The organism is uncultured Rhodoblastus sp., assembly GCF_903903185.1.
In the GTDB taxonomy this organism is placed as follows: domain Bacteria; phylum Pseudomonadota; class Alphaproteobacteria; order Rhizobiales; family Beijerinckiaceae; genus Rhodoblastus.
Window position 1 is genome coordinate 1 of sequence record NZ_CAIUXT010000226.1, and the last position, 88,445, is coordinate 88,445.

Below are 88,445 nucleotides of genomic sequence, written 5' to 3' on the forward strand. Positions count from 1 at the left end.
CGAATCGCAATCGACTCTGGATTCCTTTGTTTTCGCAATGTTTTTGCGAAAAACCGGCGTCCACTTTTTCGCACATTGCTCTAGCCCCTGCCGGCGGCGGCGTCCATGGCGCGCAAACATGGCTTTTTTGGCCGGAGCCTCTTCATTTTTCAACCGGACATGAAAGGCTCCGGGCGACGGGTCCAACCGCCTTGCCTGTTGCGAACCGACGGCGCCTTTTCGGGAATATGCGCCCGGCGGGCTGTGGATAGCGGCGACAAGGCCTTGCTCATCATTGCGCCCGCGCGCCCGCGCGCCCATCTTGAAGGTTCAGGTTATTGTGCGGAACAGATGAAATTCACCCCGTCCTTCCTCGATGAGATCCGGGCGCGGCTTCCCTTGTCGGAAGTCGTGGGACAAAGCATGAAACTCAGGAAGGAGGGCCGCGAATGGCGCGGCCTTTCGCCGTTCAACGCCGAAAAGACGCCCTCTTTCTTCGTCAATGATCAGAAGGGGTTTTTCCACGATTTTTCGGCCGGCCGCAGCGGCGACCATTTCACCTTCCTGATGGAAACGCAGGGCCTTGGCTTTCCCGAGGCGGTTGAAAAACTTGCCGCCATGGCGGGTCTGGCGATGCCGGTCGAGACGCCGGAAGCGGCGGCGGCGGAACAGCGCCGCGCCACCGCCATCGAGGCGCTGGAGCTGGCGGCGCAATTTTTCGAGCGGCAATTGCGCGGACCCGCCGGGGCGAAAGCCCGCGCCTATCTGACCGAGCGCGGACTTGGGGAGGAGGCGCGGGAAAAATTCCGTCTCGGCTATGCGCCGGCCGAGCGCTATGCCCTGCGCGATCATCTGGCGGGCAAAGGCTGTGCGTCCGAGACCATGATCGAGGCCGGGCTGCTGACCCATGGCCCGGACATCGCCGTCCCCTATGATTTCTTCCGCGACCGGCTGATGTTCCCGATCTGCGACCGCTCCGGCAGAACAATCGCCTTCGGCGGACGCGCTTTGGCCAGCGAGATCCAGCCGAAATACAAGAACTCGCCGGAAACGCCTTTGTTTCACAAGGGCTCGAACCTTTATAACCTCCACAACGCCCGCCCGGTCGCCCATCGGCTCGGGACAATCGTCGCGGTCGAAGGCTATGTCGATGTCATCGCCATGACCATGGCGGGCCACTCCAATGTCGTCGCGGGGCTCGGCACCGCCCTGACGCCGGAGCAATGCGAATTGCTCTGGAAAATGGCCGAAGAGCCGATCTTGTGTTTCGACGGCGACAAGGCGGGGCGCAAGGCGGCCTTTCGCGCCGTGGACACCGCCCTGCCGCTGATCGGGGCGGGAAAAACCCTGCGTTTCGCTCTGCTGCCGGAAGGCCAGGACCCCGACGACCTGGCGCGCGCCGGCGGCGGCGCGGCGATCGAGGCCGTGCTCGCGGCGGCCAAGCCATTGGTCGAAATGCTGTTTATGCGTGAAGCCGAGGCGCAGCCGCTCGATACGCCCGAGCGCAAGGCCGCTATGGAGCGCCGCCTGCGCGATTGCGCGGGCCAAATCCGCGACGAAGTGCTGCGCCGGCATTATTACGACGATTTTCGCCAGCGCCTGAACGATTTGTTCGGGCAAAGGCGCGCCAGCGGGTCTGGCCGCAATTTCACGCCGGGCGGCGGTTTCAAACGCGATCGTTTCAAACAGGATATGGCGACGTTTTCGCGCGTCCCCGTCGCGCCGAGCGCGGCATTGCTGCAATCGAGCCTGTTCGGCGCGCGCCGGGACGCGCCGGCGACGCGCGAATCGCTGATTCTGGCGCTGCTCCTGAACCACCCCGGCCTGCTGGCCCGCCATGGCGAGGACATCGCCCGGCTCGAATTTTCGAGCCAGACAGCGGGAAAGCTGCGCGACGCCCTGCTCGGCCTGGTCGAACCCGATCTATCGCCCCGCGATCTGCACGAAAAGCTTGCTTCCCGGGGTTTCGACGGTTTATTGGAGGGTCTGGCGGCCAATGCCATATTATCGACACTATGGTTCGTGAAGCCCGACGCGCATGAAAATGACGCGGACGAGGTTTTGCGGCAAGCCTTGGCCTTGCATCATAAACAGCGGGCGTTAAATAGGGAACTGCGATTGGCCGAGACGGTTCTGGCGGAGGAGCCGTCAGCGGCCAATTTTGCCGTGCTCGCGGACATCAGGATGAACTTGTCGGCCCTTGAGGGCGTTGAGGCGACGATCGAAGGCTTTGGCGCGCACTCCGGTCGGGAAGATAAATCGGTTTGAGGATGGATTTGCGCGGGTCGCTCCGGTCCCCGTGAAAATTTGGAATAGCCGAGTTGGACCCATTTTGTCGCCGGATGGTTAAGCGGGAATTAGAATTTTCCGCGCAGCTTGCCGCCATGGGGGCGATTCGCTATGCGGCGGTCGCCCCGGTGGCGCGGACTTGAAAACGCGCGGCAGGAGACGCCCGGGAAGGCGCTGGAAGAAGACGCCGGACGCAGGCGCCAAAACAAGACGCTGACGAAACTTTTGCGGTTTGGAGACCACATGGCGAAAAAAGACGAAGCCAAGCCGGAAGGCGAAGCCGGCGTGGTAGAGGCGACCGACAGCCCCTTGCTCGATCTCTCGGACGCCGCCGTCAAGCGCATGATGAAGCTCGCCAAGAAGCGCGGTTTTGTCACTTACGCCGAATTGAACGCTGTATTGCCGTCGGAAGAGGTGACCTCGGACCAGATCGAGGACGTCTACGCCATATTGAACGAAATGGGCATCAACGTCGTCGAAGCCGAAGAGGCCGACGAGGCCGAGGAAGAAGCCGCTCCCGAGGAAGAAGAGGCCGAGGGCGGGGAACTCGCGGAACCGGCGCCAGCCAAGGCAGTGGCCACGCGAACCTCCGAGCCCGCCGACCGCACCGACGATCCCGTGCGCATGTATCTGCGCGAGATGGGCTCGGTCGAGCTTTTGTCGCGCGAGGGCGAAATCGCCATCGCCAAGCGCATCGAGGCCGGCCGCGAGGCGATGATCGCCGGCCTGTGCGAAAGTCCGCTGACCTTCCAGGCCATCATCATCTGGCGCGACGAACTGGTCGACAGCAAGGTCTTGCTGCGCGAGATCATCGATCTCGAAGCGACCTATGCCGGCCCGGACAGCAAGGCCGGAGCGGCCGTCGCCGGCGCCGAGCCGGAAGCGGAGACGGAAGCGGAAGTGGAAGCCGAGGGCGAGGCGCCCGCCACCGCGCCGCGCAACCCGCCCGCCGGGCTCGACGAGCCGCCGGTTCCCGAGGACGCGTTCGAGGACGAGGACGATATGGAAAATTCCGTATCGCTCTCCGCCATGGAGACGGAACTCAAGCCCAAGGTTCTCGAAACCTTCGACCGCGTCGCCGACGCGTACAAGAAGTTGCGCCGGCTGCAGGACCAGAATGTCGAGAACAAGCTCAAGAACGAGGCGCTGTCCCCGGCGCAGGAGCGCAAATACAAGGCGCTCAAGAAAGAGATCGTCACCGACGTCAAGTCGCTGTCGCTGAACCAGAACCGCATCGACGCGCTGGTCGAGCAGCTTTACGACATCAACCGCCGGCTGATCGGGCTCGAAACCCGGCTGTTGCGGCTGTCGGAAGGTTATGGCGTCGCGCGCGACGACTTTCTGAAAAATTACCACGGCTCGGAACTCGATCCGAAATGGCTGTTGCGCGTCTCGAAACTGGGCGCGCGCGGCTGGAAGGATTTCGTCGCCAACGCCAAGGACGACATTCACGAATTGCGCGGCGATATTCACTCTTTGGCGACCGAAACCGGACTCGAAATCCTCGAATTCCGCAAAATCGTCCATATGGTGCAGAAGGGCGAGCGCGAAGCCCGCCAGGCCAAGAAGGAAATGGTCGAGGCCAATCTGCGTCTCGTCATTTCCATCGCCAAGAAATACACCAATCGCGGGCTGCAATTCCTCGATCTGATCCAGGAAGGCAATATCGGCCTGATGAAGGCGGTCGATAAATTCGAATATCGGCGCGGCTATAAATTCTCGACCTATGCGACCTGGTGGATCCGGCAGGCCATCACGCGCTCGATCGCCGATCAGGCGCGCACCATCCGCATTCCGGTGCACATGATCGAGACGATCAACAAGATCGTGCGCACCTCGCGCCAGATGCTGCATGAGATCGGCCGCGAGCCGACGCCGGAGGAACTGGCGGAAAAGCTCGCCATGCCGCTCGAAAAAGTGCGCAAGGTGCTGAAAATCGCCAAGGAGCCGATTTCGCTGGAGACGCCGATCGGCGACGAGGAGGATTCGCATCTCGGCGATTTCATCGAGGACAAGAACGCCATTCTGCCCATCGATGCGGCGATCCAGTCGAATCTGCGCGAGACGACGACGCGGGTGCTGGCGTCGTTGACGCCGCGCGAGGAACGCGTGCTGCGCATGCGCTTCGGGATCGGCATGAACACCGATCACACGCTGGAGGAAGTCGGCCAGCAGTTTTCGGTGACGCGCGAACGAATCCGCCAGATCGAGGCCAAGGCCTTGCGCAAGCTCAAGCATCCGTCGCGCTCGCGCAAATTGCGGTCGTTTCTCGATAATTGAGGCGGCCGACGTCTTGCGGCCAATGGATTTCTGTGTCGCTTTGCTGCTCGCAATGACAGTGTTTTTCAGTTCGAGGGCTGGCGTGCGGGGGTGATCGCGCCTAGATTGAATTTGCGGCGCTGCGGGGTGCGTGTGGAATTTTCCCCGGGGCCTTACGATCCCCTAGGGAGCTGTCCCTGTCTTCGTCCGTGGACTTAGGCACACGGCGCCCACCTACTCTGTAGGTACCCGGGATCACATCCCACGGCTTTTGTGGCCCGCACCTTATACGGCGCCTTGCTTTTCCTGCCATAAGGCAAGAACGGGCGCGAATTCGGATGGTTTTTGCACATGACCCCTCCCGTTCAGTTAGACAAGACCGCCCTTCGAGCGCAATTGCTGACGGCGCGAAACGGGGTTTCGCGGTCGCAGGCGGCTAGGGCGGCGCAGGCCGTCGCCGAGCGAGCCGGGTCTTTCCTTGATGTCCTCCTCGCCAGTATCGGCGGGTCGCCGGAATCGACGCCAGTCGCCCTCTATGCGAGCTTGCCAGTCGAACTGGATTGCGCGCCTTTACTGAACATTTTGCGTGAACGCGGCTTTCCGCCCTTGCTTCCCGTCGCGCGTGAAAAGGCGACGCCCCTCATTTTCCGGCTCTGGCGGCCGGAGGATCCCCTGATTTCCGCGCGCTATGGCTTGCGCGAGCCGTCGCCGTCCGCGCCGGAATTTATCCCCAAAATCCTGTTCGCGCCCTTGCTCGGTTTCGACGCCAATGGCGGGCGTCTGGGTTTTGGCGGCGGCTATTATGACGCGACCCTGGCCAAGCTGCGCCGCGAAGGTCGGGTCCTGGCTGGCGGCCTCTGCTATTCCTGCCAGCAGGCCGAAAACATTCCGCTCGAAAAACACGATGAAAAACTTGATTTTGTGATAACCGAGGAAGCGCTGTTTCGCTTCGATACGGAAAAATAATGCGTCTTTTGTTTATCGGCGATGTCGTCGGCCGCGCCGGCCGCGCCGCCATTGCCGAACATGTTCCCATTCTGCGCCGCCGTCTGGCGCTCGATTTCGTCGTCGCCAATGGCGAGAACGCCGCCGGCGGTTTTGGCATCACCGAAAACATCGCCCACGATTTTCTCAACGCCGGAGTGGATTGCATCACGCTGGGAAACCACGCCTTCGACCAGCGCGAGGCCCTCGTGTTCATCGAGCGCGCGCCGCAGCTGCTGCGCCCTCTGAACTATCCGGCGGGCACGCCGGGGCGCGGCGCCTGGCTCTACGAAACCCCCAGGGGGGAGCGCGTGCTGGTGATGAATGTGATGGGCCGGGTGTTCATGGATGCGATGGACGATCCCTTTGCGGCGGTGGAGAAGGAACTGGCGGCCTGTCCGCTCGGCCTCGCCTGCGACGCGGCGATCCTCGACATTCACGCCGAAGCGTCGAGCGAGAAACAGGCGCTGGCCTATTTCGCCGACGGTCGGGTGTCGCTGGCGATCGGCACCCATACCCATGTCCCGACCGCCGACTGGCGCATCCTGCCCCATGGCGCAGCCTATCAGACCGACGCCGGCATGACGGGCGATTATGATTCGGTGATCGGTATGGACAAGGAGGAACCCATTCGCCGTTTCACCCGCAAGACGCCAGGCTCGCGTTTCGAACCCGCCGAGGGCGCGGCGACCCTGTGCGGCCTGTTCGTCGAAACCGGATCGGACGGGCTGGCGAAAAGGGTCGAGGCCCTGCGCGTCGGCGGCGCCTTGGCGCAGGCGCTTCCCGCCGCTTGAGGCGCCTTTTCAGCCGGCCAGCGCTTGTTTATAAGGTGCGATCCTATTCAATCGTCCCTTGCGTCGCGCCAGAACCGGCGGCGTCGGGGCGCTTTCCAAAAAGCAATCAGGGACGCATATGGCCGGGCATAGTCAGTTCAAGAATATCATGCACAGGAAGGGCAAGGCCGACGCCGCCCGTTCCAAGCTTTTTTCCAAACTGGCGCGCGAAATCACCGTCGCCGCCAAGATGGGGCTGCCCGACCCGAACATGAACGCCCGCCTGCGCGCAGCCTGTATCGCGGCGCGCGTCGAAAACATGCCCAAGGACAATATCGAGCGGGCGATCAAGAAGGCCGCCGGCGCCGATGGCGAAAACTACGACGAAGTGCGCTACGAGGGCTATGCGCCGGGCGGCGTCGCGGTCATCGTCGAGGCCCTGACCGACAACCGCAACCGCACGGCGGGCGAGGTGCGCTCCTATTTCACCAAGGCGGGCGGGGCGCTGGCGGAAACCGGCGCCGTCTCCTTCCTGTTCGATCATGTCGGCCAGATCGAGTTCGACGCGAACAAGGCGGGCGAGGACGCGATGATGGAGGCGGCCATCGAGGCCGGCGCCGAGGATGTCGCCAGCACTCCGGACGGCCATGAGATCACCACGGCGCTCGAAGATCTGGTCGAAGTGACCAAGGCTTTGGAAGCGAAATTCGGCGAGGCGAACAAGTCGAAACTGGTGTGGAAGCCGCAGAACACGATTGCGGTGGACGACGAGGCCGGCGAAAAAATCCTGCGGCTGATCGGCTCGCTCGAAGACAATGACGACGTGCAGAACGTCTACGCCAATTTCGAGATTTCCGACGCGCTGATGGCGAAAATGGGCGGCTGACTATTTTTCCGGCCGTCTCGGCGCCATCATTGCGCGCGCAGCGAATCCAGTCGACGCACGCCGAGGCCGCTGGATTGCCGTGTCGCCGCGCTCCTCCCACCGATGGCGACGAGAAGGAACGGCAAGAACCGCGCGTTAAATGGAAAAGCCCCGGCGAAGCATTTCGCCGGGGCTTTTTTCTGGATTGATCTGGAAGAGGCTTCGTTCGGCCTCAGACGCCCTTATGCTGCAAGGCCGCCATGATTTCTTCCATGATCGCCGGATCGTCGATGGTGGCGGGCATGGTCCAGGGATCGTGGTCGGCGATCTTTTTCATCGTGCCGCGCAGAATCTTGCCCGAACGGGTTTTCGGCAGACGCGCGACGCAGATGGCGATCTTGAACGCCGCCACCGGGCCGATCTTGTCGCGCACCAGCTTGACGATGTCCTTCTCGATGTCGATCGGTGAGCGCGTCACCCCGGATTTGAGCACGATGAAGCCGCAGGGCTGCTCGCCCTTGAGTTCGTCCTTGACGCCGATCACCGCGCATTCGGCGACGTCGGGATGGGAGGCGAGCACTTCCTCCATGCCGCCGGTCGAGAGGCGGTGGCCGGCGACGTTGATGATGTCGTCGGTGCGGCCCATGATGTAGACGTAATTATCCGCGTCGATGAAGCCGGCGTCGGCGGTTTTGTAGAAGCCGGGGAAATCGATCAGATAGGACTCGGTCATGCGCGCGTCCTGTTTCCACAGGGTCGGCAGGTTGCCGGGAGGCAGCGGCAGCTTGATCACGATCGAGCCCATCTTGCCGGCCTCCACCGGATGGGCGGCCTCGTCGACGATCTGGATGTCGTAGCCGGGCATGGCGACGGTCGGCGAGCCATGCTTGACCGGCAGGGCGCCCAGACCCACCGGATTGCCGGCGATCGCCCAGCCGGTTTCGGTCTGCCACCAATGGTCGATGACCGGGACGCCCAAAACCTTCTCGGCCCAGGCGACGGTGTCCGGATCGGCGCGTTCGCCGGCCAGGAACAGCGTCCGCAGGCTCTTGCCGACATTGTATTTCTTGAGAAATTCGGCGTTGGGGTCTTCCTTGCGCACGGCGCGGAAGGCGGTCGGCGCGGTGAACAGCGCGGAAATGTGATATTCCTCGATCATCCGCCAGAAGGCGCCGGCGTCGGGGGTGCCGATGGGCTTGCCCTCGTAGACCACGGTGGTCGCGCCGTGCAGCAATTGCGCATAGATGATGTAGGAATGGCCGACCACCCAGCCGACGTCGGAAGCCGCCCAGAACACTTCGCCCGGTTCGATGCCATAGAGATTTTTCATCGTCCATTTGAGCGCCACGGCATGGCCGCCATTGTCGCGCACCACGCCCTTGGGAATGCCGGTCGTGCCCGACGTATAGAGGATGTAGAGCGGGTCGGTCGCCTTCATTTCCTCGGGTTCGACGGTGCGGCGCTCGGCCAGCGCCGCGACGACGAGATCGCCCCAGTCGAAATCGCGTCCGGGAATCATCGTCGCCTGTTCCTGCGGGCGCTGGAGCAACAGAACCTTCTCCGGCTTGACGGCGGCGAGGTTGATCGCCTCGTCGAGCAAGGGCTTGTACTTGACGACGCGGTTCGGCTCGATCCCGGCCGAGGCGGTGAGGATGACTTTCGGCTCGCTGTCGTTGATGCGGGTGGCGAGTTCCTTGGAGGCGAAGCCGCCGAACACCACCGAATGAATGGCGCCGATGCGGGCGCAGGCGAGCACGCCGATCACCGCTTCGGCGATCATCGGCATGTAGACCAGCACGCGGTCGCCCCTGACGACGCCGAAATCCTTGAGTACGGCGGCGACCGCGTTCACTTCGGCCAGCAATTGCGCATAGGTGTAGATGCGCTTGATGCCGGTGACCGGGCTGTCGAAGATCAGCGCGGCCTGGTCGGCGCGGCCGTTGTTCACATGGCGATCGAGCGCATTATAGCAGGTGTTGAGCGTGCCGTCGGGAAACCAGCGGCCATAGACGCCTGCCTGCGGGTCGAAAATGGTTTTGGGCGGCGTGATCCAGTCGATTTCCTTGGCGGCCTCGGCCCAGAAGGCCAGCGGATCGCTTTTCCAGGATTGATAGACCTCGTTGTAGCGGCTGGCCATGTGCGTTCCCCTCGTGGTTTCTTCTCGCGCGAAGACTTCGCGCGCTGGCAGGATTTGGACGGGAAATTGCGCCGCCGCGCGCCATAAGTCCAGAATGGGCGCGCTCAACCCTTTGGCTAATGCGGCAGGCGGCCTTGCCCGAATTTTAACGGGCGCCATGCGACAAGATGGGCTCTCAACGGAGCCGCCTTGACCTTGCCGCCGATCCTCGCCTTTTTTCGTGACGCGCCCTGGCTCGACGAGCGCCGCGCCCGCGCCTGGTTGCGGATTCTTGCCGCCGTCCAGTTTTTGGGGCTGGTCGGACTGGTCGCAGCCTGCCGCCATGGCGCGGACCTGCGCGGCGAACCGCTCGGCACGGATTTCGTCAGTTTCTGGACGGCGGCGCGGCTGGCGCTCTCCGGCGCGGCGGCTTCGGTCTACGATCCCGCCGCCCATCACGCCGCCGAACAGGCGTTTTTTGGCGGAAATTTCGGCTTTTACGCGTTTTTCTACCCGCCGGTGTTTCTGCTGTTCTGCCTGCCGCTCGGGCTCGCGCCCTATTTCGTCGCCCTCGTCGCGTGGCTGGCGGCGACCGGCGCCGCCTATGTTCGGGTGGTGCGGCAAATCGCCGCAAATCGCTTCGGCGTGCTGCCGATCCTGGCCTTTCCCGCCGTCTTCGTCACCCTCGGCCATGGCCAGAACGCGCTGCTCACGACGGCGCTGTTCGGCGCGGGCGCGCTTTGGCTCGGCGCGCGGCCGCTGCTCGCCGGGTTGGCGTTCGGCGCGCTGTGCTACAAGCCGCAACTCGCCCTTCTGCTGCCGCTCGGCCTTGCGGCGAGCGGGCGCTGGCGGGCGCTCATCGCCATGGGTTTGAGTGCGGCGGCGCTTTGCGCGCTGTCGTTCCTGCTGTTCGGTGCGCCCGTCTGGCGGGCCTTTATCGCGGAGTCCCCGCTCGCCCGCGCCGTTCTGGAGCAGGGGCTGGTCGAGCCGGAAAAAATGATCAGCCTGTTCGCCGCGCTTCGCCTCGCCGGCGGCGGCCTCAACCTCGCCTACGCCGCGCAGGGCGCGCTGTCCATTGGGGTCGCGCTGGCGCTCGTCGCCGCCTTGCGCCGGACCAACGATGCGCTGGAGCAGGGCGTGCTGATCGCCGCCGCCACCTTGCTGGCGACGCCCTTCGCGCTCGATTATGATCTGGCGCTGCTGGCGCTCCCCTTGGCGCTCTTGTTCTCGCGGGCGCGGGCGACCGGCTTTTTGCCGTTTGAAAAAATCCTGGCTCTTGCCGCCTATGCCCTGCCGGCCTTCGCGCGGCCTCTGGCGCAAACCTTCTATCTGCCTTTGGCGCCGGCGATTCTGCTCCTGTTGTTCGCCGCGCTGGTCCGTCGCGTCGCGCCGGCGCCGGTATGGCGCAAGCGCATTTTTGCGGAAGAACCGGCATGAACGTTCCGAAAAAAGACGGGTTTTTTAAGGAAATCGCCATTTTTGGCGGGCTCGCGCTGCTGACCCTGCTGCTGCGCGCGCCTTTTGCCGCCAATATCGGCGAGGACGAGGCGTTTTTCGCTGTGATCGGGCGGGACTGGCCGCAGGGAATCCTGCCCTATGCCGGGCGTTTCGACGTCAAGCCGCCGGGGCTGTTTCTGCTTTATGCCTTGGCGGGCCAAATCCTCGGGTCGGGCGTCGCCGCGATCAAGGGACTGGAAATCATTTTTGTCGCCGCCTCGGCCTACGGGCTGTGGCGGATCGGCCGCGATCATTTTTCCCGACCCGTCGGCATGGCCGCCGCCACGCTCTACCCGCTTTATTCGCTGGCCATGTCGGGAGTCAACGCGCCGGTCGCGCTGTTTCTGAACGGCTTTGAAATCTTCGCCGTCCTTGCGGCGCTTGGCGCGGCAGGCCAAACAAAGGCGCCCTGGCGGCAGGCGGGCATGAGCGGCCTGTTGTTTGGCTGCGCCTTCACGATCAAGCAGACGGCGGCTTTCGAGGCGGGCGCGGTGGCGATCGCGCTGTCGTTGCAGGCGCCGACCTTGCGCATCAAAACGCGCTGTTTCGTCGCCTTCGCTGTGGCCGGCGCCGTCGCCCCGCTCGTCTTCGCCGGCTATTTTTTGGCGCAGCGTCAATTCGCGGCTCTCTGGACGAACAGCGTGCTGGCGGCGATGGGCCGGCTCGGCGGGGACCAGGTCGGCTTTCTCGAAGGACTGGCGCGGCTTCCCGGCGGTTTGCGGCCGATTTGGCTGCCTCTGGCCGGCGCTGTCCTGACGCTGCTGCGCTGGCCGGCTCTTTCGCGCGGGCCGCTCGCGGGGCCGTTGCGGCTGTGCCTGTTCTGGCTGGGCGGCGCATTGCTGGCGCTCGTCGCCATGCGCGCCATGTATGACCATTACTTCCTGCCGCTGGTCCCGCCGCTCCTGCTGCTCGGCGCCGTCGCATGTTTCAACGCGCTGGATTTTCGCGCGCAAGCGGAGCGCGCCCGAATGGCGCTGCTGGCGGCGGCGGCGCTTTGCCCGATGGCCGCCGGCTTCGACGACTGGAGGCAGGGCGGCGAGGACCGACCAGCGCTCCGCGCGGCTTCAATGGCGGCGGTCGCCGCCGGACTGGCGCCGGGCGACCGGGCTTTGGTGGTCAACCGTGGCGTGCAGTTTTACAACGAAACCGGCGCCGCGCCCGCCGGGCGCATTTTTCATCCGCAGCATCTGCTCTGCGACTTTCCCGGGTTGCGCGGCGATACGCTCGCTGAGGCGATGGCGGCGCGGCCGCCCTTCATCCTGCTCGCCGACACGCGCCTTGGCATGGTCTGCGAAAAGGCCGAGCGGCTGGAGCGGCTGCTGGAGATTTTGCGCGAGGGCTACGAATTGGCCGCCCATGCGGCCGGCGATTGGGACTCTTACGACCTTTACCGGCTGGCCGACAAAAAAGTCCCCGCCGGATGAGCGGGGACTGGCGGGCTGGCGGTTCGGCGCGCGGGCCGGGACTGGCTGGCAATTCCTAGTGTACGGTTTCCCGCGCGCTTTGGCGCAATTTGGCGATTTCGTCCTTGAGCAGCAATTTTTTTCGTTTCATCTCGTGCAGCTTGAGCTCGTCTACCGACGGATGCAGCTCCTCCTTCTCGATTTCCCGTTGCAGCGAAAGATGGCGGCGTTCGAGTTCGGCGAGATGGCTTTGCATGGACATGCGCAACTCCTATCGAGGCTTTGACGACAGTAGTGTGACACGATTATATCCGGCTGCAAGCGGAAAATTCAAACATGAAAATCCTTTATAATCAAAGCGACGCTGCCGCAACGACAGGCGGGCGGCGCCGCTCCAGCTAAGCCCGGAATTTGCGACGGCGCCTGCTGTCGCCGGCTTTTTCCGGCATGGCGCTTGCCCGCCCCTTTCTGGCCTTGCTCTCGACGCGCGGGGCGGACATAATCGCTTCCAAGGCGACGACAGCGCTCAATCGGGCGCCATCGAGGCCTCGACTTGGGATTGGCCTGCGGCTTGCGATGAGCAGAGAACTTAGCGACGAAGAACGGGCCGAACTCGCCGGAGAAGTCGAGCGTCTGCGACAGGAGCATCGGGACCTCGACGCCGCCATCCATGCGCTGATGGCCGTGGCGGCGAACGACCGGCTGCAATTGCAGCGGCTCAAGAAGCGCAAGCTCGCTTTGCGCGACCGCATATCCTTCCTCGAAGACACGATGACGCCCGATATTATTGCGTAGATTTCGGTTTCACGCCGATGGCTTTTGCTTTAGACACCTCGCCTTCGAGATCCTGTCCCGATCCGATGGCGTCGGATCGGGACAGGATCAGGGTTTCTTGTTTTGACGCGTTTTCCTTACGCGAACCGGCATCCACTTCGCTCGAAAACGTTATTGATGATTCAGGTCCAAAAACCAGTGCCGAAAACAAAACCTCCCGTCGCCATCGTCATGGGCAGCCAGTCCGACTGGGCGACCATGCGCCATGCCGGCGAAACCCTCGCGGCGCTCGGCATAGAGGCGGACGTGCGCATCGTCTCGGCGCATCGCACCCCCGACCGGCTGGTGGCTTTCGCCAAGGGCGCGCGCACGGCGGGGTTCAAGGTCATCATCGCCGGCGCCGGCGGCGCCGCCCATCTGCCTGGCATGGCCGCCGCCATGACGCCGCTGCCGGTGCTCGGCGTGCCGATCGAATCCAAGGCCCTGTCGGGACGGGATTCCCTTTATTCCATCGTGCAGATGCCCGGCGGCGTGCCGGTGGGAACCTTGGCGATCGGCAAGCCGGGGGCGATCAACGCCGCTTTGCTCGCCGCCGCCATTCTCGCCCTTAACGACGAAAAGCTCGCGGCGCGGCTCGACGCCTGGCGCGAAAAACAGACGGCGGAGGTCGCGGAGCGGCCCGACCATGGTTGAGCAAACCCTCGCGCCGGGCGCGCGCGTCGGCATTGTAGGCGGCGGCCAACTTGGCCGGATGCTGGCGCTCGCCGCCGCGCGCCTCGGCCTCTCCAGCCATATTTTCACCGATCGCGACGACGACCCGGCGATCGAGGTCGCAGGCCGCGCCTGCGTCGCGCCTTATGACGATGAACGGGCTCTGGCGCGCTTCGTCGCCGAGGTCGATGTCGTCACCTATGAATTCGAAAATATTCCGGCGGGCGCGGCGGCGTTTCTCGACTCGCAGAAGCCGGTGCGGCCTTCGCCGCGGGTGCTGGCGCTGACCCAGGACCGGCTCATCGAGAAGAATTTCATCGCCGGGCTCGGCATCGAGGTCGCACCCTATGCGCAGGTGGACGACGCCGGCGCCCTCGCGCGGGCGGTGGCGCAGATCGGCCGCCCGTCGATTCTGAAAACCCGGCGCTTCGGCTATGACGGCAAGGGCCAGACGTTGATCCGCCTCGGCTCGGATCTGGCCACCGCCTTCCGCTCGCTCGGCGGCCAGCCTTCGATTCTGGAGGGTTTCATCCCCTTCCGCTGCGAGGTCTCGGTGGTGGCGGCGCGCGGGCTCGACGGCGATTTCGTCGCCTGGGACATCGGCCGGAACGTCCATGAACATCACATTCTCGCCACCACGACGGTTCCCGCCGGCCTGAGCGCCGAACTGGCTGCTCGGGCCGTGGACAAGGCCCGACGAATCGCGGAGGCGCTGGATTATGTCGGCGTGCTGGCGGTCGAGATGTTTGTCGTCGAGGACAGCGCCGGACTGCGCCTCCTGGTCAACGAGATCGCGCCGCGCGTGCATAATTCCGGCCACTGGACGCTGGATGGGTCGGTCACTTCGCAATTCGAGCAGCATTTGCGCGCGGTGTGCGGCTTTCCACTCGGCAGCGCCCGCGCTCATGGACCTTTGGAAATGCGTAACCTGATCGGCGACGATATTTTTCGCTGGCGCGAGCTTCTGGCGCGAAAGGGCGCCTGCCTGCATCTCTATGGCAAGAGCGAGCCGCGTCCGGGCCGGAAGATGGGCCATGTCACGTTGTTGCGCGACGCGGAAAACTGAAGCTCCGCCGCCTCATTTGCGCAATTTCGACCTGACCCAGAGGAACAAACCGCCGGCGCCAAGAGCCAGCAGGCCCGCGATCGAGAGCCCTATCGCCGATTGTTCGAGCCAGGCCGCTCCCGGAACCGCCAGCGCCAGCAGGAGCCCGACCAGCGAGATCCGCCAGACGTTCGAGTGTACTCCGGCGAGAAAGGTGGACAGCGCCAGCACCGTCAAAAGCGACAGGCCGGTGGCGTTGTCGTTGAGCACGCCCCGGACTTGCGGCAGGAACAAAAGCCGCATGGCGACGAAACAGGCGAGCCAGTGGATGGCCTGGGTTTTGACCAGCCGCGTCCGGCTCGCGGTCTCGCCGCCGTCCTCCCATCCCGCGACGATGCAGATCAGCGCATAGGCCGGCGTCAGCAATTGCCAGTATAAAATGGCCGGGCTTCCGATGAAATCATGGATCGCTATGCCGACGAAGCCGCCCAGCAGCATGGCGATATAGGGCAGTTCGGCGCGAAGGGCCTCGCCGCCGGTCTCGGCATGGGGCTTGTTCGGCACGAATTCCGGTCCTTCGTCGCTCATCGCTCTGGCTCCTGTTCTTATGAAACGCCGTCATTGCGAGCGGAGCGAAGCCATCGCGAGGCTGCGACGGGACCGCGCTCAGACCGGCGTCTTTCGACACGCGTTGGGCTGGCAATGACGAATCTGGCAATGTCGGATATTGGGTCGATCTCGCAGGTTTTCACCCGCGAGATCGGGTGTTTTTGCGCCGATCAGGTCGAGGGCGCCTGTTCCGGCGCCGGCGCCGCGGACTGCACTGCGGCGCTGGCGTCGGCGAGCGCCTTCTGCAATTCGGCTTCCTTCTCATTGTCGAAGGAGGTGCGCAACACCTTGCCGCCGGAGCCCTTGAGATCTTCGAGCACCTTGTCGGTGGTCATCTTCTTGATGAGCAGGAACAAAGCCGCGTTGCCGGACTGCAAACTCGCCGACGCTTCGCGGATGAAATCGTCGTTGATGCCGAAGTCGGTCAGCTTGCCGCTCAGCGCGCCCGAGGCCGCGCCGATGGCGGCGCCCGCCAGCGGCATCAGGAAAATGAAGCCGATCAGCGTGCCCCAGAACGCGCCGCCGGCCGCGCCGACGGCGGTGGTCGAAAACAGTTGGTTGAGCTTGATATGGCCGTTCGGCTGCTTGACCGCGATAACGGCGTCGCCGAGTTCGATCAGGTACTCCTTTTGCAGGCCCAGCAATTTCTGCCGGACCTCCTCGGCCTTTTCCTCGGACGGAAACTCGATGACCAGTAGATCGCTCATATTTCATACTCCCTGCAAGATGTCGCACCGCGCGACGTCATTCGCTTTTTTGACTTTTTCCGCGCGCGCCCCAAAAGCCGCGTCGCGGTTTTCCGGCGCCCCTCAAATCGTCGCCGCCAAATCCATCCTGCCGCGCCTTCTGACGCTTGCGCAAGCGTTTAGGAGCCTTCGCGACGCCGCGCAAGCTAGTTTGATTTTCTTCCATCGCAAAATGAACCCTGTGTGACGCACAGGGCGCGACCACAGGTCAGTCAAGGGGCGCGCCAGACTGCGACGCTGCGCGAAACCTTCCCGGGGTCATTCCGGTCAATCGCAGGAAGGCGCGGTGGAAGTTCGACGGGTCGGTATAGCCTGCGCGCAGCGCGATTTCGGCCAATGGCGCGTCGCTCGTCGCCAAAAGCCGCTTCGCCCGCCGCAGGCATGATTGGCGGACGATCTCGCGGTAGCTGGCGCCCTCAAGGCGCAACGCATGTTGCAGCGTCCGACGCGGCAGGCCAAATTCGGCGGCTGTGGCGCCGAGGCCGTTTTGCGGCCGGTCGTCGTGGAGTTCGAGCGCAAGCAGCACCGCTTCGGCGATTCTTTTGGGCAATGGCCGGTCGCGGTAAGCGCTGAGTTCTTCGATCGGCGCAACCGCCGACAGGCCGGCGACCGGGGTCCATTTGTCCAGCCATGACGCCGGAAAGGAGAGGGCGTAATCGCTCGCGCGAGGCCGCACCGCGACGCCGATGCGGCTTTCCAGCAGACGCGCCTCCGCCGCATGGGGCTCCGCGACATGGATTTCGATCTGGCTTTTGCCGGCGCCGGGATAGCGCATGACGCCGCCCAGCATTTGCATCAGGCTGCGCTGCGCATGGTGTTCGACCGTCGGTTCGCATCGCGCGCGGTAGCAAATGCGCCAGATCGCCCGGCCGCCTTCGGCGCGCAGGTCCATGACCAGTTCGCTGCTATGCAGGGGCTGCGCGGCGATGCTGCGCGCGACCATCTGCCCGAGGGTTTCGCCCTGCAGCGCATATTCGACAAAAGGCCCGAAATCCTCAAGGCGAATATTCTGGCCGACGCGGGCGCCGAACTGTCGGTCGCCGCTCATTCGCGCCGCGAGATTGAAGACCCGGTTCATCAGGACGAAGGGCACGAGGACGGACGGCGCCGGGCATTCGAGCCTGAAACCCGTCTGGAGCCGCAGCCGTTTGAGCGCTTCGGCGCCCTGCTCGGCCTCGAATATCCTGAACAGCGGCCCCAGGCCCGAGGCCCGGCAAAACAAGGGCGCCGTCATTGCTTCCCTCCCCGACCGTCGCAAGGCGACCGTTCGACTATGCACAGTCTGGCTATTTGCGCAAAATGACAATGGACACACTTTCGAGGAATCCTAAAGTCCGCTGCGGGAAAAGCTGATTCTTTCCGGATCGGATTGCTTCGGGGGCGCGTCATCGACGGATTTGGGACGCCGCCCTTGATCCAGATCAAAAATCTCGCCGAATAGCGATTTTTTGTCCGGTACGGCTTTATTGAGAAAAAATATGGCTCTGCGCATCGTGATCTTATGCTAGCGTCAATGCCATGTATCTATGCGGGGAGGCGTCGATAACATGAATTAATCGGCATGTCGGCGGATGTTAATTAAAGACGCTTGGCTTTGCGGCGGAGCAATATGCTGCGCTGTATTGTATTATTGAAATCTAGTTGAAATTAGAACTATTTTAAACGAAGTGTAAATGTAGATTTACGTCATTTCTGTCTTGCATAGGTGCGGTTTTCATGCAGAATTATTGCCACCATTATTACTCACCTCGGGTATGATGCTATTGGCCTCGCACAGTCTCGCACTTCCCATCGCTCAGTCACGAAAGTGGAGGAATAAATGAGTCTCGAACGTAAAATCAGGTCGGTTTGGGCGGCGGCCGCAGTCCTTGCGTCGGCGTCCGCGCTGACAACGTCGAGCGCGCTCGCGCAAGAGCGCAAAGAGAGCAAGAAGCCCAACATCCTGTTCATCATGGGTGACGACATCGGCTGGATGCAGCCGAGCATCTATCATCGCGGCCTGATGGTCGGCGAGACGCCCAACATCGACCGTATCGGCAATGAGGGCGCGATCTTCATGACCTATTACGCCGAGCAGAGTTGCACGGCGGGGCGCAATGCCTTCTTCACCGGCATGCATCCTTTGCGCACCGGCATGATTCCGCCCCAATTGCCCGGCAGCCCGAGCTATCTCCGGCCCGGAACGCCGGCCTTGGCCAAATTCCTGCTCGACCTCGGCTATAACACCGGCGAGTTTGGCAAGAACCATTTGGGCGACCACACCCAGGCGCTGCCGACTGCGCATGGTTTCCAGGAATTCTGGGGCTATCTCTATCATCTCGACGCGATGCAGGGCGTCAGCTTCCCCGACATCAACAAGACGCCGACCCAGCAGGCGATTGTCCCGCCGTGCAAGAACACGCCGGTTCGCGGCCTCTCCGATCCGCCCGACGCGGTGGACCCCAGGACTGCGCTGTGCATGACGCCGCCGCGTCCGGTGATCCACTGCAAGTCCGAGGGCACGGAAGCCACCCAGACCTGCAAGGACGAAGGCCCGCTGACGCTGGAGCGCTCGAAAACGGTGGACGAGGAAATTTCGGCCAAAGTCGTCGATTTCATCGACCGCAACGATCCCAAAAAGACCGGCAAGCCGTTCTTCGTCTGGTATAATCCGGCGCGCATGCACATCACCACCGTGCTGTCGGACAAATATATGGCGATGGTGGGCCAGCCGGGCGGCAAGGACTGGGGCGTCAACGAAGCCGGCATGAAACAGATGGACGACAATATCGGCGTCGTCATCAAGAAGTTGGAAGATATCGGCCAGCTCGACAACACCGTCCTCGTCTTCACCACCGACAATGGCGCCGAAGTCATCACCTATCCCGACGGCGGCAACACGCCGTTCAAGGGCGGCAAGCTGACGACCTGGGAAGGCGGCATGCGCGCGCCGCTGGTGGTCCGCTGGCCGGGACACATCAAGCCGGGCTCGGTCAAAAGCGACATCTTCGCATCGCTCGACTGGCTGCCGACGCTTGTCGATATCGCCGGCGGCCACAAGGGCGACGGGTTGAAAAAGGAGATCGAGGCCGGCAAATATCCGGGCATCGTCAAGACGACGCTCGACGGCGTCGACCAGCGCGAATATCTTGAAGGGACTTCCGAGAAATCGGCGCGCGATACGTTCTTCTACTATGCCGGCGCCAAGCCCTCGGCGGTGCGCTACAAGAACTGGAAGATCTATTACACCATGGCGGGCGCCTGCGCGAGCTGCGGCCTTCTCGGCGCGCAGACCTATCACTGGCCGCTGGTCGATAACATCAAGCGCGATCCGTTCGAGGGGTCGGTCGGCGACGAAGCGAAAACCCTCACCGGCGAGGGCGGCGCCCTCGCCGGACCGGTCACCGCCTATATCTACGACTGGAACATCCTCCCCGTCGGCCAGCACCTCTGGCTCAAGGAACTGGAAAGCTATCGGCAGTTCCCGCCGATGCAGGACCCGGAGACCTATAATCTCGATCAGGTGATCCAGCAGATCAAGGATCAGAGAAACATCAGCCACGCCGGCGACTGAGCCCGGAGGGCGGCCCGCAAGGGCCGCCCATTTTCCCGAGTTTGAGCTTCTTTCCTTGCAAATGACGGAACAACAAGGAGAAACATGATGTCCTCCTCCGGCCCAAAAAACCCGAGCCGCCGCATCTTTCTTGGCGCGCTCGCGGCCTTGCCCGCCCTTCCTGCCCTGTTCGGCGCGACAAAAGCTCAGGCGGAGGGCGCCGCCGATCCGCTGCCCTCGTGGAACGAAGGCCCCGCCAAACAGGCGATTCTCGATTTCATTCGCGTCACCACCGATTCAGGCAACAAGGACTTCGTCCCACTTGAGGAGCGCATCGCCACCTTCGATCAGGACGGCACGCTTTGGGTCGAGCAGCCGATGTATACGCAGTTGGTCTATTGCCTCGAACGCGTGCCGGCCGTGGTCAAGGCGCGGCCCGAACTGGCGCATGTCGAGCCGTTCAGGACCGTGCTGACGGGCGACTTCGAAAAGATCGGCAAGCTTTCGCTGCATGACTTCGAGAAAATCGCGGTCGCGACTCTGACCGGCATGGATGTCGAGACTTTTCAGGCCGAGGTGAAGGCGTGGATCGCCGAGGCCCGGAATCGTCGCTGGAACAAGCGCTTTACCGAATTGACCTACCAGCCGATGCAGGAAGTCCTGACCTTCTTCCGCGCCAATGGCTACAAAACCTTCATCGTCACCGGCGGCGGCCAGGATTTTGTGCGCGTCTATTCGGAACGCGTCTATGGCGTCCCGCGCGAGCAGGTGGTCGGCAGCGCGCTCGGAACGAAGTTCGGCTATGACAAGGCCGGCAAGCCTATTTTGACCAAGGAGCCGAAACTGCTGCTCAACGACGACCATGCCGGCAAGCCCGAGGGCATCCATCTGGAGATCGGCCGCCGGCCGCGTGCGGCTTTCGGCAATTCGGTCGGCGACCGGCAAATGCTCGAATATACCAAAGGCGGCGAGGGTCCGCGGCTGGCGATGCTGGTGCTGCATGACGACGCCACGCGCGAATATGCCTACGGGCCGGCGCGGGGAATGCCCGACAGCAAGATCGGAACCTTTACCCAGGCGCTCTATGACGAGGCGACGAAGGACGGCTGGTTTGTCATCTCCATGAAGGACGACTGGAAGCGGATTTTCGCCTTCGAGTGACGAGGCATCGGGCGACGCAAACAAAAACCCCGCGACCGGACTACGGCGCGGGGCTTTTGCTGAAATCGGCCGGCGATCTTGTCAGCTGACGATCACGAGCTTTTCCGCCGACATCTTGCCGCTGCGGCGGTCGGCGACGAGTTCGAACGAAACCTTGTCGCCTTCGCGCAACTGGCTGAGGCCGGAGCGCTCCACGGCGCTGATATGCACGAAGGCGTCCTTGCCGCCGTCATCGGGCGTAATGAAGCCAAAGCCTTTTTCGGAATTAAACCACTTAACGGTTCCCTGAGACATGGAAACCCCTTTCCAGACACGTTGTAAATGCTCGCCGGCTGGGCCGCCGACCGTCGAATGCGCATTTTTGGCAAAGTTATACGGCCCGGTGCGGCATGACATCGCGAGGAAATCAAACCGGCGGGCCGTCAATCGACCGTGACACCATGACCATTTTGGCAGAAAATACAAGCGAATTAGCGGCGCCATCCTCCGCCCGGCCCTGGGCTCCGAATCCGGGTTAATATCGATGCTCGCATGCGCCATGGCCGTGCGCAGCCCGTCTCTCGCTGGCCTAGGCGCGGGCGCGACGGCTTCGTTAATCCGCATTCGCAGCCCGGCTTCCCGGCCGGCGCGCTTGAGGGCATTCGGGTTCTCGCCTATAAATGACAAATTATTGACGTGGGATCGTTCATGGAAGTGTCGTTGGAACAGGCGATCGAAATTCACGCCAGGGTGCTGAAAAAGCGCGCCGGCGCCCATGCCGCCCGCAAGGCCCGCGAAAGGGCGGAACAACTCGCGCGGGCCGGCGACCATGAGGGGCATCTGGTCTGGATCAGGGTCTTTGAGACCGTTGAGACGCTGATCCGGCAAGAGGGACAGGCTTGAAGTCGCCGCCCCCTTTCTCACAAGGTCCCATTCGTCAAAAAGTCAACTGGGTGCGAATGCCGATGACGAAAGCGTTGGGAATCCGCGTCGAAGGATTATCGGGATTGGCCTCGCCGCCGCCCGGATGGACGATATATTGCAGGTCGGGCTGGACGTTGAAGCCCGGCAGGACGACGGCCTTGTAGGTCAATTCGAGCGCGAGTTCATAATTGCGTATGGGCAAGTTCAAGCCCGCGAAATAACCGGCGTCCCGGTCGTCGGCGACCAGCGACGGCGCCATCTTGGAATAGGCGGCGCCCAGGCCGAACGAATCGTCGGGTCTTTGCGGCAGGAAGCCGATGAAATTGACGCCGCCGTCCGCGTAAAAACTCATCAGATTTCGGTCGCCGGGACTGACGGCGACGCGGGCGAAACCGGCGACGCCCTTTTTCGGATCGTCGCCGGGCAGTCGCCACAACATCTGATCGACGACGCCGTAAACGGTGTAATCGCCGTTATAAAGCCGGGGGATTCCGACGCTTGCGGGATTGGCGAGCGACAAGCCGTCAAAGCCAAAATGGTCGTCCTGGAATTTGCCGAAATGATACCAGCCGCCCAGTTTGACCCTGCCGGCCAGACCAGAGCCCGTCTTTTCCTGATTATAGGAATATTGCGCCTCGCCAAACAGCAAGGCCGGATCGCTCAGGCGGAAATTGATGCCATTGGAATTGACAATCTGCTGCCGGCCGTTGAAGCCCGTGCCCGCCGGGTCGCCGTTGAAAATCGCGGCAAGCACGGTGAGATGCTCGTTCGGCGTCAGTTTGAGGCGAACGCCGGGCGTCGATAGCGGATAGCCGGGGCCGCTGCCGGGAAGGTTGCCGGCGAACAGAGTCGTCCAGCCAAAGGTTCCGTTGACAAAGAGAACGTCGAATTCGCTGTTGAAAAATTCCGTATCGGCCGCCAGTTGCCCGATGCGGACCGACGCCATATCGGAAAACAGCTTCTGTTCGAGCCAGAGTTCAACCATTCGCGTGGTGGGCCGGGCCTCGACACTGCTGATGGGGGAATAATTATAGATATAGGCGCCGGACAGGTCGCCGCCCTGGATCTGGAAGCCGTTGACCCGAAACGACGCGCCCTGCATCCCGGCCAGTTTGGCGAGATCGGCTTCGACCAGCATATAGACGATGCCGCCGTAGACGGCGCCCTGCCGCACGCCGCCCGTGACATTGCCGAACGAGTCCTGCAGATAGGACAGTTCGAAATTGACGCCATGCGTCAGAAACGCTTTTTTCAGTTCCGCCAGCGCCGGAATGCTGGTGCTGATCGACGGGTCGATATTGTCCGGGAGAGTGAATATCTTCGCCGCAACTTCCGGCGCCAGGGCGAACGGATTCGGCGCGGGCGATTCCTGCGCAAAGGCGCCCTGTCCGGCGCCAAAGCCCAGTGCGACCGCCAGCGCGACAGCCGCCGCCGGTCGAGGGCGATTGTTCCGTTGAAGCTTCAAAGCAGAGTCCCCCTGAGGATTTGATAGGCGATCGAGAAATAGATAATCAGGCCGGTGACGTCGACGAGCGTCGCGACGAAGGGCGCGGAGGCCGTCGCCGGGTCGAAACCCAGCCGTTTGAGCAGAAAGGGCAGCATCGAGCCGGCGAGCGAGCCGAAGGTGACGATGCCGACCAGCGCGCAGCCGACGGTCGCCGCGATCAGGGTCCAGTGCTCGCCGTAATCGTATAATCCGGCCATTTGCCAGATGGTGATGCGGGCGAATCCGATGACGCCGAGGATCGACCCTAGCACGATGCCGGAGGGCAATTCGCGCGAGGCGATGCGCCACCAGTCCTTGAGCTTGACCTCGCCGAGCGCCAGCGCGCGAATGATCAGCGACGTGGCCTGCGACCCCGAATTGCCGCCCGAACTCATGATCAGCGGAATGAACAGGGTCAGCACCACGGCCCTTTCGAGTTCGGCCTCGTAATGCTGCATGGCGCTGGCGGTCAGCATCTCGCTCAGAAACAGCGCGCAGAGCCAGCCGGCGCGCTTTTTGATCATCCCGAGGAAGCTGATCTCCATATAGGGCGCGTCGAGCGATTCCATGCCGCCGAAACGCTGGGCGTCTTCGGTCGCCTCTTCGACCATGACGTCGATCACGTCATCGACGGTGACGATGCCGACGATTTTTCCCGACGCCTCGACCACGGGGATGGCAAGCAGGTCGTATTTCGAGATCAGGGCGCTCACTTCCTCGCGGTCGGTGTTCGGCAGCACGACGATCGGTTCGCGATGGCGCTCGATCGAGCCAATCGTCGCGGAAGGCTCGGCCAGAATCAGGTCGCGCAGCGAAATCGGCTGGATCAGCCGCCGGGTCGCGGGATCGACGATATAGATCGAATAGATCGTCTCCTTTTCGTTGGCGACTTCCCGGATGTGGCGAAGGGCCTCCCCGACGCGCAGATCGGGCGGCAGGCTGAGGAATTCGGTGGTCATCATGCCGCCGGCGGTGTGGTCCTGGTAGGTCAGCAACTGCGCCAGCGCCGTCTGGTCCTCGGGCGACAGCAGCTTCGACAGGCGCTGGCGGTCGGGCGCCTTGAGCTTTCGGAAAATTTCGACGCGGCGGTCGGCAGAAATGCCGTGGAGAATGGCGCCGGCGAGGGCGTCGGGCAGAAGCTCGACGATTTTGTGGGGATGAACCAGCCCCGCTTCGTCGAACAATTGCACGGCGAGGGCCGAAGGCATGGCCTTGAGGACCGCGACGGCGGTCGGATGATCGAGCGCATCCAGCGCATCGACCGCATCGGCCACGCGAAGGGCGCCCAGATGTTTGGCGATGGTCGCGGGATCGACCGGGTCGGGCGGCAAATTTGTTACTTTCTCGTCCATAGGTCCGCTCCCCCGACGCCTTGTTCCGTCCCGTTTCCCTCATCGACTGCGATAGCGCCGCGACAGGAGGGTCAAGATTTTTCCTATGCTAATGACAAGCGTTTGACCACCTTGGTCGCTTGCCGGAAAAAGCGGGAGCGATGGGAGATATTTCACAGTAAATTCGGTTTAGCGGTTTTCGGGCGCCTGTCCAGACTGCGGCGACAGTTTAGAATCAATCTAACTTTGGTTGACGACGTATCCGCGACTCAGAACAGATCGGGCCCGTCGCGTTCGAGGTGGGCCATCACCAGAAGCTTGCGCAGATCGCGCACCAGCCGCGAGCCCTGCGGCTGGTAGAGCGGCTTTTCCAACAGCGAGGGAAGGCGCTGCATCGCGGCGCGCGCCTTGGTCAGATCGCATCCCGAAATGCGGGAGATCATGTTGGCGGCCTCGAATTTGGTCGCCTCCGATGGCGCGGAATCGATGGCGAGGCGCCATTCCGGCGCAGCGCGCAGGCCGCCTTCGACGCGGCGAAGTCCATCGACGGTGGCCAGCACGACGACGATGTCGCCTTCCTCCAGCACAATGTCGTCGGAGGGAATGAAGCGCTTCAGGTCGCCGCGCTGGTGAATCATCGGCGCGACCCCATAGCCGAAGGCGATTTCCGACAGGTTTCGGCCGATCAATGTGTCGCCCGCGCGGACAATATATTCGGTGACGAGCGTCGAACGGTCGTCGAGATGGAAGGCGCTCAGGATGTTTTCGCCGAAGGCGGCGCCGGCGATGGCCTCGGCGGCGATGGCGTAATCGCTGAGGCCGGTGGAGGAGGACAACAGCGAGGCGACATTGCGCGCCAGTTCCTGGTCGGCGGTGCGGAACACGATGGTGCATTCCGGGTTGAGCGAGCGCGCCAGCAGGCTGACTTCGAGATTGGCGACCTGGTCGTCCATCACCGCGACGACGCTTTTCGCGGTCTCGACATTGGCCCGCGCCAGAGCCTCGCGCAATGGGCCGAAAAAAATCGGCATGTCGGACAGGACATCCTCGGGCAGGGGCTCCTGCGAGACGCCGACCGTCGGCCGGCGCCATTGGCGAAGGATATCGGCGATCCTCTGGCCGATGTCGCCCATGCCGATGACGATGGTATGTCCGCCCGAGGGGGCCGCCGGCCGGCGCCGCGCGATCTGCAGCCGAGAGCTCAACAGCCTTTCCGTCAGGGTGGCGAAGACGACGCCGAGAAACACCGTGCTGCAGACGTGGATCAGCACCGAAAAGGCGTAAAGCCGGTCCGAGATCGGAAACGGCACCTTTATGGCGCCGAACACATTGTCGAAGCCGCCGATCGACAACACGATGGCGATGTTGATGGCGTCGAGCGTCGAGATGTCGGGGTTTTCAGCCCGATAATAAAGGAAGGTCGTCAACGAGAGCGCAAGCATGATGACGAAGGAGATCGAAGCGACGCGCGGAATCTCGATGGCGCCGAGCAGGCGTCGGGCTTCGAGCAGCGATGTCGAGAACCGCGCCGAAAGTGTGGGTCCGGGCTCATGCTTTCCCCGGTGCGGCGAAAGCGCGCCTTCGCCGGGCAGCAATTCGCCGCTCTCGAAAAAGGTCAGGACGTCGCCCTCGACGATTTCCTTGTCCGGGTTGACCGCGAAGAAGAAATCGCCGACCGGATGGTCGGCGGCGGTGACGCTGAAAATGCGCCGCTCGGCATGGGCCAGTTCGAACACCCGCCGTCCGAGCATGCGCAAATTGCCGGCCTCGACGACGACGCGCCCGACTCGCACCTTGATCCCCTCGACCTCGAAAAAAGCCTGGGTCCGATCCCCAAGCGAGACCAGGGCGAAGGCGCCGGCGGAAAATTGCGACGGCTCGAAAGCCACCAGATTTCCCAATTGCTGGCGCAGCAGCGCATTGAGGTTTTCCTGCGCCGAACGGATGATGAGCCGGACGCGCGGGTTGAGCGAACGGGCGATGAAGGCGGCGGCGATATTATTGCGCTCGTCGCCGGTGACCAGCAGCACGGCGCGACAATTGCGGACGCCGGCCTTTTTGAGCACCTCCGCATGGCCGCAATCGCCGGCGTAAAACGCGTCGATGAGGCCCGACAACGCGGGGTCCAGCCCGGTTTCGGCGGCCAGATCGACGCCGATCACGCGAACGCCGAAGGCCTTGAGCACGGCGACGCATTCCTGCCCCAATCGCCCGAGGCCGCAGACCAGAAAGTCTTCGGAGTGATTTCTTGGGCTGGGGTAGGGCGCGTTCGGCATCGCGGGAATCTTCTCTTGGCGGTGACATCCCTCGCAGGGCTCAGGAATCGATTCCCCAGAATTGCGCCATATGGCGCGCCGCGGACCAGCCGACGTCGAGCACGCAGAAACCGCTCCGCCCGCCCTCGGAAGTGCTCGAATCGACGGGAAATCCGTGGCCCATGTCCGCGAGGGCCCAGAATTCGACGACGGCGCCCCGCTTCGTGCTCCAGACGCGGCGCCTGATGCCGGGCCTCGGTTCGGTCTCGACGCCGGCCGAATCGTCAAACCCCTGCAAGGCGGTCCATTGCGCCGCCAAAGCCTCGGCGTTGCGCGGATCGACGGTGCGGTCGCGCCCGCCCTGCCAGATCGAGATTTTCGGCCAGACGCGGGGCCGGACCGTCGGCGGCGCGGCGCGGAGCGCGGCGTCGGCGAGCAGGGCGCGGGTGGTGAAGCGGTCGGCCCGATGCATGCGCAGCAAGGCCGAGGCGCCCCCAAAGGCGGCGCCGACCGGCATTCCCGCGACCACGCCGCCGCCGGCGAAAACCGTCGGATAGGCCGCCAGCAACGCTGCCGCCATCGCCCCGCCGGCCGAAAGCCCGACGATATAAACCCGTCGCGGGTCGGACCGGAAGCGCGCTGCGGCGGCGCGAACCATCTGGCGGATCGATTTGGCCTCGCCGGCGCCCCGGCGCACGTCGCCGGGCTGGTACCAGTTGAAACAGCGCCCGGCGCTGTTCCTGGCGGTCTGCTCGGGCAGAAGCAGCGCCGCGCCAAGGCGCTCGGCGAGCGCGATCCAGCCGGAGTTGCGGGCGAACATCGCCGCGTCCTGGCCGCAGCCATGCAGCACCACGATCAGCGGCGCGCCCGGGGCCAGCTTTTTTTTCGCGGGCGCATAGACGAACATCCGCAAGGCGCCGGGATTGGCGCCGAAATTGGCGACCTCGACCACGCGGCCGGCGTCGCCCGGCGCGAAAAAATTCGGCGCGGCCATCGCGCGGAAAACCGGCATCCAGGCCTTGGCGGCCCACAAAGCCGGGGCGAGCGCCGAACGGGCCGATTTTCGCTTCGGGGCGCGGGCCATTATTTCGGGCTTTTGCCCCGTTTGCGCGACGATGGCGTCTTGAGCGCGCCGGTCCAGAACGAAGCCGCCATTTTGCCGGCCTCGCGGATGGCCGCCGCCTGCTGCTGGCGCGCGGCGGCGAGCCATAGCCCCCGGCCGGTCCCGGAGACCTTGTTGGCGCCGCTGAGCCAGAGGCTCATGAGCGGGTTCTTTAGGGTCGGGCATTTGGACATCGCGGTTTCCGGGGCCGGCTGTCTGGAGTCACTCGGCCAGATCGAGCAGGTCGCGGCCATTGGCGATCCAGAGATTGAGCCGCTTTTCCGAAACCTCGCTGTCGCCGGGGCCCTTGATGCGCAAGATTTCGCAGCCCTGCATGTGCAGGGTGCGGGCCTGCGCAAGGGCTCTGCGCTCGGTCGGGGCGCTCGGCGAGCGCGTTTCCCTGACGCCCAATGATGTCCGATAGACGACAACCCAGTCTGCCATGAGAAACCTCTTCAGAATCGAATGAGGGAGTATAGCATGAATTGCGCGAATTTCGGGTGACGCCGCGCAATTCCTGCGCCGCGCGAAATTTCGCGTCAGCGGGCCGGCTGTCTTTCCTGCGTCCGCGCGCCGCCATGCTCCGCCTTGTCCTCCGGCTCGACGTGAATGGACACGATGGGTTCGTGCAACTGGTCCTTGAGCGCGGCTTCCAGCCGGTCGCAGATGGCGTGCGACTGCGCCACCGACATGGCGCCGGGGACGACGAGATGGAAGTCGATGAAAGTGGCGCTGCCGGCATTGCGGGCGCGCACGTCGTGGAATTCGATCGCATCGACCGCATGGGCGGCAATGATTTCGTTGATCTGCTTGAGTTCCACTTCCGGCGGGGCGGCGTCGAGCAATCCGCCGGAATTTTCGTGGATCACTTCCCAGCCGCTCCACAATACATGGACGGCGACCAGCGCCGCCACGACCGAATCGAGCTGCTGGACGCCGGTCGCGATCACCAGGCCGACGCCGACGACGACGCCGAGCGACGTCACCACGTCCGCAAGCAGATGCTTGCCGTCGGAGACCAGCGCCGGCGAGCGCTGTTTGCGGCCGGTGTGGATCAGCACATAGCTCCAGATGACGTTGAGGACGGTGGCTATGCTGCTGACCGCCACGCCGAGCAGCGGCGCGTCGATCGGTTCGGGATAGAGGAAACCGTGATACGCCTCGTGCAGAATGGTGGCGCCGGCGACGAAGATCAGCGCCCCGACGAGGACCGCCGAGAGATATTCGGCCTTGTGGTGGCCATAGGGGTGCTGCGGGTCCGGCGGCTGCTGCGCATAGCGGATGGCGATGACCGCCGCAATGGCGGTCGCCACGTTGATGATGCTCTCCAGCGCGTCGGAGAACAGCGCCACGGAGCCGGTCAGCTGGTAGGCGAAGCCCTTGATCGAGACGACGGCGAGGCTGACCGCGAGGCTGCCGAAGGCGACTTTCCGCGATAGGTTCATGAGCTGGCCTTGTGAATGGCGCCGAGCCCGGCCATCGCTGTCCGGCGGGCTGGAAGCTCCCTTCCTATAGAACGCATCGGCGCCCAGCGGCAAATGAAGCTGGCCGGGAGTCCGGGCCAGTCAAATTCGAGACGATTTTCAAGTCAAGGGCGGGCGGGCTCCGCACGCGGCGTGACCTTGGCGCCGTCAACGAGCGAATCCGGCGGATTGACGACGATGCGGTCCGCGAGAGCGACGCCCTGGGAAATTTCGAGCGTCGCGCCGAGATCGTTGACCACCGCGACCGGGCGCAGCCGGGCGATCCCCTCCGCGTCCACCACCGCCACGCTCGGCCCTTCGGCGCGAAACAAAAGGGTGTTGGCCGGGATCGACAAGGGTCCCTTCGGCGTCAGCGGAAGCGTCACCTGGACATAGGCGCCCGGCGTCAGCCGGCCATCGGGATTGGGCAAGGCCAGTTCGACGCGCTGGGCGCGCGTCGCCGTGTCGATGGCGCCGGCGATGCGCGAGATCTGGCCCAAAAACGTCTGTCCGGGCAATTCTGCCTGGGTCACGACGACCTCGTCGCCGACCTTGACGCCGAGGGAATAGGCCTGAGGGACGTCGATGGCCACGCGCAGCGGATCGGGACGGGCCATGCCGAACAAAGCCGAGCCCGCGCCGCCGGCGGTAATCAGATTGCCGACATCGACGTTGCGCGCCGTGATGACCCCGTCGAACGGGGCCATCACATGTTTGAAGGCGCTGGTTTCCTGCAATTGCTTGAGATAGGCGCCGGCGGAGTTCTGCAAGGCGACGGCGGTGTCATAGGCGTTCTGCTTGGTGTCGAGGTCCTGCCGCGCCACCGAATTCTGCGCGAACAGCAATTTCCAGCGCTTGAGCGCGGCATCTGCGAGCACCGTATTGGCCTTGGCGTTTTCGAGTTGGGCGGCGGCCTGGGCGACCTGCTGGTCGAGTTCCGGCGTATCCAGTTCGGCCAGAACCTGCCCTTTCCGCACCTTGGCGCCGATATCGACCAAAAACGAGCGCACATAGCCGCTGACCCGGGCGTAGATCTGGGTCTCGTTGTCGCCGCGCAGAGTCGCCGGCAGGGTGAGCGCGCCGGCGCTTTTGGTCGGCGTCGGGTTGACCGTGGCGACGAAGATTTTCTGACCCTGCTCGGCCTGTTCCTTGAGCGCCGCCTTGGCCGCGCCGCGCGCAAGAATGACGCGGAGGGCGCCGGCGGCCAGCAGGGCGGCGAAGATCAGCGCGACGATCTTCGCGGCGCGCCAGACCGCGCCGCGCCTCGGGAGATGCATATGCCCATCGTCGCTGGTCAGGCCAAGGGAAGCATGGTTTTCTTTCGTCACGGCGCGGCTCTCCTGTGCCGGGTGGAATGGGCTCCGGCGAACACCAGCGGCACGAACAGCAAAGTCGAGAAGGTGGCGAAAATCAGGCCGCCGATCACCGCGCGGCCGAGCGGCGCGTTTTGCTCGGCGCCTTCGCCAAGGCCGAGCGCCATCGGGATCATGCCGACGATCATCGCGAAGGCGGTCATCAGCACGGGTCGAATGCGGGTGGCGCCGGCCTCGAGCGCAGCCGAGAGCGGCGGTTCGCCATGCGCCAGCCGCTCGCGGGCGAAGGACACCAGCAAAATCGAATTGGCCGTCGCGACGCCGGTGGTCATGATGGCGCCGGTCAGCGCCGGGACCGAGAGCGGCGTGCCGGTGAGGTAGAGCATCCATCCGATGCCTGCCAGCGCGGCGGGCAGCGCACTGACGATGATGAGCGGATCGAGCAGCGACTGGAAATTTACGACGATCAAGAGATAGACCAGCACAATCGCGACCAGAACGCCAATGGCGAGGCCGATATAGGAGCTTTTCATCGTCGCCGCCTGTCCGCGCAGCGCGATTTCAGTGCCGCGCGGCAGATTGGGCTGCGCTTCGTCGACGATTTTTTGGATGTCTGCGGCGGCCCCGCCGAGGTCGCGGCCTTCGACGCTGACATAAATGTCGATGGCGGGACGCAGGTTGAAACGCGACACCAGCGCATTTTCCGACCCAGGTTGCACGGTCGCCAGATTGCCGAGCAATTGCGGCCGCTGGCCGGTTCCGGCGTTGACCGGCGTGCGCAGCAGGTCATCGACCGTATTGACGCGATATTGTGGGGTTTGCGTCGAAACGCTGTAGGTAATGCCGTTCTGCGGGCTGAGCCAGAAGGTCGGGGTGGTCTGGCTGCTTCCGGAAAGCGAGATCAGCAGGTTTTGCGCCAGGCTGTTGGCGTTGAGATTGACCTGCTGCAGCCGGGTGCGGTCCATGACGATGCGCAGACTTGGCTGGTCGAGCCTTTGCAGGATATGGGCGTCAACCGCGCCGGGGACCTTTTGAATTTCGCGCAGGAGCTGTGAGGCGAGGGTGAAGCTCTTGCGCGTGTCCGAGCCGACGATCTGCACATTGACCGCCGCCGGCTGGCCGAAATTGAGGATCTGCGTGACGATATCGGCCGGCTGGAAGAAGAACTCGACGCCAGGAAATTGCTCCGGCAGACCTTTGCGCAGGGCGGAGATGAAGCCTTGCGACGGGCGATGGTCCGGCGTCAGCGCGATCATGATCTCGGCGTCCAGGGTCCCGATGGTTCCGGCGTTGCTGTAGGACAGATTGATGCCCGAATAGGGCAGGCCGATATTATCGACGATGGTCGCCAGTTGGTCGGCGGGAATCTGCGTTCGGATATATTGGTCGACCTCGTCGGCGAGCCGCGCGGTCTCTTCGATGCGCATCCCGGTCGGCGCGCGCATGTGCAGCCTGATCGCGGTCGCATCGACGGAGGGGAAGAAATCCTGACCGAGCAGGAAAAACAGTCCGAGCGAAGCCAGCCAGAAAGTCAGGAACGAGGCGCAGACCGCTTTTCTGCGGGTCAGCAGCAGGCTGAGCAGAACGATATAGAGGCCGCGAAACTTCTCGAAACCGATGTTGAAGGCGTGATGGATGCGGGCAAACACATTTCCCGGCGCCGTTTGCGCGCCGGGAAGGCGCAGCAGCAGCAGGGCCATGGTCGGAACCAGCGTGCGCGAGAGGATATAGGAGGCGAGCATGGCGAAAACCACCGCCTCGGCCAGCGGCACGAACAGGAACCGCGACACGCCGGTCAGAAAGAACATCGGCGTGAAAACAATGCAGATGCACAGCGTCGAGACCAGCGCCGGGAGCGCGATTTCGCCCGCGCCTTCATAGATCGAATCGTAAAGGCTCCCGCCGAGGTGCAGGTGGCGCTCGATGTTTTCGATCGTCACCGTGGCGTCATCGACGAGAATGCCCACCGCCAGCGCCAGGCCGCCGAGCGTCATGATATTGATGGTCTGGCCGATGGCCTGCAGCACCAAAAGCGAAGTCAGGATCGACAGCGGGATCGAAACCGCGATGATCAGCGTTGCACGCCAGTTGCCGAGGAACAGCAGGATCAGCGCCGCGGTAAGGCCCGCGGCGATCGCCGCCTCGCGCAGCACGCCGGAAATGGCGGCGCGCACATAGACCGACTGGTCGAACAGCGCGCGCACGTCGATTTCCGGCGGGATCAGCTTTTGCGCCCTGGGCAGGGTTTCGTTGAGGGTCTCGACGATGCGCAGCGTCGAGGCCGAGCCGGCCTTGATGACCGACATCAGCACGCCGCGCGCCCCGTCGAGCCGGACGATATTGGTCTGGGGCGAGAAGCCGTCGCGCACATGGGCGACCTCGCGCAGATAGGTCACCGCGCCATTGACCGTGCGCACCGGCAGATTGTTGAGCCCCTCGACCGTCTCCGGCGCGCCGTTGACGCCGACGATGAATTCGGTCGGGCCCATTTTCGCGGTTCCCGAGGGCAAGATCAGGTTCTGGGCGCCGATCGCATTGACCACGTCGAGCGGCGACAGGCCGCGCGCCAGCAGCGCCGACGTGTCGAGATCGACCGAGATCAGGCGCTGCTTGCCGCCGAAGGGGAAGGGAATGGCGACGCCGGGAATGGTGACCAGCGGCGGACGAAACACGTTGAAGGCGTTGTCGAACACCGTCTGTTCCGGCAGGGTCGTGCTGGACAGCGCCAGTTGCGTCACCGGAATGGCGGAAGCGGAATAGGTGATGATGAGCGGCGGCGTCGTCCCGGGCGGCAGGCTCTTGAGCATCACCTGCTCGCTCGCGGCGGTCTGGGCTATGGCGGCGGCGATGTTCGCGCCGGGCTGGAAGAAGATCTTTATGATCGCGACGCTGTTATAGGATTGCGATTCGACGTGTTCGATGTCGTTGACGGTGGTGGTCAGGATGCGTTCGGCCGGCCCGGTGATGCGCGCCCCCATCTCCTGCGCCGACAGGCCGCTGTAGTTCCAGATGACGCTGATGACCGGGATGTTGATGTCCGGCAGGATGTCGGTCGCCATGGTCAGCAGCATGTAAGGCGTCGCCAGCACGATCATCAGCGCCATGACGATGAACGTGTAGGGGCGCTTCAGCGCTATGCTGACAATCCACATGCGGCGATCTTGACCATTTTCGTTTCGCTTTCGCGCCACGGGGCGCGCCCAAGCGAAGTCTACGAGAATGATCGGCTTATAACAGTTTTACCGCAGGCGGATGGAAAAAAATCACATTGCGGGCGCGCAAAACGGGTCTTGCCGCCTCAGCCGAACTTGAACAGGATGCCGTATCCGCCGCGCGGATATTCCCAGGTGATTTCGCCTGCGGGCTCGCACAGGATGCGGCAGGTGCCACATTCGAGGCAGCCGTCGGCGGTCAATTCGACCTGGCCATTTTCCGCCTGCGAATAGCAGCCGGCGGGACAGAGATGGGTCATGGCCAGAAGATTTTTCGACGGCTTGTCATGCGGCATGACCTTGATGTGCGGCTGGCCGGAATCGACCAGATAGCGATTCTGGAACAGTTTTTCTTCGACCTTCTGGAATTGCGGTTCGATACCCATGCTGTCTCCCTTGGTCAAAAGTCGTTTTCGAACGAGGCGGAGTTTGGTTCGCGGGAAGGAAAGGGGCGAATGATCTTCACCGCCAGGCGCGGGCGAGGCGGATGGCGTCGCCGATCAGTCCAAAACCGCGCGCCTTGCGGAAGTTGCGAATCGTGTCCTTTTCCTTCTCGATCTTGGTCTTGCCGTCGACGCGGACGAAGTTTTCCATCGCCTTGGAGACGAGCTCGGGATAGGTGAGGAACAGATTGGCCGCCGAGTTGTGGAGCAGCGCCGGCATGTCCTTGTATTTGCGCAGGTCTTTCATCACGAAACTGTCGTCGAGCATTTTCTTGTAGAGCGCAAGATTGGCCTTGGTCATCGGCTCGCGCCGCGACTTGATCTGGAAGATCGCCTCGGCGGCCAACCGTCCGGAGGTCATGGCGAGGTTCGAGCCCTCCTTGTGGACGGCGTTGTTGAATTGTCCGGCGTCGCCGCAGATCACCCAGCCGTCGCCGAACAATTGCGGCACGGCCTTGAAGCCGCCTTCGGGAATGAGATGGGCGGCATATTCCTTGACCTCGGAGCCGGCGATCAGCGGCGCCACCGAGGGATGTTTCTTGAAATTATCGAGCAATTGCGTCGGCGTGATGCCGTTCTTGGCGAAATCCGCGACGATACAGCCGATGCCGACCGAAATGCTTTCCTTGTTGGTGTAGATGAAACCCATGCCGGTCATGCCATGGGAAATGGTGCCGGCGGCTTCGATCACCAGACCCTGGTCGGCCTTGAGATTGAACCGCGCTTCGATGGTTTCGGCGGGGAGGAAATGCATTTCCTTGACCGCCAGCGCCACATGGTCGGCGGCGGGGACCGACCGCAGTTCGGCGCGGGCGCCGAGCAGGCCGTTGACGCCTTCCGCCAGCACCACGACATCGGCATGGATCGCGCCGCCGGAGCGGTCGGTGCGCACGCCGATCACCTTGTCGTGGCCGTCGCGGATCAATTCCAGCGCGGTGGTCTCACACAGCAGAATGGCGCCTTTTTCCTGGGCCTGCCGCGAGAACCAGCGGTCGAACTGCGAGCGGATGATGGTGTAGCGGTTGGGGCGCTCTTCGTTGAAATCATCGTTCCGGTAGTGCATTCCGGTATGCGCCTTATCGGTCATGAACCAGAAGCGCTGTTCGATCAGGCGGCGCTCGAGCGGCGCCTCGTCGCGAAATTCCGGAATGATCTTTTCCAGCATGTCGGCGTAGAGAATGCCGCCCTGGACGTTTTTCGAACCCGGATATTCGCCGCGTTCGAGTTGCAGCACCTTGAGGCCGCGTGAGGCCATCGTATAGGCTGCGGCGTTGCCCGCCATGCCTGCGCCGATGACGATCGCATCGAATTTTTCTTCGATCATTGCCGCCTCCTCAGTCATATTCCCGAAAAGTGGATGACTTTTCTGATGAGAATATCTTGGCGAGGTTTTCGACCGACCGGAAGTTTTCCGAGCGATCTGCTTGGCTGGCCGGGATGCTTCGCCTCAGCCGAATTTGAACAGAATGCCGTATCCGCCGCGCGGATATTCCCAGGTGATTTCGCCGGCGGGTTCGCACAGGATGCGGCAGGTGCCGCATTCGAGGCAGCCGTCGGCGGTCAGTTCGACCTGGCCATTTTCCGCCTGCGAATAGCAGCCGGCGGGACAGAGATGGGTCATTGCCAGAAGATTTTTCGACGGCTTGTCATGCGGCATGACTTTGATATGCGGCTGGCCGGAATCGACCAGATAGCGATTCTGGAAGAGCTTTTCTTCAACCTTCTGGAACTGCGCTTCGATGCCCATATGAAAACCTCCGATGTATTCGCCAAAGACTGTCCTGAGCAACGGCGGATTGTCTGTTTTTCTCCGCCGGCGCTACATTCGTCTATCTAACGCAAGATCGGCGCCAAGCAGGGCGACGAGGCCTTGACTTACCGCCAGGCGCGAGCGATGCGGATGGCGTCGCCGATCAGTCCGAAACCACGCGCCTTCCGGAAATTGCGAACCGTGTCCTTTTCCTTGTCGATCTTCGGTTTGCCGTCGACGCGGACAAAGTTTTCCATCGCCTTGGAAATCAGCTCCGGATAGGTGAGGAACAGATTGGACGCCTGGTTGTGGAGCAGCGCCGGCATGTCCTTGTGCTTGCGCAGGTCCTTCATCACAAAGCTTTCGTCGAGCATTTTCTTGTAGAGCGCGAGATTGGCCTTGGTCATCGTCTCGCGCCGCGACTTGATCTGGAAGATCGCTTCTCCGGCCATCCGGCCGGAAGTCATGGCGAGGTTCGAGCCCTCGCGGTGGACGGCGTTGTTGAGTTGCCCGGCGTCGCCGCAGATCACCCAGCCATCGCCAAACAATTGCGGCACGGCCTTGAACCCGCCTTCGGGAATGAGATGGGCGGCATATTCCTTGACCTCGGAGCCGGCGATCAGCGGCGCCACCGAGGGGTGTTTCTTGAAAGTATCGAGCAATTGCGCCGGCGAGACGGAGTTTTCGGCGAAATCCGACACCAGGCAGCCCATGCCGACCGAGATGCTTTCCTTGTTGGTGTAGATGAAGCCCATGCCGGCCATGCCGTTGGAAATGGTTCCGGCGGCTTCGATCACCGCGCCTTCGTCGGCCTTGAGATTGAACCGCGACTCGATGGTTTCGGCGGGCAGGAAATGCATTTCCTTGACCGCCAGCGCCACGTGTTCGGCGGCGGGGCGCGGCCGCAGTTCGGCGCGAGTCCCGAGCAGGCCGTTGACGCCTTCCGCCAGCACCACGACATCGGCATGCACCGGGCCGCCGGAGCGGTCGGTGCGCACGCCGATCACCTTGCCATAGCCGTCGCGGATCAATTCGATCGCGGTGGTCTCGCACAGCAGAATCGCGCCTTTTTCCTGGGCCTGCCTGGAGAACCAGCGGTCGAACTGCGAGCGGATGATGGTGTAGCGGTTGGGGCGCTCCTCGTTGAAATCGTCGTTGCGGTAGTGCATTCCGGTATGCGCCTTGTCGGTCATGAACCAGAAGCGCTGTTCGATCAGGCGGCGCTCGAGCGGCGCCTCGCCACGAAATTCCGGAATGATCTTTTCGAGCATGTCGGCATAGAGAATGCCGCCCTGGACGTTTTTCGAACCCGGATATTCGCCGCGTTCGAGTTGCAGCACCTTGAGACCGCGCGAAGCCATCGTATAGGCTGCGGCGTTGCCCGCCATTCCGGCTCCTATGACAATTGCGTCGAACTTTTCGTCGATCATTGACGTCTCCTCAGGCATATTCGCGAGTTTTGCAGAGTTTTCGGATGAGAATATGCGATTCAGCGATGCTCAGCCGGCGAGCCGGTCGTTGGCGTGGGGCGAAATGCGCAGGCGGAACGCTTCGGTCAGGGCCGGCAGGAAGCGCATGGCGTCGGTGACGACGCCGATATGCGCGAAGTCGAAGATCGGCGCGTTCTTGTCGGTATTGATCGCTACGATCATATCGGCGCCCTCGACGCCGACGCGATGCTGGATCGCGCCGGAAATACCGGCGGCGATATAGAGTTTCGGACGGATGGTCTTGCCCGTCTGGCCGATCTGGCGGTCGGAGGTCACCCAGCCCTTCTGGATCAGCGGACGCGAGGCGCCGAATTCCGCGCCGAGCACGGCGGCGAGGTTTTTCACCAGCTGGAAGTTTTCCGGGCTCTGCAATCCCATGCCGCCCGCCACCACCACATCGGCGAAGGACAGGTTGGACTTGTTGGAATCGCGGTCCGGCATGAAGCTCAGGATCTTGGTGATGATGTCGGATTCGGCCAGATCCATCTTGAAGGGCACGATGCGGCCCTCGCGGCCTTCCTGGCGCTCCGGCATCGGCATCACGCGCGGGCGCACGGTCGCCATTTGCGGGCGATAGTTGAGCGTGTAGATCGTGCACAGCAGCGAACCGCCAAAGGTCGGGCGCGTCGCCGCGAGCGACTTGTCGTCGTCCACCCGCAATTCGGTGCAGTCGGCGGTGAGGCCGGTCAGCAAGGTCGTGGCGACGGAGCCGGCGAGATCGCGGCCGAGCGTCGTCGCGCCGAGCAGCAGGATTTCCGGCTTGTGGGTATTGACCAGCTGGGTCAGACCCTTGGAATAGGGCTCGTTGCGATAATCGGCGAGCACCGCGTCTTCGACGAGATAGACGACATCGGCGCCATAGGCGAAGGTTTCGCGCGCCGCGTTGTTAACGGCTTCGCCCGGAGCGCCCATCACCACGCCGGCGAGTTCGACGCCGAGCTGGTCGGCCAGCTTGCGGCCCTCGCCGAGCAGTTCGAACGACACCGGATGAACCACGCCGCGCTCCATCTCGATGAACACCCAGACGTGCTTGTGGTCGCGGTATTTCTCCGGCAGTTCCTTTTTCATCGTCGCGCGGCTGCCGCCTTGCTGCGGCGCGGGCGCGGGTTTTGGATCGCTCATCTTCTCATCCTCAACATCAAGGCGTTTTCAAGCGAAGGTTTTGCCGGCTCGCTTGAAGAAAACGCTAAAAACAAGAAACGAGAGCCTGTTCAGGCTCCAGGCGGCGGTGCGTCTTGCTCGTCTAGAACCCAGCGGCGAGTTTGGTCAGATCGGACTCGATCGCCGGCGCCTTGGCGAAGATCGCCGCGATCAGGGTTTCGGCGGTTTCGGCCTGTGTCGGAGCGATCTCCACCTGGGCCGCCTTTTCCGCGCGCGCCGCCGGCGCGAACACGCGCTTGACGACGGTCGGCGAGCCGCGCAGGCCGCACAGCGCCAGATCTTCGATGCCGGCGTCCTTGGCGCTCCAGGTGACGATCTCGGCGCGCGCCGCGCGTAGGGCGTCGTCGATGCGGCCGCGCCGAACGACGTTGGAGCCTTCGAGCATGGTGATCATGCAGGGCAGCTTCGATTGCAGCACCTGCACGCCGCCTTCGGAGCGGCGCTCCAGCTTGATGCTGCGGCTTTCGCCGTCGAGTTCGACAATCGCCGAGACATAGGTCAGCTGCAACAGGTCAAGGCGCTTGGCGACGCCGGGACCGACCTGGGCGGTGTCGCCGTCGATGGTCTGCTTGCCGGCGAAGACAATGTCCACGGGTCCGAAGGTTTCGCCGATCTTGCGCAGGGCCTGAGCCAGCGCATAGGAAGTGGCAAGCGTGTCGGAGCCGGCGAAGAAGCGGTCGGTCAGCAGCACGGCGCGGTCGGCGCCGATGGTCAGCGCCTTGCGCAGCGAATCGGAGGCCATCGGCGGGCCCATGGTCAGGATGGTGACTTCGCCGCCGACCTTGTCGCGCAAGCGAAGCGCCTCTTCGAGCGAAAACAGGTCGTAGGGATTGATGATGGTCGGCACGCCCTGGCGCATGATCGTGTTGGTCACGGGATGGACGCGAATCTGCGCCGAATCCGGAACCTGTTTGATGCAAACGACAAAATGCATTTTTTTTTGCCTCCGGCGGGAACAACCGCTCTGTTCGTTTGGACGGTTCCCCACGTCGGGAAGAGTTTCGCAAGCTCCGTACCAACCCGCTTTTTCATGCGTAACATGTTGAAATACAGGCGTTAGCGGCGGCGCCTGGTTTTGCGGCGGAGACGGGGCGAAACCAGCCTGTCGGCAATGCTACAGAAGTTGTTGGACGTGAGGTTGCGCAAAGCGGCCTTTTTGTCCGGCGGCGGTTCATTTCGCCGTTTCGTCCATCCGCTCCCGCGCCCTTGCGGAAACTTCCGCGTCCTCGTCGGCGAGCAATTGCACGGCGATGTCGCGCGGCGCGCGATCGGCGACGACAAAGCGCACGCGCAGGTCCGGATCGCCAAGCAGGCGCCCGAGCGCGTCCGGGGCGATGCGCTCGGCGGCTTCGCGGCGCACCAGCGGGTCCTCGTCGTGAATCAGCGCAAACAGCCGCTCCGGCGGCAGGCGCCCGGCGACCAGACGTCGGATGGTCGGGTCGCTGTCGCCGATCATCATCGGCAGCAACGCGGGATCGAGCCGCCGCGCGACGGTGTAGCGGACCCTTTCGCTCTCGTCATTGGCCATGGCGACGAGATCGGCGCCTTCGAGCCTCAGCGCGCAGGCGACGCGCACGGCGCTGTCGCGGTCGAGGCGCATTTCCCGGACGCGGGCGATCGGAAGGCGCATGGCTGCCATGGCGCGCACTTCCGGCTCGCGATCGCTCATCAATCGGACAATCTGGAACGGACTGGCGTATTTGGCCGCCAGCGCGCGCACCTCGAAGTACAGGTGATCGACATAGGCGCCGGATTGTTCGGGGTTTTTGGCGAAAAATGCGTCGATGCGCTTCGAGCGCTTGTCGCGCACGCAAATGCGCCCGAGAACGCAGCGACCGCCGGCGCGCAATTCCTTATGCGGACAATCCTGGCAGGAGAATGGGCGTCCGGTCCAGTCCGTCGCCGCTTCGGTTTCGTCGGTCTGCGCCATTCCGGCCCTCGCGCGAGAATTCGCGCCAGAGCGAAGCAAAGGGCGCGCCAACCACGCGGAGCCCGAACGCCTCAGAATTTCTTGATGTCGATGTTCTGCTTGCGCAAGGCGTAGCCGATCTGGCGCGGCGTGAGGCCGAGCAGGCGGGCCGCCTTGGCCTGCACCCAGCCGGTTTTGTCGAGCGCCTCGATCAGCCTTTCGCGTTCGCTCTTGCCGGGATGAACCACCGGACAATGATCGGGCGAGGGACATTCATGCGGCAGGCCTCGCTCCATCGCCTCCAGCGCATGATCGGCGCAAGGGCCGCCCAAGGCGCCTGACAGGGCCTCGGCCGGAAACGAGGACGCGACGAAATCGACAGGCGCCGCAGGCGGCGACGCCGCGACCGGCGCGGGCGCCGGAGCCGGGTTTGGCGCCGCTTTGACCGGAATGGCGACGATCGGCGGCAGAGTCGGTTGCGCCTGCGGATGCGGATGGACGCCGGTCAGGCCGTTATGGCCCTTCCACAACGTCGCCGACAGGCAGCAGCCCTGCCAGCAGGCCAGATCGGATTCGACGATTTCGTCACCAGCGGCAAGAGTCGCCGTGCGCTGGACGCAATTCTCCAGTTCGCGCACATTGCCGGGGAAGGCGCAATGCGCCAGCACCTCGAGCGCCTTGCCGGAGAAGGAATGTTCGATGCCGTTTTCCTTCGAAAAGGTTTCGAGGAATCGATTCGCCAGAATCCGGATGTCGCCGGGCCGTTCGCGCAGCGGCGGCGTGATCAGAGTGACGACATTGATGCGATAATAAAGGTCGGCGCGGAAATCGCCGCGCGACACCGCCTCTTCGAGATTGCGATTGGTGGCGCAAACGATGCGCACATCGACTTTGATCGTCTTCGTTCCGCCGACGCGCTCGAACTCGCCTTCCTGCAGGACGCGCAACAGCTTGGCCTGGAACGAAGAGGATATCTCGCCGATTTCGTCGAGGAAAAGCGTGCCGCCATTGGCCAGTTCGAAACGACCGATGCGCTGGTTGACCGCGCCGGTGAACGAGCCCTTCTCGTGGCCGAACAATTCGGATTCGATCACGCTTTCGGGCAGGGCGGCGCAATTGACCTTGACGAAGGCGTTCTTGGCGCGCGGCGAATTTTCATGGATGGCGCGGGCGAACAGTTCCTTGCCGGTGCCGGTTTCCCCGCGCAGCAGCACGGTGGCGTTGGAGCGCGCCGCGATCTCGACGCGTTGCAGCAGCATCCGGATCGCCGGGCTTTCGCCGATGATGAAATCGGATTTTCCGCGCGGGGTCTGCTGGCTCTGCGGCCGCGATTCGGTCAGCGCTTTTTCGAGGCGATGCTGTTCCTTGATCAGGCGGTCGCGATCGCGTGCGATCAATCCGTGCATCCGCATCGCCTGGCCGACCAGATTGGCGACCATGGTCAACAGGCGCACGTCGTCTTCGAGCCGGAAATCGAGCTTGCCGCTCCATTCGCGGTCCACCGTCAGCGTGCCCTTGGCGACTCCGTCGACCTTGATCGGCACGCCGAGGAAACTCACCTTGGTCATCGGCGGCAGCAGATGTCGATAGGCGGTGCCGGTGAAATATTGGTGGCTCGAAATATCCTCGATCACCAGCGGCACGCCGGTGGCTACGATATGGTCGATGACCTTCTGCGGCAGCAGCGTCTTGGCGCCGCTCGACGTGTCGGAGGAATCCGAGGAGGCGGTGATTTCCGGTTCGCCGTCGGCGTCGAGGGCAAGGATGAAGCCGCGCCGCATCTGCATGAAAGACGACAGCACGGCGATGACGGCGCCGAGCGTACGCTCCAGCGACTGCGCTCCGGTCAGGATTTTGGAGATTTCATAGACGCCCGCCAGCGCAACGTCTTTGTAGGCGGGCTCGAAGAGAATTTTGTCCGTTGAGGCCATCGCTCGGCTCCCGATCAATTGGCGTATTCCCGAATGATCGTCTTCTCCTCAGTCCATAAAAGCGGCGTCACGAACGGAAGGCGTCACATTCGTGCCCGGCCGGCATTGTTGCAAGCGTTACAACACCTGTCGCCATTTTCTCAGGATAGGCGCGGTTCGGGGTCTTGCATACGTCAAAAAACGAGCAAAACCTGCGCCATCCGCTCAATTTTGTCGCAATATGAACAAAAATCTTGCTCTTTTTGAATCGTTCAAAAACGGCAACGGTGTCGGTCGGCCTGGTCGGCGACAGCGTTTTCGCGCGACGCGGATTCCGGTTGTCCGAACGCGCTCCGGCGGTTTCAGCCTTCCGCGACCAGTCGGACGCCGACGTCGCGCGGCGCGGCGGCATAGGGCGCGGAGGTGACGAGAATATCGGCGCCGGCCCGCGCGTAATCGGCGGCGTTGCCGCTGTTGATCCCGCCCGCGGCGGCGATCGCCAGTGGTTTCGCCATTCCTCGGAGCCGTTGTTTCAGACGCGCGATATCCTCGGGCGTGAATTTTTCCGCCTGGATCACCTCGAAGCCCGCTTCGGCCGCGCTTATCGCCTCGTCGAGGCCGCAGGCCTCGATCACCAGCTTCTTTTCCGGGGCTTGGCTGCGCAGCCGCGCGGCGATCTCCTCCAGCGGGACGCCGGCGGTGAAGGCGAGATGTTCGGGGAAGACCAGTATGGTTTCCGACAGGCCGAGCCGATGCATGACCGCGCCGCCGGCGCGAATCGCGGCGACGGAGAAATCCTTGACCCCCGGCGTGTTCTTGCGCGTGCAGGCGACGCAGACGCCCGGCGCGACGCTGCGCGCGGCGTCGACGATGTCGCGCGTGGCGGTGGCGACGCCCGACCAGATTTCGATCAGCGTCTGCGCGACCTTCCAGCCGCGCAACAGCGCGCCGGCCGGGCCATTTGCCCGCAGGATCGGCGCGCCCGCCGCCAGCCTTTGGCCGTCTTCGCAAAATATTTCCACCCGCGCGCCGGCCATCTCCAAAATCGTCGCAGCCTCGTTCGCCAGCGCCACAACCATGTCGCCGCGCGCCGAAAACGCGATGGCGCCGGGCCGCGCGGCAAGGCCCAGCAGGTCGGTGGTCAGATCGCCATGGGGTGCGTCGTCGAACAGCAGGCGCTCGAGTTTTTCGCGCGAAATCCGGATCGGCATGGGGAGGCCCGTCTCCAACGAAATTTCGTTCAAACGAAGGTCTGGGCGGCGCGGGGCGCCCTCTTGCGGCGCTTTCGCGCCTGGCGGATCGCCTGGACCGTCGCGTCGGCAATGGCGCGGTTGCGGGCGTCGATTCCGGTCCATCTGGCGCGTCGGCCGCGCGGATCGACTTCCAGCAGTTTGACGCCGGCGGGGACGAATACGCCGTCGCGCGCCAGACCGCGCACCACGCCGTCGAGCGGCGCCGCGACCGTCTGGCCGTTCAGATTGCCGACGCCAAGGCCGCGAAACACCGGCGCGCCGATCTCGACCGGCGTATGCCAGACGCCGTCGCCCGGCGCATAGACGAAACGCTCGCCGCCGACGCCGCCGAGCGGGCTGGCGACGCCGTCGAAATCGTCGGTCGCGCCCTGTTCGACAATCGCGCCGGATCTGAGCGGCCGGGTCTCGACGGCGATGTCGCAATTGGCGCCGACCATGAAATTGGGGCCGAGGCCGACCGCGAGGCCAACATAATAGCGGAAATCGGGCGTGACATGGCGCTTCTGCATACGTGCGTCGATCAGAACCGGAATCCGGCGCAGCGCCAGCAGGTCGCTCAATTGCAGCGGCGTTACCGCGACGCTGTTCTCGTCGCCGATGATTTCCGCGATCTCCATCGCGGTTTCGGCGCGCCGGCCAAGCACGCCATCGATTACCGCGCGATCGTCGAACAGAGCGTCGTAAAAGGCCATCCCGCGGCGGATCACCGGCGGATAGGGATCGTGGCTCAGGAGGACGTTGAAACGCGCCTTGCGCAATTTGACGGCGACCGCCGAGGCGATTTCATTGGTTCCCAAAATGACGGCGAAGGGCTGCGCGGAACCCGCGAAAAAGGCCGCGAATTTCGATGCGCTCATGACCCGGCCCCTTCGCAATCATTTCGCCTGTCCCGGTCACAATCGCGGTCCGGAAATCCCGTACCGGGGCAAAGCAGAACTCGGGCCAGCGCAAAATTCGCTTATGGGGGCTAAATGGCGGGAAAATGGGGCTTTTCGTCGCTGCTTTGGCCGCAATCGACCTCAGTCTTGTTGGTGTTGGAACACGCCCTGTCGGCTAATTGTCAGCCCGTACGGGTGGTTTCGACGACCGCCTCGAAACCTTCGAACTGCGGAGGCCCGAGATAGAGGCCTTGCGTCTTCGGCGCGCCGGCGTGGGCGCGGCGGAAGGCTTCGGAACGCGTCCAGTCCTCGAAGGCCGCGCGCGTCTCCCACAAAGTATGGGAGACGAACAGCGTCGCGGCGTCGTCGCTCGCGCCTCGCAGCAGATGAAAGACAACGAAGCCGGGCGTGGACGGCAGGTCGCTCTGGCGACGGCGCCAGACTTCCTCGAAATCCGCCTCCCGTCCGAGGGCGACGCGAAAACGGTTCATGGCGATGAAGGTCATGTCGGCTTCCCGGAGCTTTTTGCCCGAAAAGTCGCGGACTTTTCGGAACCGAACAGGCGCTGAAATCTCAAGCCCGACGCGCCAGCGAGCGCAAGAAGCCCTGCGCGTCGTCGTTGAGTTCCATATCGACCGCCGGGGCCATTTTCAACAGCATATTGGCGACGAAAGGCTCGTCGTTGCGCGGTTCGGCCAAAGCCTCGCGCAGCACCGGCACATTGTCTTCGATGTGGACCATGAAGGCGACGCCTTTTTCGAGCGTCTCGCCCCATTTCTCGCGCGTCCAGCACGCCAGCGGATAGATGATTTCCTGCGGGAAGTTGCTTTTGCGCGCCTTCTCCAGAAAGCGCAGGCCGGCGCTCCAGTTTTCCTTGGCGCGCAATGGCGGCGGCGGCAGGTCGCCGAGCAGCATTTTCTGCGCCGCCTGTCCGACATGGTCTTCGAGCGTCGCCGGTTCGTCGATTTTCGACCTGAAACTCCACAGGGCCGGGGCGCCCGGAAAATCCCCGCCGAAACGCGCGATCAGCCCCGCCTCGACCTTGTCCACCGCGCCCTTGTCGCCTTTGAGCGCGGCGGTCATGCAGAAGGCGAACAGCGCGTCCTTGGCGACGTGAACCACGCCGCCGCTTTTCAATTGCGCGTCGTTGAGCGCCGGGGTGATTCCGTCGGCGGGGACCTGCGCCGCGCCGGCGCGCTGGGCCGTGATGAAGGCGGTGATTTCGAGCCAGCCGAGGAAATGCGCCAGAAACGCGTCGGGGTCGCCGTGCACCACGGCGAGATTGATCGCCTTCTTGCGTTTCACCAGTTCCGCGGTATCGGTCATGCCGGAGGGTTCCTTGTCGGGATTTTTCAAACTTCAGGGTCAGTCGCCGGTGATGACCACTTCCGGAATGGTTTCCTCGAGATCGAGGCCGTCTTCCTCCGCCAGTTCGACGCCGGTGACGCAGACATCGCCATCGTCGAGGACAATTTTAATTGGGGTCAGCGACTTGTTCTGGCAGGCGCCCGAGAAGCAGAAGCCGGTGTCGAGGTCGAATTGCGAGCCATGATGGCCGCAGACCAGGAAATTGCCGGCCTCATCCATGAATTCGCCGCTCTGCGCATCGAGACGCTTGCCGGCATGGGGACAGATGTTCTCGAAACCGTAATAATTCGAGCCCTTGCGGGTGACGAGGATCGGCCATGGTTCGCCTTCTCCATTGGCGCCGACGCGCTTCAGGACGAAGCCGCGCGCGTCATGGTCGTCGATTTCGAAAGTGCGGCAGATTGCGAACAATTCGTCCATGAGACCCGCTCCAAAGAGAAGAAAGTGACGCCCGACAAGCGACGCTGGCAAACGAAGTCGAGAGGGGGACTCCCGGCGTCGCGTGAACCGGCGAAAGCTAGAGCATTCCGAGTTCGAGCTTGGCTTCGTCCGACATCTTGTTCGGGTCCCACGGCGGGTCGAACACCAGATGGACTTTGGCGCCGGTGGCGCCGGGCGCGAGCAGAACGGCTTTTTCCACCCGGCGCAGCATTTCCCCGGCGACCGGGCAGCCCGGCGCGGTCAGGGTCATGTCAATGTCGATAGCGGCGGGATCGGCGATATCGACGCGATAGATCAGGCCGAGGTCATAGACATTGACCGGGATTTCCGGATCGAACACGGTGCGGATCGCATTGACGACGTCGGTCTCGAGATCGCCGGTCCATTCGGGCAGTTCCACCGCCTCGTCGCTGAAGGCGAGGGCAGCGTGAGGCCCGCCCGGATCCTCAAGGGCAAGATCTTCCGACGAAAGCGATTCATTCATGCGAACAGCTCCTTCACGCGGCGGAGTCCCTGGATGAAAATTTCGACTTCTTCATGGGTGTTGTAGAGGGCGAAAGAGGCGCGCGCAGTCGCCGTCAGGCCAAGCCGCGTCATCAGCGGCTGCGCGCAATGGGTGCCCGCGCGCACCGCGATGCCGCCGCGGTCGAGCAGGGTGGAAACGTCCTGCGCGTGCGCGCCGGCGACCTCGAACGTCACCAGGGCGCCCTTGCCGGGCGCGCGCCCGAAGATGCGCACTCCCCCCAATTTATCCATTTCTTCGGTCACATGGGCGAGCAGCGCCGATTCATGCGCCGCCACGCTCAATCGGTCGAGTCCCATCATATAGTCGAGCGCTGTGCCGAGGCCGATCGCCTCGACGATGGGCGGTGTGCCGGCCTCGAAACGATGCGGCGGTTCCGCATAGGTGATGCGGTCCTGAGTGACGTCGCCGATCATTTCGCCGCCGCCCTGATAGGGCTGCATTTGCGCCAGCAGCTCGTATTTGCCATAGAGAAAGCCAATGCCCGAAGGGCCATAGAGCTTGTGGCCGGTGCAGACGTAGAAATCGCAGCCGAGCGCCTGCACATCGACGATTTCATGCACCGCGCCCTGCGAGCCGTCGATCAGGACCTTGGCCCCGACTTCATTGGTGAGCCGCACGATTTCCGCCACCGGCGAGATCGTGCCGAGCACGTTCGACATATGAGTGATGGCGACGATTTTGGTGTTTTTGGTGAGCAATCGGGCGAAAGCTTCGATCTCGAACGAGCCGTCCTCGGCGACCGGCGCCCAGAGCAGTTTCGCGCCCTTGCGTTCGCGCAGGAAATGCCAGGGGACGATGTTGGAATGATGCTCCATTTCGGAGATCACGATTTCGTCGTCCGCGCCGATTTCGGCGCCGAGGCTCATGGCGACGAGATTGATCGCCTCGGTGGCGCCCTTGGTGAAAACAATCTCTTCGAGCCTTTCCGCATTGACGAAACGGCGGGCGGATTCGCGCGCCTTTTCGAAAGCGGCGGTCGATTCGCCGGACAGGAAATGCGCGCCGCGATGGACGTTGGAATAGGTCTCGGCATAGCCGGATAGAATCGCGTCGAGCACTTCCTGCGGCTTTTGCGCCGAGGCGCCATTGTCGAGATAGACCAGTGGCTTGTTGTAGATCTTGCGCGCCAGGATCGGGAATTTCGCTCGCTCCGCCAACACGTCGAAGGAGGGGAGGGCCGGGCTGACCGCCAAAGCTTTATTCGACATGGGAGGCCTCGCCGGCGTGACGCGCGAGCCATTTCCGCACCATTTCCGCAGCCGGAGCGCGCAAGACTTCATCGCCGATCGTGTCGAGCGCTTCGGCAAGGAAAGCCTCGACCAGCAGGGCGCGGGCTTGCGCTTCGGGAATGCCGCGCGCGCGCAAAAAGAACAGGGCGTTGGCGTCGAGTTCGCCCGCCGTGGCGCCATGGCTGCATTTGACGTCGTCGGCGAAAATTTCGAGTTCGGGTTTGGTCACGATTTCGGCGCGGTGCGACAGAAGCAGCGCCCGACTCAATTGTTTCGCATCGGTTTTCTGCGCCGCCTGCTCAACCTGAACGCAGCCCTGGTAGACGCCGCGTCCGGCGCCCGCCAGCACGCCGCGAAAGGTCTGTTTGCTCGCCGTATTGGGCGCGGCGTGCGTGACCACGGTAGTATTGTCGCAATGGCGCTTGTCGGCCACCAGATAGGCGCCGTCCATTTCGGCGAAGCTTTGTTCGCCCGCCAGTTTGAGCAGCGCCTCGTGGCGGGCGAAATGGCCGCCCTGCGACAGGTAGAAGCCGCGATAGGTCGCCTTTTCGCCGATTTCGGCGAGCGTGACGGCGGTCTGTCGGGCGGCTGCGGCGAAGTTTTCGAGCCTGATGTGCCTGAGGCTGGAATTCGCCGCGAGACGGAATTCGCTGACGATGGTCGCAAAACTCGGCGCGCCGTCATGGGATTCGAAAATGGTCGCGCTGGCGCCTTCTTCGAGCACGACGAGCAGCCGCAAATGGCGTCCGTCGTCGCCCTGGGTTTCGACATCGCTCCAGTTGAAGCGCAGATGCAGCGGCGTCGCCATGGTGACGTCCCTCGGCACATGCAGGACGAGGCCTTCCTCCATCAAGGCGGTGTTCAGATTGACGATCGGATGGTCTTGCTGCGGATTGATCTTGCCGATATGCGCGGCGACGGCTGGATCCTGCTGCGCCAGCGCCTTGCGCAGCGAAATCGCGCCCATTGCGCAATAAGAGGACAATTTATCGACCAGCACGCCGTTTTCGAAAGCCGCGAGGCAGGCGCCCGGAAATTCGGGCGGCGCATCCGCGTCGGCTTCGAGCTTGACGCTCTCATGCAGCGCCTTGGCGAGATCGGAATAGCGCCAGGCCTCAACGCGGCGGTTCGGCAGGCCGAGATGCGCGAATTTTTCGCCGGCCTCGCCGAGCAGGGCCCCGAGCCAGGGCGCGACGTCGGTGCGCCGCGCCTCCATGCTGGCGAGCAGATTGTCGAGCGACACGACTTTGCCCATGAAACCCTCACGCGGCTTTGTTGATGACGGCGTCGTAGCCATTTTCTTCGAGTTGCAGCGCCAGGCTCTTGTCACCCGACAGCACGATCTTGCCGCCCGAAAGAATGTGGATGACGTCCGGCTGGATGTAATCGAGCAGGCGCTGGTAATGGGTGATGACGAGGAAGGAGCGGTCCGGGGCGCGCAGCTTGTTGACCCCCTCGGCGACGAGTTTGAGCGCGTCGATGTCGAGACCCGAATCCATTTCGTCGAGGATCGCCAGTTTGGGCTTCAACAGCGCCATTTGCAGGGTTTCGTTGCGCTTTTTCTCGCCGCCGGAAAAGCCGACATTCAGCGGGCGTTTCAGCATGTCCTCGGAAATGTTCAGTTCCTTGGCCGCGGCGCGCACGATGCGCAAAAACTGGGCGGCGTCGAGTTCCTTTTCGCCGCGCAATTTCGCCTGGGCGTTCATCGCGGTCTTGAGGAAATTCATCGTCGAGACGCCGGGAATTTCGAGCGGATACTGGAAGGCGAGGAAAATGCCCTTGGCGGCGCGCTCCTCGGGCGAAAGCCCGGTGATGTCCTCGCCGAACAGGTCGATCTGGCCGCCGGTCACTTCATAGCCTGCGCGGCCGGCGAGCGTGTAGCTGGTGGTCGATTTGCCGGCGCCATTGGGGCCCATGATCGCATGGACCTCGCCCGGCGGCACTTTGAGCGAAAGGCCCTTGAGGATTTCCTTGCCGAACACGTTGACGTGCAGGTCCTTGATCTCAAGCATTATCCAACGCTCCCTTCGAGGCTGATGCCGACGAGCTTCTGCGCCTCGACAGCGAATTCCATAGGCAATTGCTGCAAGACTTCGCGGCAGAACCCGTTGACGATCAGCGCCACCGCCTCTTCGGTCGGAATGCCGCGCGAAAGGCAATAAAACAGCTGATCGTCGGAGATTTTCGACGTCGTCGCCTCATGTTCCAGAATCGCTTTCGGGTTGCGCGACTGGATATAGGGCACCGTATGGGCGCCGCATTTGTCGCCGAGCAGCAGGGAGTCGCACTGGGTGAAGTTGCGCGCGCCGTCGGCTTTGGCGTGGACGCTCACCAGCCCGCGATAGGTGTTTTGCGCGTGGCCGGCGGAAATGCCCTTGGAGACGATGCGGCTGGACGTGTTCTTGCCGAGATGCAGCATTTTGGTGCCGGTGTCGGCCTGCTGGAAATTATTGGCGATGGCGATGGAGTAGAATTCGCCTTTCGAACCGTCGCCGCGCAGGATGCAGGACGGATATTTCCAGGTGATCGAGGAACCGGTTTCGACCTGCGTCCAGGCGATTTTCGAGCGGTCGCCGCGGCAGTCGCCGCGCTTGGTGACGAAATTGTAAATGCCGCCTTTGCCGTTCTCGTCGCCGGGATACCAGTTCTGCACCGTCGAATATTTGATCTCGGCGTCGTCCATGGCGATCAACTCGACCACGGCGGCGTGCAACTGGTTCTCGTCGCGCTGCGGCGCGGTGCAGCCTTCGAGATAAGAGACGTAGGAGCCCTTGTCGGCGATGATCAGGGTGCGCTCGAACTGCCCGGACTTGGCGGCGTTGATGCGGAAATAGGTGGAAAGCTCCATCGGGCAGCGCACGCCCGGCGGGATATAGACGAAGGAGCCTTCCGAAAACACGGCGGCGTTCAGCGTGGCGTAGAAATTATCGGTCACCGGCACGACCGAGCCGAGATATTTCTTCACCAGATCCGGATGGGATTTCAGGGCTTCGGAAATCGGGCAGAAGATGACGCCGACTTTCGACAATTCCTCCTTGAAGGTGGTGACGACAGAAACCGAATCGAACACCGCGTCGACCGCGATCTTGCGCTGCTGGACGCCGGCAAGCGCCTCCTGTTCGTGCAGCGGAATGCCCAGTTTTTCATAGACGCGCAACAGTTCCGGATCGACGTCGCCGATGGTTTTCGGGCCATCGTTGTCGCTTTTCGGCGCGGCGTAATAATAGGCGTCCTGGAAGTCGATCTTGGGATAATGCAGCTTCGCCCAATGCGGCTCTTCCATGGTCAGCCAGCGCTTGTAGGCATCGAGACGATAGGCGAGCAGCCAGTCGGGCTCGTCCTTCTTGGCCGAGATGAAGCGGATGACGTCTTCGTTGAGACCCTTGGGCGCAAAGTCGGATTCGATCTCGGAGACGAACCCGTACTTGTATTTGCGGTCCGCGAGCTCTTGCAGGGTTTCCGTCTCTTCGCTCATGTCAGGGTTCCGACTTTGCTTGTGAAGGCCTGGATAACGCAGGCTTGCGGGAGCGCGCCTGCGCCGGAAACGACGCCGGCGATTGTGCGGCGCGGCGCCCGTCGCCATGGATGCAAGCGGGGCGCCATGGCCCGCCGCATCGCGGTTCTAGCCGGCGACTCCCGCCGCCAGTTCGGCGACGACCGGCCATCCGACCTCGCCGGTCGGATCGAGTTTTCTTAAACGGTCGAGCATTTCCTCGGCCTGTGGGCGCTCGTCGCGGCGCAGGCTGATGAAGGCGAGCGCCTTGAGCGTATAGAGCGCGAAACGCCCGGCGCCGTCGGGCGAGCCGGGCCGCGGCGTCCACAGGCGCCAGTCGGCGGGCCAGCCGGCCTGCCGCGCGCCCTCCAGTAGGCCGGCCTCGGCGGCGGCCCGCGCCTCGTCGAGATTGCCCTGATAAGTGTGGATTTTATAAAGACAAAAATAGGTCGGAAGCTGTTCCGGCGCGGCCGCCAGCGCGGCGCGAAACAACGCATCGGCGGCGGCGAAATCGCGGCGATAGGCGGCGACGCCCTGTTGCAGCAGGGCGTCGATCTCCTCGGGCAGGTCGCCGAAATTGATCGAGTCGGGTTCGGGAGCCGGAAAGGGGAGAATCATTTTGGGCCTTCGCGCTGCGCTGCATTGCCGGGGTCCGGTGCAAAAGCAGGGCCGGGTCGCTTCGTCGCGTTTCGGACAGGGGGACTGTGTCGGTAATGCGACGCAGAGTTTCCGGCGGTTTCGACTGTTTTTCAGGCGCCCGTGCGGCGCGGCCGACCGCTGGTCTTTATTTTGCATCGCAAAAAAGGCAGAGTGGGGGCTCGGTCGGCCGCGCGCTTTGCGTCTCGCGCCGGCTGGAAACCAAACCCAGTTCCAACCCCCTTGCCGACCCAATAGCTGAAAGGTCTTGCCATGACGGAAAAAACCTCCGACCGCATCCAGTCGATCATCGACGGCCAAGACGTGGTGCTGTTCATGAAAGGCGTCCCCGCCGCGCCGCAATGCGGTTTTTCCGCCGCGGTCGTTCAGGTGCTCAATGAATCCGGCGTCCCCTTCGGCGCTGTCAATGTTCTGGCCGACCCCTATATCCGCGAAGGCATCAAGGCTTTCTCCAACTGGCCGACGATTCCGCAGCTCTACGTCAAGGGCGAATTCATCGGCGGCTGCGACATCGTGCGCGAAATGGCGGCCTCCGGCGAGTTGACCCAGCTGTTCGCCGACAAGGGCGTCGAAAAGGCGCCGGCATGACGGAGTCATCGGCCCCGACCGTTTTCGACGTGCCGCAGGTATACAAGCGTCACGTCTTCGCCTGTTACACCCAGCGTCCCGCCGGTCACCCGCGCGGCTCCTGCGGCGAGTTGGGCGCCCAGCCGCTGTGGGATCGCCTGTCGCGCAAGCTTGAAGCCGAGCGTCTGGCAGATGTCGGCTTCACGGCGGCCGGCTGCCTCGGCTTCTGCCGCGCCGGACCGCTGCTGGTGATCTATCCCGAAGGCGTCTGGTATCAGCCGAAATCGGCGGAAGATGTTGACGAGATCATCGAGTCCCACCTCAAGGGCGGCGCGCTGGTCGAACGTCTGGTGATCGTGCCGCAGCGATGAGTTCTTGATAAAGAACTCAGCGCGGAAAACGGGCCGTCATTGCGAGCCATAGGGTGTCGAAGGACGCCCGTCTTCGACAGGCTAGGGCGAAGCAATCCAGACCCGGACTGCGGCCACTGGATTGCTTCCTCGCTAAGGTCCTCGCGTCGCTCCGCCGCGCGCCCCGTCACAACCCGGGCGCCTCCCTCTCTCAACCCCACCCCCTCACGGTGAGGAGCGCCGCCAGGCGCGTCTCGAACCACGGACAAGCGCATGAATCTGCTTGCGGACGAAGGCGTGAGGTGAAATTCCCTCGCTTAACGTCCTATTGCGATGACGGGAATCGGCTCAAACTGGTCTTTCAAGCTTTTCCCGCTACGTCCGGTACAACGTCGCCAGCGGACTTCCACGGCTTCCGTCGAACGCGTATTCGTGACCCCAAGCGGCCTGTCGCCAAACTTGCCCGCTTGGTCAAGGCGAGGCCTAGAGCAGCCGTTCGATGGAAACGCGCTATAGCGCGCCATGCGAGCCTTGTCGTCGCCGGACGACACCTTTGGAATGTCGAGTGCTTGACGTGGCGAGCGCGCCGCTGGCAACGGCCTGGAGCCTTGGCGGCGCGCGGCGCGCCATCGCGAGCGACGGCGAGACCTCACTCGCCGCGTATTCCTGGACGGGCGCAATTGTGTCCCCGTCGGCAGGGATCGATCTCGCGCATCGTCCTATCTGATTGAAATCGATGTTCAAACAAATCGGCAGTCTTTTGGCGCCGCGCGCCTCGCTCGTGCAACTAACTATAAAGTCGATAGATTTATTGACACGCCCCTCCGGCTGGGATCACTCTTCCGGCACTAGCTTCTTTACCGAGCGCGCGCATGTCTGCGGACCATAATGCTGCCAGCCTTCCCACACTCGATCTCTCCAGGTTTGACGCCGGCGCCGACGAAAAGCGCGCGTTTGTCGAGGAGCTGCGGCGGGTCGCGCGCGAGGTCGGATTCTTCTATCTGACCGGCCATGGCGTCGACCCGGAGCTGATCCGAAATGCGCTTGGCTTCTCCCGCCGCTTCTTCGACCTGCCGGAAGCCGACAAGCTGGCGATCGAGATGATCCATTCGCCGCGCTTTCGCGGCTACACGCGTCCCGGCCGAGAATTGACGCGCGGCGAGCCGGACTGGCGCGAACAGATCGATGTCGGCGCGGAGCGTCCCGCGCTTCCCGCCAAAGCGATCAAACAGCCCTGGCATCGCCTCCAAGGCCCCAATCAGTGGCCTGAGGCGCTTCCGGACCTGAAGCCGACGCTGCTTGCCTATCAGGACGCGGTCACGGCTCTCGCAATTCGCGTGCTGAGGACCTTCGCCGTCGCGCTGGATCAGCCGGAAGACGTCTTTGAGCCGATCTATACGCCCTGGCCCAACCAGCTCACCAAGGTCATCCGTTATCCCGGCCGGGGCGCCCGCGAGTCGAATCAGGGCGTAGGCGCGCACAAGGACGGCGGCTTCGTCACCATTCTTTTGCAGGACAAGGTCGCTGGATTGCAGGTCGAAGCCGAAAGCGGCTGGATCGACGCGCCGCCGCTGGCGGGAAGCTTTATCGTCAATATCGGCGAAATTCTGGAAATCGCCACCAGCGGCTTTCTGCGCGCCACTTTGCATCGCGTTGTTTCGCCGTCGGCGGGAAGCGACCGGCTTTCGATCGGCTTTTTCCTCGGCGCCCATCTCGATGCGCGCGTCCCCCTGCTCAATCTGCCGCCGCATCTGGCCGCGCTTTCTCGCGGCGTGACCCAGGATCCGCTCAATCCCCTGTTCAGCGAAGTCGGCCGCAACGTTCTGAAAGGCCGTTTGCGTTCGCATCCCGACGTCGCGGTGCGCCATCACGCCGATCTTCTCGCTCTCACCAGACCCCAGCACGAACCGGCATCCTTCTATTGATCGAACAGACTGCAACCAGGGAGCGGTCATGACGCGCCTCGTTTCTCATGCGCGAGCTCGCCGCCCGCTTCGCGTCGCTCGGGGAATGTCGCCGCCGACCGGCGGTCGCGCGCGCCCGCACGTCGTTGCAGGCGGAGGCGAAACGGCCCTTTCAAATCTTTGCATGGCTCGCCATTCGCGGGCCGCGACCCGCAAGGAACCCGAGCATGTCCGTGACGCCTCCCTCCCTCGAGCCGATCGGCGGCGAGGCGGCGGCTTTCGCCTTCATCGATCGCCTCAAGCTCTCCTGTATCATCTCGCCAATACCGGCGATGCGCCCAGCCTTGCGATCCATACGGGTTCAACCATCCATGCCAGCTCAATGCGAAGCAGCAGGCGGAGGCCGGCGTTACGTCGGGTCTTGTGCGCCTCTCCATCTGGCTCGAAGACCCCGACGACATCATTGCCGCCATCGCCCAGGCCCTCGAACAGAGCGATGCAGCGAACGCGGCGGGACAAGGCTCGGGCTGATGGACGGGCATTCGGTAACGCGAACTGGACGAAAAGATGAAAGCATGACGGGCTGCATCGTTTTTCACTACCATGTCCTGAGCGATCCGGGCGACATCGCCGCGCGCGCCGAGGCGCTGCTGCTTGAACAGACCGTGGAGCTCTCGCGCGCCGCGGCGTCGGACGATTGGGTGCGCGACAATATCATCGGCGAGGTGCTGTCGATCGAACCGCGCGCGGGCGGAGGGTTTGCGGTGGCGATCGCGCAAGCCCTTCGCACGACGGCGCTCGATCCCGCCCAGTTTCTCAACGTCGCCTTTGGCAATTCGTCGTTGCAGCCCGACGTGAAGCTCGCCGGCGTCGAACCGCCCGACGAATTCTTCAAGACGTTTCGAGGACCGCGTTTCGGCGCCGACGCCTTGCGCGAAAAACTCGGCGCCCATCGACGCGCTCTGACCGCCACCGCGCTGAAACCCATGGGCCTGCCGGCGGCAAAACTCGCCGCCCTCGCCCATGCTTTCGCGGTCGCGGGCATCGACGTCATCAAGGACGATCACGGCCTCGCCGACCATGATTTCTGCTCCTTCGAACAGCGCGTCGAACTCTGTCAATGCGCTGTCGCCAAGGCCAATGCCGAAACCGGCGGCCGGACGATCTATGCGCCGAACCTGATCGGTTCGCCCGCGAGCGTCCACCGGCAATTCGCCTTCGCGCGCGAGGCCGGCGTCGGCGCCGTATTGTTGTCGCCGATGCTGGTCGGCCCGGGGCTGTTGCACGAACTCGCCGGCGCGGCGGCGCTGCCGATCATCGCCCATCCCGCGTTTGGCGGGTCCGAATGGATCGCCCCCGAAGTGCTGTTCGGCGACATCTTCAAATGGTTCGGGGCGGACGCGTCGATCTTTCCGCATCTGGGCGGGCGTTTCAGCTACAGCCGGGAAACCTGCCTCTCGCTTGCGGCGCGACTCAATTCTTCCGCGCACGGCCTCAAGCCTGCGTTTCCTGTGCCGGCGGGCGGCATCAAGACGAGCCGCGTGCGCGAGGTGTTGTCATTCTATGGCGTCGACACCATACTGCTGGTCGGCGGCAGCCTGCTTGAATCGGGCGAGGTGATCCAGCGGACCAGGGATTTCGTCGCCGAGGCGGCCCGCGTGTCGAAGGAGCTTGCGTCATGACGGGGGTTGTTCGCCATACCGGGCTTTACGAATGGGAGGGCGTGCGGCGGCTCGACTACAAGTCGGAGGCCGGAACGCATTTCAAGCAGGTGACGCGGCAGGTCCTCTCCGAAGGTTCGCCCGATCTCTTCGCCGAATTGCGTTATTTCGAGGTCGCGCCGGGCGGCCATTCGACGCTCGAACGGCACGACCACGTCCATCTCGTGCTGATCGGCCGCGGCGGCGGCCATTGCCTGGTCGGCGACGTCGTGTCCGCCGTCAACCCGCTCGACGCTGTCATCGTTCCGCCGCTGACCTGGCATCAGTTCCGCGCCACGGGGACCGAGCCGCTCGGCTTCTTCTGCGTCGTCGCGCGCGAGCGCGACCGGCCGCAACTGCCGGGCGCGCGGGACATCGAGGCGCTGTCGGCCGATCCGGCGGTCAAGGCGTTCATTCGCGTCTGAGCGAGGATTTGAAAGTCGGTCACGAAATATCAGGCCGGGCGGCGAACCTCGCCTCAAGCTCGGCGACCATAGCCCCCCGTCTCGGCGACGGAGATCGCTGCGCGGGAATTTTTCTGCGTTGCGTCAGGTACTGGAGGAGTTTCAGGCGCGGGCAATCGGCAGAGACTCCGCCGGATCGGGCTTCAGATGCGGGTGCAGCGTGCGGATTTGCGCTCGATGCAGTATACGCCGCTGGCTGTCGTCGAACGCCTCGCGCTTGTGCAGGACCAGCAGGTTGTCCCAGATCACAACGTCCCCGGGCCGCCACACATGGGTGAGGACATTGTTTTCGGCGGAGGCCAGGTCCCAGATCCTGTCGAGCAGAGCCTCGCCCTTTTCCGCGCCGAGGCCTATGACTTGCGCGCCCCTGCGCCGGCCGACCAGCAAAATCTCTTCGCCCCAACTCGGGTGACGCGCCAGCAGGGGATGGGTTTGCGCGCTCCGTTTTTCGGGCGCCGCGTAACGCGGCGTGCCGGCGCTGGTGTAAAGGTCGTCATGTGTGAGGCTCAAACCTTGCAAAGCCTCGCGCTCGTCCGGCGACAGCGAAGCGAGAGCGCCGCGCAGATTGGCGAAAAATGTGCGACCGGCGCCGTCCGGCGTCTCCCAGGCGTGGAGAATGCAGCCGACGGGGGGATTTTCGACATAGGTCATGTCGGAATGCCAAGCCAGTTCGCCCGCTCCGAGCCCGCCAATGGGCGCCCCGTCTTCGATCACGTTGGAGACGACCGCTATCTCGGGAAACCCTTCGGCATGGCTGCGCGCCTTGTCGAGTTTTGGCGCGGGGTCGAGCGCGCCGAATCTTCTGGCGAAACGCAGCAGCCGCTCGTCGCCGATGGCCTGGTCGCGAATGACCAGAACCAGCTTTTCGCGCCAGAGCGCGACGATTTCCGCAAACAGCGCGTCGGTCAGGCCATTTTCGATATCGAGGCCATGCAGTTCGGCGCCGAATTTCTGAGTCAACTCGCTATGCCGGAGCGCCACGGCCCATCTCCATCGGTAGCAAAATATATTTTCTATAGATTTTATATATCTATCGGCTAAAATCAATCGAGCCTGTGTCATCTCGCGCCGCAGGCCATCCGGAGGCGCTTTTGACCCGTCGTCTTTTTCTAGTCTCCGTCGCCGGCGCCATGGCTGTCGCGTCCGGCGGCGGCGCGTTCGCCGTCACTCCCGTCACTCCCGTCACTCCCGCCGCGCCCGTCAAGCAGATTCGCGTCGGCTATCAGAAGACCAGCGCCCTTCTCGTCACCAAGGCGCTCGGCTTGCTCGAAAAGCGTTTCGCCAGCGAGGGCGTCGCCGTGAGCTGGCACGATTTCCAGGCCGGCCCCCCGCTGCTGGAGGCGCTGAACGCCGGCGCGATCGATTACGGCTACACCGGAGACTCGCCGCCAATTTTCGCACAGGCGGCGCGCGCGAAACTGCTCTATGTCGCGGCCATCCCGGCGCGTGGAGAAGGTCAGGGGATTGTGGTCCAGGCCAATTCGCCCATCAGGACCGTCGCCGATCTCAAGGGCAGGAAGGTCGGCGTCGCCAAGGGTTCGAGCGGCCATAATCTGCTGATCGCTTCGCTGGAAAGCGCGCATGTCGAATGGGACGAGATCAGCGCGATCTATCTGTCGCCCGCCGACGCCTCCGCCGCGCTGGCCAACGGCGCCATCGACGCCTGGTCGATCTGGGACCCGTTCTACGCCATCGCGGAGATCGGCATCAAGGCGAGGTCGCTGCCCGTCGACCGGAACGCGACCCGGCAGAACAGTTTTTTCCTCGCCAATCGCGATTTCACCGCCAAATATCCTGAAACGGTCGCCGCCATCAACGCCGAAGTATCGAAGGCCACCGATTGGGCTGCGGCGCATCGCGACGAGACCGCCAAACTTTTCGCCGAGGCCAGCGGCGTCGATTTCGTGGCGCAGAAACGTTCGGTCGATCGCGCCGAATACACCTTCTCGCCGCTGACGCCGGCGGTGCTCGACCTTCAGCAGCAGGTGGCCGACCGCTATTTCAAGCTCAAGCTTATTCCCAACCGGATCGATGTGCGCGAGATCGTCTGGGAAAAGGCGCGCGCATGAGCGACGCCGCCGGCATCGCTTCGCCTGACGCCGCGACGGCGCCGGCGCAACCGGAGGCGCGGGAGCTTTCGCCCACGCGCCCCTTCGGGTTTCGCAACGCGATTGCGCGCGCGCCTCTCGGCTGGCTCGCGCCCGCCGTGGCGCTGGTCGTCTGGCAGGCCAGCTCCGCCTTCGGCGCGCTCGGCGACGACGTCATGCCTTCGCCTCTGGCCGTGCTGCAAGCGGGCGTGCGGCTGACGCTGTCGGGCGCGCTTTTCGTTCATGGCGCGGTCAGCGGCGCCCGCGCGCTGGCGGGGCTGCTTGTTGGGGGGCTGCTGGGCATTGGCTTCGGCCTCGCCAACGGCCTGTCGCGCACGAGCGAGGAACTGAGCAACTCCACCTTGCAGATGATCCGCAATGTGCCGCATCTGGCCCTCATTCCGCTGGTCATCCTTTGGTTCGGCATCGGCGAGTCCGCAAAATTGTTCCTGGTCGCGCTGGGCGTATTTTTTCCCATCTACATCAACACGCTGCATGGGGTTAAAACCGTCGATCCGCAGCTGCTGGAAATGGGCCGCACCTATGGGCTCGACAACAAGGCGCTGTTTCGCGAAGTGATTTTCCCCGCCGCGCTGCCGTCGATCTTCGTCGGACTTAGGTTTGCGCTGGGCGTGATGTGGCTGACCCTCATCGTCGCCGAAACCATTTCGGCGCAGTCGGGCATTGGCTACATGGCCATGCAGGCGCGCGAATTCATGCAGCTCGACGTGGTCGTGCTGGCCATTCTGATTTATGCGCTGCTCGGCAAGCTGGCCGATGTCGTCACCCGCGCGCTGGAGCGCCGCATGCTGCGCTGGCATCCTGCCTTTCAGGCGGCGGCGCCATGAGCGCGGCGGTCTTCGCCGGGCAGGCCGCCGTTCCGCGTCAACCGTCCTTGGGCGCGGGGATGGCGCTGCGCGGGCTGGCGAAAAGATTCGGCGTCAAAACCGTGCTCAGGGACGTCGATCTCGACATCGACGCTGGCGAGTTCGTGGTCATTGTCGGACGCAGCGGATGCGGCAAGACCACCTTGCTGCGGCTGATCGCCGGGCTCGACGCGGCGGATGCAGGCGAGTTGCGCATCGACGGCGAAAGGGCGACCGATTGCGTGCGGGTGATGTTTCAGGAGCACCGCCTCCTGCCCTGGGCGAGCGTGGCCGCCAATGTGCGCATCGGCTTCGGTCCCGCGCGCAACAGCGCCGAGGCGCAGGCCAGGGCGCGCGCCGCGCTCGGCGAGGTCGGCATTGGCGAGCGCGCGGACGACTGGCCCTCGGTCCTTTCCGGCGGCCAGAAGCAGCGCGCGGCGTTGGCGCGGGCGCTGGTTTCCAACCCGCGCGTTCTGGCGTTGGACGAACCGCTTGGCGCGCTGGACGCGCTGACGCGGATCGAGATGCAGAACCTGCTGGAATCGGTTTGGCTCAAGGAGCGTTTCACCGCCATTCTCGTCACCCATGACGTCGCCGAAGCGGTGCGCCTCGGCGATCGCATCGTGCTTTTGGAGGGCGGCGAGATCGCGCAGATCATCCCGGTCGATCTTCCCCGGCCGCGCCGACGCGGCGATCCCGCCTTCGCGCGGATCGAAGACATTCTTCTCGGCCGTCTGCTCGGCGCGACGGCTGCCTCCTGACCCAGATTTCGACGGAGCGCCCTATGAGCTTCTATCGCGATTATTTCGACAAGCTGGCGATCAAGGCCTGGAGCGAGCTCGATTTCAAGCCTTTCGAGACCCTGAAACTCACGCCGCTGACGCCAACCATCGGCGCCGAGATCGAAGGCGTCGATCTGACCGCCGACCTGCCGGAACAGCAACTGGCGGAGATTCGCCGCGCCCTGGCCGAAAGGCTCGTGCTGGTTTTCCGCGACCAGAACATCTCGCTGGACGACCAGAAGCGCTTTGCCCGCAATTTCGGCCGGTTGCATCGCCACGAACTGGCGCAGGACAAGACCTTCGCGGGTCGCGCCAACGATCCCGAACTGCTCGCCTGGAAGACCGGACCGGACTCGCGTTTCACCGCCGGCGACGCCTGGCATGCCGACGTAACCTGCGACGAGGCGCCCATCGCCGCCTCCTTCCTGCATGTGACCAAAACACCGCCCTATGGCGCCGGCGACACCGCTTTCGCCAATTGCTATCTGGCCTATGAGTCCCTGTCCGAGCCGATCAAGCGCCTGCTCGACGGGCTGACTGCGATCCACGACGGCGCCTTCGGCTGGCAGCAGGGCTATGGCGCCCAACCCAAGCCGGGCCAGGTCTTCCCTAAAAGCCGGCATCCGGTGGTGGTGACACACCCGGTCACCGGCCGGAAAGTCCTCTTCATCAACGAGGCCTTCAGCAGCCAGATCGTGGAGCTGGCGCGGCCGGAAAGCGACGCCCTGCTCGGCTTCCTGGCTCGCCATATCGAACGCAATCTCGCGTTCCAGGCGCGCGTGCACTGGACTGAAAACGCGCTGGTCGTTTGGGACAATTGGGGCGCCCAGCATCATGCGGTATGGGATTATTATCCGCTCGAACGCTGGGGCAACCGGATCTCCGCGGTCAGCGGCGAGAGGCCGTACTCGCCTTCGCTGCCGCTCACCGCGACCAGCGCCAGCGCGGCCGAATGACGGACTGCCGTTTCGCAGCGGCCAGCCAATTCCTCGCCTCCATCGTCGGCCGAGGATCGGGCGACCGCGCATTCTTCAGAAGGCGCGCTCCCTCACTTCAGGGGCGCGAGATTGGCATTGGCGGGCGGCGGAGGCCTGGTATCGTCGGGATACCAATATTTGACGTGACACGACTCGCAGGCCGTGTCGAGCGCGCCGCCGGCCTTGAACAGACGCGCGACGTCGCGCGTGTCCGCGGCGGCCAATGCTTCCTTGGCGGCGCGTTGCAAGGCGCGGGCGCGCGCGACGAAATCGCGGCGGTCGCCGGCGATTTTCTTGGAGATCTCGTCGGGACGCAGAATGCCCTTCACTTGCGCGTCTTCGAGCTTTCCGCCGGTCGAAGCGACGCGTCGGCCCGGCGCCACGAGAAGATTGGGCGCCTCTACGAGCGTGACGGCGTAACGCTGAACGGCTTTCCAGTCTTCATCGGTGCGCGGCTCGTTGGTTTGCGTGCCCGACGCCGTCGTCGTACTGGAAACCGACGCCCATAGCGCGTCCGCCGACGGATCGACCAAATTCTGCATGATCTGCTGAATGGTGGCGACGGCCTCGAGTCCTTCGCCTGCGCTGCGCTGGACTGCCGGTTTGTTCGCGGCCGCGACGGCCCCGGCCAGCAGCATGGCCAGGGCCGCCGCCGAAATTGCTGTTCGCATCGCCCGCATCCCACCCTCTTGAGTTCAAATGAAGCCGATGCCCCGGCCGGATATCCCGACCCCGAACCAGAGCAGCAGCGAGACCACCGCCGCCAACTTGCCGGCGACCGGCCTTTCCACCGCGTGTCGGCTCGCCACCCTGAAGAGGCTCGCCTGGAACAGGACGGCGGCGATCAGCAACACCATCTTGAGCTGAAAGAATTCGTTGGAAGAATAGCGGACGGGTCCCGCCAGAAAGATCAGCGTTCCGCTCAGGACGGCGGCGGCGAGGCCGATGCCGAGCAGTTTGTTGCCGGCGCCGACGATCCGGGCGGGCGTCTCCTTGACGAGCGCCACCCCGAGCAGCCGCAGATCGACGAGCGTCACCGCCGCGAGCAGCAGCAAGAAGCCGAGGATGTGGACGAGCTGAAACGAAGCGCCCACGAGATGGTTCGATTTGCGCAAGAAAATGCCGAACTCGGTGTCTTGCACCCATTGCAGCACGGTGAGAATGGTCATGACGGTCTCCGTCCGCGTGGCTGGCCTCTGCCCAAACTCAAAACCCTAGCCGAGATAGGGAATGAGGCGGCCCGACACCACGACCGCCGACCAGAGCGCGAGCGAAGTCCAGCCCGCGATTCGGACCTTGAGCGGAGGAATCGAGCGATTCGCCCATTCGGCGGCGTGAGGCGCCAGACCGAGCTCGAACCAGAGAAAATTGATGCCGGCGAGAAGGATGAAAAACAATTTCACCGCAAAGACCGGGCCGGCGAGCAGCTTGATGGACAGAGCCGAGAACAATAGTGATCCGGTGACGAAAGTGACGACGAAACCCGCGAAAATAAAGGGACGCAGCTGGCTCAGGACCTGCTGAACGGGCGCGTCCCGCAGCCACACGCCCGCCAGGCGAAGGTCCACCAGCGCCAGCAGGCCGACGGAAAAAGCCAGACCCAACAGATGGGTTCCCTCCACCAGCGGGAAAACGTATTGCGACTCGCGCAGGGCGGTTCCGAATGGCGAATCGTAGAGCCATTGCGCGAAATCATAGAAACCGGACATTGAGCAGCCTTTGGCGCGGCATCGCGCGGGTTAATGCGGCGACCATGGTTCAGGCGAAGCTCATGGCCCCAACCTGCCTGTCAATACGGCTTGCTTTTGTCGCCCCGATACAGATGCTCGACGTCGCGCTCGCCTTCCTGGCACTCGTTGAACCAGAGTTCGTAATTCGGCTGGTTGACGTGCGCGCGCGAGAAATCGGACGCAAGCGTCCATGGCTGCGTGTAGACGCCGGGGTCTTCATATCGCTGCTCGAGCCGGAACTTGTTGGGGCCGGTGAAGATATATTTCTCCACGATATGAACCTGGTCGCTCGAAAAATCGCCCTCGTTGCTAAGCCGGTGCTTGGCGTTGTCGTTTGAGACATCCACAACGAGCGTCGTGCCTTCCCAATGTCCGCGCGAATCCGCCATCCACAGCTTGATCTTGCCGGGGATATGCGGCCTGCCGTCGAGCGGAATGATGCGGCTCGTATGGTTCTGATCGTCGAGAAACACGACGTAACCCGGATATTGCTGGATCTCGAAATCCTGGGTCCAGAAGATCGTGCGCGTCACCCCGCCGGGCACGCAACGGGCCTGAGGATCGATATGCTCCGGTTTCGTCCAGTTCAGGGTCGTCGCCTCAAGCTCCTGCTGCCTGGTCCGAGCCCAGGGTTGATAGGGGACCTGGCGGTCCGGCGGATCGACGATCCGCGACTTGCTCAGATCGCCGCCCGTCTTGCTCTTCTCATAGGAGCCCTCTTCGCCGATGCCGACGCCGCGCCTTGGCCGCACCAGCGAATAGGTTCCGGCGATCTCGGGACGATAGAAGCCCTGGACGTCAGGCTGTCCGTCGGAAAGCCGCTTCGGCGTCCATTCCTCCGCCGCGGCGGCGCCGGACAGCGCGAAGATGACGCCGGCGATCAGACCGAAACTCCGATGTTCAGTCATGCCATCTCTCCATGTCAGGGGTAGAAATGTTCGTAATCGAAGGTGTAGCATTCATATTCGAGCAGCTGGATATCCTTTTCGACGCGCCGGTAGAGGACGAGATCGATCTTCCAGGGCTGTGTGAAGACTTTGGGATCCTCGATCGTCGCTTCGTAGCGGATATGGTCGGGATCGATGAAACTGTAGCGCTCGACGACGTGCAGCGCGTCGCTGTGGAAATTGCCGGAATGATCGAACCAGGTCTGGTCATTGAAATGGACCACGTCGACGACCAGCGTGTCGCCTTCCCATTGGCCGCGCGAATCGCCGAGCCACCAGTCGATGTGGCCGGGCAAATGTTTGGAGCCGTTGGTGTAGATCGTTCGCGCCGTATGCGCATATTCGTAAAGCAGCGTCAGATGGGTGTCGGACTGGAAAATCTGGAACGGAAAGGGGGAATAATTGGCGCGCGGCACGCCCGGGAGATAGCATTTGTTGCGCGGATCCAGCACTTCGCGCTTTTCGAAATTCTCTTTCCGTTTCTCCGCCGCCCAGGGCTGGTATGGAATTTCTCCGCCTGCGACCACGCCAAGCCCCGCCGGCGCGTCCTTGCGCGCACTGTGCGGCTCCAGATCCCAATCCGCGGTGCTCAGAGTCTGCCAGATCCCGGAAAAGTCCGGCTTGGCGTTCGCGCCGCGCGGCAAGGCGGCGCCGGACTCGGCATGGGCTGCGCCCGCACATAGATAGATCAGCGCCATGACGCCGCTCAAAGCCGCCGCCACTCGAAGCGCCGCCCCGCGCATTTTGGGCGCGAGATCTTTTACCGGGAAATAACGGTTCATTGGCCGCTCACAACTGGCGAGGAAAGAAGGATGGACGATCAGTTTTGCGGCCGGTTGGCGGCTTCGCCGGGATTGCCGGTGCCTTCGCTGCCCGCGAAAAAATCGCGGCCGTCGGGCAATTTCACCGTGCTGCCGGCGATGACTTCCTTGCCGTTCTTGGCGCGATAGCCCTTGACCGTCACGACGCCGCCAATCGGAAAATCATCCTTGCGGGCGCCGCGGCGAAGCAAAGCATTGGGCGCTCCGAACTCCACCGCCCAATTTACGGCCTTGCCATCCGGTCCCTCTACGTCGACGTAGACCCAGCCGTGGGGATTGGTCCATTCGAGCTTGGTCAGCTTGCCCGTGATGACGATCGGTTGATCGATATCATATTCGGCGGCGAAGGCGTGATGAGCCTCCGCGGACGAAGGCGCCCAACCCAGCGCCGCAGCCCCGAGAATGCCGAGCATTGCGCGTTTCAACCGCATTCCATACCTCCGTCCTGGCGCCCGCCATACGCGATCGGGTCGCGACGGGTAAAAGCCTCCGTGATGTCGGGCACGCCGAAGATACCCGATCAAAAACTCTAGTCAATAGATCGGATTTATAGATTGAAATCATTTGGTGGCCAAAGCCTCGCAGAGTTGCGGTGGCTGAAAGCCAGACGCGTGAATGGCGCCAGCGACTTTGTCCGGCGCACCAAGGGCGTGACCTGCTGGACCTATAAAAACCTTAAAATCAGATTGGAACCGCCGCCGGCCTGGCGCGAAGCTCACAAGAAAAAAATGCCCGGCGGGGAAAAATTTTGTCGGCCGGCTTGCACTGCACCTTTTTGCGCATATAATCCTTATTATCCCATCGGAAAGATAGGAAATATGATTAGAGCAATTATGAAAGGACAAGCCATGCGTAAACTCGCTTTCGCTCTGCTTTTCGCCACAGCCCTCTCTTCGACGGGATTGCTGTCCCCGGCTTTTGCGCAGAATGCGCCCGCCCCGGCGGCCGGGACGCCCGCCGCCGCCGGCCAGCAGGCCCAAGCCTATAATCACAAGGTTCCGCAGTTGCACCGCGCTGAAATCGACGCCTTGCTCGCCGATCCGGGCAAGGTCTTGTTCGTCGATCTGCGTCGTCCCGACGAAATTTCCTCGATCGGCACTTTCCCGGTTTATTTGAATGTTCAGGTCAACGACGTCGCAAAGGAGCTCGCCCTTATTCCGAAGGACCGCGCCATTGTCACTGTTTCGAACCATGCCGGCCGCGCCGGCATCGCCGGCGACGTTCTGAAGGACAAGGGTTTCAATGTCGTCGGCGCCGTCGGCTCGCAGTTGTATGAGGAAGAGGGCGGCAAGATCGTCAAGGTCGCCATCCCGCCGCCGCCCCAGCCCGCCGCGCAGCCTGCCGCGCCCGCCGCGCAGGCCCAGGTCTATAATCACAAGGTTCCCAAGCTGACTCGCGCCGAAGTCGACGCCCTGGATCCGAACAAGGTTCTGTTCGTCGATGTGCGCCGCCCCGACGAAATTTCGACGCTCGGGACATTCCCGGTCTATTTGAACGTTCAGGTGGCCGACGTCGAAAAGAACCTCGCCTTCATTCCGAAGGAGCGCGCCATCGTCACCGTCGCCAATCGCACCGGCCGCTCCGCCACGGTTGGCGACCAGCTGAAGGATAAGGGGTTTAATGTTCTTGGGGCCATCGGCTCCCAGGACTACGAGGAACAGGGAACCCGGATCGTCAAGATCGCTGCCCCGCCGCCGCCGCGCCAGGCTGCCGCGCAAGGCGGCGCCCCCGCCACGGCGCAGGCCGCCGCCGACCCGGCCAAGAACTGACTTCGCCAAAAAAGGATCCCGAAAAGCGCCGACGGCTTTTCGGGATCATGCGAAAAAAAAACCAATCCAACGCCGTCTGTTTTTTCAATCGGCTCCTATAGATTGTTGTCCGCTACGGCGAGCTTCAATTCAGATCGACATGAACCTTGTCGATCTCGCCGTTGAAGGCGAAGGGCGCGGCGTAATCGGGACTGACGGCCGAGCCGGAATCGAGGCCGACATCCAGCGTCTCGTTATAGGAGAGTTGCAGGTTCTCGATCCGCCCCTCCGCCACGGTCGCGCCATTCACCGTCAGCCTGATCTGCCCCGCGTAAACGACGCGCGGCTCGAAGGAGGTCGGCGACGGCGGCGGTTTTTTCGCGTCGGGCGTGAATTCGACGCCGATTTGCGCCGCGCCTTCGGGCAGCTTCGCCGCAGAAACGATCTTGCCGGCGACATTGCCCCAGGCCTTGGCGAGATAGACGAGTTTTCCATCCTTCACATAAAGCGAGAAGCCGCCGTAATCGCCGCCATCCGCCAAAATCACCCCCTGCGGCTTGGCGGGCAGGATCACTTCGGCCAGGATTTTATGCGCGCGCCGGTTGAATTTCGGGCCGATGCGCTGAGGAATGTGATCGGCGCCGGGGCGATAGTCGAAAACCGTGCGGCCGTCGGCGGGCGAAGGCAGGTCCTTCCGCGCCGGCAGCAACGGATAGATTTGTGTGCGCTTCGCCTCGCTGTCGAACAGCGCGACCAGTTCCTCCAATTTCTCCGGATGGTCCTTGGCCAGATCATGCGCCTGGGAAAAATCCTCCGTCAAATGGTAAAGCTCCCAGGGATGCTGGCCGATTTTCAGATCGCCGCCGCGCGTCGCCGACCACGGAACCGCATGGAGCGCGCCCGCCCACCAGCCGTCCTGGTAAATGCCGCGATTGCCGGAGGTCTCGAACACCTGCCTGGGGTGGCTGCTCGGCGCGGCGGCGTCGAAAAAGCTCGCGGCGAAACTCTTGCCCTCAAGCGGCAATTGATCGACGCCATCGACCTTTACCGGCGCGGCGATTCCGGCGACCTCGAAAATCGTCGGCGCGATGTCGGTGATATGCTGGAACTGCGTCCGCAATTCTCCATGGGCCTTGATTTTCGCCGGCCAGGAGACGATGAGCGGATCGCGCGACCCGCCCAGATGCGAGGCGACCTGCTTGGTCCACTGGAACGGCGCGCTGCTCGCCCAGGCCCAGGCGGCGGCGTAATGATTGTCGAAAATTTCCTCGCCGAACCGTTCGGCCTGTGCGAGTCGCTCCGCGACGGGGGGAACCGTCCCGTCCGCCTTGACGACATCGCGGCCCTCAAGGCCGCCCTCGCCCGAGCCGCCATTGTCGCCGGCGATATAGAGCACCAGCGTATTGTCGGCGATTCCGTCCTTTTGCAAGGTCGAGAGCAGGCGACCGATCTCGTGATCGGTCTGTTCCATGAAGGCGGCGTAAACCTCCATCTGCCGGGCGAACAGCTTGCGCTGGTCGTTTGACAGCGAGTCCCAGGCCGGCAGTTCGGCGGGGCGCGGCGTCAGTTCGGCATTGGCGGGAATGACCCCCAATGCCTTCTGGCGGGCAAAGGTCTCCTCGCGCAATTTGTCCCAGCCCTGATCGAACTTGCCGCGATATTTGCCGATCCATTGTTTGGGAACCTGATGCGGCCAATGGGTGGCGCCGGGCGCGAAATAAAGCAGGAACGGCTTTTGCGGGGCCACCGCCTCATGGGCGTGGACCCAACGGATGGCTTCGTCCGCCAGATCGATCGTCAGGTGATAGCCCTGAGCCTGCGTGCGGGTCGGATCGGCGGGCGTGGTGTTGCGATAGAGGCGCGGCTCGAACTGGCTGTCGTAACCGGCGATAAAACCATAAAAATATTCGAAGCCGAGTCCGGTCGGCCAGCGGTCGAAGGGACCGACAGGGGAGACTTCGTCATAGGGCGTATTGTGCCATTTGCCGAAGGCCGCTGTGCTGTAGCCATTGTCGCGCAACCCCCCCCCGAGAGACTCGCCGCGCTGTTGGGCCAATGCGCGTTATAGCCGGGATAGCCGGTTGCGCCGTCCGCCACCGAGCCAAAGCCGACCTGATGATCGGTGCGCCCCGACAATAGCGCCGCGCGAGTCGGCGAGCACAGCGCGCTGACGTGAAAGGCGTTGTAGCGCAGGCCATTGGCGGCGAGCTTGTCGAGTTCCGGCGTTTTCGCCGGACCGCCGAAAGTGGAAGTCGCGCCGAAACCGGCGTCGTCGAGCAAGACCAGCACGATATTGGGCGCGCCGCCTCCGGCCTTGACGGGCGCCGGCCAGACGGGAGCCGTGGCGTCGCGCGACGGATCGGTGATGACTTTTGGGAATGGCTCGGGCCTGGGCAGAATTTCCGGAGTTTGAGCAAAGGCGACCGAGCGAGGGGAGAGGGCGATCGTCAAGGCAAGCAAGGTGATCCGCATTAAAACCGTCCGCCGATGAAAACGCCCGGACGGCGACCGTCCGGGCGTTGCTTCGTCGCTGCGCGTACCTCCGGCGCAGCGACAAATTCTAAAATCCTATCGTAATAGTCGTATTAATCGGCAGGCTTTGTCAAGCCGCTGTTTTATATGTTCCTGTCTGGCTCAAGGCGGGAACGCGCCGTCCCGTCCGGGCGATTCTGCCCCTGACGCTTAGATCGCTTCGACCCAGGGCGCGCGCCAATCGCGGAACGTGGAAAGCAAATTTTCCTCAACCGGCGCTTCGGCGAAGAAAAACGGCGCAACATCGCGTTTTCAAAGCTTTTAAATCTGATCGACAATATAGGCTTATGCAAATAAATTTGCTTTGGCTGCAGGCGGAACGGGCTGCGGCGTTTTGCGAATGAGAACAGCATGAACAATCGGTCGGGTTTCGTGATTTTTTCCCTCGCTCTGGCGTTGTCGACGCCGGCCGCCGCACAGGAAGTCCTGCCAAAACCGAACGCGCCTTTTCAGGGCAAGATCGCGGAGACGCGCGAGCAGTCGATCCCCGCCTTCCCCAAGCCGGCAGCAGCGCCGAAAGGCGCCCCCAATGTCGTGCTGATCTTGCTCGACGACGCCGGTTTCGCCTCCAACTCGACCTTCGGCGGCCCCGTGGCCACCCCGGAACTCGACAGGCTCGCCGCCGGCGGCCTACGCTACAACCAGTTCCACACCACCGCCATCTGTTCGCCGACCCGCGCGGCGCTGCTGAGCGGACGCAATCACCACCAGGTCGGGTTCGGCAATCTTTCCGATGTCGCCACGGGCTATCCAGCCTATAATTCCGTCTGGCCGAAGGATACGGCCTCGATCGCCGAAATATTGCGGCTAAGCGGCTATAGCACGGCCGCCTTTGGCAAGTGGCACAATACGCCGGTCTGGGAAATCAGCCCGGCGGGGCCTTTCGACCATTGGCCGACCGGCCTCGGCTTCGAATATTTCTATGGCTTCCTGTTCGGCGAAACCAGCCAGTGGGAGCCCCAGCTCTATCGCAACACCGTCGCGGTGGAGCCGACAAAAACGCCGGACCAAGGCTATCACCTGACGACCGACCTCGTCGACGACGCCATCCATTGGCTGCATCAGCATGACGCCGTGGCGTCCGAAAAGCCCTTCTTCCTCTATTTCGCGACCGGCGCCGTCCACGCGCCGCATCATGTGCCGAGGGACTGGATCGCCAAATATGCCGGCCAGTTCGATGGAGGCTGGGACAAATTGCGCGAGGACTCCTTCGCCCGGCAGAAGAAGCTTGGCGTCATTCCCGCCAACGCCGAACTGACGCCGCGCCCGGAAGGCCTCCCGGCCTGGGACTCGCTCTCCCCCGACCAGAAAAAACTCTACGCCCATCAGATGGAGGTTTACGCCGGTTTCCTGTCGCAAACCGATTTCGAAATCGGCCGCCTGCTGCAATCGATCAAGGACGAGGGCAAGGCGGACGATACTTTGGTGATCTTTATCACCGGCGACAATGGCGGCAGCGCCGAAGGCGGCCTTGAAGGCTCGGAAACCAATGCCGGCACGCTGCAAGGGGCCACCGACGACGTCCCGGAAATGCTGTCGCATCTGTCCGATCTCGGCAGCCCGCTCTATGACAATCATTACGCCGCCGGCTGGTCCTGGGCGACGGCGGCGCCCTTCCAATGGATGAAGCAGATCGCCTCGCATTTCGGCGGCACGCGCGACGGTCTCGTGGTGTCCTGGCCCGGCCATGTGAAAAAGCCGGAGGCCGTTCGCAGCCAGTTTGGCCATGTCAACGACATCGCGCCGACGATTTATGAGGCCATCGGCATCCCGTTCCCGCAGAAGGTCAATGGCGTCGAGCAGAAGCCGCTCGAAGGCAAAAGCCTTTTGGCGAGCTTTGCCGACCCTTCCGTCAAGAGCCAGCACACGGTGCAATATTTCGAAATCTTCGGCAATCGCGCGATCTACAAGGACGGTTGGGTCGCCGGCGCGCGCCGCTACGCGCCATGGGAAGTGTTTTCCAATGTCGGAAAACTGTTTCGCGGCGGCTTCGACAAGGACCGCTGGGAGCTCTACAATGTCGCCGAGGATTTTTCGCAGGCGCATGACCTCGCGGAAAAATATCCCGACAAGCTCAAGGAGCTGCAGGGCGAATTCGACAAGGAGGCGCGCCGCAACGGCGTGTTTCCGCTCGTGCCGATCCCCGATCCCGACCAGACGCCGTCGCCCGTGCTCGGCAAGACGCATTTCACCTATTATTCCGGCGTCGATCGCCTGCCGGGCTCCGCCATTCCCGAAGTCGGCGCCAGGACGCATCGCCTGACCGCCGACATTGTCGTGCCGGAGGGGCCGGTCGAAGGCGTCATTGTCGCGCGCGGCGGGCGCTATGGCGGCTACAGCCTTTATGTCAAGGACGGCAAGCTCACCTATGAGAGCAACACCTTTGGCAAGGTTCACGAGAAGCTGGTCTCGTCGCAGCCCCTGACCAGGGGCAAGGTTCACATCACCTACGATTTCACGGTCGATCGCTCGCTGATCGAAAACGTCAAGGGCCTCCTGTCCTCGGCGCTTCTCGCCAAGAGCCGGCCGGGAACCGGCGTGCTGTCGGTCAATGGCGTCGAGGTCGCGCGCGCCCATCTGTCGCAGTTCGGCGGTTTCCGCAGCGCCATCACCGAGCCTTTCGATCTTGGCAAGGACACCGGCTCGCCGGTCTCGCCGAGCTATCGAAGCCCCTTCGCCTTTTCCGGCAAGATCGAAAAAGTCGATATCGACGTGAAGCCATGAAACCGCTCCGGCCGGCCTTGAGCGCCCCTGCGGCAGAGCGGCTTCCGACGTCCGCCGAGCCCGATCCGACGCAATGGCGGCGCGGTTTTCCGCCGCCCGGGGATCGCCTGATCCGCATCGAGGACGGCGCCCTGTTCCGCTATCCCCAACTGCGCTGGAGTTTCAGTCACGCGCGCGAGTTGGGGCCGACCAAAGCCGTCTGGCGCGGCGACGGCGCGGTCGCGCCGCTCAATAGCGCCGGGCAGGGCATCGGCGGCCTCAGCTTCGCCGGCCCAGACGGCGCGCCTCTGACTCTGGCGCAATCGCTTGCGCAAACCCATGCCGACGGTTTCGTCGTGCTGCACAGGGGCCGAATCGTCCATGAATCCTATGCCGGCGAGGGGGCTGCCCACCGCCCGCATATCTGGATGTCGCTGACCAAATCGCTGATCGGAACCATCGCCGCGACGCTGATCCATGACGGCGCGCTCGACGAGGGCGCCATCGTATCGCATTACGTTCCGGAACTCGCGCGGGGCGCCTATGGCGACGCCACCCTGCGGCAGGTGCTCGACATGCTGATCGGCGTCGATTATTGCGAGGATTACGCGGAGCCCGACGCCCAGATATGGGATTACGCCCGCGCCGCCGGCTGGCTGCCAAGGCCGCCTTCGTATGACGGGCCGCAAAATCTCCATGCCTATCTGCCCGGCCTCCGCAAGAAAGGCGAACACGGAAAGGCGTTTGACTACAAGACCGTCAATACCGAAGTTCTGGGCTGGGTTGTCAAACGGGCGACAGGCCAGTCGCTCGCGGAACTGGTTTCCTCGTCGATCTGGGCGCCGATGGGCGCGGAGGCCGACGGCTATTTCCTGATCGATTCCACCGGCGCGGAGCTTGCCGGCTGCGGCCTCGCCTCGACTTTGCGCGATCTCGCGCGCTTCGGCGAGATGATGCGCTGCGAGGGCGAGTTCAACGGCCGGCAGATCGTCCCGGCGGCGGTCGTCGCCGACATAAGGCGCGGCGCCGATCGCGGGCATTTCAAGGCGGCGGGCTATTCGACTTTGCCCGGTTTTTCCTATCGCAACATGTGGTGGGCGACTCATGACGCCCGCGGGACTTTTCTGGCGCGCGGCATTCATGGCCAGAGTCTTTACATCGATCCGGTCGCTGAGGTGACCATCGCCCGCTTCGCCAGTTTCCCGTTGGCCGCCAATCGCCACAACGACCCGCTGACCTTTCCTGCCTATCGCCGCATCGTCGATGTTTTGGGGAGTTGAGGCTCTTTCCGGTTTCAAACCGATTTTGCCGGCGAACGAAGGCGCGTCAAAAAGTCATGGCCGGCTTGCGATAATTGTATATCAAATTTATAGATATTATAATCTAATGGAGCGATGACTTGGTCTGGAGTAAGAACATGCTACGCAAATTCCTGGCGGCGGCAGCCGTGGTCTTTGGCGTCGGGTCCATCGCCCTCGCCGCAACCCCGCTCAAGGTCGGCGTCTCCGCCGGTCCCTATGCCGACATTCTGCGCTTTACCGCCGAAAAGGCGAAAAAGGACGGCATCGACGCCGAAATCATCGAATTCACCGACTGGACGCTTCCCAACGAAGCCTTGAACGCCGGCGACATTGACCTCAATAATTTCCAGCATCAGCCTTACCTCGACAATCAGGTGAAGACGCGCGGCTACGATCTTGTTTCCGTCGCCAGGAGCATTATCGTGCCGTTCGGCCTTTATTCGAAAAAACTGACGTCGCTCGCCGCCATCAAGGACGGCGCGACCACCGCAATTCCCAACGATCCGTCCAACGCCGCGCGTGGGCTGCAATTGCTGGAGAAGGCTGGACTGATCAAGTTGAAGCCCGGCGCCGGCGCCCAGGCGACGGTCGCCGATATCGTCGCAAATCCCAAACATCTGAAAATCCAGGAACTCGACGCGGCGCAACTGCCGCGCGCGCTCGACGATCTCGACTTTTCGGTGGTCAGCCTCAACTACGCCCTCACGGCGGGGCTGGACCCGAAAAAGGCGCTGCTGCTCGAGGACGACCACAGCCAATGGAATCTGGTGTTCGCGGTCAAGACCAAAAACAAGGACAACCCGGCCATCAAGCGCTTCATCGAAATCTATCGTTCGTCCGAGGTCAAGGCTTACATCCTGAACCGCTTCAACGGCACCATTCTCGCAACCTGGTGAGACCCTCAATACCAGGTCTCATTAATCGCGACTTTAACTGGATGAAGCCATGACCCTGTCCCTCCGCCCCGAGCCCGGAACGGCGCGCCCTTTCTGGGATGCCGAACTGGAAACGCAGAGCCGCGAACAATGGCGCGCTCTCGCCTTGTCTTCGCTGCAAAGCCACCTGCGGCGCGCCTATGAGGGGTCGCCGTTTTACCGTCGCTCCTTCGACACCGCAGGCGTTCACCCGGACCAGGTCAAAAGCCTCGAAGACCTCCGCCGCTTTCCCTTCATCGACAAGAAAATCCTGCGCGACCGCCAGATCGCCGTCCCGCCTTTCGGCGACCTCTGCGCCGTCCCCGAGCGCGACATCGTCTATATTTCCGCGTCGAGCGGCTCGACCGGCGTGCCGACGGCATCCCCCTTCACCGCCGGGGATTTCGACGACTGGATCGATTACGAGGCGCGGCAATTCTGGTCCTCGGGTCTTCGCCCCGAAGACCGCTATTGCCATTCGCTCAATTTCTCGCTGTTCATCGGAGGTCCCTGCGTGCTCGGCGCGCAAAAGCTCGGCGCGCTGACCATTCACGCCGGAACGGTTCCCTCCGACCGGCTGCTCAATATCCTCAAGCAGTTTCAGGCCACCGCCATCTGGACGACGCCGTCCTATGCCTGGCATCTCGGCGAAACGGCAGTCAAGGAGGGCCTCGACCTCAAGAACGATCTGGCGATCGAGCGCATTTTCGTCGCCGGCGAGCCGGGCGGATCGATCCCGGAAACGAGGGCCAGGATCGAGGAACTTTGGGGCGCCTCGGTCTACGATTATTACGGGCTGTCCGACATTTTCGGCTCCTGCGCCGGCATGTGCGAGCATAAGGACGGGTTGCACTGGGCCGAGGATCACATCCATGTCGAAGTGCTCGACCCCGCAAGCGGCGAACCGGTGGCTCTCGGCGAGCGCGGCGAACTGGTTCTGACGACCTTGAAGAAATCGGCGCGGCCGATGGTGCGCTTTCGCACCGGCGATATCGTCTCCTTCACCGACGCGCCTTGCGCCTGCGGCCGCACGTCGCTGCGCATGCATGGCGTGCACGGCCGGCAAGACGACATGCTGATCATCAAGGGCGTCAATATCTTCCCCTCCGATGTCGAGGCCGCCGTGCGTCAGGACCGCGATCTGACCGGCGAATATCTTCTGGTGGTCGATCGCGTCGATCATCTCGACCGCCTCGCCATCGAAGTGGAATATCGGCATGGTTTCAACGGGACGCTCGATGAGCTGGCTGCGCGCATCGAGCGCCGGCTCAAGGCGCTGACGGGCGTCGGCGCGCAAGTGCGCATTCTGGCGCCCGACAGCTTGCCGCGCGCGACCCACAAGGCCAAAAGGGTCGACGACCGCCGCAGCGGCGTCTGGTCCTGAGGCCTTGCGCCGAAGCGTCCGCTGCTTTCCAGGGTTTTTGCCATGTCCGCCCCTCGTCCGCCCGAATTCGACACGCTGAGCCTCCACGCGGGACAGCGGCCCGATCCCGTGACCGGGGCGCGGGCCACGCCGATCTTCGAGACGACCTCCTATGTCTTCAGCGACACGGATCACGCTGCGGCGCTGTTCAATCTGGAGCGCGCCGGCCACCTCTATTCGCGCATTTCCAATCCGACCGTCGCGGTGCTCGAAGAGCGCATCGCGGCGCTGGAGGGCGGCGTCGGCGCGGTTTGCACGGCGAGCGGCATGGCGGCGATGCATCTGGCGATCGCGACCCTGCTCGGCGCCGGCGACCACATCGTCGCGTCGTCGTCGCTTTATGGCGGCACGGTCAACCTGCTGGCGCAGACCCTGCCGCGCTTCGGCATAAGCACGAGTTTCGTCAAGCCGCGCGATCACGCCGGCTTTGCCGCCGCGATCCGTCCCGAAACCAAACTCGTCATTGGCGAAACCATCGGCAATCCCGGCCTCGAAGTGCTCGATATACCAGCCTTGGCAAAAATCGCCCATGACGCGGGCGTCCCGCTCTTGATCGACAATACGTTCGCCACGCCTTATCTGAGCCGCCCCATCGAGCAGGGCGCCGATATCGTCATGCATTCGCTGACCAAATGGATTGGTGGCCATGGCCTCGTCATCGGCGGCGCGCTGATCGATTCCGGGCGGTTCGACTGGCTCGCCTCGGGCCGGCATTCGACGCTGACGCAACCCTATGCGGGCTATCATGGACTTATCTTTGCCGAACAATTCGGCCCTTCGGCCTTCGTCATGCGCGCGCGGACCGAAGGGCTGCGCGATTTCGGCGCCTGCCTGTCGCCGCATAATGCGGCGCGGCTGCTGACCGGCGTCGAGACGCTGTCGCTGCGGATGCAGCGCCATGTCGAAAACACCGGCGCCGTGCTGGCGGCGCTGCAGGCCAATGACGCGGTGAGCTGGGTGATTCATCCCTCGCTGCAAAACCATCCCGACCACGATCTGGCTTTGCGGCTGTTGCCGCGCGGCGCCGGGTCGATCGTCAGTTTCGGCGTCAAGGGCGGCCGGGCGGCGGGGCGAAAATTCATCGAGGCGCTGAAACTGGCCAGCCATCTCGCCAATGTCGGCGACGCCAAGACACTGGTCATCCATCCCGCCAGCACCACCCATCGGCAGATGAGCGCCGAGCAACTGGCGGCTTCCGGAGTTGGCGAGGATATGGTCCGCATATCGGTCGGACTGGAATCCGCCGCCGACATCCTCGCCGATCTCAATCAGGCCTTGCGCGCCTCGCAGAAGATTTGAGGCCGGCATGAAACTCGAAGTCGATCGCTGCGCCGTTTTCGCTTCCAGCGGCGGCAAGGATCATCGGCCCGGACAGAAGCTGGTCGTGCTGCTGCATGGCGCCGGAGCGGATCACAGTGTCTGGGCGTTGCAGAGCCGCTGGCTGGCCTATCACGGCGTCAATGTCCTTGCCGTCGACCTGCCCGGCCATGGCCGCTCGGATGGGCCGGCCCTGACCGAAATCGAGGCGCTCGCCGACTGGACCAGCCGACTGATCACAGCCACTGGCGCGGAAAACGCGGCGCTGGTTGGCCACAGCATGGGCGCGCTGATTGCGCTGGAGACCGCCGCGCGCTTTCCTGGCCTGATCGACCGCATTGCGCTGGTCGGGGCGGCGGCGGAAATGCCGGTTCACGCCGATCTGCTCGCCGCCGCTCAGGCCAATTCGCCGGACGCCATCGCCATGGTCAGCCTTTGGGGACTGGGTGGCCCGGCTTCGCTGGGCGGCGCCAGCGCGCCCGGCCTCTGGATGCTCGCCGGGACGCAGCGCCTGCTGGAGCTGACGGCCCCCGGCGTGCTTTACGCGGATCTCGCCGCCTGCGACGCCTATCGCGCCGGGACGGAAGCGGCGGCAAGGATCGCCTGTACCGCCACATTGATTCTCGGCGAGCGCGACCTGATGACTCCGCTAAAAAGCGGGAAGGCGCTGGCCGTGCTGATCCCCGGCGCCCGCACCGTCGTCTCGCCCGGCGCGGGCCATATGCTGATGGTCGAGAGGCCCGACGCCGTTCTCGATGCGTTGGCCGCGTGGATTTCCGCAAAATGAGCGCGGAGATGATTCGGGTTGAAAACCTCTCCCGGCTATACCCTGCGACGCGCAAAAGCGCCGAGGTCGCCGCGCTCAAACAGGTGGATATCGCCGTTGGCGCCGGCGAGATTTATGGCGTGATCGGTCGGTCCGGGGCGGGAAAATCGACGTTGCTGCGCATGATCAACGCTCTGGAGCGGCCGACCTCCGGCCGGGTCATCGTGGACGGCGTGGACATGTCGCGGCTCGACGGCAAAGCCTTGCGCGCCGAGCGGCGCAAGATCGGCATGATCTTCCAGCATTTCAATCTTCTGTCCTCGCGCACGGCCTATCGCAATATCGCCTTGCCGCTCGAATTCGCCGGCGTCGACAGCGCGGCGATCGAGTCGCGGGTGCAAAACCTGCTCGATCTCGTCGGCCTTTCCGACAAGCGCGACCGCTATCCGGCGGAGTTGTCCGGCGGCCAGAAACAGCGGGTCGGCATTGCGCGGGCGCTGGCGAGCGAACCCAAGGTTCTGCTCAGCGACGAAGCGACCTCGGCGCTCGATCCGGAAACCACGCGTTCGATTCTTTCGCTGCTGGCCGAGATCAATCGCCGTCTCGGCGTGACCATTCTGCTGATCACCCACGAGATGGAAGTCATCAAGGAAATCTGCCATCGCGTGGGCGTGATGGAAGAGGGCGCGCTGATCGAGGAAGGCGATGTCCATGAGGTCGTCACGCGCCCGAAAACCACGACCGCGCGATCCTTCCTCGGCGCTCTCGCGGGCGGCGAAATTCCCGCCGGTCTGGCGGCGCGGCTGCGGCCGGACAGCGACAGCGGCAATGAAATCGCGCTGAGATTGAGATTCAGCGGGCCGCGCGCCACCGAGCCGATTTTGTCGCGGCTGACGAGCGAGATGGGGATCGAAGTGGCGGTGCTCCAGGCGCAGGTCGATGAAATCGGGGGCCGGCCGTTCGGCACGATGATCATTGTCGTATCCAGCGCCGCGCTGGCCGACGGGTTGGCGGAAGCCTTCCTGGCCAATCACGGCGTGTCGACCGAAAGGCTCGGACATGTCGCCTGAAATCGTCCGTCTCATCATTGGCGCCCTGCTTGATACCTTGCGGATGGTCGCCTTTTCCGGCGCGCTCGCCACCGCTATCGGGGCGCCGCTCGGCGTGTTTCTCGCCACCAGCCGGGCAGGCGAACTCTTCGCCGCGCCAAAATGGAACGGCTTGCTCGGCCTTGTCGTCAACGCCACGCGCTCGACGCCCTTTATCATTCTGGTCGTCGCCATCATTCCCTTCACGCGGATGATCGTGGGAACGGCGATCGGAACCAACGCGGCGATCGTCCCTCTCACCATCGCCGCCGCGCCGTTCATCGCCCGCGTCGTCGAAGCGGCGATCCGCGAAGTCGACGCCGGCCTGATCGAGGCCTCGATCGCCATGGGCGCAACGCCGTTGCAGATCGTGCGCAAGGTGCTGCTTCACGAGGCTTTGCCGGCGATTACGCTGGGCCTGACCCTGACGGCGGTCAGCCTGCTGGCCAATTCCGCCATGGTCGGAGTCGTCGGCGGCGGCGGCCTCGGCGATCTCGCGATACGCTATGGCTACCAGCGCTTCATGCCCGATGTCATGGCGTCGGTAGTGCTGGTGCTGATCGTTCTCGTTCAAGCCATCCAGAGCCTCGGCGAAGCCCTCGCCCGGCGGGTCAACAAACGCGCCCGCCGCGGCTGATTCGCGCAGCCGGCGAGGAGTCGGCCGAGGGCGGGCTCCAAAGGCTCTCGTCTCTCGCCCGCGCAGGCTGTATCGCCAGAGGGTCGGGGGAGATGTCGCCAAAGATTTGCAGATGCGGGAACGGCCATACTCCGGCGTCAACACGATGATGTTACAGGCGAGCATTTCGCCGATCTCATATCCAGCGTCTGCGCGGCTTCGGGCCGCTGCACGACGTTGAGACCGCCGATTCACTCAACAACCACCGGCTAAAGCCGGTGGGTTGAGTTTCACGGACTGAAAGTCCGGATACGCGTCGCCTAAACGACGCATCTACTCGGGCTCCATCTTGAAATTGTCGTTCGGATTTGGCTCGAAGTGATGCTCGAGATATTGTTTGATCATCTCTTCCGTCATCTGACCCACCGTCGCACAAAAGTACCCCCGCGCCCAAAAATGCCGGCCCCAGCACCTCTTCTTCAGATGCGGAAACTCCTCGAATAGCTTGCTGGCTGTTCGCCCCTTGATCCGCCTCATAATCTCTCTCGGCGCCATCTCCGGCGGAGCACTGACCAGAAGGTGCACGTGATCGCCGCTTACTACCCCCTTCACGATCCTGATCTCGAACGCTTCGCAGGTCTGCCTCACCAGCTCACGAACGCGTACCGCAACATCCCCGGTCAGAACCTTGTAGCGATATTTCGTAACCCAAACAAAATGATACTCAATCTGAAAAACCGTGTGACTGCCGTATCGATCGTCCATCCGCGACGCCTCCCCGTCGCATCTTGAAGCTAAAGTTCACCGGCTGAAAGCCGGTGGTTCGAACCCTGTGATGGAGAATCAAAACATGGCGCGCCATAAGGCCCACGCTTTGCCGGAATTTACCGGAAAGCGCTTGGGCCTCCGCGCAGGAGCAGATTTCCCGACGTCATGCGAAGGTCGGGAAACGCCCGTCAGTGAAGAGCGCCGGCCGCAGGCGCGACCAGTTAGACGCGAACTGGAAGGTGTCGAGATCGGTGAAGGTCTGGCCGATCACCTGCATGCCCGCCGGCATCCGGTCCTCGACGATGCCGAGCGGCACGTCAACGATCGGATAGCGATTGAGGAGGTTCCATGGCCACGTCAACGCGTAGCCCAATCCGGTGCCTTCCCAAAACGCCAGCTTGTTTTCCTTGCTCTTGAACATGTCGGCGTTGACAAGAGACGTCGCCATGGTCGGCATAAGCAGGATGCGGTAGCCTTTCCCGAAAACGCGCTGCTGGACCTGCCGGTGCCAGCGTTCGAGCAACTCCTCGGCTGCTTCAGCCTGACGCGGTCCGACGGGCCCGACCAGGCCGAGGAAGTCCGTCATATAGGCGGAGAGCTGATCTCGACGAGAGTTTGCGAGCTCGGTAAAGCTGCCAATCGACGTCGACATGAGCCCGTGCAGGAAGGTCGACCTCTCGGTCTTCGAGAAGCCGCAGTCGACTTCTTCCACTCTGCAACCGGCGGCGCGCAGGGCCTCGACGCCCTTGAGCATCGCATCCTTCATCGACGGTGTCATGGTGGCGATGCCGGCGCCCCAGTCCACGGCGATGCGCCATCCCGAAAGATCGGGATATTGGGCAGGATAGTCGAGGCCCGGCCGGATTGCGGCCATGATCTTGTCGGACGGGCCGACGACCGCGTTCTGGAGATGCACGAGGTCGTCGAAGCGCCTCGCCATGGGACCGGAAGTCGACATGGGGACCTCCCCGCCCGCAACACGCCCGAATGGCGGCCTGAAGCCGTAGACGCCGTTTTGCGAGGCGGGAATGCGGATCGATCCACCCATATCCGAACCCAGGGCGAGCGTCGCGAAACCCGCGGCGAGAGCCGCGCCCGATCCCGCGGAGGATCCGCCCGGGGAGTACTCGATGTCCCAGGGATTATGGGTGGTGCCCCAGGCGCGGGTCGACGCGCCGAGGAAGAGGTAGAATTCAGGCACGGTCGTCTGGATCGGCATGATCGCGCCGGCCGCCTCGAGCGAGTCGATGATGGCGGAACTTTCCGTGGCGCGCGGCGAGTTTTTGAAGAGCAAGGAGCCCTGCGTAATCCGCCAGCCCGGCCGGGCGAATTCGTCCTTGACGGCGACCGTAATGCCTTCAAGCGGCCTTGCCTCGTCGCGACGATAGCGATCTTCGGACTGTCTGGCTTCCTTCAGCGCCTCGTCGAAATGTGCGTCGGTGATGCAATTGACTTTTGAATTGAAGGTCTCGATCTGTTTGATCTGCGCCTTCAGAAGATCGACGGGCGAAGCCTTCTTCGCCTTGAACATGGCGATGAGTTCGTCGACCGACGCGTAACAGAGCGGATCGCTGGCCTCGGCCCGCACGGATGGAAGATCGAGCGCCGAAGCGACAAAAGCCGATCCCACGCCTTTAATGAGCGTTCTTCTGTCAACCATTGCGCACCTCCAGGTTTCCAGGGGATTGATTTCGGCGAGGCGGCCGCATCGGAAGATGAACGTGAGTTGCGTGCGCAGTTGCCAGCGCGACCCGACCTCCGGTTTGACGACGTTATAATATGCGTTGATCGACAGATCGACCGGCTGGTCTCCGATGTGGACGACCCTGCCGGCTCCGCCGCCGAGCGGCACAGTCCATTTGGTTCCCTCAAATTGCCAGTTCGCAAGGACATTCGGACTGGAGGAGATCTACCAGCCGTCATCGAGGTTATAGGCGGCGAAGGGATTGAAGAGGAAAGCGCCGTATCCATTGCCGGACGGTCCGCGCGTCCCGCCAAACGACCAGATGTTGTTGAACAATGCGCCGGTGACCCAGGGGCCGTTCGAATAGACGATCGCCGCGCTGGGCCCCCGCCCCAGGCGCTCGAGCCGAGCGTCGTGCTGGCGATCGTCGGGAGTTGCACCACCGGGCCCGCGCCCCAGAGCCAGCCGTTGATGTCCGGGCGAGGCACCAGGAAGGCAGTGAAGGATGTCGGCCCGGCGCAGACCGGCACGGTCGGAACTGGCGAGGCGTCCGGGTTCCAGAGGACCGGCAGGATCGTCCGGGTGATGACGTTCCAGTCGTCGCTCACGTGGAAGGGGACCACCGGCTGCGCCTGCAGAACGTTTTGCATTCCGCCGCGCGGTCCGCAGGCGAAGTACACATTGTTCTGCAGCGGCAGGCTGATGAGGTCGCCTACCGGGTTCTGGATTTGCCTGGCGAGTTCGCCGCTGCTCTCAGCCTTGGCGTTGTCGCCGACGAGGAACTGGGCGGCGGTTTCGGCGCAGGATGGCGATGAAACGCCCGCGACGACCAAAGCGAGCGGGCCGGCTGTCGCCTTCAAAGAAAGATTGCCAAGCCTTCGCATGGACCGATTCCCTTGCCGGATCCTCACCTTTTACGACGTTCAAACCATGTATGAATTGATTGAAATCAATAGGTTGGAGATATCGTGGGGCAGAATCTTCCTTCAGTGAAGGCATGGCGAGCCTGTTGAATTCGGATCCGATATTGGGCGCGTCGAGCAAGGCGATTCCGGCCGGTCCGAACGGCAGAAATTAAGCGGTTCATCCCCTGACGAAACAGAAGGAAGTCGTCCGCTTTGGGGCGAGGCCGGAATTTGGACGGGCCATCCGTGAATTCCCGCTTCTGGCGCACCCTTGCCGTTCGGCCATCGACGGGTGTTTTCTCGGGACCGGTCCTTCGCGCTACGCCCGCAATCCGCCGCAGGCGGACGTCCGTGGCGCGGACGCAAAATTTTTCCCGGGCGGCCCGCCTCACGGACCGACTGAGCGGACCGCCTCGAAATCTACCCTCGGCTCGCGCCAAATATTTCGCGCGGGGTTGGCGACCACGGCAAAAAAACCCGGGGGGTCGAAGTGCTCTCCGAAGAAGGGATTGGCGAAGGAGCCGTCGGCGAGCGCGAAGCCGAAGCCGCCCGGGCTGAGCTGGGGTTTTTCCGCGCGGATCAGATTATCGACCGGCCAACCTTCGTTGCCGGGAATAGCGGTCTTCGCCGGTTGCAGTCCGGCGATCGCGACGCCATTCGCTTGGCCCGTGACGCCGGTGATGGAATAGAACCCGTCCTTACCCGGACTGTCCTCGGTGGTGAATTCGCCCGTCGCCTCAAATTCCGGTCCGGCGCATTTCCATCGCCATTGCATCGCCGCCTCCGCATCGCCCGCCGCCATCGCCGCGCCGAGACAAAGGAAGAAAATGCGCTTCATCGTCGGCCTTCAAAATGCCTGAGCGCCAGGACGACCGGCGCCAAAAAAAGCCCCGGTCAGACTTTCGCGGGATTGTTCTTCTGCGCCGCCCGCAAAAGATTCAGGCAGTCGATATTGGCGGCGAGGTCGAGCGCCGTAAAGCCGTCGAGCGTCCCGGCGTGAATGTCGGCGCCGCGCGCCAGCAGCAGCGCCGCGACTTCCGCGCGCCCCGACGAGGCGACGTAGATCAGCGCCGTCGCGCCATTGTCGTTGCGGTTGTCGATGTCGATTCCCGCCTCGATCAACAGGTCGAGCAAGGCGAGATGGCCTTCGACGCAAGCGAGCCACAGCGCGTTATTGCCGTCGCCGTTGCGCGCCGCGATGTTGCCTCCGCTGGCCAGAATCTGTTTGGCTATGGCGATGTCCCCCTTCAAGGCCGCGCGCATCAGCGGCGTCGTCGCATTGGGGAGCGTGGCGTCGAGGTCGCCGCCAAATCCTTCGGCGTGCAGCCAGGCGTAGAGATCGTGCGATTGCCACATTCGGTCAAAATTCTTTCGGTCTCTGCCTGCCGGGATAGGCGGGTTCGGTGGCGATGCGCGCGTCGGTCAGCGCGCGTCCCACGGTGAAATGATAGATCGTTTGCAGTTTGGCGGTTTTAAGACCCAGAAATGCATGGGTTTCGTCGTCGAAGAAACAGCCGATGCCGGTGCCCTGCAGGTCGCGGGCCTCGGATTCGAGATAGAGCGATTGGCCGATCAGTCCGGCCTCCCAATGCAATAGCCTGTAAAACCAGGGATTTTCGCGCAAGGGCGCGTCGAATTCCGCCAGCATGGCGACGGCGAAACAACAATTGCCGGCAATGGCCTGGTTGCAGAACAGCCGCCGCGCCGCGCCGCGCAGGTCGCCGGGCTTGAGCAGAAACAGGGGCGGATGGTCCGGCGCCCCTTCCGGTCTGGTCCACGGGAAATCGCCGTCGAGCGCGGCGCGCAGGAATTCGATCGCTCCGGCGTCGCGGGGCAAGGCATAGAGTCCGGGCGCCAAGCCCTCGACGCGATGGACGAACAGCACAAGATGCAGGCGCGGCTGGAATTTCCAGACATTCCATGGCGTCTCGTCGCGGACAAGCAAAGCGTCGAGCAGGGCGAAAAAGCTTTCCGATGACATGATATATTGACTGTCGAAATGCTGCGCGCTGCGCCGGCCCAGAATCGATTCCGCCGTTATGGGCTTTTTGTGCGCGCGCGGCGGTTCGGACGGGGGCGAAAAATGTCCCGACGCGCCGCCCAGCGTCGCGTGGGCGACTTCGTCGATGATCGGCCAGCGATACATCGGGCGGCGGTCGAGCAGATTGGCCAGTCCGGCCCAAAGGCCCTCCATGGCCGGCGGCGCGCTGATTTCTGCGGCGGCATGGGCGAAAATTTCCAGCAGCAGGTCCGGCTCTTCCCGCTCGCAACGGCCGAAATCCGCTTCGCGTTCGAGGCCGAGAATTTGGGCGATTTGGGCGCTGGAAACGCCCTCGACCAGCCGCGCGCTCAAGCCCAGCGCCGCCGCCGCATAGGCGAGCGCGCCAAGCGCATGGCCGATGTCGTGCTGACAATAGCGGAAGGCGCGTTCGCCATATTTCCAGGCCTCGCGCCAATGGATCGACGACAGGCCTATCCAAACGCGCGGCGTGTCGGGTTTTTGTCGGCTTTCGTCGCTGTCCGGGGTCTTGCATCTTTGTTCGAGGGCGTGGTCGCGGCTGACATAATGATAGAGCCCGTCGTCCAGGCCCGATAAGCCCAAAGCGACGACATAGGCTTCGGTCGGATGAAGATTGCCGCTCGACGGATTGACGCGCAAGGCCCAGCGGTCGGGTCCGAATTGTTTCCATGCCGACAGGCCGAGCGACAAATGCAGCAGCGCGCCGAGCGAGGCGCGGCTCAGCGGCGGCGCGACGTCGCATTTTTCGGGGGCCAGCGGCAGTTCGATGCGCGGCGCGCCGTCAAAAATGCGGAATGGATCGGGCTGCATGTCCCAATCCAGCGTTTCAGGGCCAGATGCGTAGCCGCCGAAGCGGTGCTTGGTGCGATTGTGGTAGGCGATCGCCGTCGCGGCGGCGGGGTTCGGCGGCGGGGCGGGACAGGGTGTCGCCGAAAGAGGCCGCGAACAGCCCTGCGCCTTGTCGAGTTCCTCCCCTTCGCCGAGCAGCGACAGGATCGGCTCGCGGTCGAAGCCGGCGCAGCGCCGGCCCTCCGCCTCGATCAGCGGCCGGCGGATCAGCAGCGGATCGGCCAGCATTTTTTCGAGCAAGGTTTCGGGGCCGAGAGCGATGGCGTCGATCTCGCCGGATTTGACCCGAGGGGCGGCGGGATTGACCCATGTCCCCAGCGGCGCGTCGCCGAAGAAGCCGAGCAACCGCTCGGTCGTCCAGGGTTCGGTCAAGAGATCATGGGCGACGACCTCATGGCCGGCGGCGGCCAGCATCGCCTTCTGCTTGCGATTGGTTCCGCAGCCGGGCTTTTCGTAAAAATTGACGCGCGCCATTGTCAATCGGTCCTTGAGCAGGAGGGGGCATGTCATCCCCCCATGGGTCGTCATGGCCGGGCAAAGACCGTCGAATGAGGGGCGTCTCTCGACGCCCTTTGTCCTGGCGATCCACGCCGCCCCGCCGCGCGACATTTTGACAATCGGGTTGGCGGCTCGGCGTGGACGCCCGGAACAGGCAGGCATGACGGTTTTGGTTTGTCGAGTTTCCCGCGCCTCAGATGATATTGAGTTGCACAAGCGGCGCTGCGCCGCCGCGTCCGAGAATCACATCGACCTTCTTGCGCACGGATTCCAGCGTCAGCGGCTTGACCATGGCGCCATGGGCGCCGGCCTTCATCGCTTCGACGGCGAGCGCCTCGCCGGATTTGTCGCAAACGATCAGGATGCGCACGCCGGGAAATTTTTCGGCGATCTGGCCGACCAGTTCGAGGCCTCGCTGCTGCACGAAAGACAGGCCGAGCAGCACGACATGCGGGGCGAGCCAGCCCTGCCCCTTCTCGTAGGCTTCTTCGGGCGAGGCCAGTTCGTGGGTCTCGATCTCGTCATGCAGCATGAATTGCAGCACCGACCGCGTGATCTCGTCTTCATCGACGACAAAAACCCGACGCTGGTCGACCGCTTTGGAGGTTTCCACGCCAATCTGCATCTCGTCCTCGCCCCTTTATCGTCCGTTGGATCAGGAATTGCCCGTTGAATCGGTGGGCGCGACATCCCCGGGGGACGGCGCGCGCCTGTTTACTGTGCAAATTCTGTTCCGGCTTGGGCTTGGGCTCCGGCCATCCAAGCGACGCAAGCCGCAAATTTCCGACAAACGTGTCTTGTTTGCCTCAGCCGTACCCTGGCTGTCGGTTTGTTCACATGGGCCCCCAATCCCGGACCGCCAATAAAACATTCATAAAAACAATATTCTAGAAAAAGAATTTCTCTGGCACGGCGGTTGCAATCCTGTTGGGCGGAACGGCTGAGTGAGGGCTGAACGCACGCAGACGCAAGACGAGCGATGCGTTCCTTCCCGTCAAAGCGGGTCCGTTTCTGACAGATAGAAACAGTCTCGCGCAGAACGCGCGAAGTTCACGCCACACGGAACTATATCAAGGAGCATCATATGGCTAAGCTTAGGCAGATCGCCTTTTACGGCAAGGGCGGCATCGGAAAGTCCACGACCTCGCAGAACACCCTGGCGGCGCTTGCGCAAATGGGCCAGCGCATTCTGATCGTCGGCTGCGATCCCAAGGCCGACTCGACCCGCCTGATCCTGCACGCCAAGGCCCAGGACACCATCCTGTCGCTGGCCGCCGAAGCCGGTTCGGTCGAGGATCTCGAACTCGAAGACGTGATGAAGATCGGCTATCGCGACATTCGTTGCGTGGAGTCCGGCGGTCCGGAGCCCGGCGTTGGTTGCGCGGGTCGCGGCGTCATCACCTCGATCAACTTCCTCGAGGAAAACGGCGCCTACGAAGACATCGACTACGTCTCCTATGACGTGCTCGGCGACGTGGTCTGCGGCGGCTTCGCCATGCCGATCCGCGAGAACAAGGCGCAGGAAATCTACATCGTCATGTCCGGCGAAATGATGGCCATGTATGCGGCCAACAACATCTCCAAGGGCATTCTGAAATACGCCAATTCCGGCGGCGTGCGTTTGGGCGGCCTGGTCTGCAACGAACGCCAGACCGACAAGGAATGGGATCTGGCCGACGCGCTGGCCAGGAAGCTCGGCACCAACCTCATCTACTTCGTGCCGCGCGACAATATCGTGCAGCACGCCGAGCTGCGCCGCATGACGGTGCTGGAATATGCGCCGGATTCGGTTCAGGCCGGTC

At 63.3% G+C, this 88,445-nt stretch carries 82 protein-coding genes, 1 other RNA gene and 1 pseudogene; 34 read left to right on the forward strand and 50 right to left on the reverse strand.

All coding sequences use genetic code 11. The features are described from left to right. Window positions 1-186, reverse strand: a 186-nt coding sequence (locus tag QZY01_RS20345; protein ID WP_294540834.1) for a hypothetical protein, incomplete at its 3' end; no start/stop codon positions are given. Between the two features lie 144 nt (window positions 187-330). Between QZY01_RS20345 and dnaG the strand changes: the two genes are divergently transcribed. From dnaG to QZY01_RS20375, 6 genes are all read left to right on the forward strand, one after another. Continuing rightward, on the forward strand, window positions 331-2,247 hold the full coding sequence (gene dnaG, locus QZY01_RS20350; protein ID WP_294540837.1) for a DNA primase: 1,917 nt from the start codon (window positions 331-333) through the stop codon (window positions 2,245-2,247). A 264-nt stretch (window positions 2,248-2,511) separates the two neighbouring features. Further along, entirely contained in the window at window positions 2,512-4,548 is a 2,037-nt protein-coding gene (gene rpoD / locus QZY01_RS20355) for an RNA polymerase sigma factor RpoD (protein WP_294540838.1), read from the forward strand. Between the two features lie 113 nt (window positions 4,549-4,661). Next, window positions 4,662-4,810, forward strand: a non-coding RNA gene (gene ssrS / locus QZY01_RS20360) — 6S RNA. Window positions 4,811-4,878: 68 nt separating this feature from the next. Next, complete coding sequence (locus QZY01_RS20365; protein ID WP_294540841.1) at window positions 4,879-5,493, forward strand: 5-formyltetrahydrofolate cyclo-ligase; 615 nt, start codon at window positions 4,879-4,881, stop codon at window positions 5,491-5,493. Beyond that, on the forward strand, window positions 5,493-6,305 hold the full coding sequence (locus QZY01_RS20370) for a TIGR00282 family metallophosphoesterase (RefSeq protein WP_294540843.1): 813 nt from the start codon (window positions 5,493-5,495) through the stop codon (window positions 6,303-6,305). Before QZY01_RS20365 ends, QZY01_RS20370 begins: the two co-directional genes overlap by 1 nt. Before the next feature lie 118 nt (window positions 6,306-6,423). Further along, entirely contained in the window at window positions 6,424-7,170 is a 747-nt protein-coding gene (locus QZY01_RS20375) for a YebC/PmpR family DNA-binding transcriptional regulator (protein WP_294540845.1), read from the forward strand. Between the two features lie 211 nt (window positions 7,171-7,381). Here QZY01_RS20375 and QZY01_RS20380 read toward each other — a convergent pair whose 3' ends face one another. Continuing rightward, window positions 7,382-9,286, reverse strand: a complete 1,905-nt coding sequence (locus QZY01_RS20380) for a propionyl-CoA synthetase (RefSeq protein ID WP_294540847.1) — start codon at window positions 9,284-9,286, stop codon at window positions 7,382-7,384. 189 nt (window positions 9,287-9,475) lie between these two features. On the opposite strand from QZY01_RS20380, the gene QZY01_RS20385 reads away from it, so the two are divergent. Together QZY01_RS20385 and QZY01_RS20390 are read left to right on the forward strand one after the other, a co-directional pair. Further along, window positions 9,476-10,702: a glycosyltransferase family 87 protein gene (locus QZY01_RS20385; protein WP_294540849.1), complete on the forward strand. Its 1,227-nt coding sequence runs from the start codon at window positions 9,476-9,478 to the stop codon at window positions 10,700-10,702. Then, window positions 10,699-12,186, forward strand: a complete 1,488-nt coding sequence (locus QZY01_RS20390; RefSeq protein WP_294540851.1) for a glycosyltransferase family 39 protein — start codon at window positions 10,699-10,701, stop codon at window positions 12,184-12,186. Before QZY01_RS20385 ends, QZY01_RS20390 begins: the two co-directional genes overlap by 4 nt. A gap of 55 nt (window positions 12,187-12,241) precedes the next feature. Here QZY01_RS20390 and QZY01_RS20395 read toward each other — a convergent pair whose 3' ends face one another. Continuing rightward, window positions 12,242-12,427 carry a DUF465 domain-containing protein gene (locus QZY01_RS20395; protein ID WP_294540853.1) on the reverse strand — a complete coding sequence of 62 codons (186 nt, stop codon included), beginning with the start codon at window positions 12,425-12,427 and terminating at the stop codon, window positions 12,242-12,244. Window positions 12,428-12,741: 314 nt separating this feature from the next. Here QZY01_RS20395 and QZY01_RS20400 point away from each other — a divergent pair, with 314 nt between their 5' ends. The 3 genes from QZY01_RS20400 (at window position 12,742) to QZY01_RS20410 (ending at window position 14,716) form a co-directional block, all read left to right on the forward strand. Beyond that, entirely contained in the window at window positions 12,742-12,960 is a 219-nt protein-coding gene (locus QZY01_RS20400) for a DUF465 domain-containing protein (protein ID WP_294540855.1), read from the forward strand. A 156-nt stretch (window positions 12,961-13,116) separates the two neighbouring features. Then, window positions 13,117-13,632: a 5-(carboxyamino)imidazole ribonucleotide mutase gene (purE, locus tag QZY01_RS20405; RefSeq protein WP_294540857.1), complete on the forward strand. Its 516-nt coding sequence runs from the start codon at window positions 13,117-13,119 to the stop codon at window positions 13,630-13,632. Next, a complete protein-coding gene (locus QZY01_RS20410) occupies window positions 13,625-14,716 on the forward strand; it encodes a 5-(carboxyamino)imidazole ribonucleotide synthase (protein WP_294540859.1) in 1,092 nt (363 codons plus the stop codon). Before purE ends, QZY01_RS20410 begins: the two co-directional genes overlap by 8 nt. 12 nt (window positions 14,717-14,728) lie before the next feature. On the opposite strand, the gene QZY01_RS20415 is transcribed toward QZY01_RS20410, so the two are convergent. The 3 genes from QZY01_RS20415 to QZY01_RS20425 form a co-directional block, all read right to left on the reverse strand. Next, window positions 14,729-15,283 carry a hypothetical protein gene (locus tag QZY01_RS20415; RefSeq protein ID WP_294540861.1) on the reverse strand — a complete coding sequence of 185 codons (555 nt, stop codon included), beginning with the start codon at window positions 15,281-15,283 and terminating at the stop codon, window positions 14,729-14,731. A 191-nt stretch (window positions 15,284-15,474) separates the two neighbouring features. Then, complete coding sequence (locus tag QZY01_RS20420) at window positions 15,475-16,011, reverse strand: DUF1269 domain-containing protein (RefSeq protein ID WP_294540863.1); 537 nt, start codon at window positions 16,009-16,011, stop codon at window positions 15,475-15,477. Between the two features lie 247 nt (window positions 16,012-16,258). Further along, window positions 16,259-17,284, reverse strand: a complete 1,026-nt coding sequence (locus tag QZY01_RS20425) for an AraC family transcriptional regulator (RefSeq protein WP_294540865.1) — start codon at window positions 17,282-17,284, stop codon at window positions 16,259-16,261. A gap of 585 nt (window positions 17,285-17,869) precedes the next feature. On the opposite strand from QZY01_RS20425, the gene QZY01_RS20430 reads away from it, so the two are divergent. Both QZY01_RS20430 and QZY01_RS20435 read left to right on the forward strand, forming a co-directional pair. Beyond that, the gene (locus QZY01_RS20430; RefSeq protein WP_294540867.1) at window positions 17,870-19,603 is read left to right on the forward strand and encodes an arylsulfatase; all 1,734 of its coding nucleotides are present in this window, start codon (window positions 17,870-17,872) and stop codon (window positions 19,601-19,603) included. 84 nt (window positions 19,604-19,687) lie between these two features. After that, the gene (locus QZY01_RS20435; RefSeq protein WP_294540869.1) at window positions 19,688-20,743 is read left to right on the forward strand and encodes an HAD family hydrolase; all 1,056 of its coding nucleotides are present in this window, start codon (window positions 19,688-19,690) and stop codon (window positions 20,741-20,743) included. An 81-nt stretch (window positions 20,744-20,824) separates the two neighbouring features. On the opposite strand, the gene QZY01_RS20440 is transcribed toward QZY01_RS20435, so the two are convergent. Beyond that, window positions 20,825-21,037 carry a cold-shock protein gene (locus tag QZY01_RS20440; RefSeq protein WP_294541030.1) on the reverse strand — a complete coding sequence of 71 codons (213 nt, stop codon included), beginning with the start codon at window positions 21,035-21,037 and terminating at the stop codon, window positions 20,825-20,827. Between the two features lie 393 nt (window positions 21,038-21,430). Between QZY01_RS20440 and QZY01_RS20445 the strand changes: the two genes are divergently transcribed. Next, window positions 21,431-21,625 carry a hypothetical protein gene (locus QZY01_RS20445; RefSeq protein ID WP_294540871.1) on the forward strand — a complete coding sequence of 65 codons (195 nt, stop codon included), beginning with the start codon at window positions 21,431-21,433 and terminating at the stop codon, window positions 21,623-21,625. Window positions 21,626-21,659: 34 nt separating this feature from the next. Here the strand turns inward: QZY01_RS20445 and QZY01_RS20450 are convergent, their stop codons facing one another. From QZY01_RS20450 to QZY01_RS20585, 28 genes are all read right to left on the reverse strand, one after another. Next, complete coding sequence (locus QZY01_RS20450) at window positions 21,660-23,111, reverse strand: carbohydrate porin (protein ID WP_294540873.1); 1,452 nt, start codon at window positions 23,109-23,111, stop codon at window positions 21,660-21,662. Then, a complete protein-coding gene (gene mgtE, locus QZY01_RS20455) occupies window positions 23,108-24,484 on the reverse strand; it encodes a magnesium transporter (RefSeq protein WP_294540875.1) in 1,377 nt (458 codons plus the stop codon). The genes QZY01_RS20450 and mgtE overlap by 4 nt, the downstream gene beginning before the upstream one ends. Before the next feature lie 248 nt (window positions 24,485-24,732). Beyond that, window positions 24,733-26,739: an NAD-binding protein gene (locus tag QZY01_RS20460; protein ID WP_294540877.1), complete on the reverse strand. Its 2,007-nt coding sequence runs from the start codon at window positions 26,737-26,739 to the stop codon at window positions 24,733-24,735. 40 nt (window positions 26,740-26,779) lie between these two features. After that, a complete protein-coding gene (locus QZY01_RS20465) occupies window positions 26,780-27,802 on the reverse strand; it encodes a PHB depolymerase family esterase (protein ID WP_294540879.1) in 1,023 nt (340 codons plus the stop codon). Next, a complete protein-coding gene (locus tag QZY01_RS20470; protein WP_294540881.1) occupies window positions 27,802-27,981 on the reverse strand; it encodes a hypothetical protein in 180 nt (59 codons plus the stop codon). Before QZY01_RS20470 ends, QZY01_RS20465 begins: the two co-directional genes overlap by 1 nt. A 61-nt stretch (window positions 27,982-28,042) precedes the next feature. Then, window positions 28,043-28,264 (reverse strand): hypothetical protein, encoded by a 222-nt coding sequence (locus tag QZY01_RS20475; RefSeq protein WP_294540883.1) that lies wholly within the window; start codon window positions 28,262-28,264, stop codon window positions 28,043-28,045. Between the two features lie 95 nt (window positions 28,265-28,359). Next, window positions 28,360-29,265 (reverse strand): cation diffusion facilitator family transporter, encoded by a 906-nt coding sequence (locus QZY01_RS20480; protein WP_294540886.1) that lies wholly within the window; start codon window positions 29,263-29,265, stop codon window positions 28,360-28,362. Window positions 29,266-29,408: 143 nt separating this feature from the next. Continuing rightward, window positions 29,409-30,611 carry an efflux RND transporter periplasmic adaptor subunit gene (locus tag QZY01_RS20485; protein ID WP_294540888.1) on the reverse strand — a complete coding sequence of 401 codons (1,203 nt, stop codon included), beginning with the start codon at window positions 30,609-30,611 and terminating at the stop codon, window positions 29,409-29,411. After that, on the reverse strand, window positions 30,608-33,748 hold the full coding sequence (locus QZY01_RS20490; protein WP_294540890.1) for an efflux RND transporter permease subunit: 3,141 nt from the start codon (window positions 33,746-33,748) through the stop codon (window positions 30,608-30,610). Before QZY01_RS20490 ends, QZY01_RS20485 begins: the two co-directional genes overlap by 4 nt. Window positions 33,749-33,894: 146 nt before the next feature. Then, window positions 33,895-34,194 (reverse strand): ferredoxin family protein, encoded by a 300-nt coding sequence (locus QZY01_RS20495; protein WP_294540892.1) that lies wholly within the window; start codon window positions 34,192-34,194, stop codon window positions 33,895-33,897. Window positions 34,195-34,270: 76 nt separating this feature from the next. Then, window positions 34,271-35,575: an FAD-dependent oxidoreductase gene (locus tag QZY01_RS20500; RefSeq protein ID WP_294540894.1), complete on the reverse strand. Its 1,305-nt coding sequence runs from the start codon at window positions 35,573-35,575 to the stop codon at window positions 34,271-34,273. Between the two features lie 123 nt (window positions 35,576-35,698). Continuing rightward, on the reverse strand, window positions 35,699-35,998 hold the full coding sequence (locus QZY01_RS20505; protein WP_294540896.1) for a ferredoxin family protein: 300 nt from the start codon (window positions 35,996-35,998) through the stop codon (window positions 35,699-35,701). A 128-nt stretch (window positions 35,999-36,126) separates the two neighbouring features. Then, complete coding sequence (locus QZY01_RS20510) at window positions 36,127-37,431, reverse strand: FAD-dependent oxidoreductase (RefSeq protein ID WP_294540898.1); 1,305 nt, start codon at window positions 37,429-37,431, stop codon at window positions 36,127-36,129. A 69-nt stretch (window positions 37,432-37,500) separates the two neighbouring features. Beyond that, entirely contained in the window at window positions 37,501-38,613 is a 1,113-nt protein-coding gene (locus tag QZY01_RS20515; protein ID WP_294540900.1) for an electron transfer flavoprotein subunit alpha/FixB family protein, read from the reverse strand. Between the two features lie 121 nt (window positions 38,614-38,734). After that, complete coding sequence (locus QZY01_RS20520) at window positions 38,735-39,586, reverse strand: electron transfer flavoprotein subunit beta/FixA family protein (protein ID WP_294540933.1); 852 nt, start codon at window positions 39,584-39,586, stop codon at window positions 38,735-38,737. Window positions 39,587-39,823: 237 nt separating this feature from the next. Continuing rightward, complete coding sequence (locus tag QZY01_RS20525; protein ID WP_294540935.1) at window positions 39,824-40,582, reverse strand: 4Fe4S-binding leucine-rich repeat protein; 759 nt, start codon at window positions 40,580-40,582, stop codon at window positions 39,824-39,826. A 71-nt stretch (window positions 40,583-40,653) separates the two neighbouring features. Continuing rightward, window positions 40,654-42,492, reverse strand: coding sequence for a nif-specific transcriptional activator NifA (nifA, locus tag QZY01_RS20530; protein ID WP_294540937.1), 1,839 nt, complete (start codon window positions 42,490-42,492; stop codon window positions 40,654-40,656). A gap of 341 nt (window positions 42,493-42,833) precedes the next feature. Further along, window positions 42,834-43,682: a ModD protein gene (gene modD, locus QZY01_RS20535; protein WP_294540939.1), complete on the reverse strand. Its 849-nt coding sequence runs from the start codon at window positions 43,680-43,682 to the stop codon at window positions 42,834-42,836. A gap of 29 nt (window positions 43,683-43,711) precedes the next feature. Continuing rightward, window positions 43,712-44,581, reverse strand: a complete 870-nt coding sequence (locus tag QZY01_RS20540) for a xanthine dehydrogenase (protein WP_294540941.1) — start codon at window positions 44,579-44,581, stop codon at window positions 43,712-43,714. Window positions 44,582-44,784: 203 nt separating this feature from the next. After that, a complete protein-coding gene (locus QZY01_RS20545; protein ID WP_294540943.1) occupies window positions 44,785-45,108 on the reverse strand; it encodes an antibiotic biosynthesis monooxygenase in 324 nt (107 codons plus the stop codon). A 67-nt stretch (window positions 45,109-45,175) separates the two neighbouring features. Beyond that, entirely contained in the window at window positions 45,176-45,928 is a 753-nt protein-coding gene (locus QZY01_RS20550; protein ID WP_294540945.1) for a hypothetical protein, read from the reverse strand. Window positions 45,929-45,967: 39 nt separating this feature from the next. Continuing rightward, entirely contained in the window at window positions 45,968-46,390 is a 423-nt protein-coding gene (locus QZY01_RS20555) for a Rieske (2Fe-2S) protein (RefSeq protein WP_294540947.1), read from the reverse strand. Window positions 46,391-46,487: 97 nt separating this feature from the next. Beyond that, window positions 46,488-46,895, reverse strand: a complete 408-nt coding sequence (locus tag QZY01_RS20560; protein ID WP_294540949.1) for an iron-sulfur cluster assembly protein — start codon at window positions 46,893-46,895, stop codon at window positions 46,488-46,490. Then, on the reverse strand, window positions 46,892-48,145 hold the full coding sequence (locus tag QZY01_RS20565; protein WP_294540951.1) for a cysteine desulfurase: 1,254 nt from the start codon (window positions 48,143-48,145) through the stop codon (window positions 46,892-46,894). The genes QZY01_RS20560 and QZY01_RS20565 overlap by 4 nt, the downstream gene beginning before the upstream one ends. Further along, window positions 48,135-49,421: a Fe-S cluster assembly protein SufD gene (gene sufD / locus QZY01_RS20570; protein ID WP_294540953.1), complete on the reverse strand. Its 1,287-nt coding sequence runs from the start codon at window positions 49,419-49,421 to the stop codon at window positions 48,135-48,137. Before sufD ends, QZY01_RS20565 begins: the two co-directional genes overlap by 11 nt. Before the next feature lie 7 nt (window positions 49,422-49,428). After that, entirely contained in the window at window positions 49,429-50,178 is a 750-nt protein-coding gene (sufC, locus tag QZY01_RS20575) for a Fe-S cluster assembly ATPase SufC (RefSeq protein WP_294540955.1), read from the reverse strand. Then, window positions 50,178-51,641 carry a Fe-S cluster assembly protein SufB gene (sufB, locus tag QZY01_RS20580; protein WP_294540957.1) on the reverse strand — a complete coding sequence of 488 codons (1,464 nt, stop codon included), beginning with the start codon at window positions 51,639-51,641 and terminating at the stop codon, window positions 50,178-50,180. The genes sufC and sufB overlap by 1 nt, the downstream gene beginning before the upstream one ends. 147 nt (window positions 51,642-51,788) lie before the next feature. After that, window positions 51,789-52,277 carry a hypothetical protein gene (locus tag QZY01_RS20585; RefSeq protein WP_294540959.1) on the reverse strand — a complete coding sequence of 163 codons (489 nt, stop codon included), beginning with the start codon at window positions 52,275-52,277 and terminating at the stop codon, window positions 51,789-51,791. A 291-nt stretch (window positions 52,278-52,568) separates the two neighbouring features. Between QZY01_RS20585 and grxD the strand changes: the two genes are divergently transcribed. The 5 genes from grxD to QZY01_RS20615 all read left to right on the forward strand — a co-directional run bounded on the left by grxD (window position 52,569) and on the right by QZY01_RS20615 (window position 57,262). Then, entirely contained in the window at window positions 52,569-52,904 is a 336-nt protein-coding gene (gene grxD / locus QZY01_RS20590) for a Grx4 family monothiol glutaredoxin (RefSeq protein WP_294540961.1), read from the forward strand. Beyond that, window positions 52,901-53,254: a (2Fe-2S) ferredoxin domain-containing protein gene (locus QZY01_RS20595; protein WP_294540963.1), complete on the forward strand. Its 354-nt coding sequence runs from the start codon at window positions 52,901-52,903 to the stop codon at window positions 53,252-53,254. The genes grxD and QZY01_RS20595 overlap by 4 nt, the downstream gene beginning before the upstream one ends. Window positions 53,255-54,105: 851 nt before the next feature. Then, complete coding sequence (locus QZY01_RS20600) at window positions 54,106-55,158, forward strand: 2-oxoglutarate and iron-dependent oxygenase domain-containing protein (RefSeq protein ID WP_294540965.1); 1,053 nt, start codon at window positions 54,106-54,108, stop codon at window positions 55,156-55,158. A 554-nt stretch (window positions 55,159-55,712) separates the two neighbouring features. Next, window positions 55,713-56,819 (forward strand): RuBisCO large subunit C-terminal-like domain-containing protein, encoded by a 1,107-nt coding sequence (locus QZY01_RS20610; RefSeq protein ID WP_294540969.1) that lies wholly within the window; start codon window positions 55,713-55,715, stop codon window positions 56,817-56,819. Beyond that, on the forward strand, window positions 56,816-57,262 hold the full coding sequence (locus QZY01_RS20615; RefSeq protein ID WP_294540971.1) for a cupin domain-containing protein: 447 nt from the start codon (window positions 56,816-56,818) through the stop codon (window positions 57,260-57,262). Before QZY01_RS20610 ends, QZY01_RS20615 begins: the two co-directional genes overlap by 4 nt. A 141-nt stretch (window positions 57,263-57,403) precedes the next feature. On the opposite strand, the gene QZY01_RS20620 is transcribed toward QZY01_RS20615, so the two are convergent. After that, the gene (locus tag QZY01_RS20620) at window positions 57,404-58,282 is read right to left on the reverse strand and encodes a TauD/TfdA family dioxygenase (RefSeq protein ID WP_294540973.1); all 879 of its coding nucleotides are present in this window, start codon (window positions 58,280-58,282) and stop codon (window positions 57,404-57,406) included. Window positions 58,283-58,392: 110 nt separating this feature from the next. On the opposite strand from QZY01_RS20620, the gene QZY01_RS20625 reads away from it, so the two are divergent. From QZY01_RS20625 to QZY01_RS20640, 4 genes are read left to right on the forward strand one after another with little or no spacing between them, the layout of a single operon-like run. After that, window positions 58,393-59,370 (forward strand): aliphatic sulfonate ABC transporter substrate-binding protein, encoded by a 978-nt coding sequence (locus QZY01_RS20625; protein ID WP_294540975.1) that lies wholly within the window; start codon window positions 58,393-58,395, stop codon window positions 59,368-59,370. Next, the gene (locus QZY01_RS20630; RefSeq protein WP_294540977.1) at window positions 59,367-60,236 is read left to right on the forward strand and encodes an ABC transporter permease subunit; all 870 of its coding nucleotides are present in this window, start codon (window positions 59,367-59,369) and stop codon (window positions 60,234-60,236) included. Before QZY01_RS20625 ends, QZY01_RS20630 begins: the two co-directional genes overlap by 4 nt. A 59-nt stretch (window positions 60,237-60,295) precedes the next feature. After that, window positions 60,296-61,015: an ABC transporter ATP-binding protein gene (locus QZY01_RS20635; protein ID WP_294541032.1), complete on the forward strand. Its 720-nt coding sequence runs from the start codon at window positions 60,296-60,298 to the stop codon at window positions 61,013-61,015. A gap of 23 nt (window positions 61,016-61,038) precedes the next feature. Further along, complete coding sequence (locus QZY01_RS20640; protein ID WP_294540979.1) at window positions 61,039-61,992, forward strand: TauD/TfdA family dioxygenase; 954 nt, start codon at window positions 61,039-61,041, stop codon at window positions 61,990-61,992. Window positions 61,993-62,084: 92 nt separating this feature from the next. Here the strand turns inward: QZY01_RS20640 and QZY01_RS20645 are convergent, their stop codons facing one another. From QZY01_RS20645 to QZY01_RS20670, 6 genes are all read right to left on the reverse strand, one after another. Continuing rightward, window positions 62,085-62,684 (reverse strand): cytochrome c, encoded by a 600-nt coding sequence (locus QZY01_RS20645; RefSeq protein ID WP_294540981.1) that lies wholly within the window; start codon window positions 62,682-62,684, stop codon window positions 62,085-62,087. Between the two features lie 24 nt (window positions 62,685-62,708). Then, entirely contained in the window at window positions 62,709-63,182 is a 474-nt protein-coding gene (locus QZY01_RS20650) for a DUF6644 family protein (RefSeq protein ID WP_294540983.1), read from the reverse strand. 45 nt (window positions 63,183-63,227) lie between these two features. After that, a complete protein-coding gene (locus tag QZY01_RS20655) occupies window positions 63,228-63,722 on the reverse strand; it encodes a DUF6644 family protein (protein WP_294540985.1) in 495 nt (164 codons plus the stop codon). Between the two features lie 80 nt (window positions 63,723-63,802). Then, entirely contained in the window at window positions 63,803-64,651 is an 849-nt protein-coding gene (locus tag QZY01_RS20660; protein ID WP_294540987.1) for a hypothetical protein, read from the reverse strand. Between the two features lie 14 nt (window positions 64,652-64,665). Then, a complete protein-coding gene (locus QZY01_RS20665) occupies window positions 64,666-65,472 on the reverse strand; it encodes a hypothetical protein (RefSeq protein ID WP_294540989.1) in 807 nt (268 codons plus the stop codon). 38 nt (window positions 65,473-65,510) lie between these two features. Beyond that, entirely contained in the window at window positions 65,511-65,942 is a 432-nt protein-coding gene (locus QZY01_RS20670) for a DUF6152 family protein (protein ID WP_294540991.1), read from the reverse strand. Window positions 65,943-66,359: 417 nt separating this feature from the next. Between QZY01_RS20670 and QZY01_RS20675 the strand changes: the two genes are divergently transcribed. Then, a complete protein-coding gene (locus QZY01_RS20675) occupies window positions 66,360-67,280 on the forward strand; it encodes a hypothetical protein (RefSeq protein ID WP_294540993.1) in 921 nt (306 codons plus the stop codon). Between the two features lie 124 nt (window positions 67,281-67,404). Here the strand turns inward: QZY01_RS20675 and QZY01_RS20680 are convergent, their stop codons facing one another. Then, window positions 67,405-69,315: a sulfatase-like hydrolase/transferase gene (locus tag QZY01_RS20680; RefSeq protein ID WP_294540994.1), complete on the reverse strand. Its 1,911-nt coding sequence runs from the start codon at window positions 69,313-69,315 to the stop codon at window positions 67,405-67,407. Between the two features lie 98 nt (window positions 69,316-69,413). Further along, window positions 69,414-69,731: pseudogene (locus tag QZY01_RS20685) on the reverse strand (sulfatase-like hydrolase/transferase); the annotation flags it as partial. Between the two features lie 411 nt (window positions 69,732-70,142). On the opposite strand from QZY01_RS20685, the gene QZY01_RS20690 reads away from it, so the two are divergent. From QZY01_RS20690 to QZY01_RS20725, 8 genes are all read left to right on the forward strand, one after another. Next, the gene (locus QZY01_RS20690) at window positions 70,143-72,515 is read left to right on the forward strand and encodes an arylsulfatase (RefSeq protein WP_294540997.1); all 2,373 of its coding nucleotides are present in this window, start codon (window positions 70,143-70,145) and stop codon (window positions 72,513-72,515) included. After that, entirely contained in the window at window positions 72,512-73,774 is a 1,263-nt protein-coding gene (locus tag QZY01_RS20695; RefSeq protein ID WP_294540999.1) for a serine hydrolase, read from the forward strand. Before QZY01_RS20690 ends, QZY01_RS20695 begins: the two co-directional genes overlap by 4 nt. A gap of 137 nt (window positions 73,775-73,911) precedes the next feature. Then, the gene (locus QZY01_RS20700) at window positions 73,912-74,691 is read left to right on the forward strand and encodes a MetQ/NlpA family ABC transporter substrate-binding protein (RefSeq protein ID WP_294541001.1); all 780 of its coding nucleotides are present in this window, start codon (window positions 73,912-73,914) and stop codon (window positions 74,689-74,691) included. A 49-nt stretch (window positions 74,692-74,740) separates the two neighbouring features. After that, window positions 74,741-76,093 carry a phenylacetate--CoA ligase gene (locus tag QZY01_RS20705; RefSeq protein ID WP_294541004.1) on the forward strand — a complete coding sequence of 451 codons (1,353 nt, stop codon included), beginning with the start codon at window positions 74,741-74,743 and terminating at the stop codon, window positions 76,091-76,093. 42 nt (window positions 76,094-76,135) lie between these two features. After that, entirely contained in the window at window positions 76,136-77,431 is a 1,296-nt protein-coding gene (locus tag QZY01_RS20710; RefSeq protein WP_294541006.1) for an O-acetylhomoserine aminocarboxypropyltransferase, read from the forward strand. A 7-nt stretch (window positions 77,432-77,438) separates the two neighbouring features. Beyond that, window positions 77,439-78,236 (forward strand): alpha/beta hydrolase, encoded by a 798-nt coding sequence (locus tag QZY01_RS20715; protein WP_294541008.1) that lies wholly within the window; start codon window positions 77,439-77,441, stop codon window positions 78,234-78,236. Next, window positions 78,233-79,285, forward strand: a complete 1,053-nt coding sequence (locus tag QZY01_RS20720) for a methionine ABC transporter ATP-binding protein (protein WP_294541010.1) — start codon at window positions 78,233-78,235, stop codon at window positions 79,283-79,285. The genes QZY01_RS20715 and QZY01_RS20720 overlap by 4 nt, the downstream gene beginning before the upstream one ends. Further along, window positions 79,275-79,940 (forward strand): methionine ABC transporter permease, encoded by a 666-nt coding sequence (locus QZY01_RS20725; protein ID WP_294541012.1) that lies wholly within the window; start codon window positions 79,275-79,277, stop codon window positions 79,938-79,940. Before QZY01_RS20720 ends, QZY01_RS20725 begins: the two co-directional genes overlap by 11 nt. Window positions 79,941-80,252: 312 nt before the next feature. Here the strand turns inward: QZY01_RS20725 and tnpA are convergent, their stop codons facing one another. Both tnpA and QZY01_RS20735 read right to left on the reverse strand, forming a co-directional pair. Next, window positions 80,253-80,684 (reverse strand): IS200/IS605 family transposase, encoded by a 432-nt coding sequence (gene tnpA, locus QZY01_RS20730; RefSeq protein WP_294541014.1) that lies wholly within the window; start codon window positions 80,682-80,684, stop codon window positions 80,253-80,255. A gap of 166 nt (window positions 80,685-80,850) precedes the next feature. Next, window positions 80,851-82,539, reverse strand: a complete 1,689-nt coding sequence (locus tag QZY01_RS20735; protein ID WP_294541016.1) for an amidase — start codon at window positions 82,537-82,539, stop codon at window positions 80,851-80,853. Window positions 82,540-82,785: 246 nt separating this feature from the next. Between QZY01_RS20735 and QZY01_RS20740 the strand changes: the two genes are divergently transcribed. Beyond that, window positions 82,786-83,364 (forward strand): hypothetical protein, encoded by a 579-nt coding sequence (locus QZY01_RS20740; RefSeq protein ID WP_294541018.1) that lies wholly within the window; start codon window positions 82,786-82,788, stop codon window positions 83,362-83,364. Between the two features lie 300 nt (window positions 83,365-83,664). On the opposite strand, the gene QZY01_RS20745 is transcribed toward QZY01_RS20740, so the two are convergent. From QZY01_RS20745 to QZY01_RS20760, 4 genes are all read right to left on the reverse strand, one after another. Next, complete coding sequence (locus tag QZY01_RS20745) at window positions 83,665-84,114, reverse strand: hypothetical protein (RefSeq protein ID WP_294541020.1); 450 nt, start codon at window positions 84,112-84,114, stop codon at window positions 83,665-83,667. Between the two features lie 56 nt (window positions 84,115-84,170). After that, window positions 84,171-84,632 carry an ankyrin repeat domain-containing protein gene (locus QZY01_RS20750; protein ID WP_294541022.1) on the reverse strand — a complete coding sequence of 154 codons (462 nt, stop codon included), beginning with the start codon at window positions 84,630-84,632 and terminating at the stop codon, window positions 84,171-84,173. 4 nt (window positions 84,633-84,636) lie between these two features. After that, window positions 84,637-86,619 (reverse strand): SagB family peptide dehydrogenase, encoded by a 1,983-nt coding sequence (locus tag QZY01_RS20755; protein WP_294541024.1) that lies wholly within the window; start codon window positions 86,617-86,619, stop codon window positions 84,637-84,639. 217 nt (window positions 86,620-86,836) lie between these two features. Further along, window positions 86,837-87,268, reverse strand: coding sequence for a response regulator (locus QZY01_RS20760; protein WP_294541026.1), 432 nt, complete (start codon window positions 87,266-87,268; stop codon window positions 86,837-86,839). A 459-nt stretch (window positions 87,269-87,727) separates the two neighbouring features. On the opposite strand from QZY01_RS20760, the gene nifH reads away from it, so the two are divergent. Then, window positions 87,728-88,445, forward strand: a 718-nt coding sequence (gene nifH / locus QZY01_RS20765; protein ID WP_294541028.1) for a nitrogenase iron protein, incomplete at its 3' end; no start/stop codon positions are given.

What these genes read in the sequence shown, in the direction of transcription:
- QZY01_RS20445 (WP_294540871.1), top strand. Translation starts at nt 21,431, where the DNA reads ATGGAAGTGTCGTTGGAACAGGCGATCGAAATTCACGCCAGGGTGCTG.
- QZY01_RS20560 (WP_294540949.1), bottom strand. Translation starts at nt 46,895, where the DNA reads ATGAATGAATCGCTTTCGTCGGAAGATCTTGCCCTTGAGGATCCGGGC.
- QZY01_RS20430 (WP_294540867.1), top strand. Translation starts at nt 17,870, where the DNA reads ATGAGTCTCGAACGTAAAATCAGGTCGGTTTGGGCGGCGGCCGCAGTC.
- QZY01_RS20400 (WP_294540855.1), top strand. Translation starts at nt 12,742, where the DNA reads ATGAGCAGAGAACTTAGCGACGAAGAACGGGCCGAACTCGCCGGAGAA.
- QZY01_RS20630 (WP_294540977.1), top strand. Translation starts at nt 59,367, where the DNA reads ATGAGCGACGCCGCCGGCATCGCTTCGCCTGACGCCGCGACGGCGCCG.
- QZY01_RS20520 (WP_294540933.1), bottom strand. Translation starts at nt 39,586, where the DNA reads ATGCATTTTGTCGTTTGCATCAAACAGGTTCCGGATTCGGCGCAGATT.
- QZY01_RS20710 (WP_294541006.1), top strand. Translation starts at nt 76,136, where the DNA reads ATGTCCGCCCCTCGTCCGCCCGAATTCGACACGCTGAGCCTCCACGCG.
- QZY01_RS20460 (WP_294540877.1), bottom strand. Translation starts at nt 26,739, where the DNA reads ATGCCGAACGCGCCCTACCCCAGCCCAAGAAATCACTCCGAAGACTTT.
- QZY01_RS20665 (WP_294540989.1), bottom strand. Translation starts at nt 65,472, where the DNA reads ATGAACCGTTATTTCCCGGTAAAAGATCTCGCGCCCAAAATGCGCGGG.
- QZY01_RS20745 (WP_294541020.1), bottom strand. Translation starts at nt 84,114, where the DNA reads ATGAAGCGCATTTTCTTCCTTTGTCTCGGCGCGGCGATGGCGGCGGGC.
- sufC (WP_294540955.1), bottom strand. Translation starts at nt 50,178, where the DNA reads ATGCTTGAGATCAAGGACCTGCACGTCAACGTGTTCGGCAAGGAAATC.
- QZY01_RS20595 (WP_294540963.1), top strand. Translation starts at nt 52,901, where the DNA reads ATGACGGAGTCATCGGCCCCGACCGTTTTCGACGTGCCGCAGGTATAC.
- QZY01_RS20635 (WP_294541032.1), top strand. Translation starts at nt 60,296, where the DNA reads ATGGCGCTGCGCGGGCTGGCGAAAAGATTCGGCGTCAAAACCGTGCTC.
- QZY01_RS20715 (WP_294541008.1), top strand. Translation starts at nt 77,439, where the DNA reads ATGAAACTCGAAGTCGATCGCTGCGCCGTTTTCGCTTCCAGCGGCGGC.
- QZY01_RS20480 (WP_294540886.1), bottom strand. Translation starts at nt 29,265, where the DNA reads ATGAACCTATCGCGGAAAGTCGCCTTCGGCAGCCTCGCGGTCAGCCTC.
- QZY01_RS20540 (WP_294540941.1), bottom strand. Translation starts at nt 44,581, where the DNA reads ATGAGCGCATCGAAATTCGCGGCCTTTTTCGCGGGTTCCGCGCAGCCC.
- QZY01_RS20375 (WP_294540845.1), top strand. Translation starts at nt 6,424, where the DNA reads ATGGCCGGGCATAGTCAGTTCAAGAATATCATGCACAGGAAGGGCAAG.
- dnaG (WP_294540837.1), top strand. Translation starts at nt 331, where the DNA reads ATGAAATTCACCCCGTCCTTCCTCGATGAGATCCGGGCGCGGCTTCCC.
- purE (WP_294540857.1), top strand. Translation starts at nt 13,117, where the DNA reads ATGATTCAGGTCCAAAAACCAGTGCCGAAAACAAAACCTCCCGTCGCC.
- QZY01_RS20700 (WP_294541001.1), top strand. Translation starts at nt 73,912, where the DNA reads ATGCTACGCAAATTCCTGGCGGCGGCAGCCGTGGTCTTTGGCGTCGGG.
- modD (WP_294540939.1), bottom strand. Translation starts at nt 43,682, where the DNA reads ATGCCGATCCGGATTTCGCGCGAAAAACTCGAGCGCCTGCTGTTCGAC.
- QZY01_RS20370 (WP_294540843.1), top strand. Translation starts at nt 5,493, where the DNA reads ATGCGTCTTTTGTTTATCGGCGATGTCGTCGGCCGCGCCGGCCGCGCC.
- QZY01_RS20650 (WP_294540983.1), bottom strand. Translation starts at nt 63,182, where the DNA reads ATGACCATTCTCACCGTGCTGCAATGGGTGCAAGACACCGAGTTCGGC.
- QZY01_RS20720 (WP_294541010.1), top strand. Translation starts at nt 78,233, where the DNA reads ATGAGCGCGGAGATGATTCGGGTTGAAAACCTCTCCCGGCTATACCCT.
- sufD (WP_294540953.1), bottom strand. Translation starts at nt 49,421, where the DNA reads ATGGGCAAAGTCGTGTCGCTCGACAATCTGCTCGCCAGCATGGAGGCG.
- QZY01_RS20380 (WP_294540847.1), bottom strand. Translation starts at nt 9,286, where the DNA reads ATGGCCAGCCGCTACAACGAGGTCTATCAATCCTGGAAAAGCGATCCG.
- QZY01_RS20395 (WP_294540853.1), bottom strand. Translation starts at nt 12,427, where the DNA reads ATGTCCATGCAAAGCCATCTCGCCGAACTCGAACGCCGCCATCTTTCG.
- QZY01_RS20640 (WP_294540979.1), top strand. Translation starts at nt 61,039, where the DNA reads ATGAGCTTCTATCGCGATTATTTCGACAAGCTGGCGATCAAGGCCTGG.
- QZY01_RS20550 (WP_294540945.1), bottom strand. Translation starts at nt 45,928, where the DNA reads ATGACCGATACCGCGGAACTGGTGAAACGCAAGAAGGCGATCAATCTC.
- QZY01_RS20600 (WP_294540965.1), top strand. Translation starts at nt 54,106, where the DNA reads ATGTCTGCGGACCATAATGCTGCCAGCCTTCCCACACTCGATCTCTCC.
- QZY01_RS20615 (WP_294540971.1), top strand. Translation starts at nt 56,816, where the DNA reads ATGACGGGGGTTGTTCGCCATACCGGGCTTTACGAATGGGAGGGCGTG.
- QZY01_RS20760 (WP_294541026.1), bottom strand. Translation starts at nt 87,268, where the DNA reads ATGCAGATTGGCGTGGAAACCTCCAAAGCGGTCGACCAGCGTCGGGTT.
- QZY01_RS20525 (WP_294540935.1), bottom strand. Translation starts at nt 40,582, where the DNA reads ATGGCGCAGACCGACGAAACCGAAGCGGCGACGGACTGGACCGGACGC.
- QZY01_RS20695 (WP_294540999.1), top strand. Translation starts at nt 72,512, where the DNA reads ATGAAACCGCTCCGGCCGGCCTTGAGCGCCCCTGCGGCAGAGCGGCTT.
- QZY01_RS20660 (WP_294540987.1), bottom strand. Translation starts at nt 64,651, where the DNA reads ATGACTGAACATCGGAGTTTCGGTCTGATCGCCGGCGTCATCTTCGCG.
- nifA (WP_294540937.1), bottom strand. Translation starts at nt 42,492, where the DNA reads ATGGCCTCAACGGACAAAATTCTCTTCGAGCCCGCCTACAAAGACGTT.
- QZY01_RS20470 (WP_294540881.1), bottom strand. Translation starts at nt 27,981, where the DNA reads ATGAGCCTCTGGCTCAGCGGCGCCAACAAGGTCTCCGGGACCGGCCGG.
- mgtE (WP_294540875.1), bottom strand. Translation starts at nt 24,484, where the DNA reads ATGGACGAGAAAGTAACAAATTTGCCGCCCGACCCGGTCGATCCCGCG.
- QZY01_RS20655 (WP_294540985.1), bottom strand. Translation starts at nt 63,722, where the DNA reads ATGTCCGGTTTCTATGATTTCGCGCAATGGCTCTACGATTCGCCATTC.
- QZY01_RS20425 (WP_294540865.1), bottom strand. Translation starts at nt 17,284, where the DNA reads ATGACGGCGCCCTTGTTTTGCCGGGCCTCGGGCCTGGGGCCGCTGTTC.
- QZY01_RS20410 (WP_294540859.1), top strand. Translation starts at nt 13,625, where the DNA reads ATGGTTGAGCAAACCCTCGCGCCGGGCGCGCGCGTCGGCATTGTAGGC.
- QZY01_RS20510 (WP_294540898.1), bottom strand. Translation starts at nt 37,431, where the DNA reads ATGATCGACGAAAAGTTCGACGCAATTGTCATAGGAGCCGGAATGGCG.
- QZY01_RS20750 (WP_294541022.1), bottom strand. Translation starts at nt 84,632, where the DNA reads ATGTGGCAATCGCACGATCTCTACGCCTGGCTGCACGCCGAAGGATTT.
- QZY01_RS20435 (WP_294540869.1), top strand. Translation starts at nt 19,688, where the DNA reads ATGATGTCCTCCTCCGGCCCAAAAAACCCGAGCCGCCGCATCTTTCTT.
- QZY01_RS20690 (WP_294540997.1), top strand. Translation starts at nt 70,143, where the DNA reads ATGAACAATCGGTCGGGTTTCGTGATTTTTTCCCTCGCTCTGGCGTTG.
- QZY01_RS20475 (WP_294540883.1), bottom strand. Translation starts at nt 28,264, where the DNA reads ATGGCAGACTGGGTTGTCGTCTATCGGACATCATTGGGCGTCAGGGAA.
- QZY01_RS20610 (WP_294540969.1), top strand. Translation starts at nt 55,713, where the DNA reads ATGACGGGCTGCATCGTTTTTCACTACCATGTCCTGAGCGATCCGGGC.
- QZY01_RS20505 (WP_294540896.1), bottom strand. Translation starts at nt 35,998, where the DNA reads ATGGGCATCGAAGCGCAGTTCCAGAAGGTTGAAGAAAAGCTCTTCCAG.
- sufB (WP_294540957.1), bottom strand. Translation starts at nt 51,641, where the DNA reads ATGAGCGAAGAGACGGAAACCCTGCAAGAGCTCGCGGACCGCAAATAC.
- grxD (WP_294540961.1), top strand. Translation starts at nt 52,569, where the DNA reads ATGACGGAAAAAACCTCCGACCGCATCCAGTCGATCATCGACGGCCAA.
- QZY01_RS20705 (WP_294541004.1), top strand. Translation starts at nt 74,741, where the DNA reads ATGACCCTGTCCCTCCGCCCCGAGCCCGGAACGGCGCGCCCTTTCTGG.
- QZY01_RS20565 (WP_294540951.1), bottom strand. Translation starts at nt 48,145, where the DNA reads ATGTCGAATAAAGCTTTGGCGGTCAGCCCGGCCCTCCCCTCCTTCGAC.
- QZY01_RS20645 (WP_294540981.1), bottom strand. Translation starts at nt 62,684, where the DNA reads ATGCGAACAGCAATTTCGGCGGCGGCCCTGGCCATGCTGCTGGCCGGG.
- QZY01_RS20415 (WP_294540861.1), bottom strand. Translation starts at nt 15,283, where the DNA reads ATGAGCGACGAAGGACCGGAATTCGTGCCGAACAAGCCCCATGCCGAG.
- tnpA (WP_294541014.1), bottom strand. Translation starts at nt 80,684, where the DNA reads ATGGACGATCGATACGGCAGTCACACGGTTTTTCAGATTGAGTATCAT.
- QZY01_RS20490 (WP_294540890.1), bottom strand. Translation starts at nt 33,748, where the DNA reads ATGTGGATTGTCAGCATAGCGCTGAAGCGCCCCTACACGTTCATCGTC.
- rpoD (WP_294540838.1), top strand. Translation starts at nt 2,512, where the DNA reads ATGGCGAAAAAAGACGAAGCCAAGCCGGAAGGCGAAGCCGGCGTGGTA.
- QZY01_RS20365 (WP_294540841.1), top strand. Translation starts at nt 4,879, where the DNA reads ATGACCCCTCCCGTTCAGTTAGACAAGACCGCCCTTCGAGCGCAATTG.
- QZY01_RS20390 (WP_294540851.1), top strand. Translation starts at nt 10,699, where the DNA reads ATGAACGTTCCGAAAAAAGACGGGTTTTTTAAGGAAATCGCCATTTTT.
- QZY01_RS20545 (WP_294540943.1), bottom strand. Translation starts at nt 45,108, where the DNA reads ATGACCTTCATCGCCATGAACCGTTTTCGCGTCGCCCTCGGACGGGAG.
- QZY01_RS20440 (WP_294541030.1), bottom strand. Translation starts at nt 21,037, where the DNA reads ATGTCTCAGGGAACCGTTAAGTGGTTTAATTCCGAAAAAGGCTTTGGC.
- QZY01_RS20500 (WP_294540894.1), bottom strand. Translation starts at nt 35,575, where the DNA reads ATGATCGAAGAAAAATTCGATGCGATCGTCATCGGCGCAGGCATGGCG.
- QZY01_RS20585 (WP_294540959.1), bottom strand. Translation starts at nt 52,277, where the DNA reads ATGATTCTCCCCTTTCCGGCTCCCGAACCCGACTCGATCAATTTCGGC.
- QZY01_RS20495 (WP_294540892.1), bottom strand. Translation starts at nt 34,194, where the DNA reads ATGGGTATCGAACCGCAATTCCAGAAGGTCGAAGAAAAACTGTTCCAG.
- QZY01_RS20670 (WP_294540991.1), bottom strand. Translation starts at nt 65,942, where the DNA reads ATGCGGTTGAAACGCGCAATGCTCGGCATTCTCGGGGCTGCGGCGCTG.
- QZY01_RS20465 (WP_294540879.1), bottom strand. Translation starts at nt 27,802, where the DNA reads ATGGCCCGCGCCCCGAAGCGAAAATCGGCCCGTTCGGCGCTCGCCCCG.
- QZY01_RS20725 (WP_294541012.1), top strand. Translation starts at nt 79,275, where the DNA reads ATGTCGCCTGAAATCGTCCGTCTCATCATTGGCGCCCTGCTTGATACC.
- QZY01_RS20555 (WP_294540947.1), bottom strand. Translation starts at nt 46,390, where the DNA reads ATGGACGAATTGTTCGCAATCTGCCGCACTTTCGAAATCGACGACCAT.
- QZY01_RS20675 (WP_294540993.1), top strand. Translation starts at nt 66,360, where the DNA reads ATGCGTAAACTCGCTTTCGCTCTGCTTTTCGCCACAGCCCTCTCTTCG.
- QZY01_RS20515 (WP_294540900.1), bottom strand. Translation starts at nt 38,613, where the DNA reads ATGAGCGATCCAAAACCCGCGCCCGCGCCGCAGCAAGGCGGCAGCCGC.
- QZY01_RS20420 (WP_294540863.1), bottom strand. Translation starts at nt 16,011, where the DNA reads ATGAGCGATCTACTGGTCATCGAGTTTCCGTCCGAGGAAAAGGCCGAG.
- QZY01_RS20755 (WP_294541024.1), bottom strand. Translation starts at nt 86,619, where the DNA reads ATGGCGCGCGTCAATTTTTACGAAAAGCCCGGCTGCGGAACCAATCGC.